This is a genomic window from Azospirillum brasilense (assembly GCF_005222205.1).
Lineage (GTDB): Bacteria > Pseudomonadota > Alphaproteobacteria > Azospirillales > Azospirillaceae > Azospirillum > Azospirillum brasilense_G.
Genome location: NZ_CP032345.1, coordinates 732,800 through 845,132 on the forward strand (window position 1 = coordinate 732,800; position 112,333 = coordinate 845,132).

Genomic DNA, 112,333 nt, shown 5'->3' on the forward strand with positions numbered 1-112,333 from the left:
TGGTGGGGACGGCAGGGAGTGGCAAGCCGTTTCCCAGGCTGGCCGGGACCGGCCGGGACCGGTAGTTTGACGGCTCATTGCAGCGGGCTCGCGGCCGGCCCGAGCGAACCAAGCTCCGACAGAGGGGCGGGCCGCCCATTCCTCAGCCCTTGACCCTCAGCCAGGATGCCGCCGGGCGTGCGGCCGGTCCGACGGTGATGACCGCCGCGACACGCCCCCTCACGGACAAAAACCCCCGCCGGGATCGGAGGGGGCCTGTCCAAGGCGCGGCCAATGACGCGGGCAACCGCCGCGTCAGTCGTCGCGCTGGGTGCGCTCCATGCGCTCGTGCCGCTCCTGGGCTTCCAGGCTCAGCGTCGCGATGGGACGGGCGTCGAGGCGGCGGACGGAGATGGGCTCCCCCGTTTCCTCGCAATAGCCGTAGGAGCCATCCTGCAACCGCTCCAGCGCCGCGTCGATCTTGGAGATCAGCTTGCGCTCGCGGTCGCGGGTGCGGAGTTCCAGCGCCCGGTCGGTCTCCGCCGACGCGCGGTCGGCGATGTCCGGTTCCTGGATGCCGCCTTCCTGAAGGCTGCTCAGGGTCTCGCTGGATTCGGCCAGCAGCTCCGCGCGCCAGCGCAGCAGCTTCTGGCGGAAATATTCCCGCATCACGGGATTCATGAACTCCTCGTCTTCCGACGGGGTGTAGTTCTTAGGCAGAAGCGGAGACGACATCCGAGAGCATCCAACGCAAAAGGGTGATCCGGGCGGCGCGGAGTATAGGTAGGCGCATCGGCAACCGCAACCCTGCGCTTCGCCTATCGAAGCGCGAACAAGCCCTTGGAGAAGCAAAGTTTTGTGAAACGCTCGGCGATGACCGTATGGCCGATGCCGAAAAGCCGGTCCTAGGACCGGGGCCGCGGGCGGCGAAGCCGGAAAAGGCGCTCAGGGGGCGAGCTTCGCCAGCTCGACCTGGGCGCGCAGATCGATCTGATCGAGGATGTCGGCCAGCCGCGGATCGTCCACATGGACGCGGCGCGACTGCACCACCTTCACGAGGTCCATCAGCTTCTGCGCCGGGAGTGTGCCGGCGAGAAGCCCGTGCTGGATCTCCTCCAGCTTGTCGAGCATCTCCTCGGCGCGCATCTTGCCGCGCGAGGCGCGGGCCGTGGCGTCGTCCACCTCCTGCAACGCCAGCACGCTGGCGATGCCGGCCAGCGGCGCCGCGGCGTGGACGCCCTGGGCGCTGTTGGTCTCGCCGACGAGCTGCTTGGAAAAGGACGCACCGGACGAGCCTTCGGCCTTCCCCGTGCGCCGGACCGAGCTGCTGCCGCGAAGTTTTCCGGGGCCTTCGACTTTCATGTTCCGTGCAACCGGTTTCGGAAAAGCGCGATACTCTAGATGGAAGCACCTTAACATCCGGTCAAGGTTTGCCGCAATCGGGCAAAAATTGCCCCGCTTCCGTGACATAAAGCGGTCGGACGCGGTGCCAATTTCCGGCCTTTTCATCCGGCGCCGCCGCTTCCCCTTGCCGATCCTGCCCTTCGCCTGCCGTCCGCGGCTCTGGCACGCCGTTTGTATAGGAAGGGACAGCCGTTGAGGAGTGTCCCCGCCATGACCGCCACCGCCCTGCCCCGTGCCATGATGCCGCGTGCCGCTCTCGTGCTGCGCGCGGTCGCGATGCTGGCGGCACTCGCCGCGGCGCTGCTGGCGCTGTCGGGCCCGGCCTCGGCCTCCTCGGCGCGGATCAAGGACGTGGTGGACGTCGAGGGCGTGCGCGACAACATGCTGATCGGCTATGGGCTGGTGGTCGGCCTGAACGGCACGGGCGACAGCCTCAACAACTCGCCCTTCACCGAGCAGAGCCTGGTCGGCATGCTGGAGCGCATGGGCGTCAACACCCGCGGCACCAACCTGCGCACCAAGAACGTGGCGGCGGTGATGGTGACGGCGACCCTGCCGCCCTACTCGGCCCAGGGCACGCGCATCGACGCCACCGTGTCGGCGATGGGCGATTCGAAGAGCCTGCTCGGCGGCACGCTGCTGGTCACCCCGCTGCTGGGCGCCGACGGCGAGGTCTACGCCGTGGCCCAGGGGCCGATCGCGGTGTCCGGCTTCTCCGCCCAGGGCCAGGGGGCCAGCGTAACCCGCGGCGTCCCCACCTCGGGCCGCATCTCTTCGGGCGCCATCGTCGAGCGCGAGATCCAGTTCTCGCTGGCCGAGCTGCCGGTGCTGCGCCTGTCGCTGCGCAACCCGGACTTCACCACCGCCCAGCGCGTGGCCACCGCCATCAACATCCAGCTCCGCGGCAATCGGGCGCAGGCCACCGACCCGTCCTCGGTCCTGCTGAGCGTTCCGGAGGCGCGGCGCGGCGACATCGTCGGCCTGATCACCGAGATCGAGCAGCTCCGCGTCACCCCCGATCAGGTCGCCCGGGTGGTGGTGGACGAGAAGTCCGGCGTGATCGTGATGGGCGAGAACGTCCGCATCTCCACCGTCGCCATCGCCCAAGGCAACCTGACGATCCGCGTCACCGAGACGCCGCAGGTCAGCCAGCCCGGCCCCTTCAGCCAAGGCCAGACCGCGGTGGTGCCGCGCACCGACATCCAGGTGGACGACCAGTCCAACAACCGCCTCGCCGTGATGAATTCCGGAGTGACGCTCCAGGAGTTGGTACAATCCTTGAATGCGCTTGGCGTGGGTCCCCGGGACATGATCGCCATCCTTCAGTCGATCAAGGCCGCCGGAGCCCTGCAGGCGGAGATCGAGGTGATCTGATGGATACGACGCTTTCCCTTCCCGGCCTTCCGCCCCCGCGCCTGCCCGCGGCCGCCGAGCGTGCGCAGAACGGCGCGCCCTCCGGCGCCCAGGCGGGGATCCGGACGGCGGTGCGGACCGATCTGGTCGATCCCAAGTCCGCGGAGAGCAGGGTGGACCCGGCGATCCGCGCCAAGATCCGCCAGTCCGCCAACGAGTTCGAGAGCGTCTTCGTCTCCCAGATGCTGGGCCACATGTTCGACGGGATCGAGGTCGACCAGACCTTCGGCGGCGGCCATGCCGAGGAGATGTTCCGCTCCATGCTGACCAACGAATACGGCAAGCAGGTGTCCCGCAGCGGCGGGTTCGGCATCGCCGATCAGGTTTACCGCGAGCTTCTGCGCGCACAGGAGGGCAACCATGGATAAGGTCGACGTCCGTTTCCCGCAGCCGTCCAAGGCTCCCGCCGCCAATCTGCCCAAGAACGCGGAGGAGCGCGCGGTCGCGCTGGTCGAGCTGATGAACCGGCTGAGCGCGCATCTGGCGCGCGAGACCGAGGCGGTGATGCGCCACTGCACCAGCGCCGAGCTGGCCCGGCTGGGGCGCGAGAAGCAGCCGATGATGCTGGTCTATGAAGAGGTGTCGCGCCTGCTGCGCGTGGACCGCGAGGGCATGGCCGCCCTGCCCGACGAGGCCAAGGCCGCGCTGCGCGAGGCGACGCGCGGCCTGTACGAGGCGTCCGCCGCCAACGCCGACGCGCTCCGCCGGAACAGCGCGGCGCAGAAGATCCTGGTGGACACGGTGGTCGGCGCCATCAACCGCGCCCGGCAGACCACCACCCCCGCCTACGGCACCGCCCCGGTTCCGCCCCGCGCGACCTACGTCACGCCGAGCCACGGGCCGTCCACCTCCGCCACGCTGAACACCCGGCTCTGATCCGCGTCGGCACCCTCAACATCCACGGGAAGGGCCGTCCGACCGGGCGGCCCTTCGGCGTTGCCGGGTCCGGCAAGAAGCGCCGGTCACCCGGCGGAAATTGCCGCCTTGCGGACGGAACTGCCGGGCGCGGAGGCTCGAACGGACAGGCCGCCTCCGGACTGAAACTGGCCCGTTAGTTGCTTCCGTACGGGGTGCACCTGTCCGCTTCGGGGAATCCCTTCCATGGCCATCCAAACGACCGTCGCGCCCTCCGCGTTCGAAAGCCTGGTCAGGGGCCAGTCCTCCTCCAGCCAGAACACGGCCCCGCGAAGCGACAAGTTCGCCTCCATGATGGACCGGCTGATCAGCGAGGCCGCCACCCGCAAGCGCGATCAGGTCCAGGCGGAGACCGCGGCGCAGGACCGACGCAACGCCGCGGCGGGCGCCGCCGACCAAGCGGCCGCCAACAGGGCCGCCGACCGCAAGGCCGCGGAGCGCGACCCGCCGTCCCGCCCCGAGCCCATCCGCGCGGAGCCCGCCAAGCCGCGCCAGGCCTCCGAAGCGACGACCCATGCCGAGGCCCGCGCGGCTCGCAAGGACGAGGCCCAACGTGCCGCCGACCGCAGGGACGCCCGCGCGTCCGATGCGGCCAAGGCCGGCGACTCCGCCCACGCGACGCGCACCGAACGGCGGGAGGCCGCCGCCGCGGACCACGCCGCGGCGAAGGACGCGAAGGCCGCCAGCGCCAAGGCGGCGCAGGACGACGGCTCCGCCAAGCCGACGCCCGTCGACACCGCCTCCTTGGCCGACACGGCGGAGGAGGCTCCACCGGAGGAGTCCAGCGGCGCCATGGGCGATGGCGCCATGCAGGACGGCGCCGGCGATCAGGCGGCCGAGGATGGGAACGGTGAAGCCGTGATCCTCGACCTGACCGTCACCGTGACCGAAACCACGGTGGAGTTGATCACCGCCGACCAGTCCAGCACCCTGACCGACATGCAGGCCGCCCTGTCGCTGGCCGTCGCCCCGGTGGCCATCGGCACACCGGATGGCGAAACCGACAAGAATGATGACGCCGCTGCCGTCGGCGCGGTCGATGCGGCGGCTCCGGCCGAGGCCACCCCCCCGGCGCCCCGACTCCGGACGGCGCGGGAGCCCCTTCGGCCGTTGACGCCGCTGCCGCCGAAGCCGCTTTGGCCGCTGCCCTGGCCACCACCGCCGCTCCTCATCAGGACGGAAAGGCCAAGGCCGCCACCGACGAATCCGTGAAGGCCACGGCCAAGCCGGTCGCCGAAGCGCCTCCGGCGCTGGCGGACGTCGCGCCGGTGCCGGCCGTCCCGGCGGGCGGGCCGGCGACCGAGGTGCCCGCGTCCCACGCCGAGGCCAGGGACGCCGCCGCCAGGGACAAGCCGGCGCAGGCCGCCGACGCGCTGCCCTCCGGCGCCCTCCCCCTCGCCGACCTGCCGAACGACGACAACGCGCCGCTGCCGCAGACCCTGACCGATCTCGCCGCGGCCAAGGCCAAGAGCACGACCCGGACCGGTGCCGACGGCGATGCCGGAGCCAACGCCGGCAACCGCGGAAACCAGGACCCGAACGGCAACGCCGCCCTGGCCCAGCCGCCGGCGCCCCAGGCACCGGTTGCCGACCCGGCAAAGCCTGCCGGGCAAAGCGCGTTCCTGACCGCCGCCGCGGCGGCTGCGGACGCGCCGCCGCCGGCCGATGGCTCCCCGCACGCCACCACCCCGACGCACCCCGTCTTCGCCGGGATCGAGGGTGTGCACACGGCGAGCGGCGTCGAGACGGGGCTGACCACCGCCCAGCTCCGCCCGTCCCGCGGATCCGCCGGCCTGCCGATGGGCGTGCAGGAACAGGTGGCCGTCCACATCAGCAGGAACGTGTCGGACGGCAATGACCAGTTCACCATCAACCTGCGCCCCGCCGAGTTGGGCCGCATCGACATCAAGCTGGAGATCGGCCAGGACGGGCGGGTCACCGCGTCGGTCGCCGTGGAAAAGGCCCAGACCCTCGAACTTCTGCAGCGCGACAGCCGCAATCTGGAACGCGCCTTGCAAGACGCCGGTCTGAAGGCGGACAGCAACAGCCTCAACTTCAGCCTGCGCGGCGAAGGCGGCCAATCGTTCCAGGAGTCGGGACGGCAAGGCGGCTCGGGCCGGCGAGGCCGCGGCTTCGGCGGCGGCGGTGACGAGGGGGAGGATGCGCAGGCCGCCTACACCCTGACGCTGGCCCCCGGCCGCGTCGACATCCAAGCCTGATTCAAACCAGCTGCAGCCATTCCAGCGAAGGACGACGACCATGGCCACCACCAACACCGACTACGGCAGCAGCTGGAACCTGAACCAGACCAAGACGAAGACCGACACCTCCACCAAGACCACCAAGACCGCCGACGAGCAGAAGCTCGACACCGCGGTGAAGGGGCTGGGCGACAATTTCGAGCATTTCCTGAAGCTGCTGACCACGCAGATGCAGAACCAGGACCCGCTGAAGCCCATGGACACGAACGACATGACCAAGCAGCTGGTCGATTTCGCGAACGTGGAACAGAACATCGGGACCAACAGCCGCCTGGACAAGCTGCTGAAGCTGCAGAACGCCTCGACCAACTCGACCAACCTCGCCTATCTGGGCCGCACCGTCACCTTCGAGGGCGACAGCTTCGACTACACCCAGGGCATGACGGCGGCCCCGCTGGCCTACGAGCTGGAGAAGTCCGCCAAGTCGGTGCGGGTGGACATCCTGGACAGCAAGAACCGCGTCGTCCGGTCGATGACCGGGGAGACCACCGCGGGCATCAAGCATGTGGTGAACTGGGACTTCAAGGACGACGGCGGCAACGCGGTCCAGCCGGGCCAGTACCGACTGAACATCGCCCCGGTGTCCGAGAAGAAGGACGACATCATCAAGGCGACCCCCTTCACCTTCGGCACGGTCAGCGGCATCGGGTCCAACAAGGAAGGCGAGACGGTGGTCTCCGTCGGCAGCGTCGAGGTTCCGCTCTCCAAGCTTTCCAAGGTGTACTGAGGGTCTCGCCCTCACCCTCACAGGCGTCGTCCAAACGCATGGAAAATGGCATGGGCATGGGTCCGGGTGGGCCAATGCGCCATGCCTTTTATGCTTAAAACATTAACCCTATCGTTTAGGCTTTTGTTAAGCGGAGAAGGGGTAGGTTACCACCAAATCGTGGAATACACTGCTGATGGTGGAGCGTCCGCGCATGTCATCTCGCGAGCTTGAAATGAGCGACGATGGCTCCAGTGGAGCGTCGGTCATCGGTCCAGCAGGACGGCCGATGACAGAAAATGATCTTCCCCCTCCGGACACCAAGCGCTGGGTGATGCGGCGCAAGGCGGAGGTTGTGGCCGGCGTGCGTTCGGGGCTGATCAGCCTCGAGGAGGCGTGCCGCCGCTACACCCTGTCCGTAGAAGAGTTCCTGTCCTGGCAACGGCTGATCGACAGCCACGGCATGCGGGGCCTGCGCGCCACGCGGCTGCAGGACTATCGTGGGAACCAGCCGCCGCCGTCCGTGCGCAGCCGCATGGCCAGCACCGCCGCCGAATAAGCGCCTCGCGCGCCGTCCGACCGGACCAGACCGCCGCAGGCCCGCCCTGCGGCGTCGTTGTTTTGTGGCCGACCCATATCCGGCGGGCGTTTTCCGTCCCGACATTTTGCGTCCCGGCAGCTTTGCAATTTTTGCGTGGCAGGTATCGCTTTCGTTCCCGCCTCGCAAAGATTAACGCTGGGCGGCTAGGCAACCCTCGACGGGAGTTCACAGCCCCATGCGCTATCTGGACGATCTGACCTCCGGCGACCGCTTCACCGGCGGGCCGGTGACCGTGACGGAGGAGGACATCGTCGCCTTCGCGCGGCAATTCGACCCACAACCCTTCCATCTCGACCCCGAGGCGGCACGGGACAGCGTCTTCGGTGGGTTGGCGGCGAGCGGCTGGCACACCGCCGGGCTGACCATGCGGATGATCGTCACGGGGAACGGCGCACTCGCCGGCGGCTTCGTCGGGATGGGGGTGGAGGACATCCGCTGGCCCATGCCCACCCGCCCCGGCGACGTGCTGCGCATCGAGAGCGAGATCCTGGAAGTCCGCGTCTCGGCCAAGCGCCCCGACCGCGGCATCGCCCGGGTGCGCACCACCACGCTCAACCAGGACGGCGCGGTCGTCCAGCAAATGACCGCGAACCTGCTCGTCCCCCGCCGCCCCGGCGCGGATCCGGCGTGATCGCGCAAGCGAAGCCCCAAACGCACAAAGGGCCGCCCGAGGGCAGCCCTTTTGTGTGCATCTCTGTCGCGCCGTCGGTGGGAATGGTGGGCGCACAAGGACTCGAACCTTGGACCCGCTGATTAAGAGTCAGCTGCTCTACCAACTGAGCTATGCGCCCATTCCCATCCGGATGTTGAAACAACCGGCGGCGTGAAAGGGGCCCTGGGAACGATCCCTCTCGATCCGGAAAGTGATGGTGGGCGCACAAGGACTCGAACCTTGGACCCGCTGATTAAGAGTCAGCTGCTCTACCAACTGAGCTATGCGCCCATCACTTCTCGTTCACACCGGCACCGGATCCTTCGTCTCTGCGTCAGGGGGTGCCTGACCGTATCGACTAGGGTTCCTGTCCGGCCAAGCCGTCGTCCCGGCCGGTGTGGCGCGGTTTATAGCGAAGGGTCCGGGGCTTGTCGATACCAAAATGGATAGGATCGCATTTTTTTGCGGGGCTCGTTCCGGCTCCGCATTCACCCCTCAAAACCGCCCTCTTTGGCCGCCTTCTTTGACAGCCCGCCAAGCCCGGCGCTATCACCCTTGCCCAGCGGATGGAAGGAGTGGAGACGATGCAGGGCTGGACCGAGGGCTATGTGGGCGGGATCGGCTACATCCACGCCTTCTACCGGGAACTGTCGCCGGCGCTGCTGTCCTTCGCGCTGACCCTGCGCGGCTGGCGATCCCCGATGGACCTCGCCGGGTCCTTCGCCTGCGCGGAGATCGGCTGCGGCCATGGGGTGAGCAGCGCCGTCCTGGCCGGCTGCCACCCCGACGCCCGGTTCGAGGCGGTGGACTTCAACCCCGGCCACATCGCCGGCGCCCAGCGGCTCGCCGCGGAGGCCGGGCTGGGCAACGCCGCCTTCCTGGAGGAGAGCTTCGCCGAGTACGCCCAGGGCGGGGGCAAGGATCTGGACATCGTGACGCTGCACGGCGTCTGGTCCTGGGTCAGCGCGGAAAACCGGGCGATCCTGGTCGAGATGCTGAAGCGGCGGCTGAAGCCCGGCGGGCTGGTCTTCGTCAGCTACAACGCCCTGCCCGGCACGCTCGCCTACATGCCGCTGCGCCGCGTCCTGGTCGAGCATTGCGCCGACCGCACCGGCCCGCTGCCGGAGCGGATCGACGAGGCCGTGGCCTTCGCCAGCCGCCTGACCGCGCTGAACGCCGGCTGGTTCGCCCAGGCCGACGCGCTGCCGGCGCGGCTGGATTCGCTGAAGCGCAAGTCGCCCAACTACATCGCCCACGAATATCTGAACCGCGACTGGACCGCCTTCTACCACGCCGACGTGGCGCGGGAGCTGGCGGCGGCCAAGCTGGACTTCGCCGGCCCCGCCGTCCCGATGGAGCAGATGGACGAGCTGTCCCTGCCGCCGGACGCCCTGCCCCTGCTGGCCGAGGCGCGCGACCCGGCCTACCGCGAGACCTTGCGCGACCTGCTGACCAACCGCGCCTTCCGCCGCGACCTGTTCGTGAAGGGGGCGGAGCGGCTGACGGCGGCGGAACGGCGGGAGCGGCTGCGCGCCACCCGCTTCGCCCTTCTGGTGCCGCCCGACGATCTGCCGGAGGTGGTTCTGGCCCCGGTCGGGCGCGTGCCTCTGCCCCAGGACCTGCACGGCCCATTGGCCGAGGCGCTCGCCGCCGGCACGCCCACGCTGGCGGAGTTGTCCGCCCTCCCCGCCCTGGCCCGCCACGGTGAGGAGGCCGTGCTGCGCGCGCTGATGATCCTGACCAGCCTGGCCCTTGTGGCGCCCGCCCTGCCCGAGGCCGGTCAGGCGGGGCGCGCGCTTCAGGCCGACCGCTTCAACGCCGCCATCCTGGACCGCAACCGCCGCGACGACACGCTGGACACGCTGGCGTCGCCCGTTCTCGGCTCCGGCGTCGCGGTGTCGCGGCTGGAGGCGTTGTTCCTGCTGGCCCGGCGCCGCGGCGCCGACCCCGCGGCGACCGCCTGGGAAGCGCTGTCGGCCGATGGGCTCGCCCTGTCGCGCGATGGCGCGCGGCTCGACGGAGAGGAGGCGAATCTGGCGGAGTTGCGCGCCCGGTTCGACCGATTCACCCGGCTGCGGCTGCCGACGCTGAGCCGCCTCGGCGTGGCGTGACGGACGGGCGGAACGTCAGGTTCGGAACCAGTCGAGGCAGCCGGTCGGCAGCAGCGTGTTGCTGACCAGCAGGGCGCCGTGCCGGTACAGCGCCGCCGCGCTGCCGCCCTCGCCCAGGTCGATGGCCCAGAGCTGTCCGGAGGGGTCCTGCCAGACCGTCCGCCCGTCCACCGCCGCGACGGCGGCAAACACGTCCGTCGCCGTCGTGCCGGGTTGGAACAGCACCATCACCGTGGTCACGCCGGGCGGCGGCAAGGCGGCGACCGGCCCGGCGATCAGCACCGCCAGCGTCAGGGCGACCGGTGCGGTGCGGCCAACGCTGCCTCCTCCCCCGCTGCGTCGCAACCACCAGCCCGCCGCGACGACGGCGACGCCGAAGACGACGAACCACAGCAGGTCCCAGAGCAGCGGGTTCGGTGAGTCCATACGGATGCGGTGGATGCCGAGAATCCAGTGGGACAGGACGCCGTCGAGGATGTGCCAAGCGCCGAAGCCGATCAGCGCGTTGGCGAACATCAGGCGGTCCGCCCCGGGCTCGGCGAAGCGGTGCCGGCTCCGCCAGAGCAGCCACAGGCCCACCGCCGCGACGACGTACATCGCGGCGTGGAACAGGCCGTCCGCCAGGATCTGGACGCGGATGTCCTGGACGGCGGAGGACTCGACCGCCGACAGCAGGTGATGCCACTGCAGCACCTGATGCAGCAGGATTCCGTCGAAGAAGCCGCCGAGCGCGAAGCCCAGCAGGTAGCCTGCCCAGGGAAGCCCCGCGGCCGCCCGCGCCGGTGAAGGAGAATGCGCCGTGTCTGAGGACATGGCCGGACAACCGCCGCAAACGCGGACGGGTTCCGGATGAGGCGCCCGAGGGGCCCCTTACCCGCTGACCAGCCCGGCCTCGTCCGCCGCGCGGTCGAACTGGAGCGCGGCGAGGCGGGCGTAAAGGCCGCCCTCGCGGACCAGATCAGCGTGGCGCCCGGTGGCGACGACACGCCCCTGCTCCATCACCACGATCCGGTCGGCGTTGAGGACCGTCGCCAGACGGTGGGCGATGATGATCGTGGTGCGCCGGGTCATCAGCTTGTCCAGCGCGTCCTGCACCATGCGCTCGCTCTCCGCGTCGAGCGCGCTGGTCGCCTCGTCGAGCAGAAGCACCGGCGGGTCGCGCAGGATCGCCCGCGCGATGGACAGCCGCTGGCGCTGGCCGCCCGACAGCCGCACGCCCTTCTCGCCCAGGAAGGTGTCCAGCCCCTCCGGCAAGGCCTGCAGGAATTCCAGCGCGTGGGCGGCCTCGGCGGCGGCGAGCACCTCGGCGTCGCTGGCATCCGGACGCCCGTAGCGGATGTTCTCCCAGGCGTTGGCGGAGAAGACCACCGGATCCTGCGCCACGAGGCCGAGCCGCCGCCGCACCTCCACCGGGTCGGCGTCGCGGACGTCCACCCCGTCCAGGGCGACCGCCCCGGCCTGCGGGTCGTAGAAGCGCAGCAGAAGCTGGAACACCGTGGATTTGCCGGAGCCCGACGGGCCGACCAGGGCCACCGTCTCGCCCGGCTCGATCTCCAGGGAGAACTCCTTGAGCGCCGCCCAGTCCGGACGCGACGGGTAGTGGAAGCGCACGTCGCGGAAGGACAGCGCGCCCTGCGCCGGTTCCGGCAGGGCGCGCGGGTTGGCCGGGGCGCGGATCTCCGGCTCGGTGTCGAGCAGGTCGAACAGCCGTTCCGTGGCGCCGGCGGCGCGCTGAAGGTCGCCGGCCACCTCGCTGATCGCCCCGACCGAGCCGGCGACGACCACCGAATAGATGACGAAGGCCGAAAGCTGCCCCACCGTCAGCCGCCCGGCCAGCACGTCGTGCCCACCGATCCACAGGATGAGGCCGACCGAGCCGAAGACCAGCACAATGACGATCATCGTCATGATGGCGCGCACCGTCACCCGCCGCCGGGCGGTGGCGAAGGCGTCCTCGACCCGCCCGCCGAACAGGCTGCGGTCGATGGCTTCGTGCGTGTAGGCCTGCATCGTGCGGATGGCGCCCAGCGTCTCCTCGACGAAGGAGCCGAGGTCGGCGATCTTGTCCTGGCTCGCCCGCGACAGGGCGCGCACCCGCCGGCCCAGGATGATGATCGGGAGGATGACCACCGGCACGCCCAGGAACACCAGCCCCGCCAGCTTCGGCGAGGTCACCAGCAGCATCACCGTGCCGCCGACGAACATCAGCGTGTTGCGCAGCGCGATCGAGACGGAGGAACCGACCACGGTCTGCAGCACCTCGGTGTCGGTGGTCAGGCGCGTCAGGATCTCGCCGGTCTTGGTGGTCTCGAAGAAACCGGGGGACAGCTTCACCACGTGGCTGTAGACGGCGCGGCGGATGTCGGCCACCACCCGCTCGCCGATCCAGCTCACCAGATAGAAGCGCCCGAAGGTCGAGGCGGCCATCAGCACGATGACCACCAGCAGAACCAGCAGTGCCCGGTCGAGCAGGGCCGAATCGCCCGCGACGAAGCCCTGGTCCACCAGGACGCGCATCCCCTGCCCCAGCCCCAACACCGTCCCGGCGGCCACGGTCAGCGACAGCATGGCGCCGAAAATCTGCAGCCGATAGGGCCACAGGAAGGGAAACAGCCGGCGCAGCGGCGACAGGTTGCGGCGGCGCGTTGCGGCGGAAGGCGTCCCTTCGGACACCGGATCAGACTTCGACGAAGAACGGGACACCGGGGCTCCCCAGCGGCAGGACGGACGGCAGGACGATGTGCAGGCGTGCACGGGGGCAAGCCCGGCATATAGCAAGGGGGGGACTATGAACAAGGTATGGTTTGGTGAGCGAACGGAAGCACCGGCCTTTCCGGCGCAGGAACGCGGTTGCATCATGCCGCCCGCTTTGCTATAGACCGCGCTCGCTTTGCAGGAACCCCGGCCATGAAGACTGATATCCATCCCGACTACCACGAGATCAACGTGGTGATGACCGACGGCAGCACGTTCAAGACCCGCTCCACGATGGGCAAGCCGGGCGATACGCTGCGCCTCGACATCGACCCGAAGTCGCACCCGGCCTGGACCGGCGTGCAGAAGCTGCTGGACACGGGCGGCCAGATCGCCAAGTTCAACAAGCGCTTCGCGAGCTTCGGCCTGAAGAAGTAATCTTCTTCGCCCGCAAAACGAAAAGGGGCGTCCGGTCCGCCGGGCGCCCTTTTCGCGTTTGCGGCTTCTGTTTGCGGTTTGTCGGGAAACCGGCCGTCAGCCGGCCAGCGCCACCGCGTCACGGGCACGCTCGTCCAGGCGGGCGACGCGCATGTAAAGACGGTGGCTGCGCTCCAGAAGGCTGCGCAGACCTTCCGGCAGCTGCTCGTTGTCGGGCCCGGAGGGATCGGTGCAGATGTCCCCGCCCGACAGGGCGAAATCGTCGCTCGCCGCCTGCTCGCGGGTCATCTCCCCGGCGTGGACGGCCTTCTGCGCCAGCAGCCAGGCCATCACCTGGGTCAGTCGGCTGGTCACCCGCATGGATTCGTACGAGATCTGAAGCCGGACCTGGGGCGGCAGCGCCCGATGGCTCACGGCGTCATGGTAGGCGATGTAATTGCGCGCCTCGATCAGCAGCGCCATCGTCTCGTCGTAAGTTCCGTTGAAGAAGGTCGGTGTTTCCATCACGGCCGTACCCCTCCCGCGGCCGAATGGCCCGATTCCGAGCCTCGCCGCAACTGATTAACAATCGATGAGTGGTTGTGGACCCCCGCCGTCCCTCCGCTGGACGGTGACGGCGCGGCCCGGCGAATTTCGAAAAGCGGGCTCTTGAACGGCTGAAGCGCTCGCCTATCTGTCGCGGTGTCGGCGGACGCCCAGTTGGGGTTCGCCGGAACCGCAAAACCGGGGACCGACGATGATCGTGGTCTCCGATCGCTGTATCGCTCATTTGGAGGATATGTCATGCGCTCCTACGACCTTTCGCCCCTGTTCCGTTCGACCGTCGGGTTCGACCGCCTCTCGCGTCTCCTGGAGAACGCGATGACCGGCGACGAGGCCGCCGCGTCCTACCCGCCCTACAACATCGAGAAGACGGGCGACGACGCTTACCGGATCACCATGGCCGTCGCCGGCTTTGGCCCGGAGGACCTGGAGATCACCGCTCAGCAGAACTCTCTGGTGGTCACAGGGAAAGCTAAGAAGGAACAGGAGACCGGCCAATTCCTCTACCGGGGTATTGCTGGCCGCGCTTTCGAGCGCCGCTTTCAGCTTGCCGACTTCATCAAGGTGGGCAACGCCAATCTGCTGAACGGGCTGCTCCACATCGATCTGGTGCGCGAGGTGCCGGAAACGATGAAGCCCCGGACCATCCAGATCGGCACCACCGGCACGGCGAAGCCCGCGCTGACCCAGCAGGCCGCGTAACGGCGGGCCTCCACAGGTCCGGGCATCACCCGTCCGAAAGGCGCCCCGGGAAACCGGGGCGCCGTTTTGGTGTCCGCCGGGAGCCGCCGCCGGTCCGGTCATGCGTCGGCCACGATCCGGCCCGGCGGCAAGGCCACCGTCACCGTGGTCCCCCGCCCTGGCGCGCTGTCGACACGCAGCGTGCCGCCATGCGCTTCGACCAACCGCTTCGAGATGGACAGGCCGAGCCCCATCCCCTCGTAGCGCCGGGCCATCGACTGGTCGACCTGGGCGAAGGGGGTCATCGCCTTCGGCAGATCCTCAGCCGCGATTCCGATCCCGGTGTCCGTCACCGACAGTTCCAGCCCGCCATCCTCCGCGCGACGGACGCGGATGAAGGCCGATTCGCCGGGATTGGAGAATTTGACGGCGTTCGACAGCAGGTTTACCAGCACCTGCCGGAGGCGCAGCGCGTCGCCGGTCAGCAGCGGCAAGCCGTCCTCCAGGTCGATGTGGATCGGCACGCCGCGTTTGCCCGACTGGATGGCGACGAGATTCAGCGCCTCCCCCACCAGGGCGGACGGATCGACGGGGGTTTCGTTCAAGCGCAGCCCGCCGGCCTCGATGGTCGTGATGTCCAGGATGTCGTCGATGATCGCCAGCAGATGCTCCCCCGACTGGCGGATCGACCCGGCATAGTCGATGTAGCGGTCCACCTCCTGCGCGCCGAGAAGCCGCATCTCGATCACCTGGGCGAAGCCGATGACCGCGTTCAACGGGGTCCGCAGCTCGTGGCTCATGACCTGGAGGAAGGTCGACTTGGCGCGGTCCGCCGATTCGGCGGCCTCCTTCGCGGCGATCAGGTCGCTTTCGCTCCGCTTGCGCGCGGTGATGTCGCGGATGATGCCGGTGAAGACCCGGCGACCGCCCGTCTCCACCGCGCTCACCGACAGCTCGATGGGGAAGTGGCCGCCCCCGCCCCGCACCGCCACGGCTTCCCGCACGGCGCCGGCGCCATGGGCCTCGCCGCCCGGCTGGTAGACGGACAGCCCGCCGTCCTGAAGAAGCCCGACGATGTCCGGGATCAGCCGGTCGATCCGGCTCCACAGCATGTCGGCGGCCGGAATGCCGAACATCGACTCCGCCGCCGGGTTGAAGCTGTGGACGATGCCCTCCCCGTCCATGGTCACGATGGCGTCGGCGGCGGCGTCCACGATGGCGTTGGTCCGGGCTTCGGCCATCAGCAGCGCATCGACCGTCCGCACATATTCGGTCATGTCGGTCAGCGTGCCGACCCAGCCCTGCACCCGTCCATCCGCGTCGGTCAGCGGCGAGCCCTGGCACAGGGCGAAGGTCACCGTGCCGTCGGCCCCGCTGAACCGGACATTCAGGAGAATGGGTTCGCCCGACGCCACGGCCTCCGCCCAGTCCGCCTCCAGCCGCGGGCGGTCGTCCGGATGAAGCATTGCACGCCAGGCATGGCCACGCAGGTCATCGGGGGGCAGCCCGGCGATGGCGGCGAAGCGCGGGTTGGCGGACAGGATCCCGCCGTCCCGATCCGTCTCGAACAAGCCGACCGGGGAGGAGCGGGCCAGCGTCTGGTAGCGCGCTTCGCTCGCCCGCAAGCGCTGCTCGGCCTCCACCCGGTCGGTCACGTCGCGGGCGTGGATGACGGTTTCCGGGCCGCCGGCATCGTCCAGCCGGTTCAAGGCCGTCACCTCCATGTGACGCCAGCCGCCCGCCGCGTGGCGCAGCCGGCAGGGGAACGGGCCGGTGACGACGTCGCCGGACGGTCCGTCGCCCAGCCGGGCAAGACAGCGGACGACCTCATCCCGGTCGTCCGGGTGGACGCAGTCCAGCACGGCCGTCCCCAGCAGCGCCTCCGGCGGAGTGCCGAGCACGCGCAGCGACCCGGCTCCCACATCGGCGAACCGCCCGTCCGGCGACAGCAGGGCGACGACATCCCCGGCAACCGCCATCAAGGCATGAACAGACCGTTCAAGTCTCCGCACAGCTCACCATTCCGCATCACCGCTTCAGTGCAGAACAGTAAGACGCGAATCTGTTAACGATTCATGATGGGGATGTAATCCACGAAGAAACAGCGGGGCTAAGCTGCAGAAAACCGCGCCGAAAAAGCATCTGTGGTTGCGTTTGGTGCTTCCGTCATAACCATATGGCCTATGCCGGACAGCAGAATGACTTCGGAACCACTGACTTTGGCGGCAAGCGCCTTGCCGGACCTTGCCGGCGTCATGCGATCGACTCCACCCAGCAGGAACAGCGCCGGACAGGACACCGCCGCGGCGGCCTCGCCACCCCGGACATACGCGTTGCAAGCCCCCAGATCGACGCCGAGCACGCCGGGCCGCGCCCGCTGCATCAACCGCCGCCCGCCGGGAACCAGCGACAGTCCGGGAGCCGCCGCACCGCCGACATGCCCGCACGGGCCATGCCCCCAGCCGATGACCAGCTCGATGGCGGACGGATCGTTCAGCGCCGCGGCGGCCAGCAGGTCGGGATGGACCGGCATCGTCTCCGCCACCCCCAGCAGGGCCAGCGATTCGACGCGGTCACCGTGCCGCGCCGCGGTTTCCAGGGCCACCAGGGCGCCCATGGAATGGCCGGCGAGCGCCGCCTTGGCCACGCCCGCCGCGTCCAGCAACGCCACGACCCAGTCGGCCAGTTCCTCGACGGAGGCAAGCGGCGCCCCGCCGGAGCGGCCATGGCCGGGCAGATCCACCGCCAGGACGGACCGCCCGTGATGGGCGAGGTAGCGGCTTTGCAGGCTCCACACCGTGTGGTCCATGCCGGCGCCGTGGATCAGCACGATCGCCGGACGCGCCGGGTCGAAGGGCCGCCCGCCGGTGTGGGCGTAAACATTCTGGCCGTTGACGGTCAGGTCCATGGCAGCCTCCTCACGCCTTCGTCGCGGCGCGCAGCGCCTGGCGCAGATCGTCGATCAGGTCGTCGCAATCCTCCAGCCCGATGGACAGGCGGATCATATCCTCCCCCACCCCGGCGGCGGCGAGCGCCTCGGCGTCGAGCTGGGCGTGGGTGGTGCTGGCGGGGTGGATGACCAGCGACTTGGCATCGCCGACGTTGGCGAGGTGCGAGAACAGCGCCAGCTTCTCGATGAAGCGGCGTCCGGCCTCGCGCCCGCCCTTGATGCCGAAGGAGATGATGGAGCCGGCGCCGTGCGGCAGGAGCTGGGCGCGCAGCCGGTGGTCGGGATGGTCGGGCAGTTCCGGGTGGGTGACCCAGGCGACGCTGCCGTTCTCCGCGTAGGCCTCCGATTCGAGGAAGCCCAGCACCTTGCGGGTGTTGTGGATGTGGCCCTTCATGCGCAGCGGCAGGGTTTCCACGCCCTGGAGGATCTGGAAGGCGTTCATCGGGCTCATGCAGGCGCCGAAGTCGCGCAGCCCCTCGGCGCGGGCGCGCATGATGAAGGCGGCCGGCCCGTATTCCTCCACGAAGTCGATGCCATGATAGCCGGCGTAGGGCTCGGTCAGCGTGGGGAACTTGCCGGACGCCTCCCAGTCGAAGCCGCCGCCGTCGATCACCACCCCGCCGATGGCGACGCCGTGCCCGGCCAGCCACTTGGTGCAGGAGTGCATGACCAGATCGGCGCCGAAGCTCAGCGGCTTGCACAGATAGGGCGTGACGAAGGTGGCATCGACCATCAGCGGCAGGCCGGCGTCATGGGCGATGGCCGACAGGCTGGGAATGTCGAGCACCTCAAGCCCCGGATTGCCCAGCACCTCGCCGAACAGCAGCCGCGTCTCCGGCCGGATGGCCGCGCGGAAGCCGTCGAGGTCGCGCGGATTCACGAAGGTCGTGGTGATGCCGAATCGCGGCAGCGTGTAGGCCAGCAGGTTGCGGCTGCCGCCGTAGATCGAGGAGGAGGCGACGATGTGCCCGCCCGCGCCCATCAGGGTCATGATGGCGAGCGTCAGGGCCGCCTGGCCGCTGGCCGTGCAGACCGCGCCGACGCCGCCGTCCAAGGCCGCCAGCCGTTCCTCCAGCACCGCCACCGTGGGGTTCGAGATGCGGGAATAGATGTGCCCCGGCCGTTCCAGATTGAACAGCGAGGCGGCGTGGTCGGTGTCGTCGAAGACGTAGGACGTGGACTGGTAGATCGGCACCGCCCGCGCCCCGGTTGTCGGGTCGGGCCGCTGGCCGGCGTGCAGGCTCAGCGTGTCGAACTTGAGGAACTTGGCGTCGGCCATTCCCATCCCCCTGAAAAGGTAAGGGCCGCCCGTGGTGCGAGCGGCCCTCTGCTGCTTCGTTTTATTGCCTGCCCTGCTCAACTCGGTGAGCTGATTTGCGGGGAGGGTATGGCTGGATGACGCAAAGGTCAAGTAGTGGCTTTCCGAAAGTTGCCATGGATTTCGAAGCAACTCTTCGGTGCAAATCACTCCACCCCGACCATGGTCTCCTCGGTCAGCCAGTCGACCACCTGGGCCAGGGCCTCCCAGCCGGTGGCGCCCTGCTCCAGCGCCTCGCGGTAGATGGCGACCTGCCGGTGGGCGCTGGTGCCGCGGCGGATGATGTCGCGGGCGTTGGCGACCTCGGCCACGCAATCGAATCGCTCCGCGTCCTCGCGGGTCAGCTCGATCAGCTCCTCCATCAGGTCGGCGTAGGGAACGATGGTGCCGCGCCCGAAATCCACCAGCCCCTCGTCGAGGCCGTAGCGCTGGGCCCGCCAGCGGTTCTCGCCGATCAGCAGGTTCTTGTAGGGCCGCCACGTCACGTTCCGCAGCCGCAGCCGCCACAGCATGCGCAGCAGGCAGCGGAACAGCGCCGCCACCGTCACCGCGTCGTCCAGCCGGGTGCAGACGTCGGTGATCCGCATCTCCAGCGTCGGGAAGCGCTGGGACGGGCGGATGTCCCACCACAGCTTGCTCGCGTCCTCGATGATGCCGGCGTTGACCAGGACATTCACCTGCTGCTGGTACTCGCCGAAGCTCTGGAAGCTGTCCGGCATGCCGGTGCGCGGCAGCTCGTTCCACACCGCGAGCCGGTAGGATCTGCGCTGCATGTCCTGCCCCCGCCAGAAGGGCGAGGAGGTGGACAACGCCAGCAGATGCGGCAGGAAATAGCGGACCTGATTCATCAGGTCGATGCGCAGGTCGTCGTCCTCGATCCCGACATGGACGTGCATGCCGCAGATCATCAGCCGCCGCGCCGGCGCGCCCAGGTCGCGGGCCAGCATGTTGTAGCGGTCGCGGTTGGTGTGCTTCTGCGGCTCCCACGCGGCGAAAGGATGGGTCGAGGCGGCAATGGGCGCCAGATTGTGGGCGCGCGCCACCCCGGCCACCGTCGCGCGCAGCCGCGCCAGCTCCGCCCGCGCCTCCGCCAGGGTGGAGCACACCGGCGTGCCGACCTCGATCTGGCAGCGCAGGAATTCCGGATGGATCTGGCCCGGCGCCTGCTCCTGGCAAGCCTCCAGCATCTCGTCCGGCGGGTTGCGCGCGATGTCCCGCGAGTTGCGGTCCACCAGCAGATACTCTTCCTCAAGCCCCAGCGTGAAGGCCGGCTCCATGAACGCTCACTCCCGCGGGAACAGTTTGATCTGGTAGAGGTCGGGGTCGGCCAGGATCGGCTCCAGCGCGTCGCCCAGCACCGTCGCCCACAACGCCGCCCCCTCCGGCGTGGCGATCAGGTCCTGGCGCACCTCGACCAGGACGTTGGGCAGCCCGGCGGGTGTGGCGTGGCTTTCCACCGTGCCGCCCAGCGTGCTCCGGCCCGAATAGGGTTCGTTGTCGCCGACGCACCAGCGCCCGTCGGCGCGCAGCCGCTCGATCATCGGAATCGGGATGCGCGGGTCGTGGTCCCACAGGATGCCGACGTGCCAGGGCCGGGCGACACCGCGCATGGCGGGGGTGAAGCTGTGGATCGACAGCAGCACCGGCACCTGCCCACGCCCCCGCCGCCGGGCAACCTCGGCGGCGACCGCCTCGTGGTAGGGCCGGAAGATGGCGTCGACCCGGCGCTCCTCCTCCGCCCGGTCCAGGGCCCGGTTGCCGGGAATCACCACGTCGTCGCTGACCACCGGGATCGCCGTTGGATCGTCCAGCGCACGGTTCGGGTCGATGACCAGCCGGGAGTAGCCGGACAGCACCGCCGTCGCGCCGAACCGTTCCGACAGCCGCCGCGTGACCTCGGCCGCGCCGATGTCGTAGGCGATGTGCCGGCACAGATTCGCCTCGTCCAGCCCCAGCGTCCCCAACGCCTTCGGAATGGCCCGCGAGGCGTGGTCGCACAGCAGCAGGACGGGGCTGTCCGACTCCGGGCGCAGCACGGCGACCGGTGGCGGATCGTCAGGGCCCAGCAGCGGCGCGGCCGGCGCGGCGCGGGGCGGCGACGGCAGGGTCACCGGTCGGGGATGTTCGGCGGGCTTGCTCGGGGATCGCTGCGTCATGATGGCACAGTATTGCAGGGTCTCGGTCGCGGCGGAAGTTCCCGCCGGCTGGTCCGATGGCAACGGCCCGGACCGGTGGATGATCCCACGACAAAGGCAATGTCCCACAATCCGGGCCTTCCGCAGGTGAGCCATGCGGCGGGGGGACGTGGCGCGCGCAGGTTGCGTCCGTTATAACGGACGCCATGCCGGACGCCAGCACCCTCGCCCCCGCCGCGCGCGCTGACGCCGCGCAACGGATCGCACTGATCGCCCTCCTGACCGGGGCGCTGGGAATCGCCTTCGCTCCGATCTTCGTCCGCCTGTCCGAGCTGGGACCGAGCGCCACCGCCTTCTGGCGCTTGGCCTTCGCGATTCCGGCCCTGTGGGTCTGGATGGCCATGGAGCCGAAGGGCGGCGCCCGCTCCCGGAAACCGTCGTCGCTGAACGATTATGTCCGGCTGACCGCCGCCGGGCTGTTCTTCGCGGGCGACCTCGCCATCTGGCACTGGTCGATCCGCTACACGTCGGTCGCCAACTCCACGCTGCTCGCCAACTTCGCGCCGATCTTCGTGACGCTGGTGTCCTGGCTGGTGTTCAAGGAGCGGTTCAGCCGGACCTTCCTCACCGGCCTCGGGCTGGCCCTGTGCGGCGCCATCGTCCTGATGGGGCAAAGCCTGCAGTTGAGCCCCGATCACCTGTTCGGCGACGCGCTGGGCTTGCTGACCGCCGTGTTCTACAGCGGCTACTTCCTGATGGTCGGCCGTCTGCGGTCGGAGTTCTCCACCGCCACGATCATGACCTGGAGCGGCGTTGTCACCGGCGTCGCCCTGCTGCCCATCGCCCTGCTGTCGGGCGAAAGCCTGATCGCCGGCTCGCTCGGCGGCTGGGGCGTGCTTCTCGGGCTCGCCCTGGTCAGCCACGCCGGCGGCCAGAGCCTGATCGCCTACGCGCTGGCCCATCTGCCCGCCGCCTTCTCCTCCGTCAGTCTGCTGCTCCAGCCCGCGGCGGCGGCGGTGCTGGCCTGGGCGCTGCTCGCCGAGCCGCTCGGCGCGTTCCAGGCGGTCGGCGGCACCATCGTGCTGGCCGGAATCCTGGTGGCCCGCCGCGGGAGCCGATAAAGCACCGCGGGCGACGCGGACCATACGCCGGCGTCCGGTTGCGAGTTGACGTGATTTGCCCGACTCGGGTACGACCTATGACCGATTGCTGATGAAAGGGCATGCCACCGTGTCCGACACCGAAGAACCCCACCACGTACCGGCCTCCTCCCAGCGCATTTCCGAATGGGTGGCGGAACGGATTCTCGAACGGATCGCCCGTGGCGAGCTGGTTCCGGGAGAACGCCTGCCGGGTGAGCGCCAGCTCGCCGAACAGCTCCACGTCAGCCGGGTGTCGGTGCGCGCGGCCCTGCAGAAGCTGAAGACCCAGGGCTTCCTGACCGCCGTGCAGGGCGGCGGCACGCGGGTGGTGTCCTCCGCCGGCGCCATGGACGGCGCGCTGACCGAAATGGTCCGGGTGAAGCACGCCAACCTCTGCGACCTCGTGGAGATCCGGCAGGCCCTGGAAAGCTGGGCGGCCCGGCGCGCCACCGAACGCGCCACCCAGGAGCAGATCGACCACATCGGGCGGGTCCTCGCCGCGATGGGCGAGACGGGCCGCGACGGCAAGCAGGCCGCCGACGACATGGACTTCCACCTCGCCGTCGCCCAGGCGGCGGGAAGCCCGGTCTACCTGCATCTGCTGGCGACCATCCGCGACATTCTGGGCCAGATGATGGAGTACCATCACACCGAGCCCTTCGCGCTGGGCCGCGAGGCGCTGATGATCGACCATCACCGCGCCATCTACGACGCCATACGGCGCCGCGACGCCGATGCCGCCGCCGTTGCGGCCACCGACCACCTCGGCTGGGTGCTCGACCGTTACAACGACCTGAGCCGGAAGGCGGAGGACCTGTCCCACCCCGACACCGACGCCAATCCGTAAAGCCGGGCCAAACGGGGGGGCCACCCTCCCCGCTCCACCGCCGACACATGAAAAAGCCGCGGGGTCCGGAAACCCCGCGGCTTTTCTTTTCAGCGGACTATGGCGATCCCGGTCAGGCGGCCAGGATGCCCTCGATCTGCTTGGTCACGTCGTCGATCTCGGCCATGCCGTCCACCGTCTTCAGAACGCCTCGGCTCTGATAATACGGGAGGATCGGCGCGGTCTGCTCGTGATACTGGGCGAGGCGGGTCTTCACCGTGTCGGCGTTGTCGTCGGCCCGGCGCTTGAACTCCGTGCTGCCGCAGACGTCGCAGACGCCCTCGACCTTCGGCTTCTCGAAGACGTCGTGATACCCTTTGCCGCACTTGGCGCAGGTGTAACGACCGGTGATGCGCTCGACCAGGATGTCGTCGACGACCTTCATCTCGATGACGTGATCGAGCTTCAGGCCCTTGTCCGACAACATGCTGTCCAGCGCTTCGGCCTGGGCGACCGTGCGCGGGAAGCCGTCGAGGATGAAGCCGTTGGCGACGTCCGGCTTGGAAATGCGCTCAGCGATGATATCGACCATCAGCGCGTCCGGCATCAATTTGCCGGCGGACATGATGTCCTTCGCCTGCTGCCCAAGCGGACCACCCTCGGCGACCATCGCGCGGAGCATGTCGCCCGTGGAAAGCTGGACGAGTCCGCGCGTGTCTTCGAGACGCCGCGCCTGGGTCCCCTTCCCGGCGCCCGGCGGTCCGAGCAGAATGAGATTCATTACTTTCTCCCCCGAAGCTTCGCTTTTTTAATCAGCCCCTCATACTGGTGGGCCAGCAGATGGGAATGAATCTGCGCAACCGTGTCCATCGTCACCGTGACCACGATCAGCAGGCTGGTGCCGCCAAAATAGAACGGAACCGAATGCTGGGAAATCAGGATTTCGGGGAGGAGACAAACCGCCACAAGGTACGCGGAACCGATCACCGTCAGGCGGGTCAGCACGTAGTCGATGTAGTCCGCGGTGTTCTTGCCCGGACGGATGCCGGGAATGAAACCGCCATACTTACGCAGGTTCTCGGCCGTGTCCGCGGGGTTGAAGACGATGGCCGTGTAGAAGAAGCAGAAGAAGATGATCAGCGCCGAATACAGGATCATGTAGAGCGGCGTGCCGTGCGCCAGATAGCGCGTGACGGTCTGCAGCCACTCCGGACCCTCGCCGCCGGCGAAGCCGACCGCGGTCAGCGGCAGCAGCAGCAGCGACGACGCGAAGATCGGCGGGATGACGCCCGCGGTGTTCAGCTTCAGCGGCAGGTGCGACGCTTCGCCGCCGAACACGCGGTTGCCCATCTGCCGCTTCGGGTACTGGATCAGCAAGCGGCGCTGCGCGCGCTCCATGAACACGATGAAGAACACGACGCCCACCGCCATCAGCAGCAGGAAGACGATGAACAGCGTGGACAGCGCGCCGGTGCGGCCCAGCTCCAGCGTGCTGACGAGAGCGCGCGGCAACTCGGCGACGATGCCGGCGAAGATGATGAGGGAGATGCCGTTGCCGATGCCGCGGGCGGTGATCTGCTCGCCCAGCCACATCAGGAACATCGTGCCGCCGACCAGCGTGATGACCGTGGCGATCTTGAAGAACAGCCCCGGTTCGGGAACCGCGGCGCCGGACGCGCCGGTCATCGCCTCGAGCCCCACCGCCAGACCCCAGGCCTGCACGGTCGCCAGAAGGACGGTGCCGTAGCGGGTGTACTGGTTCAGCTTCTTGCGACCCGACTCGCCCTCCTTCTTCAGCGCTTCCATCTGCGGCGACACCGCGGTCAGGAGCTGCACGATGATGGAGGCCGAAATATACGGCATGATGTTGAGCGCGAAGATCGTCATGCGGTGCAGCGCGCCGCCGGCCAGCATGTCGAACATGCCCAGGATGCCCCCGCCCTGCTGCCGGAAAATATCGGCCAGGATCTGCGGGTTGACGCCCGGAATCGGGATGTAGGTGCCCAGGCGGTAGATGATCAAGGCACCAAGGGTGAACCAGATCCGCTTCTTCAGCTCGGTCGCCTTGGAGAAGGCCCCGAAATTAATGTTCGCGGCAAGCTGCTCGGCCGCTGATGCCATGGGTCGTATCCCTGTCCCTAATGCACGAACGGGGCGGTCCTGCAGGATGCAGGCCGCCCCTCGCAACTTCGCTTCATTTAGTGCCGGAAGGTGCCCGCGCGCAAGCGCGGGCTTCCGATCACTCGGCGGCTTCGGCGGCGGACGCGGTCAGCGTGACGCTGCCACCCGCCTTCTCGACCGCTTCCACAGCCGACTTGGAGGCGCCGGCCACGGTGAAGCTGGCCTTCGTCGTCAGGGCGCCCTTGCCCAGCAGACGGATGCCGTCCTTCTTCACCTTACCGGTGACGCCCGCCGCTTCCAGAGCCACCGCATCGATGGTCTGGCTGGCGTCGAGCTTGCCGGCGTCGATGAACTTCTGGACCAGGCCCAGGTTCACGACCGAGTATTCCTTCGCGAAGATGTTTCGGAAACCGCGCTTCGGAAGGCGGCGGTGAAGGGGCATCTGGCCGCCTTCAAAGCCGTTGATGGCCACGCCGGTGCGCGAGGTCTGACCCTTGACGCCACGGCCGCCGGTCTTGCCCTTGCCCGAACCGATACCGCGGCCGACGCGCATGCGCTCCTTACGGGCACCGGGGTTGTCCCGGAGATCGTTCAGCTTCGTCATGGGTTCAGCCCTCGTTCTCGACGCGGACCAGGTGCGCGACCTTGGCGATCATGCCCCGCACGGCCGGAGTGTCCTCCAGCTCGCGGGTCCGGTGCAGCTTGTTGAGACCCAGACCGACCAGCGTCTCGCGCTGGTCGTGCTTGCGGCCGATCGGGCTGCCGGTCTGGGTGACGATGACGGTCTTCTTCTCGGCCATGATCAAGCCTCCTGCGCACCGGCAGCGCCGGTTTCACGCTTACCGAGGATGTCGCTCACGCGACGGCCGCGACGGGCGGCGACGCTGCGCGGGCTGGAAACCTGCGACAGGGCGTCGAAGGTCGCCTTGATCATGTTGTGCGGGTTCGAGGTGCCGATGGACTTCGTCACCACGTCCTGCACACCCAGCGCCTCGAAGATCGCGCGCATCGGACCGCCGGCGATGATGCCGGTACCGGCCGGGGCGGTGCGCAGCACGACCTTGCCGGCACCGAAGTGACCGTTGGAGTCGTGGTGCAGCGTGCGGCCTTCGCGGAGCGGAACGCGGATCATGCCGCGCTTCGCCTGGTCGGTCGCCTTGCGGATCGCCTCCGGCACCTCACGGGCCTTGCCCGATCCGACGCCGACGCGGCCCTTGCCGTCACCGACCACCACGAGGGCGGCGAAGCCGAAGCGACGGCCGCCCTTCACAACCTTGGCGACGCGGTTGATACCAACGAGCTTTTCGATCAGCTCGCTCTCTTCCCGGTCGCGATCGCGCGGCTGCCGATCACGGTCGCTCCGCTCGCCTCTTTCACGTGCCATTTCGGAGCCTCCTTAGAACGACAGCCCGCCCTCGCGGGCGGCGTCAGCCAGGGCCTTGACCCGGCCGTGGTAAATGTAGCCACCACGGTCGAACACGACCTCGGTGACGCCCGCCGCCTTGGCGCGCTCGGCGATGAGCGCACCGATCTTCTGGGCGGCTTCGACGTTCCCACCGTGCTTGAGCTGCTCGCGCAGCTCCTTTTCCACGGACGAAGCCGAGGCGACCGTGCGGCCGTTCTCGTCGTCGATGATCTGGGCGTAGATGTGCAGATTGGACCGGAAAACCGAGAGGCGAGCCCGCCCGCCGGCCTTCTTGGCAATCTGCGCGCGCACGCGCTGCTTGCGGCGCTCGTGGAGTTGCTTTGGCTTGAGCATGGCGGACCTTACTTCTTCTTGCCTTCCTTACGGATCAGCGTCTCGGTCTCGTACTTGATGCCCTTGCCCTTATAGGGCTCCGGCTTCTTCCAACCGCGGATCTCCGCGGCGACTTGACCGACCTTCTGCTTGTCGAAGCCCGACACCGAGATCGCGGTGGGCTTGTCACACTTGATGGTGATGCCCTCCGGGATCGGGTACTTGACGTCGTGCGAGTAGCCGAGCTGCATGACCAGCTCCTTGCCCTGCACGGCGGCACGGTAACCGACGCCGTTGATCTCGAGGTTGATGGTGAAGCCCTGGTTGACGCCCGTGACCATGTTGTTGATCAGGGTGCGCGAGGTTGCCCACATGACGCGGGCGCGCTTGCTGTCGTTCGCCGGGGCCACCACGACCTTGCCGTCTTCCAGCTTGGCCGTGATGTCGTCGATGAGGGTCAGGCTGAGCGAACCCAGCTTGCCCTTGGCCGACACCTGCTGGCCGTTGACGGAGACGTCAACACCAGCCGGAACCGGCACGGGATGCTTTCCAATGCGCGACATCGAAGGGTCCCCCTTAGAACACGCGGCAGAGGACTTCACCGCCGACGTTGGCGGCGCGGGCCTCATTGTCCGACATCACGCCGCGCGGCGTGGAGAGGATCGCGATGCCGAGGCCGTTGAAGACGCGGGGCAGATCGGTGATCTTCGAATAGACGCGGCGGCCGGGCTTCGACACGCGGGCGATCTGCTTAATGACAGGCTCGCCTTCGTGATACTTCAGCTCGATCTTCAGGTTCTTGATGCCGGGGCGCAGCTCCTCCTCGGAGTAGCCGCGGATGTAACCCTCGCGCTTGAGAACCTCAAGCACGTTGCTGCGCAGCTTCGACGCCGGGCTCTGCACAACAGACATACGGGCGTGCTGACCGTTGCGGATGCGGGTCAGCATATCGCCGAGCGGATCGCTCAAAGACATTCTCCGACCCTCCTTACCAGCTCGACTTCACCATCCCCGGGATCTGGCCGGTCGAGGCCAGTTCGCGGAGGGTGACGCGGGACAGCTTGAACTTGCGATAGAACGCCCGCGGACGGCCGGTCATTTCGCAGCGGTTGCGGATGCGCACCTTCGACGAGTTGCGCGGCAGCTCGGCCAGCTTGAGGCGGGCGGCGAACTGCTCTTCCGGCGGGAGGGAGCGATCGGAGGCGATGGCCTTCAGGCGGGCACGCTTGTTGGCGAACTGCTTCACCAGCTTGGTGCGACGCTTGTTCTTCTCGATGGCACTGGTCTTAGCCATGGGGTCGTGCTCCAGCCAATCAGGCCACAAACGGCATGTCGAAGGCCTTCAGGAGAGCCTTGGCCTCCTTGTCGGTCTTCGCCGAGGTGACGAAAATGATGTCCATGCCGCGGATCTGATCGATCTTGTCGTAGTCGATCTCCGGGAAAATGATCTGCTCCTTCACGCCCATGGCATAGTTGCCACGGCCGTCGAAGCTGTTGCCGGGGATGCCGCGGAAGTCGCGGACACGCGGCAACGCGATCGTGACCAGGCGATCCAGGAACTCGTACATGCGGTCACGGCGGAGCGTGACCTTGCACCCGATCGCCATGCCCTCACGCAGCTTGAACTGCGCGATCGACTTGCGGGACTTCGTGACGATCGGCTTCTGGCCGCTGATCGCCGTCAGTTCGCTCACCGCATTCTGGATCTTCTTGGAGTCGCCGACAGCCTCGCCGACACCCATGTTGATGACGATCTTCTCGATCCGCGGAACTTCCATATCGTTCGCGTAGCCGAACTCAGCCTTGAGCGCGGCGCGGATCTTGGAGTCGTACACTTCCTTCAAACGTGCAGCCATTGGTCCGGTCCTCACACGTCGATGACTTCGCCGGACCGCTTGGCGACACGCACCTTGCGGCCATCCTCAAGGATCTTGAAACCGACGCGGGTCGGCTTGCCGTCCTTGGGGTCGACATGAGCAACGTTCGAGACGTTGATCGGCGCCTCGAACTCAACGATGCCGCCCTGCGAGGTGGCGCTCGGACGCTGGTGCTTCTTCACCACGTTCACGCCCTGCACGACGACACGGTTTTCCGCCGGGATGACCTTGAGGACCTCACCGGTCTTGCCCTTGTCCTTACCGGCAAGGATGACGACCTTGTCCTTGGTCTTGATCTTCGCGGCCATCACAGCACCTCCGGCGCCAGCGAGATGATCTTCATGAACTTCTTGCCGCGAAGCTCACGAGTGACCGGCCCGAAGATACGCGTGCCGATCGGCTCGCCCTGCTTGTTGATCAGCACGGCGGCATTGCGGTCGAAACGGATCGCGGACCCGTCCTCCCGGCGCAGTTCCTTCGCGGTGCGGACGATGACGGCGCGATGCACGTCGCCCTTCTTGACGCGACCCTTCGGAATGGCCTCCTTGACCGAGACGACGATGACGTCGCCGACGGTGGCCACCTTCCGCTTGGACCCGCCAAGCACCTTGATGCACTGCACCCGGCGCGCCCCGCTATTGTCGGCGACTTCCAGGTTGGTTTGCATCTGGATCATGGTTTGTACCCTTCCGTTTACGCGGCGCCGCTAACGGCGGCGGACTCAAGCACGACCGTCCAGCGCTTGCGCTTGGAGATCGGGCGGCATTCGATGATCGAAACGGTATCGCCGACCTTGAACTGGTTGCCCTCGTCGTGGGCGGCGTACTTCTTCGACTGACGAATGAACTTCTTGTACACGGGGTGCATGACGCGGCGCTCGACCAGGACGATAACCGTCTTGTCGCCCTTGTCGCTGACCACCGTGCCCTGCAGAACGCGGCGAGGCATAGGTAGCCCTCCTTACTTGCCGGCTTCGGCCGAGCGCGAACGCTCGCCGAGGATCGTCTTGATGCGCGCGATGTCGCGACGCACCACCTGCACCCGCGCGGTGTTCTCCAGCTGGCCGGAGGCCCGCTGGAAACGCAGGTTGAACTGTTCCTTCTTGAGCTGGAGGAGCTGATCGTTCAGCTCCTCGGTGCTCTTCGCACGAACGTCGACGGGCTTCATGCCGCCACCTCCTCACCGCCGCCGAGGCGGGTCACCAGCTTGGTCTTGATCGGCAGCTTGGCGGCCGCCAGGGCGAACGCCTGCTTTGCCACATCCGCGGGCACGCCGTCCAGCTCAAACAGGATGCGGCCGGGATGAACGCGGGCCGCCCAGTACTCGGGCGTGCCCTTACCGGAACCCATGCGGACTTCGGCGGGCTTGGTGGAGACCGGCAGGTCCGGGAACACGCGGATCCACACGCGGCCCTGACGCTTCATGGCACGGGTGATCGCGCGGCGGGCCGCCTCGATCTGACGGGCCGTGATGCGCTCCGGCTCCAGGGCCTTGAGGCCGAAGGAGCCGAAGTTCAGCTGGGTGCCGCCCTTCGCGTTGCCGTGGATGCGGCCCTTGTGGGCCTTGCGGTACTTGGTACGCTTCGGAGAAAGCATCGCTCGTGCCCCTTACTAGCGGTCAGCCCGCTCGGAGCGGTCACGGTCGCCGCGACCACGGCCCCCACGCTCCTCACGGTCACCACGCTCGCGACGCTCACGCCGCGGCTCGCCATCGGTCGACACCGGCTCGGTGCCCATGCGCTTGTCCTGCGCCATCGGGTCGTGCGCCATGATCTCGCCCTTGAAGACCCAAACCTTGACACCGCAGGTGCCGTAGGTGGTCTTCGCGGTCGCGGTGCCGTAGTCGATGTCCGCACGCAGGGTGTGCAGCGGAACGCGGCCCTCGCGGTACCACTCCAGACGGGCGATCTCGGCGCCGCCGAGACGACCGGAGCAGTTGATCCGGATGCCCTGGGCGCCCAGACGCATGGCCGACTGCACGGCGCGCTTCATGGCGCGGCGGAAGGCCACGCGACGCTCGAGCTGGCTGGCGATGTTCTCGGCGATGAGCTTGGCATCGATCTCCGGCTTGCGGATCTCGATGATGTTCAGGCTCACCTCGCCGCCGGCCATCTTCGACAGCTCGGAACGCAGCTTCTCGATGTCCGCGCCCTTCTTGCCGATCACCACACCCGGACGGGCCGAGTGGATGGTGACGCGGGCCTTCTTGGCCGGACGCTCGATGACGACGCGCGAGCAGCCGGCCTGCTGCAGGCGACCCTGCAGATAGCCGCGCAGCTTCAGGTCCTGGTGCAGCAGGTTGGCGTAGTCGCGCTTGGCGAACCAACGGCTGTCCCAGGTCCGGTTGATGCCGAGGCGCAGCCCGATCGGATTGACTTTCTGACCCATCTTACTCGGCCCCTTCGGCAGCGGCGGCGTCGCGCTCACGCACGATGATCGTCAGGTTGGAGAACAGCTTCTCGACCCGCGCGCCGCGCCCACGGGCGCGGGCGTGGAAGCGCTTCATCACCAGGGCGCGGCCGACCGTCGCCGAGGAGACGTACAGGCGGTCCACATCGAGCTGATGGTTGTTCTCGGCGTTGGCGATCGCGGCCTGGAGGACCTTCTTCACCTCGCCGGCGATGCGGCGCTTGGAGAAGGTCAGCTCGGCCACGGCGCTGCTGGCATCCTTGTTCCGGATGAGCTGGGCGACGAGGTTCAGCTTGCGCGGGCTGGTGCGGATCATCGGATTGGAGGCGATGGCCTCGTTCTCCGCGATACGGCTGGGGTTGGAGGGCTTGCCCATGGCTTACTTCCTCTTCGCCTTCTTGTCCGCCGCGTGCCCGTAGAAGGTGCGCGTCGGAGCGAACTCACCGAACTTGTGGCCGATCATGTTCTCGGTCACCAGAACCGGCAGGAACTTGTGGCCATTGTACACGCCGAACGTGAGACCCACGAACTGCGGCAGGATCGTCGAGCGGCGCGACCAGATCTTGATGATCTCGTTGCGGCCCGAGGCCCGCGACTTGTCCGCCTTCTTGAGCAGGTAGCCGTCGACGAACGGGCCCTTCCAAACGGAGCGTGCCATCGTCCGCCCTCCTTACTTCGAATGACGGCGGCGCAGGATCAGGCCATCCGTCTTCTTGTTGTGACGAGTCTTCTTGCCCTTGGTCGGCTTGCCCCACGGCGTGACCGGATGACGGCCACCCGAGGTGCGGCCTTCACCACCACCGTGCGGGTGGTCGATCGGGTTCATGGCGACACCACGGACGGACGGACGGATGCCCAGCCAACGGCTGCGACCGGCCTTGCCCTTGTTGGTGTTCATGTTGTCCGGGTTCGACACGGCACCCAGGGTGGCCATGCAGTCGCCGCGGACCACGCGAAGCTCGCCCGAGGGCAGCTTCAGCTGGGCGTACCCGCCGTCGCGGCCGACCAGCTGCAGGTAGGTGCCGGCCGAACGGGCCAGCTGACCACCCTTGCCGGGCTTCAGCTCGACGTTGTGCAGCACGGAGCCGACCGGGATGTTCTTCAGCGGCATGGCGTTGCCGGGCTTCACATCCACCTTCTCGCCGGCGATGACCGTGTCGCCCACCTTCAGGCGCTGCGGCGCCAGGATGTACGAGACGGTGCCGTCCTCATACTTGATGAGGGCGATAAAGGCCGTGCGGTTCGGATCGTACTCCAGGCGCTCAACCGTCGCCGGGACGTCGAACTTGCGACGCTTGAAGTCCACCAGACGGTAGACGCGCTTGTGACCGCCACCCATCCGGCGCGCGGTGATGCGGCCGGTGTTGTTGCGGCCGCCGGACTTGGTCAGGCCCTCGGTGAGGGTCTTGACCGGCTTGCCCTTCCACAGCTCCGAGCGGTCGACGATGACCAGCTGGCGGAGCGACGGCGTAATTGGGCGATATTGCTTCAGAGCCATCGGATCACACTCCCGCTCAGATGCCCGTGGTCACGTCGATCTTGTTCCCCTCGGCGAGGGTCACGACGGCCTTCTTGAAGTCCGAGCGACGGCCGATGGTGCCGCGGAAGCGCTTGGTCTTGCCCTTGGAAACCAGGGTGTTGACCGCCGTCACCTTCACGTTGAACAGCCCCTCGACCGCCGCCTTGATCTCCGGCTTGGACGCCGACAGCGGCACGCGGAACGTCACCTGATTGTGCTCCGACGCCATCGTCGACTTCTCGGTGATCACCGGAGCCAGGATGAGGTCGTACATCCGCTCCTGGCTCACCGCAGGTTTCGACTGCTTGCTCATTTCAGGCGAGCCTCCAGCTGCTCGACCGCGTTGCGGGTCAGGACCAGCGTATCGCGGCGAAGAATGTCGTAGACGTTGGCGCCCTGCTCCGGCAGCACGTCGATCAGCGGGATGTTGCGCGAGGCCCGAGCGAAGTTCTCGTTCAGGTTGGCGCCATCGATGATCAGAGCCGAGGTCAGGCCGAGCGAGGCGAGACGGACAGCCAGTTCCTTGGTCTTGTGGGTCTCGGCCGAAGCGGCGTCGAGGACCAGGAGCTTGCCTTCCGCGGCCTTGGTGGACAGCGCGGTCTTCAGGGCCAGCTTGCGGACCTTCTTGGTCAGGTCGTGCTCGTGCGAGCGGACAACCGGGCCGAAGATGGTCGCGCCGCCGCGGAACTGCGCGGAACGCATGGAACCCTGACGGGCGCGGCCGGTCCCCTTCTGGCGGTACGGCTTCTTGCCGGTGCCGGAGATCTCGCTGATCGTCTTGGTCTTGTGCGTGCCGGCGCGGCGCTTGGCCAGCTGCCAGTTGACCATGCGGGCCAGGATGTCCGTGCGGGACGGGAGGCCGAAGACCTCGTCGGCCAGCTCGATCTCGCCGACGGTCTCGTTGTTCAGGTTCTTAATGGTCGCCTTCATGGCCATCACTCCTGCGGCTCGGCGGCGGCTTCAGCGGCCGGCGCAGCCTTGATCCCGGCGGGGAACGGCAGACCTTCCGGAGCCTTCTTCTTCACCGCGTCGCGGATGCGGAGCCAAGCCCCCTCGGCGCCCGGAACGGCACCCTTGAGGAAGATCAGACCGCGGTCCTCATCGACCGACACGACCTTCAGGTTCAGAACCGTGACCTTCTCGTCGCCGAGATGACCGGCCATCTTCTTGTTCTTGAAGACCTTGCCGGGGTCCTGGCGGTTACCCGTCGAACCGTGCGAGCGGTGCGACACCGACACGCCGTGCGTCGCGCGCAGACCACCGAAGTTCCAGCGCTTCATCGGACCGGCGAAGCCCTTACCGATGGAGGTGCCGGTGACGTCGACGAACTGGCCCGGGACGAAATGCGCAGCCGAGAGCTCGGCGCCGACCTCGATCAGCGCGTCGGCATCGACGCGGAACTCGACCAGCTTGCGCTTGGGCTCGACGCGCGCCTTGGCGAAATGCCCGCGCTGCGGCTTCGTGACGTTCTTCACCTTGATGGCGCCTGCGCCGAGCTGGACGGCGGTGTAGCCATCCTTGTCCTCGGTGCGAACGGCGACGACCTGGCAGCTGTCGACTTTCAGCACAGTCACCGGCACGTGCTGCCCGTCGTCCGTGAAGACGCGGGTCATGCCGACTTTCTGCGCGATCAAACCGGATCGCATTGTTCTTTATCTCCTGACCAGGGACATCCTCAGAGGGAGAGGTCCCTCAACAGCAACGAATTAGAGCTTGATCTCGACGTCCACACCGGCAGCGAGGTCGAGCTTCATCAGCGCGTCCACCGTCTGCGGCGTCGGATCGACGATGTCGAGCAGACGCTTGTGGGTGCGGATTTCAAACTGCTCGCGCGACTTCTTGTCGACGTGCGGCGAGCGGTTCACCGTAAACTTCTCGATCTGCGTCGGCAGCGGGATCGGGCCCCGCACCCGAGCACCGGTCCGCTTGGCGGTGTTGACGATCTCGCTGGTCGACTGGTCGAGCACGCGATGATCGAACGCCTTCAAGCGGATGCGGATGTTCTGGCTGTCCATGTCCAAACGTCCCTTGCACCTCGTTTCGGTGACGCGACTGCGCCACCGGCACCCCAAAATCTGTCCCCCGGGGACCCGCGGCGGCAGGCGAACCTGCGCCGGCTCACCGAAGCGGTGGGCGGCGGTTCGTCTGTCCGATCTGACGGCCGATACGAAAAAGAACATCCCCCGCATCGCAATGCGGATGGATGTTCCTGGCAGCAACCGGTGCAAGTGGAGCTTGCGGTGCCGTTCGTGATCGGGCTGCGTCTAGGCCGGACGTGCCTACTACCAACCCAAATTCCAGAGGGCGTAACGTGTATGCCCTAGGCGCCCCGGTGTCAACCCACATTTTCCCCCTTGTGACAGGAGGATGACGGGATCGGCCCGGCTCGGCGCGTCACGCCGCATTATCGCGGATCGGCCATGCAAAAAGGGGCCGGCCCGCGGGCCGGCCCCCTTCGCAAAAGACAACCTTACTTGATGATCGAGGCGACGACGCCGGCGCCGACCGTACGGCCACCCTCACGGATGGCGAAGCGCAGGCCCTCGTCCATGGCGATCGGAGCGATCAGCTCGACTTCCATGGAGATGTTGTCGCCCGGCATCACCATCTCGGTGCCTTCCGGCAGCTTCACCATGCCCGTCACGTCGGTCGTGCGGAAGTAGAACTGCGGACGGTAGTTGGTGAAGAACGGCGTGTGACGGCCACCCTCTTCCTTCGTCAGGATGTAGGCCTCGGCCTTGAAGGTGGTGTGCGGCGTGATGCTGCCCGGCTTGGCCAGAACCTGGCCGCGCTCGACGTCCTCACGCTTCGTGCCGCGCAGCAGCGCGCCGATGTTGTCGCCAGCCTCACCCGAGTCGAGCAGCTTGCGGAACATCTCCACACCGGTCACCGTGGTCTTGACCGTGGTCTTCAGACCGACGATCTCGACTTCCTCGCCGACCTTGACGATGCCGCGCTCGACGCGGCCGGTCACCACCGTGCCGCGGCCCGAGATCGAGAACACGTCCTCGATCGGCATCAGGAACGGACGGTCCTTCGGACGCTCCGGCTGCGGGATGTACTGGTCGACCTCGGCCATCAGCTTGAGGATCGCGTCACGGCCGATCTCCGGCGAACGGTCCTCCAGAGCGCACAGCGCCGAGCCCTTGACGATCGGAATGTCGTCGCCCGGGAACTGGTAGGAGGACAGCAGCTCGCGCACCTCCATCTCGACCAGCTCGAGCAGCTCCGGATCGTCGACCATGTCGACCTTGTTCATGAACACCACCAGCGCCGGCACGCCGACCTGGCGGGCCAGCAGGATGTGCTCGCGGGTCTGCGGCATCGGGCCGTCGGCGGCCGACACGACCAGGATCGCGCCGTCCATCTGCGCGGCGCCCGTGATCATGTTCTTCACGTAGTCGGCGTGGCCCGGGCAATCGACGTGGGCATAGTGGCGGTTGGTCGTCTCGTACTCGACGTGGGCGGTCGAGATCGTGATGCCGCGCGCCTTCTCTTCCGGCGCCTTGTCGATCTGGTCGTAGGCGGTGAAGGTCGCGCCGCCGCTCTCGGCCAGCACCTTCGTGATCGCCGCCGTCAGCGACGTCTTGCCGTGGTCGACGTGGCCGATCGTGCCGATGTTGCAGTGCGGCTTGTTCCGCTCGAACTTTGCCTTCGCCATGGTGTGTGCTCTCCGTCTCTTTGTCGTTCCAGCGGTTTCAGGCCATCCTGGCGCGGATGGTCTCCGCAATCGTCTGCGGCACCGGCTCGTGGTGGTCGAACTGCATCGTGTACTGCGCGCGTCCCTGGCTCATCGAGCGCAGGGTGTTCACATAACCGAACATCGACGCCAGCGGCACCATCGCCTGGATCGAGCGGGCGTTGCCCCGCTGGTCCATGGCAGTGATCTGGCCCCGGCGGCTGTTCAGGTCCCCGATGATGTCGCCCATGTAGTCTTCGGGCGTCACCACCTCAACCCTCATGATCGGCTCCAGAAGCATCGGGCCGGCCTTTTGCATGCCGTCGCGGAAGGCGGCACGGGTGGCGATCTCGAAGGCCAGCACCGAGGAGTCGACGTCGTGGAAGGCGCCGTCGACCAGCGCCACCTCGAGGTCGATCACCGGGAAGCCCGCGACCACGCCGTTGTGCAGCGAGGCCTCAAGCCCCTTCTGCACGCCTGGAATGAACTCCTTGGGCACGGCGCCGCCGACGACCTTGTTCCGGAAGACAAAGCCGCTGCCGGCGGGCAACGGCTCGAAGACCAGCCTGACCCGGGCGAACTGACCGGTGCCGCCGGTCTGCTTCTTGTGGGTGTAGTCGATCTCGGCGGTCCTGGTGATGGTCTCGCGGTACGCCACCTGCGGCGCGCCGACGTCGGCATCCACCTTGAACTCCCGCTTCATGCGATCGACGATGATCTCCAGATGCAGTTCGCCCATGCCCTTGATGATCGTCTGACCGCTCTCATGGTCGACGGTCACGCGGAAGGACGGGTCCTCCTGGGCGAGGCGGGACAGCGCCATGCTCATCTTTTCCTGGTCGGCCTTGGATCTCGGCTCGACGGCCACCTCGATGACCGGTTCCGGAAACTCCATCCGCTCCAGGACGATGGGCTTGGCGGGATCGCACAGCGTGTCGCCGGTCGTCGTGCTCTTCAGCGCGGTGAAGGCGACGATGTCGCCGGCGTAGGCCTCGTCGATCTCCTCCCGGCTGTTGGCGTGCATCAGCAGCATGCGGCCGATGCGCTCCTTCTCGTCCTTGCCGGGATTCAGCACGGCGGTGCCGGAGGCGACGGTGCCCGAATAGACACGCACGAAGGTCAGCGACCCGACAAAGGGATCGTTCATGATCTTGAAGGCGAGCGCGGAGAAGGGAGCGGCGTCGTCCGGTGCGCGCTCGTCCGTCTCGGGGCTGCCGACGCGATGTCCTCTGACCGCCCCGACGTCCACGGGAGCCGGCAGATAGTCCACCACGGCGTCGAGCATCGGCTGGATGCCCTTGTTCTTGAAGGCGGATCCACAGAGGACCGGCACGAAGCGCAAGCCGATTGTGCCCTTGCGGATGCAGGCCTTGAGCGTGTCTTCGGACGGCTCCTGACCGGACTCGAGATAGGCCTCCATGGCCGCGTCGTCGAGTTCCAGCACAGCGTCGAGCAGCGCCTGTCGGTGGCGCGCCGCCGCGTCCTTCAGGGCGTCCGGAATGTCGGTGTAATAGAATTCGGCGCCCAGCGTCTCTTCCTTCCAGACGATGGCGCGCATGGCGACCAGATCGACGACGCCGACGAAACCGGCCTCGGACCCGATCGGAAGCTGGAGGACGAGCGGGAAGGCGCCCAGCCGTTCCCTCATCATGTCGACGCAACGGAAGAAGTCCGCGCCGGTGCGATCCAGCTTGTTGACGAAACACATGCGGGGCACGCCGTACTTGTCGGCCTGCCGCCACACGGTCTCGGACTGAGGCTCCACCCCGGCAACGGCGTCGAACACCGCAACGGCGCCGTCGAGCACGCGGAGACTGCGTTCGACTTCAATGGTGAAGTCGACGTGGCCCGGCGTGTCGATGATGTTGATGCGGTGGTCGCGCCAGAAGCAGGTCGTGGCCGCGGAGGTGATGGTGATGCCCCGTTCCTGTTCCTGCTCCATCCAATCCATCACCGCGGTGCCCTCGTGCACCTCGCCGATTTTGTACGACTTTCCAGTGTAGTACAAAATCCGCTCGGTGGTCGTGGTCTTACCGGCATCAATGTGAGCCATGATGCCGATGTTGCGGTAACGGTTCAGGGGATGGGAACGGGGCATGACAAGCACCTGGGCCGGTGGGTGCCTTACCAGCGGTAGTGCGAGAAGGCCTTGTTGGCTTCCGCCATACGATGGGTGTCTTCGCGCTTCTTCACAGCGGTGCCACGCTGGTTGGCGGCATCCAGCAGCTCACCCGACAGACGCTCGGTCATGGTGTTTTCCGAGCGGGCGCGGGCGGCGCCGATGAGCCAACGGATGGCCAGGGCCTGGGCGCGGTCCGTGCGGACCTCGACCGGAACCTGATAGGTGGCGCCACCGACGCGACGCGAGCGCACTTCGAGGTGCGGCTTCACGTTCAGCAGGGCGTCATGGAAGACCTGAACCGGCTCGTTCTTGGTCTTGGCCTCGATGCGGCTGAGCGCGCCGTAGACGATGCGCTCGGCGGCCGACTTCTTGCCGTCCAGCATCAGGCAGTTCATGAACTTGGTCAGGACGCGGTCGCCATACTTGGCGTCCGGCAGGACCTCACGCTTCTCGGCGCGACGACGACGGGACATCGTGAATACTCCTTACTTCGGACGCTTCGCGCCGTACTTCGAACGACGCTGCTTACGGTCCTTCACGCCCTGGGTATCGAGCGTGCCGCGGATGATGTGGTAGCGAACGCCGGGAAGATCCTTCACACGGCCGCCGCGGATCATAACCACCGAGTGTTCCTGGAGGTTATGGCCTTCACCGGGGATGTAGGAGGTCACTTCGAAGCCGTTCGTCAGGCGAACGCGGGCGACCTTACGCAGAGCCGAGTTCGGCTTCTTCGGCGTGGTCGTGTAGACGCGGGTGCAGACGCCACGCTTCTGCGGGCACGCCTCCATCGCGGGAACCTTATTGCGCGCGGCCAAGGGCTCGCGCGGCTTACGGATCAACTGGTTGATCGTCGGCATATCTGCCCTTCATCCCTTCAGGTCGATCGGCCGGCGGAGCCGGACCGATTGGAAAGTCGCCCGGCAACACCGGACGATGCAAAAGCCCGCCTGCGAAGCCTGAGGGGCTTCGAGCGGGCCCAATGGTCGATCGCCGTCGGATCGGTTCACGAAGAACCTGTCGTTCAGCTATGTCGCTTGGGTTCAGCCGGATGCCGGACGGGATGGACGAAAGACCTTCCCGAGGCTCCTTTTGAAGTTCGCGGACTATATGGGTCCGCCGGGGACCCGTCAAGCGCGCAGATGACCGTTCGTCATGCGCTTCGACGACGTTTTTGCGTCAGCCGGCGCCCCCGGAGCGGCGGCGCCGCAAGGCCTCGGCACCCGCCGCCACCGCGGCGGCCCGCGCGTCCAGCATCGGGCGCATCCGGGCGAGGAGATCGGCGGTCACCGCCTCCCCGGCCCCGTCCGGCGACCCGGCGTCGAAGGGCGGCTGAGGATCGTACTCGATGGAGAGCTGGACGCGCTTCGCGGTGTCCGCGCCGAACATCTCGCCGACGATGCGGAGCGCCACGTCGATTCCCGCGGTCACGCCACCGCCGGTGAACAGTGTGCCGTCCACCACCACGCGCTCGGCCACCTGGGTCGCACCGAAGGCCGCGAGGAACTCGCGGGAGGCCCAATGCGTGCCGGCCCGTCTCCCTTCCAGCAAGCCGGCCGCACCGAGCACCAGGGAGCCGGTGCAGATCCCGGAGAGATAGCGGGTGCTCGACGCCCGCTCCTCCAGGAAGGACATGACCTCTTCATCGGTGAGCAGCGCGTTGATCCCGCCACCGCCCGGCACCAGGAGAAGATCGAGCGGCGGCGCTTCGGCAAAGGTGTTGGTGGGAAGGATGGTCAGGCCGGTGTCGGAGCGCACCGGATCGAGCGTCTTCCACAACAGATGCACCTGGGCGCCGGGCACGCGGGCCAGCACCTCATAGGGGCCGGTGAGGTCGAGCTGCGTGACGTTGGGAAACAGCAGCAGGCCGAAGCTGGGCGCTCTCTCGGTCATGTCGGACGCTCCGATGCGTGGAAGCGACGATCCTAACCCCGCGTGCCGGAATGAGAAAGGGGCGCGTCCCCTGCGGAACGCGCCCCCTTCCTTACGCTTTGCGCCGTAGCCTCAGGCCGCGGTGCTCTCGCCCGGATGCGGCAGGGCCGGAGCCTCGCCCTCCTCGCCCTCGCCTTCCGCCAGGGCGCGATCCCGCTCGGCGGCGATCTGCTTCAGGCGGTTGACGACGGAGCCCGTGCCGGCCGGGATCAGGCGGCCGACGATGACGTTCTCCTTCAGGCCTTCCAGGTTGTCGGTCTTGCCCGACACCGCCGCCTCGGTGAGGACGCGGGTGGTTTCCTGGAACGACGCGGCGGAGATGAAGGACCGGGTCTGCAGCGACGCCTTGGTGATGCCCTGCAGGACCGGATGGCCGGCGGCCGGCTTCAGCCCCTCGGCGACGGTCTTCTCGTTCTCCTCGTCGAACTCCTGACGGTCGACCTGCTCGCCCACCAGGAAGGTGGTCTCGCCGGCGTCGGTGATCTCGACCTTCTGCAGCATCTGGCGAACGATCACCTCGATGTGCTTGTCGTTGATCTTCACGCCCTGCAGTCGATAGACGTCCTGGATCTCGTTGATGAGGTAGTTGGCCAGAGCCTCCACGCCCATCACCGACAGGATGTCGTGCGGCACCGGGTTGCCGTCCATCAGCAGGTCGCCGCGCTGGACATAGTCACCCTCCTGCACGGAGATGTGCTTGCCCTTCGGGATCAGATACTCGCGCTCGTCCCCCGTCTCGTCGTTGCGGACGACGATGCGGCGCTTGGTCTTGTAGTCCTTGCCGAACTCCACGCGGCCGTCGAGGTCCGAGATGATCGCGAAGTCCTTCGGACGGCGCGCCTCGAACAGCTCGGCCACGCGCGGCAGACCGCCCGTGATGTCGCGGGTCTTGGACGACTCGCGCGGGATACGCGCCAGCACGTCGCCCGCCCGGACGTGGGCGCCGTTCTCGACCGAGAGAATGGCGTCCACGGACATGAAGTAGCGGGCCTCCAGACCGTTGGCGAGCGTGATGATCTCGCCCCGCTCGTCGCGCAGCGTGATGCGCGGCTTCAGATCCGCACCGCGCGGCTGCTGTCGCCAGTCCACCACGACCTTCGACGAGATGCCGGTCGCCTCGTCCATCACCTCGCGCATGGAGATGCCTTCCACGAGGTCGACGTAGTGGGCGGTACCCTCGCGCTCGGTGATGATCGGCAGGGTGTAGGGGTCCCACTCGGCCAGCTTCTGGCCGCGCTCGACCTTCACGCCCTCGTCGGCCAGCAGCTTCGCACCGTACGGGACGCGGTGACGCGCCCGCTCGCGGCCCTGCTCGTCGAGCAGGATCACCTCGGTGTTGCGGCCCATGACCACCGGGATGTTGGAGGAGTTGATGACGACGTTGCGGTTGTTGATCCGCACCGTGGCATCGAACGCCGCCTCCACCTGGCTCTGCTCCGCACCGCGCTGCGCCGCACCGCCGATGTGGAACGTGCGCATGGTGAGCTGCGTGCCCGGCTCGCCGATCGACTGGGCGGCGATGACGCCGACTGCCTCGCCGACGTTCACCAGCGTGCCGCGGGCCAGATCGCGGCCGTAGCACTTGGCGCAGACGCCGTCCTTGGTCTCGCAGGTCAGGACCGAGCGGATCATGACGCTGTCGATGCCCGAGCGCTCGATGCGGTCCACCGTGGCCTCGTCGATCAGGCCGGCGTTCGGGACGATCAGCTCGCCGTTCAGCGGGTCGATCAGATCGCCGACCACCGTGCGGCCGAGGATGCGGTCGCCCAGCGGGGAGATGACCTCGCCGCCGTCGATCACCGCCTTGACGGTGATGCCCTTGTCGGTGCCGCAATCGGTCTCGACGATGATGGCGTCCTGGGCCACGTCGACGAGACGACGGGTCAGGTAACCGGAGTTCGCCGTCTTCAAGGCGGTGTCGGCCAGACCCTTGCGGGCGCCGTGGGTGGAGTTGAAGTACTCCAGCACGGTCAGGCCTTCCTTGAAGTTCGAGATGATCGGCGTCTCGATGATCTCGCCCGACGGCTTGGCCATCAGGCCGCGCATACCCGCCAGCTGGCGGATCTGGGCGGCAGAGCCACGCGCGCCGGAGTGGGCCATCATGTAGACCGAGTTGACCGGCTTGCCCGGCTTGGTGTCGGAGATGACCTTCATCATCTCCGTCGCCACCTTCTCGGTGCATTCCGACCAGACGTCGACGACCTTGTTGTACTTCTCGCCCTGGGTGATCAGGCCGTCGAGATACTGCTGCTCGAACTCCTTCACCCGCTCCTTGCTGTCGTTGACCAGCTTCTTCTTTGCCTCGGGGATGACCATGTCATCCTTGCCGAAGGAGATGCCGGCACGGCAGGCGTGGCCGAAGCCGAGCTTCATCAGGCGGTCGGCGAAGATCACCGTCTCCTTCTGACCGCAATGGCGGTAGACGGCGTCGATGACGTTGCCGACATCCTTCTTGGTCAGCAGGCGGTTGATCAGCGCGAAGGGCACCGCCGGGTTGCGCGGCAGGATCTCGGACAGCAGCATGCGGCCCGGAGTCGTCTCCACGATGGAGATCTTCTCGTCGCCGTTCTCGTCCACGCCCTTGTAGCGCGCCTTCACCTTGGCGTGCAGCGTCACGACCTTGGCGTCGAGCGCCTGCTCGATCTCGCCGACGTTGGCGAAGGTCATGCCCTCGCCCACCTCGCCCGGACGGTCCATCGTGATGTAGTAGAGACCCAGCACGATGTCCTGCGACGGCACGATGATCGGCTTGCCGTTGGCGGGCGACAGGATGTTGTTGGTCGACATCATCAGGACGCGCGCTTCCAGCTGGGCCTCGAGGCTCAGCGGGACGTGCACGGCCATCTGGTCGCCGTCGAAGTCCGCGTTGAAGGCGGTGCAGACCAGCGGGTGGAGCTGGATCGCCTTGCCTTCGATCAGCGTCGGCTCGAAGGCCTGGATGCCCAGGCGGTGCAGCGTCGGCGCGCGGTTCAGCATCACCGGATGCTCGCGGATGACCTCCTCCAGGATGTCCCACACCTCGGGACGCTCCTTCTCGACCATCCGCTTGGCGGCCTTGATGGTCGAGGCGAGGCCGTACAGCTCCAGCTTGGCGTAGATGAAGGGCTTGAACAGCTCAAGCGCCATCTTCTTCGGCAGGCCGCACTGGTGCAGCTTCAGCTCCGGACCGACCACGATGACCGAACGGCCCGAGTAGTCGACGCGCTTGCCGAGGAGGTTCTGACGGAAGCGGCCCTGCTTGCCCTTGAGCATGTCGGACAGCGACTTCAGCGGACGCTTGTTGGCGCCGGTGATGACGCGGCCACGGCGGCCGTTGTCGAACAGCGCGTCGACGGCCTCCTGCAGCATGCGCTTCTCGTTGCGGACGATGATGTCCGGCGCCTTCAGCTCGATCAGCCGCTTCAGACGGTTGTTGCGGTTGATGACGCGGCGGTACAGGTCATTCAGGTCGGACGTCGCGAAGCGGCCGCCGTCCAGCGGGACGAGCGGGCGCAGCTCCGGCGGGATCACCGGAATGACTTCCAGGATCATCCATTCCGGACGCGACTGCGACGACAGGAAAGCGTCGATCAGCTTCAGACGCTTCACGAGCTTCTTGCGCTTGGCCTCGGACGAGGTGTCCCGCAGCTCCTCGCGGCAGGTCTTCTTCTCCTCCTCCATGTCGAGCGCCGACAGCATGATGCGCAGCGCCTCGGCACCGATGGAGGCGGTGAAGGCGTCCTCGCCGTACTCGTCCTGGGCGGAGACGAACTCCTCCTCGCTGAGAAGCTGGTGGAGCTTCAGCGGGGTCAGGCCCGGCTCGATGACGACGTAGTTCTCGAAGTAGAGGATGCGCTCCAGATCCTTCAGCGTCATGTCGAGCAGCAGACCGATGCGGCTCGGCAGGGACTTCAGGAACCAGATGTGAGCGACCGGCGAAGCCAGCTCGATGTGGCCCATGCGCTCGCGCCGGACCTTCGACAGCGTCACCTCGACGCCGCACTTCTCGCAGATGATGCCGCGGTACTTCATGCGCTTGTACTTGCCGCACAAGCACTCGTAGTCCTTGATCGGGCCGAAGATGCGGGCGCAGAACAGGCCGTCGCGCTCAGGCTTGAAAGTGCGATAGTTGATGGTTTCCGGCTTCTTGATCTCGCCGAACGACCAGGACCGGATGCGCTCGGGGCTCGCGATCTGAATGCGGATCTGATCGAAGCTCTGGGGACCCTGGACCTGGCCGAAAATGTTCATCAACTCGTTCATGACCGTCTCCCGCTGGCAGCGCCGCGTTGTCGGTTAAGGGCAGTTCCCGCCGGAAGGGGCCAACATGGCCCCTCCTCCGGCGGGTTCAAGTCTCTTGGGCTCAGTACGACCGCTGGTTCAGCTCGACGTTCAGGCCCAGGGAGCGCAGCTCCTTGACCAGAACGTTGAAGGACTCAGGGATGCCCGCCTCGAAGTTGTCGTCGCCGCGGACGATCGCCTCGTAGACCTTGGTGCGGCCGGACACGTCGTCCGACTTGACCGTGAGCATTTCCTGCAGCGTGTAGGCGGCGCCGTAGGCTTCGAGCGCCCACACTTCCATCTCACCGAAGCGCTGCCCGCCGAACTGGGCCTTACCGCCGAGCGGCTGCTGGGTGACCAGCGAGTAGGGACCGATCGAGCGCGCGTGGATCTTGTCGTCCACGAGGTGGTGCAGCTTCAGCATGTAGATGTAGCCGACGGTCACCTTGCGGTCGAAGGCCTCGCCGGTGCGCCCGTCGATCAGGGTGACCTGACCGGACCGGTCCAGACCCGCCTTCTCCAGCTGCTGGCAGATGTCCTCCTCGCGAGCGCCGTCGAAGACCGGCGTGGCGAAGGGGACGCCCTTGCGCAGGTTGCCGCCCAGCTCCAGCAGCTCGCCTTCGGTCATGTCGGCGATCTGGTCGTCGTAGACCTTCTCGCCGTAAGCCTCCTTCAGCGTGATGCGCAGCCCGTCCATGGTCTGGGCGGCGTCGCCGCGGCCCTTCATGGCGAGACGGTACTGGTCGATGGCGCGGCCGATCTGCTTGCCGAGGCCGGCCGACGCCCAGCCCAGGTGCGTCTCCAGGATCTGACCGATGTTCATGCGCGACGGCACGCCCAGCGGGTTCAGCACCAGATCGACCGGCTGGCCATCCTCCAGGTAGGGCATGTCCTCCTGCGGCAGGATGCGGGACACCACACCCTTGTTGCCGTGGCGGCCGGCCATCTTGTCGCCCGGCTGCAGCTTGCGCTTCACCGCGACGAAGACCTTGACCATCTTCATCACGCCCGGCGGCAGCTCGTCGCCGCGCTGCAGCTTCTCGACCTTGTTCTCGAAGCGGTTCTGCAGCGCCTGGATCGAGTCGTCGAAGACCTTGCCCAGGCTCTCCACCGTCTCCATCACCTGCTCGTCGGCGATGGAGATCTGGCGCCACTGACCCTTGGTCAGGTTCGCCAGCTCGGCGTCGGTCAGGACCGTGCCGGCCTTCATGCCCTTCGGGCCGGACTGGGCGGTCTGGCCGAGGATGACCTCCTTCAGGCGGGTGTAGAAGCTGCGCTCCAGGATCGCGCGCTCGTCGTCGCGGTCCTTGGCCAGCTTCTCGATCTCGGCGCGCTCGATCGCCAGGGCGCGCTCGTCCTTGTCGACGCCGCGGCGGCTGAACACGCGCACCTCGACGATCGTCCCGGCCACACCCGGCGGCAGGCGCAGCGAGGTGTCGCGGACGTCGGACGCCTTTTCGCCGAAGATGGCGCGCAGCAGCTTCTCTTCCGGGGTCATCGGGCTCTCGCCCTTCGGCGTCACCTTGCCGACCAGGATGTCGCCCGGGCGGACCTCGGCGCCGATGTAGACGATGCCGGCCTCGTCGAGGTTCTTGAGGGCTTCCTCACCGACGTTCGGAATGTCGCGGGTGATTTCCTCCTGGCCCAGCTTGGTGTCGCGGGCCATGACCTCGAACTCCTCGATGTGGATCGAGGTGAAGACGTCGTCCTTGACGATGCGCTCGTTGATGAGGATCGAGTCCTCGAAGTTGTAGCCGTTCCACGGCATGAAGGCGACGAGCACGTTGCGGCCCAGCGCCAGCTCGCCCAGCTCCGTCGAGGGGCCGTCGGCGATGATGTCGCCGGCCGCCACGCGGTCGCCCACCTTCACCAGCGGACGCTGGGTGATGCAGGTGTTCTGGTTGGAACGCTGGAACTTCAGCAGGTTGTAGATGTCCACGCCCGGCGCCGTGGCGTCGGACGAGTCGGTCGCCCGGACCACGATGCGGGTCGCGTCGATCTGGTCGACGATGCCCTTGCGCTTGGCGACGATGGTCACGCCGCTGTCGCGGGCCACCGTGGCCTCCATGCCCGTGCCGACCAGCGGCGCGTCGGCCTTGACCAGCGGCACCGCCTGACGCTGCATGTTCGAGCCCATCAGCGCGCGGTTCGCGTCGTCGTTCTCGAGGAACGGGATCAGCGCCGCGGCGACGGAGACGAGCTGCTTCGGCGACACGTCGATCAGGTCGATGGCTTCCGGGCGGAACATCAGATACTCGCCACCCTGCCGGCACGACACGAGGTCGGCGGCGAAGCGGTTGTCCGCGTCCAACTCGGCGTTCGCCTGGGCAACGACGTAGCGGCCCTCCTCCATGGCGGAGAGGTAGACCACCTCATCGGTGACGCGCCCGTCCTGAACCTTGCGGTACGGGCTCTCGATGAAGCCGTACTGGTTCACGCGGGCGTAGGTCGCCAGCGAGTTGATCAGACCGATGTTCGGACCTTCGGGCGTCTCAATCGGGCAGATGCGGCCATAGTGCGTCGGGTGCACGTCGCGCACCTCGAAGCCGGCACGCTCGCGGGTCAGACCGCCCGGGCCGAGGGCCGAGAGACGACGCTTGTGCGTGATCTCGGACAGCGGGTTGGTCTGGTCCATGAACTGCGAGAGCTGCGAGGAGCCGAAGAACTCGCGCACCGCGGCCGCGGCCGGCTTGGCGTTGATCAGGTCGTGCGGCATGACCGTGTCGATCTCGACCGAGCTCATGCGCTCGCGGATCGCGCGCTCCATGCGCAGCAGGCCGACGCGGTACTGGTTCTCCATCAGCTCGCCGACCGAGCGGACGCGGCGGTTGCCGAGATGGTCGATGTCGTCGATCTCGCCGCGGCCGTCCTTCAGGTTCACCAGAACCTTGAGGATCGACATGATGTCCTGCTTGCGCAGGACGCGGACGCTGTCGTCGGTCTGGAAGTTCAGGCGCGCGTTCATCTTGACGCGGCCCACCGCCGACAGGTCGTAGCGCTCGCTGTCGAAGAACAGGCCGGCGAACAGAGCCTCGGCCGACTCCAGGGTCGGCGGCTCGCCCGGGCGCATGACGCGGTAGATGTCGATCAGCGCGTCCTCGCGGGACGCGTTGCGATCGGCGGCCATCGTGTTGCGGATGTAGGCGCCGACGTTCAGGTGGTCGATCGCCAGCACCGGCAGCTCGTCGACGCCGGCCTTCTCCAGCTTGTCCAGATCGCTCGCCGACAGTTCGTCACCGGCTTCGAACAGGACTTCGCCGGTCCGCTCGTTGATGATGTCGACGGCGAGGTAGCGGCCGGTCAGCTCCTCGGTGGAGACGAGCTGCTCGGTGAGGCCGCCCTCGACCAGCTTCTTGATCAGGCGCGGCGTCATCTTGGTGCCGGCCTCGGCGACGACCTGGCCGGAGGTCGCGTCCACGAGGTCGGAGGCGACCTTCACGCCCTTCATGCGGTCGGCGTTGAAGGGGGTCTTCCAGCCGCCCGACGCGCGGGTGTAGGTGATCGTCTCGTAGAAGAAATTGAGGATCTCTTCCTTCGACATGCCCTGCGCCTCGTAGGGCAGCAGGTCCTTCTTCTGGGCCTTCCGCTCGGCGCGCAGCGCCTCGGTGTCCGCGCCGTCCAGGGCGAACAGCAGCGTGGTGGCCGGCAGCTTGCGGCGGCGGTCGATGCGCACGTAGACGAGGTCCTTGGCGTCGAACTCGAAGTCCAGCCAGGAGCCGCGGTACGGGATTACGCGGGCGGCGAAGAGATACTTGCCCGACGAGTGGGTCTTGCCCTTGTCATGGTCGAAGAAGACGCCCGGGCTGCGGTGCATCTGCGAGACGATGACGCGCTCGGTGCCGTTGATGATGAAGGTGCCGTTGGCCGTCATCAGGGGCATGTCGCCCATGTAGACGTCCTGCTCCTTGATGTCGCGGATCGAGCGCAGGCCCGTGTCCTCTTCCACGTCGAAGACGGAGAGGCGCAGGGTCACCTTCAGCGGGGCGGCGAAGGTCATGCCGCGCTGCTGGCACTCCTCGACGTCATACTTCGGCTGCTCAAGCTCGTACTTCACGAAGTCGAGGACGGCGCGGTCGGAGAAGTCCTTGATCGGGAACACCGACCGGAACACCTCCTGCAGACCCAGGTTGGCCCGCTTCTCCGGCGGGACGTCCATTTGCAGGAAGTGGTCGTAGGAGCTGCGCTGCACCTCGATGAGGTTGGGCATCTGGGTGACTTCCGGGATGCGCCCGAAGCTCTTCCGAACACGCTTTCGACCCGTAAAGGATTTGGCCATGGATGTCCCCAAACGTCAGAATCGTGAGTACGCTCGACCAGAAGCACGCGAACCAGGGTGCTCGCCGCGACGCGGCGATGATCGCGCGGCCCGCCCCTTATGCAGGGACGGAAAGAGCCGGACCGAGAAACCCGGTCCGGTGGAAGGCAGAAAACGCCGTGCGGCGGCGGGCCCCCTCGGGGACCAGCCGCCGTCCGGCGTGGATATGTCTTATCCGTCGCAGCAAGACGGTCTTACTTAATATCGACCTTCGCGCCGGCCTCTTCAAGCTGCTTCTTGATCTTGGCGGCCTCGTCCTTCGACACGCCTTCCTTGACCGGCTTCGGAGCGCCTTCGACCAGGTCCTTGGCTTCCTTCAGGCCCAGGCCGGTGATGGCGCGGACTTCCTTGATCACGTTGATCTTCTTGTCGCCGGCGTCGGCGAGGATCACGTTGAACTCGGTCTGCTCTTCGACCGGGGCAGCGGCAGCGGCCGGACCGGCGGCGGCAACGGCCACCGGAGCGGCGGCGGAGACGCCCCACTTCTCTTCCAGCAGCTTCGACAGCTCGGCGGCCTCGATGACGGTCAGGGCCGAGAGATCGTCGACCAGCTTCTGCAGATCAGCCATTTTAATGCTCCAACAACTCGATGTTCTGGGATGGGTAGACAGCTAGACGGGTGCGGCTCAGGCCGCCTCGTCCTTCTTCGCGTAGGCCGCCAGCACGCGGGCGACCTGGCCGCCCGGAGCCTGGAGAACGCCGGCGATACGGGTCGCCGGAGTCTGGATCATGCCCACGAGCTTGGCGCGCAGTTCGTCCAGCGACGGGAGTGTGGCGAGAGCCTTCACTCCCTCCGCGTCGAGGATCTGGTCGCCGAGAGCGGCACCGACGATCTTCAGCTTCTCGTTGGTCTTCGCGTAGTCGGCCACCACCTTGGCGGCCGCGACGGGATCCTTCGAGTAAGCGATCGCGGTCGGTCCCTTGAAGAGACCGTCCAGACCTTCGAACTGCGTGCCCTGAAGGGCGCGGCGGGCGAGCCGGTTCTTCGTCACCTTGAAGCTCGCGCCCGCGGCCCGAATCTTGCCACGCAGGTCGGTGACTTCCGCCACCGTCAGGCCGAGATGGTGGGTGACCACCACCAGGCCCGTTTCCTGGAGCTTCGACTGCAGGTCCGCGATCGTCGCTTCTTTTTGTGTACGATCCACGGATCGCCTCCTTGCACAGAGGTTTACGAGGGACCCCTTCCCTTTCGGTGAGGAGCCCCGGCGAACCTGTCCCAGAAGTTCGAGCCGTTCCTGAACCGCGGGCGAACCCGCGTGGTTAACGGTTCAACTCCTGTCTGCTCTGGCGGGTTTAAGCCGTTGCCTCCGGAGAGACGCCGGCACCAGCGGTCTTGGACAGGGTGGGCGCCCCCGCAGGGACACCCGATCACCGCCGGTTCCCGAAGGAGCCGGCGGTGAAACTCAGGTCACTCAGGCCGTGGCGGCCAGAGTGGACAGATCCAGCTTCAGGCCCGGGCCCATGGTCGAGGACAGCGAGACCTTCAGCAGGTACTGGCCCTTGGCACCGGTCGGCTTGGCGCGGGTGATGGCATCCACGAAGGCGCGGATGTTCTGCACCAGGGCCTCTTCCGAGAAGCTGGCCTTGCCGACGCCGGCGTGCACGATGCCGGTCTTCTCGGCGCGGAACTCCACGGCGCCGGCCTTGGCGGCCTTCACGGCGCCGGCCACGTCGGGGGTCACGGTGCCGAGCTTCGGGTTCGGCATCAGGCCGCGCGGGCCGAGCACCTTACCGAGCTTGCCGACGACGCCCATCATGTCCGGGGACGCGATGCAGCGGTCGAAGTCGATGTTGCCGGCCAGGATCTTCTCGGCCAGATCGTCGGCGCCAACGATGTCCGCACCGGCGGCCAGGGCGTCATCCGCCTTGGGGCCCTTGGCGAACACGGCGACGCGCACGGTCTTGCCGGTGCCGTTCGGCAGGTTCACGACGCCGCGGACCATCTGGTCGGCGTGACGCGGATCGATGCCCAGGTTCATGGCGATTTCGATGGTCTCATCGAACTTCGCCTTGGGCAGGCCCTTCAGCAGGGAGACGGCGCCTTCCAGCGAGTAGAGCGCCTCGCGGTCGACCTTCTTGTAGGAGTCGGTCAGACGCTTGCCGAGCTTCGCCATGGGATCAGCCCTCCACCACTTCGAGGCCCATCGAGCGGGCGGAACCAGCGATCATGCTCGCGGCCGCCTCGACGTCGTGGGCGTTCAGGTCCTTCATCTTCTTCTCGGCGATGTCACGAATCTGGGTCTTCGTGATCTTGCCGGCGAAAGCGCCCTTGCCGGTGGTCTGCGAGCCCTTGTCGATGCCAGCGGCCTTCTTCAGGAAGTAGCTGACCGGCGGGGTCTTCGTGACGAAGGTGAAGGTACGGTCGCCGTAGGCGGTGATGACCACCGGGATCGGCATGCCGACTTCCAGGTCCTGCGTCTTGGCGTTGAACGCCTTGCAGAACTCCATGATGTTCAGGCCGCGCTGACCGAGCGCCGGGCCGATGGGCGGCGACGGATTCGCCTTGCCGGCCGGAACCTGCAGCTTGATGAAGCCGACGATTTTCTTTGCCATGTCACAACCTCCAGATACGACGCCTCGATACGCTGTCCGGCGTCGCGGGGCTTTGCGGTGCGGCTATGGCGGGCCTTCCGCAGCAGAAAGGAGCACGTGACTTTTAATCACGTGCCCCGGGAAAACTGTTGGTCTCAGACCTTCTCGACCTGGGTGTATTCCAGTTCGACCGGCGTGGAGCGGCCGAAGATCGACACCGCCACCTTGAGGCGGGCCTTCTCCTCGTCGACTTCCTCGACGATGCCGTTGAAGGAGGTGAAGGGGCCGTCGCTCACACGAACCTGCTCGCCCACCTCGAAGGTGATCGAGGGCTTGGGGCGCTCAAAGCCTTCCTGCACCTGATGGATGATCCGCTCGGCCTCACGCTGGCTGATCGGCTGCGGCTTGCCGCCGCCGCCAAGGAACCCGGTGACCTTTGGCGTGTTCTTCACGAGATGCCAGGACTCGTCCGTCAAATCCATCTTGATGAGGACGTAGCCGGGGAAGAACTTCCGCTCGGTGTTGATCTTGGAACCCCGGCGCACCTCGACCACTTCCTCGGTCGGCACCAGGATTTCTTCGAACTTGTCTTCCAGACCCTTCTGGGCCGCCTTCTCGCGGATGGCCTGGGAGACCTTCTTCTCGAAGCCCGAATAGACGTGAACGACGTACCAGCGCGCGGCCATGGCGATCAGGCTCCCAGCCCAAGGATCATACGGACGGCGAAGGCCAGCACCTGATCCACGACGAGGAAGAACAGCGAAGCCAGCACCACCATGACGAACACCATGGCGGTCGTCACGCCGGTTTCCTTGCGGGTCGGCCAGGTGACCTTGGCCACCTCGCGGCGGACGTCGCGCGCGAATTCTGCGGGGTTCACTTTAGCCATCGTAGACCGTGCGGGCTCCGGTGCGACGTGTAGGGCGCGGTCAGCGGCCCGTTCTGGTTCGGTACGGCGTGGCAGGAGTGGAGGGGCTCGAACCCCCAGCCCCCGGTTTTGGAGACCGGTGCTCTACCAATTGAGCTACACTCCTATCGCCGCAGGCTCTACCCCCGGCGGGGAGCGGAGCTTATAGCGCATAGCCGCGTGGCTTGCTAGCCTTTTTATCGGCCGGCATGCCGAAAACGACAGGGATCAATCCCGCCGCCGAACCATGGGGAACGACGGCGGGATCGACACCTTTAACTTACTTGATGATCGAGGCGACGACGCCGGCGCCGACCGTACGGCCACCCTCGCGGATGGCGAAGCGCAGGCCCTCGTCCATGGCGATCGGAGCGATCAGCTCGACTTCCATGGAGATGTTGTCGCCCGGCATCACCATCTCGGTGCCTTCCGGCAGCTTCACCATGCCCGTCACGTCGGTCGTGCGGAAGTAGAACTGCGGACGGTAGTTGGTGAAGAACGGCGTGTGACGGCCACCCTCTTCCTTCGTCAGGATGTAGGCCTCGGCCTTGAAGGTGGTGTGCGGCGTGATGCTGCCCGGCTTGGCCAGAACCTGGCCGCGCTCGACGTCCTCACGCTTCGTGCCGCGCAGCAGCGCGCCGATGTTGTCGCCAGCCTCACCCGAGTCGAGCAGCTTGCGGAACATCTCCACACCGGTCACCGTGGTCTTGACCGTGGTCTTCAGACCGACGATCTCGACTTCCTCGCCGACCTTGACGATGCCGCGCTCGACGCGGCCGGTCACCACCGTGCCGCGGCCCGAGATCGAGAACACGTCCTCGATCGGCATCAGGAACGGACGGTCCTTCGGACGCTCCGGCTGCGGGATGTACTGGTCGACCTCGGCCATCAGCTTGAGGATCGCGTCACGGCCGATCTCCGGCGAACGGTCCTCCAGAGCGCACAGCGCCGAGCCCTTGACGATCGGAATGTCGTCGCCCGGGAACTGGTAGGAGGACAGCAGCTCGCGCACCTCCATCTCGACCAGCTCGAGCAGCTCCGGATCGTCGACCATGTCGACCTTGTTCATGAACACCACCAGCGCCGGCACGCCGACCTGGCGGGCCAGCAGGATGTGCTCGCGGGTCTGCGGCATCGGGCCGTCGGCGGCCGACACGACCAGGATCGCGCCGTCCATCTGCGCGGCGCCCGTGATCATGTTCTTCACGTAGTCGGCGTGGCCCGGGCAATCGACGTGGGCATAGTGGCGGTTGGTCGTCTCGTACTCGACGTGGGCGGTCGAGATCGTGATGCCGCGCGCCTTCTCTTCCGGCGCCTTGTCGATCTGGTCGTAGGCGGTGAAGGTCGCGCCGCCGCTCTCGGCCAGCACCTTCGTGATCGCCGCCGTCAGCGACGTCTTGCCGTGGTCGACGTGGCCGATCGTGCCAATGTTGCAGTGCGGCTTGTTCCGCTCAAACTTTGCCTTCGCCATCGCTTTGGTCTTTCGTTCCCGACGTTCCGGACGCACACAATGGCCCGGCCGAGACCGACATTTCCCTTAGCGCGGGGGGATTGGAGCGGGTGAGGGGAATCGAACCCCCGTCGTAAGCTTGGAAGGCTTCTGCTCTACCATTGAGCTACACCCGCCTGCCATGCCCCGCCCGGCGCTATCGACCGGGAACTGCGATCACGGACAAGCCGTGGAATGTAGTGGTGGAAGGGGCTGGATTCGAACCAGCGTACGCGTACGCGGGCAGATTTACAGTCTGCTGCCTTTAACCACTCGGCCACCCTTCCTCAGGCCCGCTGCGGGACATGCCCGCCGCGGAGTTCGGCACTATGAGAATTTTTCAGGCCTTGTCAACACGTCTGAAGCAGTCCAAACCAGAAAACTGTGAATAACCGCGGCGGGCTTAGGCCTGCCCCCTCCAGCCGGACACCATGACCCGTTCGAAGAAGCCATCCGCGCCCCACGGCCAGCCCCCTGCCCCGGCCAAGAGTCACTCCCCGTCCCACCGCGAGTCGCGCGGCGACCGCCCCTCCGGGCGCGGCGCGCAGGGCGTCCTGCTCTACGGCCTGCACCCGGTGTCGGCCGCGTGGCTGAACCCGGAGCGGCGCATCCACCGCCTGATCGCGACCGAGGCGGGCCGCGCCGCGCTGGAGCCGGTGCTGGCCCAGGCCAAGGCCCGTGGGCTGCAGCGGCCGAGCCTGATGCCGGCCGACCGCAACGACCTGGACCGCATGTTGCCGCCGGGTGCCGTGCATCAGGGCGTGGCGGTCGACGTCGCCCCGCTGGAGGAGGTCGGGATCGAGGACGTCTGCGCCGAGGCCGATTCGGACCCGTCGGCGCTCATCGTCGTCCTCGACCAGGTGACCGACCCGCACAATGTCGGCGCGGTGCTGCGCTCCGCCTCGGCCTTCGGGGCCAAGGCGGTGGTGGTGACGGCGCGCAACGCGCCGGAGACCACCGGCGTCCTCGCCAAGAGCGCCTCGGGTGCGCTGGAGTCGGTGCCGCTGGTGCGCGTGACCAACCTCGCCCGCGCGCTGGCCGACCTCCAGCAGGCCGGCTTCTGGACCGTCGGTCTCGCCGAGTCGGGGAAGGGCACGCTCGCCCAATGCAACCTGACCGGCCGCACCGCTCTGGTGCTGGGGGCGGAGGGCGCCGGACTGCGCCGCCTGACCATGGAGCGCTGCGACGTCATCGCCCGCCTGCCGACTCAGGGGCCGGTCGGCAGCCTGAACGTGTCCAACGCCGCCGCCGTTGCCCTCTACGAGGTCGCCCGGCTGCGCTGAGGCGTCGCCGTTCGCGCCGCTCAGGTGAGGCTTGCCGCGGACCGCGCGGGACGCTAGTGTAAGCGCCCGCCGCGGTCTGGCCGGGCGGCGCGCCGGTTTAGCTCAGTTGGTAGAGCAGCGGTTTTGTAAACCGAAGGTCGCGGGTTCGAGCCCTGCAACCGGCACCACCTCCCCCCCCGGCAGACCGACGCCCGGCCCCGCCCATGACGCACGCTCTCCACGGCGGCTCCCTCATCCCGACCGGCTCCGGCGTCATCGACGCCGAGCATGGCGCCATTCTCGATCTGCTTTCGGCGATGACCGCGGGGGGTCCGTTCGGGCTGGCGGAGTTGACCGCGCTGCGTCACGCGGTGGCCGGGCATTTCGCCACGGAAACGGCGGAGATGGCCGTCCTGGCCACCGATCGTCGTGAGCGGCACGAGCAGGCCCACCGCAGCTACTTTGCCAGCATCGACGCACTGATCGCGACCGCCGAGCGCGGCGGTCCGCTGAACGACGATGACGCGAATCGGTTGATGCTTTGGTTCATCGTCCATTCCAACACCGCCGACACCGAGCTGGTGGAGGCCGCCCGGCGCGCCAACGACGAGCCGCCCATGATCTCCATGGACGACTGGCTCGACAGCCTGGACGAAGCGGACCGGGACGCCCTGCGTTCCTGAAACGGCCGCCTCGCCCCATTCGGGGGGAACCGCAGCCGGGAGCGTCGGTTGGGAGGAGGGACGATCCCGTCCCGCAACCGATCCAGGTTTCCCCCATGGAAAAGCCCGATACCCCCAACGCCGGGGCGCAGCGCCTGCGCGACGCCATCGACAAGGGGCTGACCGGCGATAAGATACCCGCCTCCGACCCCGCTGCGGCCCCGCTGGGCACCGATGACGAGGCCGCCGGCACCCGACCGCCTCCCGCCGCCAGCGATCATGATCACGCCCCTCCCGAGGCCCGCGCGCCCTCGGGCCACTCCAAGGGCGCCGACGCCTTCCGCAAAGGCGATCTTCCCTACGGCGAGGGCACCCGCGACGATGGATGACCGCCGCGGCGGGTCGGACGTCCGCGCAAAAAATGTCCCTCTTCCGGGTGGGAAGAGGGACATCGTCATGGCGTCGAATGCTGGCGGGGCGACCGCCCCAGTTTTCCGAAACAAATGGGCCGTTTGATGGACCGTCCGGCGAGTGTTCGGAACCGGTCGCCGATCAGAAATAGCGCTCCGGCACGCGCAGCACGTCGTCGGGCATCACCGGGGTGGTGATCGGGGCGCGGCGCAGTTCCTTCTTGGGATCGGCCCCGCGCGTGATCAGGACGTAGTCCTCCTTGGCGCGGTAGGTGTAGCCGCCGGCCATCGCCACCGCGGACAGGGCGGTCATGCCGTTGACATACTGGTACTGGCCGGGGTTGCGGACCTCGCCCAGGATGAAGAAGGGCCGGTGGTTCAGCACCTCGACGCTGACCTTGGCGTCGCGGACATAGCCCTGCGACAGGCGCTTGGCGATGTCGGTCTCCAACTCGCGCGGGGTATGGCCGCGGGCCGTCACCTCGCCGATCAGCGGCATGGCGACCTTGCCCGAACCGTCGACGCGGAACTCGCCGGAGAGCTGCTCCTCGCCAAAGACGATGACGCGCAGCGCGTCGCCGGCCCCCAGGCGGTAGTCCGTCATCTGGGCGACGCCCGGCGGTTCGAGAGGGGCATCCTGGCCACCGGCGCAGCCGACCATCGCGGCGGCGACCACGGTCATTCCGAGCGCGCGGAACACGTTACGTCGATTCATCCCTTACCCTTCCATGGCTCGTGAGGACATCGGGTCCAGCCGCCCGCGGATGGAGCGGCCGAACCCTGAGCGGTCACGGAGGGAGACTAGCAACTCGCACGCGCTTGGGAAAAAGTGGAGAGGAAGTAACGCCAACGGAGGAAAAGGATTCGCGTCACCGTATAGGCGGAAATGCAAAAGGGGCGCCCATCGGAAGATGAGCGCCCCTCTGTGCATGCTTCAGACGAACTGATTACATCTGAGCGCCAACGCGCAGATAGACCAGGTTGTCGGAATAATCGAAGCCACTGAGGTTCGAGTTACGCTTTTCGTAAGTATAACCGCCATTCACGAAGACATAGCGGCTGAGCTGGTAGCTGGCACCGGCCCCCAGCGTGTAGACGTCGTCGGTGCGGTCCACACCGTTGAAGTCGTCCTGGCGCCACTGGACGCGGGCGTTCAGCAGCAGGGTGCGCAGAAGCTCGTGATCCACGCCGACGGCGGCGACGGTGCGGTTGTAGCTCGACGCGATCTGGCTGCCGCGGGCGTAGGTCGATTCGCGGACCTGACGGCTGAGCGAGCCGGTGACCGAGGTGAGCTGGGTCACCGACCAGTTCAGGCGGCCGCCCACGGCCAGACCGCCGAAATCCTTCAGCGTCGGGTCGTCGTACGTCCGGCTCAGATAGCCGGCATAGATCTCGCCGTTGATGAGGCCGGTGAGGTCGGTGGACAGGCCGCCGACGACCTCGTAGCCGTCCGAGTCGCGGTTGACGCCGCCGAAATCCGGAGTCAGCCGGTAGCGGGTCCAGTTGTAGGAGCCCTGGACGAAGGCCTCGTAACCCTGGATGAACTCGTAGCCGGCGCGGGCGGTGCCCGTGTAGCTCCAGCGGTCGCGATCCTCCTGCGACTCCGTCCGCCCGCTGGTCAGTTCGGCGTCCTGGTAGGAGGTGTACTGGGCCCCGCCGGTCAGGCGGACGCGCAGGCGGTTGAAGCGCTGGTTGAACGAAGCCTCGCCGCCGTGGGTGAAGTAGTTCACCGGCTCCGCGAAGCGCGGCACCACGGTGCCGGTGCCAAGCGACACGTCGAAGTTCGGGTCGGACCGTCCCTCGTGGTCGCGGCGGCTGAACAGCAGGCCGCTGACCGAGCTGTCACGGGTGATGTCGTAGCGGCCGTCCACCTGCGCCCGGTAATCGGCGTAGTTCTCCGACGAGTAGTCGAAGAAGCGGCCGATGTTGCCGGAGGCCGAGAAGTTCAGGGCGTGGTTGTTGAAATCCGAACGCACGTCGACGCGCGGCTGGGTGACCCAGATGAAGTCGTCGCGGGTGTCGTTCTCGGTCGCGAAGACGTTGCTTTCATAGGTCAGGCCGGTCTCGATGCGCGGCAGGATACGGAACGATCCGGCGCGGATGCCGAGCTGTTCGACCTCCGGACGGCGGCGCTCCAGCACGGTTTCACCGGGCTGCAGTTCCTGGGCGCCCACCGGCGTGGCCGCGGGCAGCGCCGTCAGCACGGTGGGCGCGAGCGCGAGGGCGAGGAAGGACAGGGAGCTGGGCTTCATGGGTCACCGCGCAAGGCTGAAATCAGTGGCTCGTATCGGGCGGCCGAATGGCCTCGGAATGTGCATTCGCCGCTCCGGCAGAAGCGGACAGTCGCTGCAAAGACAACTCATGGCGTGATGTCCGTGCAACAGTGAAGCCGTTCAACCGTGGTTTTTGCCCGCCCCTGTGTTGTTGGCGCAACAAGACTTGCGTCAGACGGGCGCTCTATTGCCATACGCCCGCATCATTAGAGCTAAGGTCATACGACCACGAAGGACGCGCACGCGCCGGCCTGGGAACCAGCCATCGGCGGCGTCCGTTCATGCAAAGGCGGTCCGGAGCCGCGCCAACCCGAACCATGAGGACGCGCCGAGCATGACCAAGCCCCTGACCACTCCCCCGCCGCCCAAATCGCCGCGCCACCCGGGTGACGATGTCGTGATGCCGCCCTACACACCGGGGAGTGTTCCGCCGCCCGATGGCGACCTGCCGAAGTCCGACCGCGAAAGGACTCCGCCACCGAACACTTACCCGCCGAAGCAAAACCCATAATCGAAATACGGACAACCCTCTGGTACGACCAAAACACACCCGCATATGCAGATTGCGGCCTAGTCCCCCAGCAAGATTCTTGAAACCCGCGACTCATCTTCGTTCGCGAGTGCTTTTCAATGCAAATAGTGACGGGGTCTAGACTGTGGCTCTATGCCGCAGCAGCGAGCGTTGCCTATTGCGACTTCCACCCCTAGGCTTCAAAGCGAAGCCTGCTGCATTTGGCGCAATCCCGGGAACACTCCCCGGGCTCGGTGCCGAACCTGTCGCACGGTGTTCCGCCGACACCCGCCGCAACCGGAAACGGTCCGGCTCCGCAACGCTCGTGTGCGCCCATGGATCAGATCGCCCATCCTCCGACCGACGATTACCTGCTGACCGGGCAGGCGCACTACCGCCTTCGCCGGGCCCATCAGCGCGCGTCCTCCATCTTCATGGACATGATCGGCGACTCCCAGCTCACCCCCACCCAATGGGGCGCCCTGGTCACGCTGCGGACCGAGGGGTCGCTGTCGCAGAACCAGCTCGGCCGGCTGACCTTCATGGACCCGGCGACCACCCAGGGGGTGATCCTGCGCCTTGTCGAGCGCAAGCTGGTGGAGCGCCAGCCGGACCCGCAGGACCGGCGGCGCACCAGCGTCAGCCTGACCCGCGCCGGCCAGTCGCTGGTCAGCACCCTGCTGGAGAACGCCACCCGGGCGCATCACCGCACCCTGGACCCGCTGACCCCGGAGGAGCAGGCGACCTTCCTCCTGCTTCTCTCCCGCCTGATGTGAGGCCGGCGGCATCGGCCCGCGGAAAACCCGGTTGGTGCGGCGCAACGGAACGGTGACTTTTGCGGTGGGTTTGCTATGAACGCAGACACTGCGTTCACGCTGCCGTTCCATGCGTTCGGGCAGCCGCCAACCGCGCCGGGATACCGCCGACCATGAACCGCCGCCATCTCCTGCTTGCGCCGGGCGCTGCCGCCCTCGCCACCGCCCTTTGGATCGCCGCGCCGTCGGTGTCCCACGCCCAATCCGCCCCGGCCCCATCGGACGGACGGCCGATTCGCGTCGGCGAGATCAACAGCTACACCGGCCTGCCGGCCTTCACCATCCCCTACCGCCAGGGCTGGCAGCTCGCGGTGGAGGAGGTGAACGCGGCCGGCGGCCTGCTCGGCGGGCGCAAGCTGGAGGTCGTCTCCCGCGACGACGCCGGCAAGCCGGACGACGCCGTGCGCGTCGCGCAGGAGCTGCTGTCGAACGAGAAGGTCGAGCTGCTGGCCGGCACCTACTTCTCCCACGTCGGGCTGGCCGTGGCGGACTTCGCCGCGCGCAACAAGGTGCCCTTCGTGGCGGCGGAGCCGCTGACCGACGCCATCACCTGGACCAAGGGCAACCGCTACACCTTCCGCCTGCGCCCCAGCACCTACATGCAGGCGGCCATGCTGGTGGAGGAGGCGGCGAAGCTGCCCGCCAAGCGCTGGGCCACCGTCGCTCCCAACTACGAATACGGCCAATCGGCGGTGCAGTGGTTCCGCCAGCTCCTGTCGGAGAAGCGTCCGGACGTCGAGTTCGTCGCCGAGCAGTGGCCGGCCCAGGGCAAGCTGGAGGCCGGGCCGACCGTGCAGGCGCTGGCCGCGGCCAAGCCCGACGCCATCTTCAACGTCACCTTCGGCGCCGATCTCGCCAAGTTCGTGCGCGAGGGCGAGGGCCGCGGCCTGTTCCGCAACCGCACCGTCGTCAGCCTGTTGACCGGCGAGCCGGAATATCTCGACCCGATGAAGGACGAGGCGCCGGAGGGCTGGATCGTCACCGGCTACCCGCAGGAGCAGATCGACACGCCCGAGCACAAGGCCTTCCGCGAGGCCTATGCGAAGCGCTTCAACGAGCCGCCGCGCCAGGGCTCGGTCGTCGGCTACGCCACCTTCAAGGCCATCGCCGCCGCCGTGGAGAAGGCCGGCTCCACCGATGCGGAGAAGGTGGTGGACGCGCTGTCCGGCTTGGCCCTGTCCAGCCCCTTCGGCCCGATCACCTTCCGCGCGCTCGACCATCAGGCGACGATGGGCGCCTATGTCGGCAAGACCACGGTGAAGGGCGGCCAGGGCGCGATGACCGGCTGGCGCTACGCCGACGGCGCGGACTATCTGCCGTCCGACGAGGCCGTTCGCAAGATGCGCCCGGAGTAAGGGGCTGAGGAGGGCCGCGTTTGCCCCCACCCTTCCCGCGGCGGTGCCGCGGGCCCCTTCCCTCCCCCGCCTTCGGCAAGGGAGGGAGTTTTTATCCCCTCCCCTGCGTAGCGGGGGAGGGTCAGGGAGGGGGCAACCGGTCGCCCCCCGCAGACTGCCGAAAAGAGCCGATGTCCTTCTACCTCGTGCAATTCCTCAGCGGCCTCGCCACCGCGGCGACGCTGTTCCTGGTGTCGTCCGGGCTGACCATCGTGTTCGGCGTGACGCGGATCGTGAATTTCGCGCACGGCTCCTTCTACATGCTGGGCGCCTATCTCGGCTGGACGCTGGTGGAGCGCTGGGGGACCACGCCGCTGGGCTTCTGGGGCGCGGTGGCCGCGGCCTCGCTGGTGGTCGGGCTGCTCGGCGCGCTGATGGAGGTCGGGCTGCTGCGCCGCCTCTACCGCTCGCCCGAGCTGTTCCAGCTGCTCGCCACCTTCGGCGTCGTGCTGGTGGTGCAGGACGCCGCCTCCTGGATCTGGGGGTCGGAGGATCTGCTGGGCCGGCGGGCGCCGGGGCTGCGCGGCTCCGTGGACATTCTGGACCAGCCCTTCCCGCTCTACGACCTTGTGCTGATCGGGCTGGGGCCGCTGGTGCTGGGCCTGCTCTGGCTGCTGTTCAACCGCACGCGCTGGGGCACGCTGGTCCGCGCGGCGACTCAAGACCGCGACATGGCCTCGGCGCTCGGCGTCGATCCGGCGCGGCTGTTCACCGGGGTGCTGTTCCTGGGATCGGCGCTGGCCGGGCTCGGCGGCGCCCTTCAGGTCCCGCGCGAGGCGGTGAACCTGCACATGGACATGGTGATCGTGGTCGAGGCCTTCGTCGTCGTCGTGGTCGGCGGCATGGGCAGCCTGACCGGCGCCTTCGTCGCCTCGCTGCTGATCGGGCAGTTGCAGGCCTTCGGCATCCTGGTCTTTCCCCAGATCACGCTGGTCCTGGTCTTCCTGTTCATGGCGGTGGTGCTGGTCATCCGCCCCTACGGCCTGCTCGGCCGGGCGGAGGACGCGCCGCCGACCGCCGCCAGCCCCGGCCCGCCGCTGATCGCCGCGGCCGGCGCGGCGCGCTGGGCGCCCGCCCTGCTGCTCGCCCTGCTGGCCGCGGTGCCTCTGGTCGCCGGCGACTACGCGCTGATCGTGCTGACCGAGGTGGTGATCCTGGCGCTGCTGGCGGCCAGCCTGCATCTGCTGATCGGGCTGGGCGGCCTCGTCTCCTTCGGGCACGCCGCCTATTTCGGGCTCGGCGCCTACGGCGCGGCGCTGCTGGTCAAGCATCTGGCCGTGCCGATGCCGCTGGCGCTGGCCGCCGCGCCGCTGGTCGCCGGGCTGGGGGCGCTGGCCGCCGGCTGGTTCTGCGTGCGGCGGTCGGGGCTGTATTTCGCCATGCTCACCCTGGCCTTCGCGCAGATCGTCTGGTCGGTGACCTTCCAGTGGTACGGCGTCACCGGCGGCGACAACGGCATCCTCGGCGTCTGGCCGCCGGAGTGGGCGGCGGGCAAGGCGGCCTATTATTGGCTGACCCTGGCGCTGGCCGGCGGCGCGCTGCTGCTGCTGCGCCGCGCCGCCTTCGCGCCCTTCGGCTACACGTTGCGCGCCGGGCGCGATTCCGCGCTGCGCGCCGAATCGGTGGGCATCGACGTGCGCCGGCACCAGTGGCTGAGCTTCGCCCTGGCCGGCTCCGCCGCCGGTCTGGCCGGCGGGCTCTACGCCTTCGCCAAGGGCAGCGTCTTCCCCACGCTGATGGCCGTGCCGGTGTCGGTGGACGCGCTGGTCATGGTGCTGATGGGCGGCATCCAGACGCTGAGCGGCCCGGTTGTGGGGGCGGCGCTGTTCCACCTGCTGGAGACCGAGGCGATGAGCCGGACCGACTGGTGGCGGCTGGTCCTGGGCGCCGTCATCCTGGTGCTGGTCCTCGCCTTCCCCAAGGGCGTCGCCGGCTTCGCCCGCGACCTGTGGACCCGCGGGAGGGAGTCATGAGCCGCCTCGCCGTCGAGAACCTTCAGCGCGCCTTCGGCGGCGTGCAGGCCGTGCGCGGCGTGTCCTTCGCGCTGGACGCCGGGGAGGTGCTGGCGCTGATCGGGCCGAACGGCGCCGGCAAGACGACCTGCTTCAACCTGCTCAACGGCCAGCTCCGGCCCGACGCGGGCACGGTGCGGCTGGACGGGGTGGACATCGTCGGCCTGCCGCCGCGCCGCATCTGGCGGATGGGCGTCGGCCGCACCTTTCAGATCACCGCCACCTTCGCCTCGATGACGGTGCGCGAGAACGTGCAGATGGTCCTGCTGTCCGTCCACAGGCGGTTGTTCGGGCTGTGGACCCCGGCCGCCGCCGGGTTCCGCGACGAGGCGATGGCCCTGCTGGAGCGCGTCGGCATGGGCGCCCAGGCGGAGCGGCCCTGCGGCGTGCTGGCCTACGGCGACCTCAAGCGCGTGGAACTCGCCATGGCGCTGGCCGGTGATCCGAAGATCCTTCTGATGGACGAACCCACCGCCGGCATGGCCCCGGGCGAGCGGCAGGAGCTGATGGCCCTGACCTCCTCCCTCGTCCGCGAGCGCGGCCTCGCCGTTCTGTTCACGGAGCATGACATGGACGTCGTGTTCGGCCACGCCACCCGCATCATCGTGCTCGACCGCGGCCAGCTGATCGCCGAGGGCACGCCCGACGCCGTGCGCGCCGACCCGCGCGTGCAAGCCGTCTATCTGGGAGGTGCCGCATGACCGGCCGGCCGCTGCTGAGCGTCCGCGGGCTCCAGGCCTGGTACGGGCGCGCCCACATCCTGACCGGCGTCGATCTGGCGGTGGGCCGGGGCGAGGTCGTCGCCCTGATGGGCCGCAACGGCGCCGGCAAGACCACGACGATGAAGGCGGTCATGGGGCTGCTCGACCGGCGCGCCGGGTCGGTCGCCTTCGACGGGCGCGACGTCTCCGCCCTGCCGCCGCACCGCATCGCGCGGCTCGGCCTCGGCTATGTGCCGGAGGACCGCCGCGTCTTCACCGACCTGACGGTGGAGGAAAACCTGGAGGTCGGCCGCCAACCGCCCCGCGACGGCGCGCCCCACTGGACGCCCGACCGTCTCTATGCCCTCTTCCCCAACCTCGCCGAGATGCGGGGCCGCCGCGGCGGGCGGATGAGCGGCGGGGAACAGCAGATGCTGACGCTGGCCCGCACGCTGATGGGCAACCCGTCGCTCCTGCTGCTCGACGAACCGTCGGAGGGGCTGGCCCCGCGCATCGTGCAGCAGATGGCCGACGCCCTGCGCGCCCTGAAGGCCGAGGGGCTGTCGATCCTGGTGTCGGAACAGAATCTTGCTTTCGCCGCCGCGGTCGCCGACCGGGCGAGCGTCATCGAAAAGGGGCAGATCCGCTTCGAAGGCCCGATGCGGACTCTGCTGGAGGACGAGGCGGTGCGCCGGGCCTATCTGGCGGTGTGAGGCTGGCGGTGTGAGGCTGGCGGTGTGAGGCTGGCGGTGCGAGGACGGATCACACCAGCATGTCGAGAATGCGCTTTGTATTGTCCTGCGCGGCCTGCATGACCTTGACGTTGGCGGCGAAGTCGGTCTGAGCCGAAGACAGGCTGACCACCACCGCCGGATCAAGGTTGCCGGCGGCGAGCTGTGCCCCCGCCTCGTCGGCGCGGGACTGGGCGCCCTGAAGCCCCGCCAGGGCGGAGGCCTGGGCGTCGGGCAGGGACGGCATCCGCGGTGCGCCGGGCGCGCCGATGTCCATGATGGGACCTCTCGATTGATCGGTGACCACCCTACCCCTTTTTCGGCGGAAAAGCGACGGGGTGCGGCGGGTCGGCTTAGCCCTCCGCCAGCCAGACGGCCAAGCGGTCGAGAAAGGCGCCGGCCTCCGCCGGGTCCTTCAGGCTCCAGCCGGCGGCGCTGGGAGCCGGCGGGTCCATGACGCGGATGCCAACACCCTCCCTCCCCTCGCCCCGCCCCTCGCCCCGCTCCGCCAGGGCGCGGAATGCGTCCTCGTCCGTCTCGTCGTCGCCGAGGTAGAGCGGCAGCGTCTCCGGTCCCGCCAGATCCAGGGTGTCGAGCAGCGACAGCACCGCCTTGCCCTTGTCCCACGGGACGTTGGGCCGCAGCTCGTGGATCTCCTTGCCGCCGGTGACGCGCAGCGTCGGGAAGGCCGCCGCGACGTCCCGCACCGCGTCGCCCACCGCCGCCTTGCGGTCCGGGGCGACCCGCCGGGTGTGAATGGCGATGGCGAAGCGCTTGCGCTCGACCAGCGCGCCCTCGACGCCGTGCAGGCGCCGCAGCAGGTCACCCTCCGCCGCATCGAGGTCGCCCAGATACTCCACGCCGATCTGGGTGCGCAGGCCGGGGCCGCGGATGTCGAAGCCGTGGCTGCCGGCGTAGATCAGGTCGTCGATCCCGACATGGCGGGCCACATCCTCCAAGTCGCGCCCGCTGACCACCGCCACCGGGCACAACCCGGCCAGCCGCCGGATCACCGCGCGCACGGACTCGTCGAGGATGGCCAGATCGGGCCGCTCCACGATCGGGGTCAGGGTCCCGTCATAGTCGAGGAAGACGGCGGGCCGCCGGTCGCCCAGCATCGTCGCGAAGGCGTCGAACCGGACGAGCGCCGATGGCTTGCCTTCAGTGGAAGCGGGGGACGGCTGGTCGGTCACGGGCGGCTCTCCTTCGTTGTCTCAGGCATCGTCGGTGGGCGCTGTCGCGCCGGCGCACGATCGAAACAACGGGAAAAGCGCGCCATCAGGTCCGGATGCGTCCATCAACGATGTTATCGCATCCGATACAATTGTGACTCTCCGGTCACAGCGACCCCGGAAAAAGCAACGGCCCCGCAAGGGGCCATTGCTTCGGGGTTTTCACCCACCTGAGATCTTTGTTAATTTTGCAGCGCAGCAAGAGATTGCTGCTTCGCCCTTCTTGGGCGTTTCCTCCCTAAACTCAGGCCGCTGTTCGTCAGCGGCCTTTTTTCTGCCAGAAACCTATCCCCTCTGGCAATCCCTAACAAACACCATACCCCAACAAATCCAGCACCATATCCCGCATGAAAAGAGGGGTTATGGCCGCGCGACGCCCCCTTGCGCCGTGAGCCCCTCCGGGTTTTCCTGTCGGCCCACCGCCGATCCCCGCCGCAGCCCATCGGGTGCCGAATTGAGCCTCGCACACAGCCCCGCCGACGACCGGCCGCTGAAAGCGCTCGTCAACGCCACGCTCCACACCGGCGACTCGGTGCTGTCGGGCGCCGCCCTGCTGATCGACGGCCCGGCGATCGCCGCGATCGTCGCGCCCGAGGCGATCCCGCCGGAGGCCGAGGTGATCGTTCTGGGCGGCGGCATCCTCGCCCCCGGTTTCATCGACCTCCAAGTCAACGGCGGCGGCGGCGCGCTGTTCAACGACACGCCCGACCCGCCGACGCTGCGCCGCATCGCCGCGGCGCACCGCCGGTTCGGCACCACCGGCCTGCTGCCCACCCTCATCACCGATTCGGCCGAGAAGCGCGCCGTCGCCGTGGCCGCCGTGCGCGCCGCGCTGGCGGAGGGCATGCCGGGTGTCCTCGGCATCCATCTGGAAGGCCCGCACATCGCGCCGGAACGCCGCGGCGTCCACGAGGCGCGTTTCATCGCGCCCCCCGACGCGGGCGACCTCGCCCTGCTCGGTGGCCTTTCCGGCCTGCCGGCGCTGGTCACCCTGGCGCCGGAAACGGTTCCACCGGAGCCGATCCGCCGGCTGGCCGCCGCCGGCCTGCGGGTCGCCGCCGGCCACAGCGCGGCCACCTGGGCGCAGGCGAAGGCCGGCTTCGCCGCCGGCATCACCGGGGCGACCCACCTGTTCAACGCCATGAGCCCGCTCGGTTCCCGCGAGCCCGGCATGGTCGGCGCGGCGCTGGAGGACGACACGGTCTGGTGCGGCATCATCGTCGACGGGCACCATGTCCACGATGCCTCCGTCCGTCTGGCCTGGAAGGCGAAGGCCCGCGGACGGCTGTTCCTGGTGACCGACGCGATGCCCCCGGTCGGCGCTCCGGAAGATCACCCGGCCGGCGGCTTCCAGCTCTACGGCGAGGAGATCCGGGTGGAGGACGGGCGCTGCGTCACCGCCGACGGCACGCTGGCCGGCTCCGCCCTGGACATGGCGACGGCCGTGCGCAACGCCGTGGAGCGGGTCGGCATCCCGCTGGACGAGGCCCTGCGCATGGCGTCCGCCTATCCGGCCGACTTCATGGGCATGACCGGGCGTCGCGGCCGCATCCGGCCCGGCCTGGCCGCCGACCTCGTGCATCTTGATGAGCGGCTGCGGGTGCGGGCGACCTGGATCGGCGGCAAAATGGCGCTTTCGTGAAACACCCCCTGCACGCGCGCGCAAAACTGTCGTATAGAGGCCGCAGAATTTCGACCCTCACACGCATCTTCGAGGAGAGTTACCCATGGACATCGCCCTGATGGTTCTGGCCGTCGTGTTCTTCTTCTGGCAGACCGTTTCCGAGTGATCGGCGTCCGGACACCCGGACACGCGAAAGGGCGGCTCCCCGGTGGAGCCGCCCTTTCGCATTTCAGGCCCGTCCGTTCGGCTTCCGTCGCAATCCGTCAATCGACCACCGCGCCGCCACGGATCTGCGGATGCTCCAGCCGGGCATGGGCGGAGGCGACGAGCCTCAACGTCTCCATGATCGCTCCGATCGCCTCGTTCAGGTCGGCCCGGCCGGCCGGCAACGGCATGTCCGACAGGACCGATTCCAGGTCGTCGGCCGCGTCCTGAAGACGGACGCAGGCCTCCTCAAGCTGACGTTTGGCCGTTACGCCGTTTGCAGGATGCGATGGCGGCGCCTTCCGCATATTGCGATAGGCATTTTGATTTGCAGTTTGCAGCGAAGACCCGCGCCGTCCCCTCTGAAATCCCGTGATGAAGCCGAACATGGGCCCTCTCCCTTCCGTGTCGGAGGGTATAGAGCAAAAGCCGCGCCAATTTCGAAACATCGGCCGAAGGAATCACGCCTTGGCCCAAAGCCACGCCGCGCCGCGCATACCGCTTTCGGCGCCATGGCGCGCCCGGAGGAAGCGGGTACGCGGCGCCGGGCTCAACGCCCAGCGCCCCCACCGGGCCGGCACCGCCTCGTACAGCCCCGGCAGGTCCGACAGGCCGCCGCCGACCACCACCGCGTCGGGGTCGAGCAGGTTGATGACGGCGGCCAGCGCACGGGCCAGCGCATCGGCATGGTGGCCCAGCGTCACTTGGGCCTGCGCGTCGCCCGAACGGGCACGGGCGGCGATTTCCGGCGGGACCAGCATCTCCCCTGTGCGCCAATGGTGCAGGCGGGCGAGTCCGGCGCCGCACAGCAGGGTCTCGATGCAGCCCTCCCGCCCGCAGCCGCAGGACACGGGCGGGCCGTCCTCCGCCACCCGCCAGGGCAGCGGGTTGTGCCCCCACTCTCCGGCGAGCGCGTTGGCGCCGGCCAGGATGCGCCGCTCCGCGACGATCCCGCCGCCGACCCCGGTGCCCAGGATGATCCCGAAGACCAGCGGCGCCCCGGCGGCGGCGCCGTCCACCGCTTCCGACAGGACGAAGGCGTTGGCGTCGTTGGCGATCCGCACCGGACGGTCCAGCGCCCGCGCCAGATCGGCGGCGAAGGGCCGCCCGTCAAGCCAGGGCAGGTTGACCGCGCGCACGGTTCCCGCGGCGGCGTCGACGATGCCGGGCAGGCACAGCCCGACCGTGGCCTCCCGGCAGTTTGCCCGCTCCTCCAGCACCGCCACGGTGGCCGCCAACGCGTCCAGCGTCTCCGCATAGCCGCGCGGCGTGTCGGCGCGGTGCCGTGCCCGCTCCGTCCCGTCGGGAGCCAGAAGGGTGGCGGCGATCTTCGTGCCGCCCAGATCGACGCCAATTCGCATCGGACCCATACCCATGACGGACTCCCAGCGCGGGTGGAGAATGAACGGGGGTGGAAAAAGCAGTCCCCCCTATAGCGCAGCCCTCCGCCCGAATCAGCCATCCCGACGCGCGCCTCCTCCATAAGAGGTGGCGGTCCCGTCCCTTTGCACCGTCGCAGGACGACGGCGGACCACTAGAGTCAGGAGTGTCACGTCCCATCAATTGGATTGCGCGCGCCCCCATGGACCGTTCCGCTCCGAAAGCCACGCCATCCTCGAATCGCTCTGCGGCGAAGGCGAAGCCCCAACCCCAGGCCGCCGGCCTGCGCCCTGACCAGACGGAGGTCTTCGACGGCCTTCTGCTGGCCCTGCTGGCGCGCAAGCGGCTTCTGGTGCTGGTCGGCGAAGCCGGGTCCGGACGGGCCGCGGTCTTCCATCAGCTTGTCGAGCAGGTCGGCTCCGACGGGGCGCTGGTTCTTCCGGTCGCCGCCAGCGCCGGGGCGCAGGTGGAGGATCTGGTGTCCGCCGCCGGGGACGCCGCCCTGCCGTCGGACAGCGACGACCGCGATTTCGACACCCTGATCGAGGAGCTGGAGGAGCGGCTGGACCTCGCCGGCACGGGCCTGCTGGCGGTGGAGAACGCGGGCGTCCTGGCCGCCCCGGCGCTGGCCGACCTGATCGACCTCACCCGCTCCGAGACGCCGAGCGGGCGTTTCCTCCAGGTCCTGCTCTGCGGCACGCCGGAGATGGAGCGGACCCTGGCCCGGCCCGGCTTGGCCGAAGCGGTGCGCGAACTTGGCGTGATCTACCGCATGACGCCCGGCGCCGGCCCCTCCGTCGCGCCCACCGCCGCCATTCCGTCCGCCGGACCCTCCGTTGGCCCCACCGCCGGACCGGTGCCCGCCCCGCCGCGCGCCGCCCCGCCGCCGCCGCGCCGGACGGCGGAGCGCGACGCCAACGACTGGCCGGCCAACGACTGGGACGCTCCGGACGGCTGGACGATCCCGGAAGCCGGCGCCCCGGTCGCCGACCTGCCCGTCAAGCGCCCGCGCCGCCGCGCCGCGCTGGCCGGAGCGGCGATCACCACCCTGATCCTCCTTGGCGCCGCCGGGGCCGGCGTGGCCCTGACCGTGCCCGGCGCCACGCCCGAGCGGGCGCTCGATTACGCCCGGCAGGGCTGGCAGGACCTCCGCAGCTTCGTGGCGGAGCGGGTGAACATCCCGTTCGGGCCGTTCGCGGACGAGCCCAGCCTGGGCAGCCGGGGTCCCGACACGCTGGCGGTCGCCCGGCCGCAGAACCCCTATCTCGCCGCGCTCCCCGCCGAAGCGGGTGTGCCGGTCGCCGGACCGTCGCCGACCAAGGCCGACACTCCGCCGCCCGCCGCCCGCACCCTGAACGCGACGCCGGCCCCGAACCCGGTGCCGACCCAAGCGCCAGCCCCAACCCCGGCCCCAACCCTGGCGGCGAAGCCGGAGCAGCCGCCCGCCGCCCCGGCGGCCCCGATGCCGAAGCCGTCGGTGCCGGCCGCCGACCCGCTGGCCGCGGAGCACACCCAACCGCCCAAGCCGCGGGCGACCGAGTACCGCACGGAGCAGAGCGAAGGCCCGACCGGTTCCGCCACCCTGCCGCCGCTGGTCGATGAGCCGGCGCCCCAGATGGCCGCCCCGGCGATGCCCCAGCCCGCCACCCCCACGGCGTCCACGCCCTTCTCGGCCAGCGACAACGGCCTGAACCCGCGCGTCCGCACCCTGGTCGATCAGGCCCGCCGGCAGATCGCCGCCAAGCTCCTGACCACGCCGCCGAACAACAACGCCTACGAGACGGTGTCGCGGCTGCGCGAGATCGCTCCGGCGACTCCGGAGATCCAGGACCTCCTGACGACCATGGAGGAGACCTACCGCCGCTGGGCCGCGCTGGCGGAGCGCGACGGCAATTGGGACGAGGCGCGGCGCTTCTACGAACGCGCCCTGATCGTCGCCCCCAACACCGGCGACCTGCGCGACCGCATCAAGGCCGCCGGCGAAGGACGCGTGCTGCCGGCGACGCCCACGGCCACGGCCACGGCGGCGCCCGGCACCCCGCCGGCGACGCCGGCCGCCGCCGAGGCCCGGCCCGGCCTGGACAGCCGCGACGGCGCCATCGCCCTGATGCGCCGCACCGACGAGCTGAAGCGCGCGCTCGACGGCGGCGCCGATCCGAACAAGCGGGTGGACAACGGCAAGACCCTGCTGATGCTGGCCTCCGAACAGGGGCTGACCGACGCGGTGCGGCTGCTGATCGACCGCCGGGCCAAGACGGAGCTGCGCACCGCCGACGGCGCCACCGCGGTGATGTACGCGGCCTGGGGCGGGCATGAGGCGGTGATCCACGCTCTGGCCGCCGCCGGAGCCGAACTCGACGCCACCAACGACGACGGCAAGACCGCCCTGATGGCCGCCGCGGCCCGCGGCCACGACGGTGTCGTGAAGATCCTGATCGACCGCGGCGTGTCGGTGGACCGGGTGGCCAGCCACGGCTGGTCGGCCCTGATGTACGCCGCCAACAACGGCCACGACCGCGTGGCCCGGATGCTGGTGGAGCGCGGCGCCAACCCGTTCCGCATGGACACGGCCGGCAACTCCGCCCTCACGCTCGGCGCGCTGCAGGGCCACATGCAGGTGGTCGAGGCGCTGAAGCCGCATTGACCGGAAAGGCAGGCATGGAAACGGCGGGCGCCCTGAGGACGCCCGCCGTTTTCGTTTGTCGCCCCTGCCCAATCCCCGGCCGTTCAGGCCGCCTTGATCTCCGCCAGGAAGCTCTCGATCTCCTTGCGCAGCGTTTCCGACTGGCGGGCCAGTTCGCCCGACGCGCTCATCACCTGACCGGCGGCGGCCCCCGTCTCGCCCGCGGCCAGCGTGACCTCCGTGATGCTTCCGGAGACCTGATGGGTGCCCGCCGCGGCCTCCTGGACGTTGCGGGAGATCTCGTTGGTCGCCGCGCCCTGCTCCTCGATGGCGGCGGCGATGGCGGTGGAGATGTCGTTGATCTGGGCGATGATGCCGCCGATGGCCGAGATGTCGCGCACCGCGCCGTCGGTCGCCCCCTGAATGGCGGCGATCTGGGCGGCGATCTCGTCGGTCGCCTTGGCGGTCTGGGAGGCCAGATGCTTCACCTCGCCGGCCACGACGGCGAACCCCTTGCCGGCCTCGCCCGCCCGCGCCGCCTCGATGGTGGCGTTCAGGGCCAGCAGGTTGGTCTGGCTGGCGATGTTGGTGATGAGGCTGACCACCTCGCCGATCTTCTGCGCGGCCTCGACCAGACCGCGCACCGTCTCGTTGGTGCGGGTCGCCTGCTCCACCGCCTGCCCGGCGATTTCCGAGGAGCGCGACACCTGCGTCGCGATCTCGCGGATGGAGCTGGCCATCTCCTCGGTGGCCGAGGCGACGGTCTGGACGTTGGCGCTGGTCTGCTCCGCCGCCGCCTGGACGGCGGTCGCCTGGATGTTGGTCCGTTCGGCCATGGAGGTCATGCTGTGGGCGGTGGCGTCCAGTTCCGAGGCGGCGGCGGCCACCGTGCGCAGGGAGGCCGCGGAGGAATCTCCGAAGCGGCTCACCAGCCGGTCCACGGCCTCCGCCCGGCGCTGCTTGGTCGCCTGTTCCGCCGCCTGGGCGGCGGCGAGCCGGTCCGCCTCGATCAGCCCGTCCTTGAAGACCTGAACGGCGCGGGCCATGGCGCCCAGCTCGTCCTTGCGATCGGCGCCGTCGACGGCGACCGTCAGTTCGCGCCCGGCCAGCCGGTTCATCACCCCGGTCAGCCGCTGAATCGGCTTGGAGACGCCGGCGACAATCGCCAGCCCCATCAGCGCGCTGAGGAGCGTGACGATGGCGATCGCGGCAATGAGCACGGTTTTGCTCGCGTTGTAGACCTCTTCGCCATTGTTGGCGGCGAGACTGCCGTTGCGGGTGTTGAACGCGATCAACTCGCGCAGAACCGCCTGGGCCTTGCGGAACTCGACCCGCGATTCGCCCCGATAGGTCTCCGCGGCCTCCTTGTCGCGACCCTCACGGGACAGCGGAAGCACCTTCTGCTGGCTCAGGTTCAGGTAGCGCTCCCAGTAGCCCATAAGCTTTTGGTAAGCCTCCGTCTCGTAGCCGGAGGTCAGTAGTTTTTTGTATTTATCGGCGGCGTTTTGGAAATTCTCCAGGGCCGTCTTCATGGTCTTCTCCTCCTCCGCCTTTTGGGAGGCGTCGGGGGCAAAGACATGAGCGGCTTCCAAAATCCGATAGAACTCGAAGTAGTCGGTGAGCTTGGCGATCTCTCCAACGCTGGGCAGCCAGTTGTCTCGGATTTCCCCGCCCGCATCATTGACCGCGGAGATGCGATTGACGCTGAACACTCCCAATGCGCAGACGAAAACCACGAGAATCAGGAATGAAGAGACGATCTTCGCCCGTATCGTGATGCTTGACAGAACACCCATGCTCCTTCCCCCACCTAGGATTGCTCGTATATTATCTTAAAGAACTTTCGCTCAATCCATGCGCCGGACGATGCATCCAAGCAGGGCTCAAGAGTCAATCACGGCAAGACACTCAAATTCAAACAACACCGGATATACACAGGCAAATGAATAGAAATGAAAACTCAAGTTGGGGTACGCCCCATAATTTTTCATATACTCCATGCATCAACTTAACGGCAGATTAAAAACTGTCAAAATCCTCGGCCTTTTTGATGTTATATTTGTTTCTCAATTGAATAATAATATTTCCGCTGATGAAGCCATTCGTTTCATGAGCAGCGGCAGCAAAGGCGGGCGTCAGCGCAACAACAAAAAAAAAGCCCGCGGACGCGCATTGCGCAGCCGCGGGCTCAAGCATGACAACAAGCGACACCGCCGAGCGTCAATTTCTGACATCCGCTCGACGGCAACGGCCGCGACGACGGCCCCGGGGGCCTATGCCAGGAACGGCAAGCGCCCGATCGGCCGAAGTCCGGCCGACAAATGAGGCCGTCTGACGCTCAAGCGAATGAAAATTCGCTTCAAAGAGCCGCGAAGCGCGCCAGCATGGCCGCGTGCGAGCGGATGCCGTTGTGCAGGCACTTCACCTCGAACTTCTCGTTGGGTGAATGGATGCGGTCATCCTCCAGCCCGAAGCCGACGAAGATCGAATCGAAGCCCAGCGCCTGCCGGATGTAGCCGCCGACCGGGATCGACCCGCCGCTGCCGACCAGCGCCGGCTTGTTGGCGAAGACATCGCCCAGCCCCGCCATGGCAGCGCGCAGATAGGGGCTGTCGGTCGGCACCTGGACGCCCGGTGAGCGGCCGAACACCTTGATCTCCCAGCGCCCGTCCGCCGGTGTGCGCTCCTCCAGGAAGCTCCGGATGCCGACCAGGATCTTCTCCGGGTCCTGGGCGGGCACGAGGCGGCAGGACAGCTTGGCCGAGGCCTTGGAGGCGATGACCGTCTTGGATCCCTCCCCGGTGTAGCCGCCCCAGATGCCGTTGATGTCGCAGGTCGGGCGCGACCACAGCCGCTCCAGCGCGCTGCGCCCGGCCTCCCCCGCCGGGGTCGTCAGCCCGACGCCGGCCAGGAAGGCGCTCTCGTCGAAGCCGAGGTCGCGCCACATCGCCTTCTCCTCATCCGTGGGCTCGGCCACGTCGTCGTAGAAGCCTGGGAAGCGGACGCGCCCGTCCTCGTCGTGGATCTGGCCGAGGATGCGGGTCAGCGCGTTGATCGGGTTCAGCACCGCGCCGCCGAACATGCCGGAATGCAGGTCGTGGCTCGGCCCATGCAGGGTCGCCTCGACATAGAGCAGGCCGCGCAGCCGCGTGGTGATCGCCGGCGTGTCGATGTTCCAGGCGTTGGTGTCGGTGATGACGCAGACGTCGGCCTTCAGCTCCTCCGCGTTGGCCTTCAGGAAGGGCAGAAGGTTCGGACTGCCGGTCTCCTCCTCGCCCTCCAGCAGAACGGTCACGCGGATCGGCAGGGTGCCATGCACGGCGTGCCAGGCGCGGAACGCCTCGATGAAGGTCATCACCTGGCCCTTGTCGTCCACCGCGCCGCGGGCGACGATGCGGCGGCCATACTCGGCCTCGACGATGGCCGGCTCGAAGGGCGGGCTGTTCCACAGCTCCAGCGGCTCCGCCGGCTGCACGTCGTAATGGCCGTAATAGAGGATGTGCGGCACATCGGAACCGCCCGGCCCCGGATGGTGGGCGACGACCGCGGGATGGCCGGCCGTCTCGCGCACGGAGGCGTCGAAGCCCAGCCCGCTCAGCTCGCGCACCAGCCAGTCCGCGGCGCGGCGGACGTCGCCCTTGTAGGCGGGGTCGGTGCTGACGCTGGGGATGCGCAGCAGGTCGCAGAGGCGGCCCAGGGAGTCTTCGAAACTGCGGTCAACCTGCTGGAGAACGGGGTCGGCTGACAGGACGCTCGACATTCGGAACTGCCTTCGGTGTGAATGATGGCAGCGATGGTAGCGCATCGCGGTTCCGCGCCAAGCTCCACAAAGCGCAGGGGTGCCATCCTCGCGACGGCGGCGTTTCCGGTGCCCGCCACGGGAAGCACAGGATGGCGGAACCGAAGCTCTGCCCTCGCGAGGATGCCTCGGACGCAGGCGCGTCAGACGGTGAGATACCGCCGGACCTCGCTCTCCTCCAGCCCGTCGCGGCTGCCCGCCAGCATGACCTCGCCGCGTTCCATCACCGCCCAGTCGTCGGCCAGATCGCGGGCGAACTCGAAATACTGCTCGACCAGCAGGATCGCCATGGTGCCTTTGTCGCGCAGGTAGGCGATGGCCCGCCCGATGTCCTTGATGATGGAGGGCTGAATGCCCTCGGTCGGCTCGTCCAGCACCAGCAGCCGGGGCCGCGTCACCAGCGCCCGCCCGATGGCGAGCTGCTGCTGCTGCCCGCCCGACAGGTCGCCGCCGCGCCGGTCGAGCATGGACTTCAGCACCGGGAACAGCTCGAACACCTCGTCGGGGATCGAGCGGTCGGCGCGCTTCAGCGGGGCGTAGCCGGTCAGCAGGTTTTCCCGCACCGTCAGCAGCGGGAAGATCTCGCGCCCCTGCGGGACATAGGCGATGCCGCGCCGCGCCCGTTCCGACGGGGCGAGCCTGGTGATGTCGCCGCCGTCCCAGGCGATGGTTCCGCCGGTCACCGGCTTCAGCCCGACGATGGCGCGCAGCAGCGAGGACTTGCCGACGCCGTTGCGCCCGAGCAGGCAGGTGACCTTTCCCACCTCCGCCGTCAGCGACACGCCGCGCAGCGCCTGCGCCGCGCCGTAATGGAGATCGACAGACCGTACGTCGAGCATGCTTGTTTTCTCCCAAGTCCCTTCTCCCCCCTGGGGAGAAGGTTAGGATGAGGGGGCGGCCGCAGGCCGGAAAAGCTCTGCAATGAGGCTGCGTTCCCGCCCTTCGGGCGCCCCCTCACCCTGACCCTCTCCCCAGAGGAGAGAGGGAAATACATTTGCGTCACCGGCCCAGATAGACGTCGATGACCTGCTTGTTGGCGCTCACCGTGTCGAGCGAGCCTTCGGCCAGCACCGAGCCCTCGTGCAGCACCGTGACCTTCACGCCCAGTTCGCGGACGAAGACCATGTCGTGCTCCACGACGATCACCGAATGCTTGCCGGCGATGTCCTTCAGCAGATGGGCGGTCTGTTCCGTCTCGGCGTCGGTCATGCCGGCCACCGGCTCGTCGACCAGCAACAGCTTCGGGTCCTGGGCCAGCAGCATGCCGATCTCCAGCCACTGCTTCTCGCCGTGCGACAGGCTGCCCGCCGGGCGGTCGCGCCGGGGCGACAGGCGGGTGATGTCGAGGATCTCCTCGATCCGCGCCCGGTCCTCCCGTGTCGCCGAGTAGGTCAGCGTCTTCAGCGGACGGCGCGGCGCCTTCAGCGACAGCTCCAGATTGTCCCAGACGGTGTGCATCTCGAACACGGTGGGGCGCTGGAACTTGCGGCCGATGCCCAGGTTGGCGATGGCCGGCTCGCGCAGGCTGGTCAGGTCGGTGCGGCCCTCGAACAGGATGGTGCCGGTGTCGGGGCGGGTCTTGCCGGTGATGACGTCCATCATGGTCGTCTTGCCGGCGCCGTTCGGCCCGATGATCGCCCGCATCTCGCCGGGCTCGATCACCAGCGACAGGCTGTTCAGCGCCCGGAACCCGTCAAAGCTCACCGACACGCCGTCGAGATACAGCAGGGTGTCTTCGGTGCTCATGTCGTCTCAGACTCCCTTCTGGTCGACCGGCTTGGCGGTGACCGTGGCGCGCGCCGGCAGCCGGTCGCGAAGCTGCGCCGCCAGCCCCAGGATGCCCTTGGGCAGGAACAGCGTGACCAGCACGAACAGGCCGCCCAGCGCGAACAGCCACAGCTCCGGCAGCGCCGCCGTGAAGTAGCTCTTGCCGAAATTCACCAGAACCGCGCCCAGCACCGGCCCGGCCAGCGTGCCGCGCCCGCCGACGGCGACCCAGATCACCGCCTCGATGCTGCTGGCGGGGGAGAATTCCGACGGGTTGATGATGCCCACCTGCGGCACGTAGAGCGCGCCCGCCACGCCGGCCATGCAGGCCGACAGCGTCCAGGCGAACAGCTTGTAGCGGTCGGTCTCGTAGCCCAGGAAGCGCACCCGGCTCTCCGCGTCGCGCACGGCGATCAGCACCTTGCCCAGCTTGGACGCCACCACGGCTGAGGCCAGGACGTAACCGACCGCCAGCGCCACCACCGTCGCCACGAACAGTCCGACGCGGGTCGAGGCGGCCTGGATGTCGAAGCCCAGGATCTCCTTGAAGTCGGTCAGGCCGTTGTTGCCGCCGAAGCCCATGTCGTTGCGGAAGAAGGCCAGCATCAGCGCGAAGGTCAGCGCCTGCGTGATGATCGACAGGTAGACGCCGGTGACGCGGGAGCGGAAGGCGAACCAGCCGAAGGCGAAGGCGAGCAGGCCCGGCACCAGCATCACCATGATCGCGGCGAACCAGAACTGGTCGAAGCCGTGCCAGTACCAGGGCAGCTCCGTCCAGTTCAGGAAGACCATGAAGTCCGGCAGGTCGGCGTTGCCATACATGCCGCGCGAGCCGATCTGCCGCATCAGGTACATGCCCATGGCGTAGCCGCCGAGCGTGAAGAAGGCGGCGTGCCCCAGCGACAGGATGCCGACGAAGCCCCAGACGAGGTCGAGCGACAGCGCCAGCAGGGCGAAGCACAGATACTTGCCGAGCAGCGCCACCGTGTGGGTGGACAGGTGCCAGGGCGAGTCCGGGGCGGTGCCCAGCGCCATGACCGGCACCGCCACGGCCAGCACCGCCAGGACGGTCAGCAGCACGCCGGCCTTCTTGTCGAGGCCCATCAGGAAGAAACGGGTCAGCATCGGATCAGGCCTCCACCGCCCGGCCCTTCAGCGCGAACAGGCCGCGCGGACGCCGTTGGATGAACAGGATGATGAAGATCAGCACCAGGATCTTGCCCAGCACCGCGCCGGCGTAGGGCTCCAGGAACTTGTTGACGCCGCCGAGCGCCAGCGCGCCGACCAGCGTGCCCCACAGGTTGCCCACCCCGCCGAACACCACGACCATGAAGCTGTCGATGATGTAGCCCTGGCCCAGGTTGGGGCTGACATTGTCGATCTGGCTCAGCGCCACGCCGGCCAGACCGGCGATGCCGGAACCGAGCCCGAAGGTCAGCGCGTCCACCCGTGCGGTGCGGATGCCCATGGCGTTGGCCATGCTGCGGTTCTGGGTGACGGCGCGGATGCTCAGCCCGAACCACGTCTTGCGCAGCGCCACCAGCAGCGCGCCGAAGACGAGAAAGGCGAAGACGACGATCCACAGCCGCCCGTAGGTGATGGTCAGCCCGCCCAGCTCGAAGGCGCCGGACATCCAGGAGGGGGCGCCGACCTCGCGGTTCGTCGGTCCGAAGATGGAGCGCACCGCCTGCTGGAGCGCCAGCGACAGGCCCCAGGTCGCCAGCAGCGTTTCCAGCGGGCGCCCGTAGAGCCAGCGGATCACGCTGCGCTCGATGGCGACGCCGACCGCGCCGGAAACCAGGAAGGCGACGGGCAGAGCCACCAGGATGGAGAAGTCGAACAGGCCCGGCGCCCACTGGCGGAAGGCCTCCTGCACCAGGAAGGTGGCGTAGGCGCCGATCATCACCATCTCGCCGTGCGCCATGTTGATGACGCCCATGACGCCGAAGGTGACGGCCAGCCCGATCGCCGCCAGCAGCAGCACCGAGCCGAGCGACAGGCCGTACCACAGGTTCTGCGCGGCACCCCACAGGGCGAGCCGCTGCTCCACCGACGCGATGGCCTTCGTCGCGGCGTCCTTCACCGCGTCGCTTCCCGTGTTGGCGGCGCCGTTCAGCAGGGCCCGCGCGTCCTGGTCGCCGCGTTCCTTCAGCACTTCGACGGCGGCGAGCTTGTCGGCGTCGGGCGCGTCCCCGGCCAGCAGGACGGAGGCCCGCGCCTGGGTCATCGCGCGGCGCACGCGCTCGTCGGTTTCCTTGGCCAACGCCGTGTTCAGCGCCTCCAACGCGTTGGCGTCGCGGCTCTTGAACACCGCCTCGGCGGCCTGCCGGCGCGTGTTGGCGTCGGGGCTCATCAGGGTGAGCGCGCCGAGCGTCGCGCTGATCGTGCGGCGCAGGGCGTTGTTGATGCGGATCTTCTCGACCGCGTTGCGGTCCGCCTCGCCCAGCGCGGCGCCGGTCAACGGGTCGGTCAGGGCGTAGCCGTTGCCGGCGCGCTTGGCGACGACCACGGCGCCGTCCGCCTTGCGGACATGCAGATCGCCGGCTTGCAGGGCCTCGATCACCGGCACGAAGGCGGGATCGCCCGTCTCGGCCAGCCCGGCGATGGCCTTTTCAGTCTCGGCGTAGCTGCCGGCGCCCAAACCGCGGACCAGCGGTGCCAGATCGGCGGCGAAGGCGGACGGTGCGGCCAGCGCCAGAAACGCGGCCAGCAGCCAGCAGAATGCGCGGTGCATCGCGGTTCCTGTGATGTGTCGGAAGTCGTTTTTAGAGAAGGGCGTTGCCCCCACCCTTCCCGCTTCGCGGGCCCCTTCCCTCCCCCGCTTCGCAGGAGAGGGAGCAATCCCCTCCCCTGCGTCAGCGGGGGAGGGTTAGGGAGGGGGCATTACGCAGCCGTAAGCTTACTCAGACCTCAAGAAGCCTCACGACCCCTTGCCGCCGCACTTGCCGGTCTTCACGTTGAAGTTGCCGCAGGACATCGGGGCGCGCCAATCGGAGATCAGGTCCTTGCTGTCCGGCAGGAAGTCCGACCACTCGTCGCCGGCCACGAGGCCCGGCGTCTTGGAGACGGTCTCGAACTGGCCGTTCTCCTGCACCTCGCCGATCAGCACCGGCTTGGTGATGTGGTGGTTCGGCAGCATGGCCGAGTAGCCGCCGGTCAGGTTCGGCACGGCGACGCCGACGAGGCTGTCGATGACGGCGTTGCTGTCGACGGTGCCGGCCTTCTCGACCGCCTTCACCCACATGTTGAAGCCGATGTAGTGGGCTTCCATCGGGTCGTTGGTGACGCGCTTGTCGTTCTTGGTGAAGGCCTGCCACTTCTTGATGAAGTCGCTGTTCTCCGCCGTGTCCACCGACATGAAGTAGTTCCAGGCGGCGAGATGGCCGACCAGCGGCTTGGTGTCGATGCCGGCCAGCTCCTCCTCACCCACGGAGAAGGCGACCACCGGGATGTCCTGCGCCTTGACGCCCTGGTTGCCCAGTTCCTTGTAGAAGGGGACGTTGGCGTCGCCGTTGATGGTCGAGACGACGGCGGTCTTCTTGCCGGCGGAGCCGAACTTCTTGATGTCGGCGACGATGTTCTGCCAGTCGGCGTGGCCGAACGGGGTGTAGTTGATCATGATGTCCTCGGACTTCACGCCCTTGGACTTCAGGTAGGTTTCCAGGATCTTGTTGGTCGTGCGCGGGTAGACGTAGTCGGTGCCGGCCAGCACCCAGCGCTGCACGCCTTCCTTTTCCGCCAGATAGTCGACGGCGGGGATCGCCTGCTGGTTCGGGGCGGCGCCGGTGTAGAAGACGTTGCGCGAGGACTCCTCGCCCTCATACTGCACTGGGTAGAACAGGATGCTGTTCAGCTCCTCGAACACCGGCAGGACGGACTTGCGGCTGACCGAGGTCCAGCAGCCGAACACCGCGGCCACCTTGTCCTTGCTGATCAGCTCGCGCGCCTTCTCGGCGAACAGGGGCCAGTTGGAGGCGGGATCGACGACGACCGGCTCCAGCTTCTTGCCGAGAACGCCGCCCTTCTTGTTCTGCTCTTCGATGAGCATCAGCATGACGTCCTTCAGCGTGGTCTCGCTGATCGCCATGGTGCCCGACAGGGAATGGAGGATGCCGACCTTGATGGTGTCCTGGGCCGACGCCGGGGCGGCGAAGCCCGCGGCGAACGTGACGGCAAGGCCGGCGGCCGCCGCAAGGGTGCGACCGGTCTTGAAGCCCGACTGGAACCCCGTCTTGAACATTGTGAATACCCCCCGTTCTTTGGTCTGGCGCCCGCCTCAGGCGCCCGGGGGTGTCCTTCGCAAATGTGATGCCACGACACGTCGGCAGGAGGGCCGTTCAAGGAATCCGCAGCGATTTGCAGCCCAGTATTCGCTTACGAATTATGCATGCCCGCCGCTTTATGATCGAATTTTACTCACTTCCGCCGAATTGAACGATTTTTAGGCAGCCATTCACACCGAAGACCGATGCCGTTCGACGCAGACCGACAGCACCTCATCCAAAGGTCGTGCCCACCAGCGGCGCGAGAATATTTCGACCTCGGAATAGCCTTGGAATCCAACGGCTTCCACCCAACCACGGATCATTGGTATATCAATCATTCCGTCACCCATCATGCCTCGGTCCTCCAGCAGGTCGGCGGTCGGCACCAGCCAATCGCACACATGGAAGGCACACAGGCGATTCCGGCCCGCCCGGCTGATCTGCGCCTCCAGTTCCGGGTCCCACCAGACATGGTAGACGTCCAACGCCACGCCCAGCGCGCCGGTTCCCTGCGGGTCCAGCCGGTCGCAGAGGTCGAGCGCGTGGCCCATCGTGTTCACGCAGGCGCGGTCGGCGGCGTACATCGGGTGCAGCGGCTCGATGGCGAGCGGCATCCCGGCGTCACGGGCGTGCTCCAGCAGCTCGGCGATGCCGTCCTCCACCTGGGCGCGGGCCAGCGCGATGTCCTTGGACGGCGGCGAACCGGGGCGGGAGAATTGCGGCAGACCGCCAACGACCAGCACGAGGCAGGGGGCGCCCAGCGCCACCGCCTCGTCCACCGCGCGGCGGTTGTCGTCGCGCACCTCGGCCCGGCGGTCGGGGTCGGCGGGGAACATGCCGCCGCGGCAATAGCCGGACAGCTCCAGCCCCAGCTCCTTCACGGCCCGGACGGCGCGGTCCAGCCCCACGGCGGCCACCTGGTCCCGCCAGGGGGAGACGGCGCGGATGCCCTGACGGGCGCAGGCGTCGAAGATCTGCAGCAGGTCGCCCTGCTTGCGCACCGTGGCGGTGTTGATGGACAGCCAGCGATGGTCGCCGGAGAAGTCGCGCATGATCGTGGTCCTCATTGCGAAATGCCCTCTCCCGCCCCGGGAAAGGGTGCCCGCGACAGCGGGCGGGTGAGGGTCGTGCGAGAATCGAGGCGCTGATCCTTGGCGGCACCCTCACCCTTCCCGCGCATCGCGCGGGCCCCTTCCCTCTCCCGAGACGGGAGAGGGAATTGCCCTTACCTCACACCGCCTCGATGCCGCGGACGGCCAGGACGTCGGCCATGCGCCACACCGCCTGTTCCGGGTCGCGCAGCAGCCCGGCCTTGTCGGCCAGCCGGAAAATCTCCGCCAGATGCAGGGTGGAGCGCGTGCCCTCCTGCCCGCCGATCATTGTGAAATGGCCCTGGTGGCCGTTCAGGTAGGCCATGAAGACCACCCCGGTCTTGTAGAAGCGGGTCGGCGCCTTGAAGATGTGGCGGGACAGCGGGACGGTCGGCTCCAAAATCTCGTGGAAGCGCCCCTCCTCGCCCGCCGCCAGCTCGGCCAAGGCCGCCGCCGCCGCCGGGGCGATGGCGTCGAAGATGCCCAGCAGCGCGTCGGAATGGCCCTCCGCATCGCCGGCGATCAGCTCCGCGTAGTTGAAGTCGTCGCCGGTGTACATGCGCACGCCGGGAGCCAGACGGCGGCGCATGACGATCTCCTTGTCCTTGTCGAGCAGGGAGATCTTCACCCCGTCGACCTTGGCCGCGAAGTCGTTGATGATGCCGACCGCCGTGTCGAGCGCCACCGGGAAGTCGTTGGTCCCCCAATAGCCGGCCAGCGCCGGGTCGAACATGTCGCCCAGCCAGTGGATGATCACCGGCTGGCGCACCTGGGACAGGATGCGGCTGTAGACGCGGACATAGTCGTCCGGCCCCTTGGCCACGCGGGCGAGCGCGCGCGACGCCATCAGGATCACCCGCCCGCCGAGATCCTCGACCGCGGCGACCTGCGTCTCGTAGGCGCGGATCACGTCGTCGAGGGAGCGGGCGTCCTCCGGCGCCAGATGGTCGGTGCCCGCCCCGCAGGCGATCAGCGCGTTGCCGCGCGCCTTCGCCGCGGTCAGGGAGCGCCGGATCAGTTCCAGCGAGGCGTTCCAGTCCAGCCCCATGCCGCGCTGCGCGGTGTCCATCGCCTCGGCCACGCCGAAGCCGAGGTCCCACAGATGCTCGCGGAAGGCGATGGTGCGGTCCCAGTCGATGGCCGGGGTCAGCCAGGGGTCGTTGTCGGCCAGCGGGTCGGCCACCATGTGGGCGGCGGCGTAGGCCACGCGGTTCAAGGGCCGGTCAGTGCGGGCGGGGAAGCCCCGCGCCGGAGCGACCTCGTAGCTTTCCAGCGACTGGTCGGCGCGCGGCAGCTTGATGGTCAGTGCCATGGACAAGGCCCTCCGGTCAGGCGGTCAGCGAGGGAACGTCGACCCAGCGGCGCTCCTTCCAGCTCTTCAGCGCGGCCTCGACGAGCTGCACGCCCTTGGCGCCCTCAATCAGCCCATGGTTGAAGGGAGCGTCCTCGACGACGTGGCGGATGAAGGACTCCCACTGCGTCTTGAAGCCGTTGTCGGTCGGCTGGTTGTCGGGCACCGGCTGCCACGTCGCGTAGAAGTCCATGGTCTGCTTCTGGTCCGGGTTCCACACCGGGCGCGGCGTGCCCTGGCGCGGCTGGATCACGCAATCGCTCAAGCCCGCAACGGCCGAGCCGTGGGTGCCGTCCACCTGGAAGGTCACCAGATCGTCGCGGTACACCCGCGTCGCCCAGGAGGAGTTGATGTGGGCGATGACTCCGCCCTCCAGCTCGAAGGTCGCGTAGGCCGCGTCGTCGGCGGTGGCCTGATAGCGCTTGCCCTGCTCGTCCCAGCGCTCCGGGATGTGGATGGCGCCCAGGCAGGAGACGCTCTTCACCTGCCCGAACAGGTTGTCGAGCACGTAGCGCCAGTGGCAGACCATGTCGAGGATGATGCCGCCGCCGTCCTCCTCCCGGTAGTTCCAGGAGGGACGCTGCGCCGGCTGCCAGTCGCCCTCGAACACCCAATAGCCGAACTCGCCGCGCACCGAGAGGATCTTCCCGAAGAAGCCGCTGTCGCGCAGCATCTTCAGCTTCTGCAGGCCGGGCAGGAACAGCTTGTCCTGCACGGTGCCGTTCTTCACCCCGGCCTCCTCGGCCAGCCGGACGACGCGCAGCGCCTCCTCCAGGTTGGTGGCGATGGGCTTCTCGCAATAGACGTGCTTGCCGGCGCGGATCGCCGCCTCCAGCAGCGTCGGGCGCATCTGGGTGGTGCCGGCGTCGAAGAAGATCGTGTCGTCCGGGTTCGCCAGGGCCGCGTCCAGATTGTCGGTCCAGCGCTCCACGCCGTGGCGCTGGGCCAGTTCGCGGATCTTCTCGGCGTTGCGCCCGACCAGGATGGGGTCCGGCATGACGCGGGACCCGTCGGACAGCGTGACGCCGCCTTGCGCCCGGATGGCGAGGATCGACCGGATCAGGTGCTGGTTCATGCCCATGCGGCCGGTCACGCCATGCATGATGATACCAAGGCGCTTCGTGCTCATGTCAGGGACTCCCTAGGGGATTATTCGTTCTGCAGGGGGGACAGGCGGTCCCACCGGGGCTGCGCCGCGCTGGCGAAGCCGGGGACGGCCAGGGTTTCGGTCGGCAGGCTGCCGCCCGCCGTGGCGAGGCGGACGACGCCGTCCCGCCGGGTGTAGAAGCCGGGATGCGCGTCGAGGAAGGCGTCGGCCTCCGGCGCTCCGTCGAAGCCGTTTCCGTACTGGTGCCCGTTGCGCTCCGCGTCGGCGATGCCGAGCAGCGCGACCAGGGCCGTGTCCTGCTGCACCGCCAGCCCGGCCTGACAGGTCAGGTCCTCCGCCGCGATGAAGTGCGGCGCCCCCCAGGCGGCGCAGCGCGCCCGGTTCAGGACGGCCTTGTAGAGACCCTTGCAGGACTTGGACGACACGCCGCGGTAGCCGGCGGCGCGGGCGCGCGGGAAGGCGTCGTAGCCGTCGTCGGACTCGTCGATGATGAAAGGGATGCGTTCCGCCACGGCGCCCAGCGGCGCCTCCAGCGCGCGCTCCCGCGCCACCGGCTGTTCGATGTAGAGCAGGCGTCCGCGGAAGCCGGCCAGCGCCGGCTCGCGCTCCAGCCCGTCCACGAAGGCGGCGAGGGCCGCGGCGTCCGCGTATTGCTCGTTGCCGTCCAGCGTGGCGCGGTAGTCGCCCGCCGCCGCGTCGAGCACGCCGGCAATCTCGGCCAAGCGCGCGAGGTCGGCGGACGGATCGCCGCCCAGCTTGATCTTGAAGCGGCCCAGCCGCTCCCGCGCCAGCAGGGCGCGCAGGGCCTCCGGCTCGTCGAGCAGCCCGACCGTGTGGCGGAGCGCCACGGACGGTCGCACTTCCAGCCCGGTGAGGAAGCCGTCCAGGTCGAAGCCCGCCAGATCCGGCGTCAGCCGCGCGTCGATCCCGGCGCGGTTCGCCTTCATACCGGTGAAGAAATCCGTGTCCAGGACCCGCAACAGCCCGTCCAGCACCGCCTTGTCGATCAGCGCCGGCCCGTAGGCGGCGGTCAGGTCGGGCAGTCCGGCGGCGCGGCAGGCCGCCCGCTGCGCCTCGTAGGCCGCCGCGTGGTGGCCGAAGGCGGTGTCCGCCCGGTCCGTCCCGTAGGCGTCGCGGGCGAGGCGCAGGGAGCGGCGCAGGCCGTCCACCGTCTCGTCCGGGCTGCGGTCCGGGCGTTTGTCGAACCACTTCGGCATCATCATCTCGGCGGTGCCACCCCACGCCTCGCCAATGCCGTCCACATGGACCAAAGCGCGGACGAAGGCCTGGGGAGCCGCCTCCACCGTCACGCTGCCGAAGCGGAAGGGCTTCACGAAGCGGACGGGGCGTTCGTAGAGGTCGATGGCGCGGATGGTGAGGAGGGGTGCGGTGCCCCCACCCTTCCCGCTTCGCGGGCCCCTTCCCTCCCCCGCTGACGCAGGAGAGGGAGCTGTTTCCCCTCCCCTGCGCAGCGGGGGAGGGTCAGGGAGGGGGCAAGGCTCATCCATCACCACACGTCCCCTCAATCCAGATGCCCTTGGGCGTTGAAATGCGCCCGGATGCGCTGGGTCAGCTCGATGAAGACCGGGTGCCCCATGACGTCCAGCGAGCGCGGGCGGGGCAGCGGCACTTCGTAGGTCGCGGCGATGGCGCCGGGACGCTCGGACATCACCATCACCCGGTCGGCCAGGAACACCGCCTCGGGGATCGAGTGGGTGATCAGCAGCACCGTCTTGCCCGTCTCGTGCTGGATGCGCTGCAGCTCGACGTTCATCTTCTCCCGCGTCATGGCGTCGAGCGCGCCGAACGGCTCGTCCATCAGCAGGATCTTCGGGTCGTGGACCAGCGCCCGGCACAGCGAGGCGCGCTGTTGCATGCCGCCGGAGAGCTGCCAGGGGTACTTGTTCTCGAACCCCTCCAGCCCGGTCATGCGGATCAGCGCGCGGGCGCGCTCCAGATACTTGTCGCGCGGCAGGCCGCGGACCTCCACCGGCATCATGATGTTGCGCAGCACCGTCCGCCAGGCGAGCAGCACCGGGCTCTGGAACACGATGCCCACGTCGTCGTGCGGCTCGGTCACCGTGGTGCCTTCGATGGTGATGGCGCCCTCGCTGACCGGCAGCAGGCCGGCGACCAGCTTCAGCAGCGTGGACTTGCCGCAGCCGGACGGGCCGACCACCACCAGGAACTCACCGTCCCGAACGTCGAAGGTGATCGGGCGCAGGGACGGCACCTCCCCGTCGCGGGTGCGGTAGGTCTTGGTCACGCCGTCGATCTGGATCAGGGTCTTTTGCGACAAGCGGGCCGTTTCGGCCGATCCGACGACTTTCAACTGGGGTTGAGCCATGTCCCTGCTCTCCTGTCCGTCCGGCCTCACTGGCCCGCCGCGGCGGGATCGGGGAGGAAGTCGCGGGTGTAGAAGGCCTTCGGGTTCTTCTTCGCCGCGGCGTCCAGACCGCCGTATTCGACCAGCAGGTCCACGGTCTCGGCCATGTTGGCATCGGTGACGCGGAAGGGCCGCTGCCCCTTGGTCTCCGCCGTGCGGTAGAGCGGCGTGGTCAGCTCGAAGCCCTCCAGCAGGGTGGCTTCCTGGCCGCCCTTGGGGTTGGCCTTGAGGATGGCGGCCACGGCCTCCTTGGGGTTCTTCTCCGCCCCCTCGACCGCCTTGGTCGTGGCGGCCATGAAGCGCTTCACGAGGTCGGGCTTGTCCTTCAGCGTCTCGGTGTGGGCGATGATGCCGGAGGAGACCATGTTGACGCCGTAGTCGGCGAAGCGGATCGGCGTCACCGACTTGCCGGTGGCGTCCTTGATCTTCATGCTCTGGTCCATGACGTAGCCCAGCAGCAGGTCCGCCTGCCCGTTGATGACGGCGTTCAGCTTGGTCTGGGCGTCGCCGGACACGACGCGGAAGTCGCCGTCCTTCAGGCCGGTCTTCTTCAGGAACAGCGGCCAGATCTGGGACATGCTGTCGCCCGGCGTCATGGCGACGGTCTTGCCCTTGATGTCCTCGGGCTTGCGGATGTTCTTGTCGGTGAAGCCCATGGCCGACATCGGGCTGGTCTGCAGCAGCACGCCGGGCGAGGTGACCGGGGCGCCCTTCACCGCCGCCTTCATCATGGTCGGCACGTCGACGTAGCCGAAATCGACGGTCTTCGCGGCCACCGCCTGGGTCGTCACCGCCGACCCGCGGCCCTCCTGGATCTCCAGGTCGATGCCCTCGGCCTCGTACAGGCCCTTGTCCTTGCCGTAGTAGAAGGGCGCGTGCTCGCCATACACGTACCAGTTCAGCATCAGCACGACCTTGTCCGCGGCCTGGGCCGGAAGCGTCGTGGCGGTGAGGGCGCAGAGCGCCGCGAAGAGCGTCCGTTTCATCTCGTCTCCTCCCGAAAGGTGTCCGGCGTCGCTGTTGGTTTTGTTGTCGGCGTTACGACGTCGGGATGTAGTTGTGGCGTTGGCTCGCGTGCCAGGGGATGGCGAGCCGCTCGATCACGTCGATGACCCAGAAAAGCACCACCCCGATCAGCGCCAGCACCACCAGGGCCGCGAACATCAGGGGAAGTTCGAAATTGCCGATGGACCGTTGCAGGACGAAGCCGATGCCGGAATTCGCCCCGACGAACTCGCCCACCACGGCGCCCACCACGGCCAGCGTGATCGACACCTTCAGGCCGGCGAAGATGGCCGGCATGGCGTGCGGCAGGCTGACCATGCGGAAGGTCTGAAGGCGCGTGGCCTTCATGGACTTGGCGAGGTCCATCATGTCGCCATCCACCGACTTGAAGCCCTGCACCGCCGACACGACGATGGGGAAGAAAGCCAGCAGGAAGGCGGAGATCACCTTGGGCAGCAGCCCGAAGCCGAACCACACCACGAACAGCGGCGCGATGGCGACCTTCGGGATCGACTGCGAGAAGACCAGCAGCGGGTAGACGTAGGATTCCACCGTCTTCGACCCGGCGATCAGCATGGCGATGGGAATGCCGAACAGCACCGACAGGGCGAAGCCGCCCAAGGTCGCCAGCGTGGTCGGCACCGACGCCGCCAGGAGCTGGTCCCAGTCCGCGGCGAGCGCCAAGGCCACGTCGCCGGGTTTCGGTATCAGATAGGGCGGGATCGCGAAGATCCGCACCGACAGGTCCCACAGGACGGTCAGGACCACCAGGAACAGCACCGGCCGGAACCAGCCGGAATTGAGCAGACGCAGCAGCGTGGCACCCGCCCCGCCCCGTCGCGCCGCCGTTCCCGAAGCGGGACCGCCACGGGACGCAGTCCCGTGAGCCGCCGCATCGACAGCCATCGCTCCTCCTCCCCGGTCGTTGCGGCGCCGACGTGAGGCGCTCTTTTAACCGGCTGGTTAAAAGTAAGCCCGGCGCGGCAAAGCGGTCAACCCTGCCAAAGAGGTAGGACGGATGGTCAGGTATGCGGATTATTCATGATGAAACCACCGACATGAAACCACCGGCGGCTCAGGCCCGCAACGACGAGAGGATCAGCTCCACCATATGGTCCAGCCGCTCCGCCTTGGCCTCCTCGGCGAGCAGGTCGCGGCCGAAGATGACCGACAGGGTGTGGACGTTGGACAGGTAGAAGTAGGACTGTCCGGCGATGGAGATGTAGAGCTGCACCGGGTCCACCCCGGCCCGGAAGATCCCGGTGGCGACGCCCCGTTCCAGAACGTCGGCGATCATCTGCACGAAGGGCGAATGCATGGCGTGCACCTTGTCGGAGGTCTTCAGCAACTCCGCCCGGTGCAGGTTCTCGATGTTCAGCAGCGCCATGAACTCGGGATGGTCGAGGAAATACTGCCAGGTGAAGTGGATCAGCCGGGCGATGGCGGCGGGCGGGTCCAGCGTCTCCAGGCTCAGCGTGCGTTCGGTGGCGCGGATGTGCTCGTAAGCGCCCTCCAGCACGGTCAGATACAGGCTCTCCTTGTTGCCGACATGGTAGTAGAGCATGCGCTTGTTGGTGCCGGCGACCTCGGCGATCCGCTCGACGCGGGCGCCGCCCAGCCCATAGCGTGCGAACTCCTCCGTCGCGGCGGCAAGGATGCGCGCGCGGGTGCCCTCCGGATCGCGGGTGACCTTCGCGGGTTTGGCCGGCTTGGCTGCGGAAGCGGTCTTCTTCGGGTCGGTCAGCGTGTCCATCCAGGCCGGTCCTCGCATGCGCGGCCGGAGGGCGAGCCGCAATCCGTTCCAATGTGGAGCATATCAGCCGAAACGGAAAGACGCCTTCCCTCTCCCGACAGGCTCGTTGCCTGTGAAGTCCCCTCTCCCCTCTGGGGAGAGGGCTGTAAGTCCAAGGGAATTCAACGGCTCAGCAGGGTCGCGCCGCGCCAGATGCCGGGCTGCATCGCGCCGGCGGCGTCGATGGCCGCGCCCGGACCGTCCTGGATGCCGCCGCGGAACTGCCCGACATGGCGGGTGCCGCCGCGCATCGACAGTTCGCCCGGCCCCGCCGGAAGCCGGTCCACCACCACGCCGTTGAACCGCTCGCCGTTGGTGAAGGCCAGTTCGCCATGGCCGTCCACGCGGCCCTGGCGAACCTCGCCGGCGTAGGAATCGCCGTTGGCGAAGCGGTAGACGCCCGGCCCGTTCGGCACGGCGTTCACGAAGGTCCCCTCGAAGCGGTCGCCGGACGGGAAACCCAGAACGCCGTAGCCGGACATCTGGTCGTCCTTCCATTCGCCCTCATAGACCTGCCCGTTGGCGAAGCGGTAGACGCCGACGCCGTTGCGGCTGATCGTGCCCTGAAGGGAGAAGTTGCCCAACCCGCGGTTCCACGCACCCTCATAGACGTCGCCGTTGGGGAAGCGGTGCACCCCGTAGCCCGACTCCCCGCCGCGGGCCTGACCGGCGGCGCGGCGGGCGGCGGCCTGGGCCTCGCGCGCCTTCGCCTCCGCCCCGCGTCCGGCGGTGGCGGAGCGGGACGCGCGGGCGGCGGCGTTGCGGCCCGCCTGCACGGCGTCGCGGTAGGGTTCGGCCAGCCCGGCAAGGGCCGGGTCCGTGCCGGTCGTCGAGCGCCCCGCCATGCTTTCCCCGCCACCCTCGGGGCCGCCGCTCTGGGGAAGGGCGGCCAGCCGCGTCGGGCCGGTCGTGCCGGACAGCGCGCCAGCCACCGGATCGACGTCGTTGCGGACCACCGTGGGTGGCGGGTAGGCGCTGGGAGCCGCGCCGCCCGCCGCACCGCCCATGGACACCGCCTCGCCCGACCGGCCGGCCAGAGTCCCGGTGGTGACGTAGCCCTCCTGCCCCGACGAGTCCCGCACCAGCACCCAGCCGGAGTCGGGGGCGGCCTGGAGCAGCGTCACCCGCTGCCCCTGCTCCAGATCGCGCAGGCTGCGGGCGCCCAGCACAGGGCGGGCGAACAGGTTGGCGTCGCGCGCCACCGTGTAGACGCCGGGCGTCAGCGCGGCCGCCTGGGATTGCGGCGGCTGCTGGGTTTGCTGGAGCTGGGTCGGCGGCTGGGCGGAGGCCACCGGCACCTCCTCCGGCTTGGCGAGGTTGCTGGCGAAGGCGAAGCCGGTCTTGCCGTCCTGCTCGACGCGCAGCCAGCCGCCGTTGCGCCGGGTCCGCCCGGTGACCATCACCTCGCTGTCGTGGCGCAGCGTGCCGACGACCGCCGCCTTGGTGTCGGGACCGGCGCGCAGGTTGGTGTCGCGCGTCACCACCCGCTTCTCGTTCAGCGGGTCCACCTCCACCTCGGCGACCGCCGGGGCAGCGGGCTTTTCCTCCGCCTTCTGCGGCAGCGGCTTGGGTTCGATTGGCCTGGGTTCAATTGGCTTGGGCTCGGCCGGCTTCGCTTCGGGGGCCGCCGCTACGGCGGGCGGCGCCTCCTCCGTCCGGGCAACGACCGGCGCGCGCGGGCCGGGCACCAGCACGAGATCCGTGCCCAACCGGTCCTGGAGCCAGGGGTGCTGCGTCCCGCGGGTGCGTCCCACGACGCTGCGGGCGACCTCGGCCAGCGCGTCGCGCAGCGGCACGCCCGGCTTGACCATCTCCTGCGCCAGGGCGGTGGAGAAGGCGTCCGCCCCCTTCCCGGCCGCCGTCGCGGGCGGCGTGCCGGGCCGGTGCGAGTAGACGACGAACAGGTTGTCGAGCGCCGCCGGGGCGGCCAGCGCCGGCTTGACGGACCGCCCCTCCTCGCCCATCGCCGAGGCCAGCCGGTCGGCCAGCGGGTGGGCGGGCACCGGGTCGAACACGGCGACGGCCTTGCGCCCGCTGCGCTGGATCTCCTTCAGCGCGTAGTCCAGCTCGACGGTGTCGAAGATCACGTCGTATTCGGAGCCGGGCTTGGCGTCCACCGGCACCAGGAAGCCCTTGGCCGACAGGCTCAGCGCCACGCCGGAGTAGTAGAGGAAGCCCAGCTCGGCCTGCCCCAGCGCATCCTGGAACCGGCTCAGCGCCGCGACCATGCCGCGGTGGTCGAGGTTCTCGGCGGCGGTGACGGTGAAGCCGGCGCGGCGCAGCGCGTCGGCGACGACCGCGGCGTTGGCGCCCACCCCGGCGGCCGGGCCGCCCTCCTCGTACTGCGCGTTGCCGATCACCAGCGCGACGCGCTTGTCGTCGGCGAACGCCTGGGGGGCGAAGGCGGTGTTCGCCGTCACCAGGACCAGCGCAACAGTCCAAACGGCGCTCCGGGGCCAGCGCAACACGTCGATACCCTCCACCTGAATCTTTCTTTGACCACCCCTTTAGGGAGTCCCGGGCCGCGGCGGCTGTAACGAATTTGGTCGAAGCCGCCGCCGGCCTCTCATCATCGGGCCGTCCGGACCGCAGCCGGTTTGCGGATCGCCAAGCCTTGAACGGCCAAGTCTAGCGCATTGGCCCAACACCGATTTCTGCAATTTCGGGGGCGCCGCGGTCCCATCCGCAGACGGTGCGTCCCACCAACGAACGCGGGCGGAGTCAGTTCAGGTCGCGGGCCACCCGCAACCCGTCGGCGAAATAGCGTACGTCGGCGTCGTAGCCGATGCGGGCGGTGACGGCGATGGCGTCCTGCCCGTCGCGCCAGGAGCCGCCGCGCAGCACCCGCTTGCGGCAATCGCCCTCCGTCCAGGCGCTGCCGTCCGTCGGGGCGCCCTTGTAGCCGGGGTTCCAGCAGTCGGCGACCCACTCCGCCACACCGCCGCTGGTGTCGTAGAGGCCGAAGGCGTTGGGCTGGAAGCTGCCGACCGGCGCCGGCAGGGAGCGGTCGGCGGCCCCGCCGCAGTCGCGGCAGTTGGCCAGCCGCGCCCCCGGCGTCAGGCTGTCCCCCCAGGCGAAGCGCGCCGCGCTGCCGCCGCGCGCCGCATACTCCCACTCGGCCTCGCTCGGCAGCCGGTAGCGCTGGCCGGTCTTGCGGCTGAGCCACTCGGTGTAGGCCTGCGCGTCCTCCATATGGATGTTGTGGACCGGCGTGTCGTCGGAGGGGTTGCGCATCCGCGGCATGGCGGCGCAACCGCCGCCCTCCACGCAGGCCCGCCAGTTGGCGACCGTCACCTCATAGACCCCGATGGCGAAGGGCCGGGCGAAGGTGACGCGGCGGGGCGGGCGCTGGCTGGGGTCGCCGCGATCGCTGCCCATGACGAAGCTGCCGGCGGGGATGCGCATCATCGGCGGACAGTCCGGGCAATCCTGGAAGCTGCTGCCGTTGCCCTGCGCCCGCCCCTGCGATCCTCCCGGCTGAACCGGTGCTGCGAGCGCCAGCCGCTGGCGGTCCTCCGGGCCGGCGGGACGCAGCGCGGGGCCGCGGACGAAGCCCTGCACGCCGCCCTGGGTGCCGTCATCCATGGCCACCCGGTACCAGTCGGCGTCGGCCACCCGCCCCAGCACCCGCACCGCGCCGTCCTTGGCGAGGGTGCCGACCCGCTCCGACCGTGCGTCCGGCCCGGCGCGCAACTCCGCGTCGGCGACGGCGACGTACATCCCCTCCCCGGCGGTGTCGAGCTGAAGTTCCGGAGGCGGGGACGCCTTGCCGCCGGGCGCTCCATTCCCTGCCCCATTGCCCGCCCCATTCCCCGATGACCCGCTGCTCCCCGCCCCGCCCGGCGAGGGAACCGCCGCGACCTTGGCCGATTCGGCGCGCAGCCGGTTCAGCCGGTCCCGCGCCGGGGCGGCGAAGGGGCCGGTGCCGAACAGCCGCAGGAAGGCGTCCAGCGCGTCGGCGTCACGGCTGTCGCGCACGCGGCGCCACAGCGACTCCTCCAGGTCGGCCTGCGGCGGGGCGGCGCCGGCCTCCTCGACCTCCAGCAGCGCGCTCATCGTCGTGCGCCCGCCGCGCCCGTCCTCGACCAGCACGCTGAACACCCCGGCGCGGCCCGCCGGCGCCCGTTCCGGGTCGAAGGTCAGGGCGGTCAGCCGCTCCGGCGCAAGCTTGTCGCCGGGCTTCAGCGGGGTGGTGCCGTCGTGAACCTTGCCGCGCTCCGGCACGGCGCTGACGGTGAAGGTCAGCGGGTCGCCGTCCGGGTCGGTCGGCACCTCCAGCCGCAGGCTGTTGACCACGGCGCGCACGCTGCGCTCGGCGACGGCGACCGGCGGCCGGTTGCTCGGCTTGATGAGGATCGGCACGGCGCCCCGCGCCACCCCGCCGCGCCCGTCCATCACCGCGAACTCGAAACTGCCGGCGTCGCCCAGATGGGTGGCGTCGGCCCGGAAGGTCGCGGCGGTGAGCTGGTCGAGCGTCAGATAATCGCCGATCAGCACCACCCGGTCGCCGATGCGCACCCCGCCGCCGCGCGGCAGGCCGGTCACCTGGGCGAAGAGCTGGTCGTTGTCGGGGTCGCTTGGCCGCGCGATGCCCAGCCCCTCCGTCCCGCCGCGGTCGAACACCTCCAGCGTCTTGAAGGCGGCGAGCTGCGGCGGCCGGTTCTCCGGCAGCGGGTTGAAGTAGAAGGGGGCGGCCCCCAGCGAACCGTAGAGGAAGGGCTCCTGCCGGCCCTGGGTGACCTGCATGACGTCGTCGCGCACGCGGCGGAAGAACAGGCTCAGCTCCAGCCCCGGCACGTCGAAATTCTTCAGCAGCGACGCGGTGTAGGGGCTGTGGTCGCCCTGCCCGTCCTCGGCCACCGCGTCGGCGCGGGTCGCCATGGCGACCAGCGTGTCGGTCGGCGTGTCGTCGACGCGGGCGAAGCCGGAATGCACCTCCGTCCGCTTGGTGCCGGACCGCACCAGCCGGTCGGCGAAGGGGTTGTTGCGGCAGGCGTCCAGGATCAGGATGCCCAGCTTGCGCGCCTGGGCCAGCTCGCCCATCGGCAGGTTCAGGGGCAGCGCCTCGTAGACCAGATCGCGCTCGCGCTCCAGCCGGGCATCGGCGGGGATCAGGAAGTTGGTGCCGCCCACCTGCATGCCGTGGCCGGCGAAATAGAGCAGCGCCACGTCGGCCTGCGCCGCTTGGATGCCGAAACCGCGCAGCGCCTCGGCCATGCCGCGGTTGTCGAGGTCGTAGCGCTCCTCCACCGCGAAGCCGAGCTTGCGCAGGGCCGCCGACATGGCGCGGGCGTCGTTGCGCGGGTTGGGCAGCTCGGTGGCGTGGCGGTAGGCGCCGACGCCGATGACGAGCGCGATGCGCTGCTCCGGCGCGGTGGCCGCCAAAGCGGGCGACACCCACGCCGCCACGGCCAGCAGAAGGCCGGCGGACAGGACCAGGAGGATGCGGCACGAGACGAAACGGTGAAGGAGCGAAGCCATGGTCACCCCATGCCATGGTCACCGGACGGCGGAGCGAGGGCGCCCCATTGTCCATACCGTCCAGTATTTGGCCGCGCCCCCCGGAACAAGAGGACAAAACCGGCTAAGAGCCTCCCCCAGGCGTGGGGATGGCCACCCGCAAGAAAGGCGGGACGCCCGGCGGGCGGGACCGGCGAATGCGCGATCCGGGGCGAGGTTGTGCTTTCCCTTTGCCCGAAAGGTTTCTATATGACCCCTTCGACAACACAGGGATCATGCCATGCCGCCCGCCAAGCCGACGGTCGCCAAGATGACCGAAACCGAAATCGCCCGTGTGCAGACCTATCTGCGCAAGACTCTCGGCAACGACAAGATCATCATCCAGCCGCCCGAGAAGGCCGGCCAGTCCGCAGAAGTCATGCTGGGCGACGAGTTCGTCGGCACCCTGCACCGCGATGTGGACGAGGGTGAGGTCTCCTACGCCCTGCACGTCGTCATCCTGGAAGAAGACCTGCCGGCAGCCCCGACGGCCCGTCGCTGAGTCACGCCTTTCCAGCGCGGTCCTCTCCCGCCCCGCGGCGGGAGGGGCGCTTGCGCATCGACGCCCTTCAGCTTGGCCGGCTGTGGCGGCGCAGTTCCGCGGCCAGCCCGGCCATCAGCGTCTCGCCGCCCGACAGGGTGAGGCCGCGCACCAGGATCAGCGACGGCAGATGGTTCCGGCGCAGCAGAAGCAGCCGGTAGCCGGCGCGCGGACGCCGCCCCCTTCCGGGCTTCTCCTCCTCCATGTCCACGTCACCGCCTGCCAGCGCCAGCTCGCGTTCGTGCTGCTGCGGGGTCATCGTCTGGATGCGCGCCACGAACAGCGGCCGCTTGCCCTGCGGCGGGTAGAGAGCCACGCCGCGGATGGTGTTGTGCGGGATGAGCTGCCCGTGGGCGGTCAGCCCCTCCGGCGCCACGACCAGCCGGACGGCGCTGCGCCTCGCGGCCCGCAGCAGCGTGATCACCCACATCAGCAGAAGCGGGATCGCGCACAGCATGCCCAGCCAGCGCAGCATCGAGGCCGCCGGCTCCAGCGTCAGCTCGGCGACCACGACGAAGCCGGCCAGCAGGATCGCCGCGTAGAGCAGATGGGCGAAGCGCTGGGGCGGCACGCTGGAGGGCGACGCCTCGAACACCGCCGCCTGCCCCGTATCCTCGCGGGAGATCTCGACCTCGGGCATCCCGTCCGCATCCTCGTCGCTGCGCCACCGCACACCGCCCTAATACCTCCGGCGCGCGCAACTTGCCAGCGGGGCGGCGTCCGGCATTCCAGGCACCTGTCCGGACATCCGGACAGCCACAGCGCGGGGCGGCTGCGCAAAAGCACGGAAAACCGCCGCTCGGCGCCCCTGCCAAGCGCTGGCATGGGCATTGCTTTCCTTTGCAACGAAGCGTCCCGTGGCCGCGTCGTTCCCTGTGGCCATGGCGGCGATTCCTCCAAAGCATCTGGCCGGCCGCACCGTCGTTTTTCGCGACGGATGCGACCGGCACTTTTTTGGCGGACGTCAGGTCCCGGCGGGCGGCTCGGCCCCTTCGGTCGGGAAGTCGGCGGGAAGCGTGATCTCCAGCATCTCCAGATCGTCGGAATGCGCGATCTCCACATGCCGGATGCCCGGCGGCTGGTGCACGCAGGAACCGGCCTGCAACAGCACCTCCCCCACGCCCTCATACGCGAACTTCACCCAGCCCTTCAGCACATAGACCATCTGGAAATCCAGCGCGTGCCGGTGCCAGCCGCCGTGCGACGGCTCGCCGGGGCGGGCGCGGATGACGTGGGCGTTCGCCTTACCCGCCGTGGCGGCGCGGATGCCCAGGTCGCGGTATTCGAAGAAAGGCCGCAGCCCGTCGCGCGTGAAGTCCGCCGGATCGGCGTGGCTGACCGCGAAGGTCACCGAATCGTTCGCAGGCGCGTCGTTTTTGGACATGCCGTTTCCTCCCATGCTCATTGATTGCTCCGAGTATGACCGAAAGCCGCGTATACGGCATACCCCCGCCGCGCACGGCGCCATTGCGGCGGATGCAGGGCGCCGCGCTATAGTGATGCCCGCCGCGCACAAGACGTGGCCGCCAAGGAAGAAATGCCTGATCGGGAGGAAAGCATGGACCACGCCGTCGCGGAGTCCGCCGGACAGCCGCCGCTGCCGCAGGACGTTGCCGTCAACCCCATCCGCTCCGCCGCGGACTGGCAGAGCCAGCGCGCCGCCTGCGCCGCCGATCCCGGCGCCTTCCACGGCGCCATCGCCGCACAGACGATCCACTGGTTCGACGGCGCAAACTGGCTGATGCGCGGGGCGGACGGCGTGTGGCGCGGCTGGAACGCGGCAACGGGCGAGGCTGCGGAGCGGGCGGACTGGACGCCCTGGACCCAGGCCTTCGACGGGTCGGAGGCGCCCTTCTACCGCTGGTTCGCGGGCGGACTGACCAACGCCGCCTTCAACGAGGTGGACCGCCACGTCCTGTCCGGCCATGGGTCGGAGACCGCCTACTGGTACGAGGGCGACCGCTGGGACGCCGCCGCCAACGGCGGGCGCGGAGGCCCGGTCCATCACGTCACGCTGACCCGGCGCGAACTGCTGATCCGCTCGGCGCTCGCCGCTCTGGCGCTGCGTGGGCTGGGCCTGCGTCAGGGCGACCGCATCGCGCTGAACATGCCCAACATCCTCGACCAGATCGTCTGGACGGAGGGGGCGAAGCGCCTCGGCGTCATCTACACAGCCGTCTTCGGCGGCTTCTCCGACAAGACGCTGTCCGACCGCATCGAGAACGCCGGCGCCCGCGTCGTCATCACCGCCGACGGCGCCAGCCGCAACGCCGAGATGGCCCCCTTCAAGGAGGCCTACAGCGACCCGGCGCTCGACCGCTTCGTCGCCTTGCCCACGGCGCTGCGCATCACCGAGGAGGTCCTGCGCGCCAAGCTGGGCGACACCGCCCTGATGGAGCCGGTGCGCCGCGGGCTGGAGGGTGAGATCACCGTCGCCCCCGCCGACGTGATGCGGGAGCTGGGCCGGGCGCTGGACCGCGCCGGGACGCTCGACGCCGCCACCGTGGCCGACCTGCGCGCCAGCGTCGCCGAGGCGCTGACCGCCGCCCCGCCGCGGGTCGAGGCGGTGATCGTCGTCCGCCACGCCGGGCTTCCCGACATTCCCTGGACCGAGGGCCGCGATGTCTGGGCGCACGAACTGCTGGCAAAGGCCGAGGCGGAGCTGTGCGCCGCCGCTGGCCTGCCGGATACCGGTCTTCCGGGCATGGACGCGCTGCGCGCGCTGGACGACCGGGCGCTCTACGCCGCCGTGGCGAAGGCCGTTCCCTGCGTCCCGGTGGATGCCGAGTATCCGCTGTTCATCATCTACACCTCCGGCTCAACCGGGAAGCCGAAGGGCGTGGTGCATGTCCATGGCGGCTACGTCGCCGGCCTCGCCCACACCATGAAGGTCAGCTTCGACGCCCTGCCGGGCCGCGACGCGATCTACGTCGTCGCCGATCCCGGCTGGATCACCGGACAGAGCTACCTCATCACCGCCAGCCTCGCCGCCCGCATCCCCGGCATCGTGACGGAGGGGGCGCCGGTCTTCCCCAACGCCGGGCGCTTCGCCTCGATCATCGAGCGGCACAAAGTCACCATCTTCAAGGCGGGCGTGACCTTCCTGAAGACGGTCATGACCCACCCGGAGAACCGCGCCGACGTCGAGCGCTACGACCGCAGCAGCTTGCGCGTCGCGACCTTCTGCGCGGAGCCGACCAGCCCCGCCGTCCAGGCCTTCGGCATGGCGGTGATGACGCCGCAATACATCAACAGCTATTGGGCGACCGAGCATGGCGGCATCGTCTGGACCCACCCCTACGGCAACCCCGACCAACCGCTGCGCGCCGACGCCCACACCTACCCGCTGCCCTGGGTTCTCGGCGACGTCTGGGTTCCCGAGAGCGAGCCGGACGCCGCCGGACGCGTCGCCTTCCGCTCCGCCGAGCCTGAGGAGAAGGGCGAGATCGTCGTCACCGCCCCCTACCCCTACCTGACCCGCACCATCTGGGGCGACGCGGAGAATGTCGGTAAACCAGGCTGGAAGGGCGATTTCGACCGTTTCGTGACGACCTATTTCGGGCGCTTCCGCGATGCGGACGGCAAGCCGGTCTGGGCCTACCTGCAAGGCGACTTCGCGCGCAAGTACGAGGACGGCAGCTTCAGCCTGCACGGCCGGTCCGACGACGTGATCAACGTGTCCGGCCACCGCATGGGGACGGAGGAGATCGAGGGCGCGATCCTGCGCGACAAACAGATCAACCCCGACAGCCCGGTCGGCAACGTCATCGTGGTCGGCGCCCCCCACCGCGAGAAGGGCCTGACCCCGGTCGCCTTCGTCCTGCCCGCCAAGGGCCGCGACCTGACGGCGGACGACGAGCGCCGGCTGAAGGATCTGGTGCGGCAGGAGAAGGGTGCGGTCGCGGTCCCCTCCGACATCCTCGCCGTCCCGGCCTTTCCCGAGACGCGCTCCGGCAAGTACATGCGCCGCTTCCTGACGGCGATGATGAACGGGGAGCCGCTGGGCGATACCTCCACCCTGCGCAACCCGGAATGCCTGTCCGACCTGGAGGCGCGTATCGCCGCCTGGACGCGCGGCCAGCAGCGGGCGGAGGAACAGACCCTCATCGAGCGGCAGCGCTTCCTGTCCGTCCAGTACGACCGGCTGGCCGACGGCGTGCGCCTGGCGACCGTCACCATCGACAACCCGCCGGTCAACGCCCTGTCCGACCGCCTGCTCGACGAGCTGGACACGCTGGTCGCCCATCTTGCCCGGCGGAGCGACGTGCGCGCCGTGGTGATCACCGGCACGGGGCGCAACTTCGTGGCCGGCGCCGACATCCGCCAGCTTCTCGACGAGGTGCGGGACGAGGGCGAGGCCCGCGCCCTGCCCGCCAAGGCCCACGCCGTCTTCCGCGCCATCGCGGCGCTGGACAAGCCGGTGTTCGCGGCGATCCGCGGCGTGGCGCTCGGCGGCGGCTGCGAGCTGGCGATGGCTTGCCATGTCCGGGTGGCCGACCCGCGCGCCCGGCTGGGTCAGCCGGAGATCAACCTGTTCCTGCCGCCCGGCTATGGCGGGACGCAGCGCTTGCCGCGCCTGCTGCTGCGCAAGGACCCGGAGCATGGGTATGAACGCGCGCTGGAGATCCTGCTGTCCGGGCGCCAGATCGACGCGGAAACGGCGCTGGAGTATGGCTTGGTGGATGTGGTGGCGCGCGGGGCGGACGACGCGCTGACGCTGGCGAAGGCGATGGCGAGGGAGGCGGCGCTTGCCCCCACGAACACCCATGCCCCCACGAACACCCATGCCCCCACCCTAACCCTCCCCCGCTGCGCAGGGGAGGGAACTCCGCCGCCCGCCGACAAAACCCTCCCCTGCGCAGCGGGGGAGGGAGGGGCCCGCGAAGCGGGAGGGTGGGGGCAATACTCCGCCAAAACCGCCCGCCTCCTTCGCCAAGCCCACAGCGTCGGCCGTGGCCCCGTCGCCGACACCATCGTCCAGCTCGTCGACACCGGCCTGCGCGACGGCTTCGACGCCGGCTCATCCGCCGAAATCGCCGCCTTCGCCCGCTTCCTCCTGGACTCCGACAACGGCGCCAAGAAGGGCATCGCCCTGTTCCTGGAGAAGAAATCGCCGCCCCTGCCCGCCCGGCCGCGGCGCGACAGCCGCGACGGCGTGATGCCCATCGGCAGCCCCTTCATCCCCGGCGCCACCCCCCTGCCGCGCTGGCAGATCGCCCAGGCCGTCGTCCGCGACCTGGAGACGGGAGCCGCCGCCCATGGCGACCCGGCGCAGGCCGAGACGGAAGTCGTCATCCCCGTCCCCGAGCCCGGGCCCAACCAGGCGCTCGTCTACATCCTCGTCTCCGAGGTCAACTACAACGACGTCTGGGCGCTGACCGGCATCCCCATTTCCCTGTTCGACGAGCATGACGAGGACGTGCACGTCACCGGCTCCGGCGGCGTCGGCATGGTCGTGCGGATGGGCGAGGCGTTGCAGGCCCAGGGGCGGCTGGCGGTCGGCGATCTGGTCGCCGTCTATTCCGGCGTCTCCGACCTGCTGGACCCGGAGGCCGGGGCCGACCCGATGTTCACTGACTTCCACATCCAGGGTTACCAGTCGCCGGACGGCAGCCACCAGCAATTCATGCTGGCCGATGGGCCGCAGCTCTTCCCGCTGCCGCCCGGCCTCGCGCTGGAGGAGGCGGGCAGCTACATGCTCGCCGCCGGCACCGGCTACCGCGCGCTGTTCACGGCGCTCGACGTGCAGCCGGGCAAGCGCCTGCTGGTCGAGGGTGCTGCGGGCGGTACCGGCGCCTGGACGGTGGAGCTGGCGCTGGCCCGGCGCATGAAGGTGACCGGCATGGTGTCGTCGGAACGCCGCGCCGCCGCGATCCGCGCCCGTGGGGCGGAGGCGGTGGACCGCTCCATCGCCGAGGCCGCCTTCACCCGCATCCCCGCCGACCCGGCGCAGTGGGCAGCGTGGGAGAGCGCGGGCCAGCCCTACATCGACGCGCTGCGCGCCGCCAATGGTGGTCAGCTCGTCGACTACGCGGTCAGCCACGCCGGCGAAACGACCTTCCCGCGCACCTTCCAATCGTTGGCGGACGGCGGCGGGCTGACCTTCTTCGGCGCCTCCAGCGGCTACCACATGACCTTCCTCGGCAAGCCCGGCGCCGCCGAGCCCGCCGAGATGCTGCGCCGCGCCCGCCTGCGGCCCGGCGAGGCAGTTTTGGTCTTCTACGGCGCCGGGGCGATGGGGCTGCGCGACGACATGGCGCTGTCGGCCATCGAGGCGGCCCGCGAGTCCGGCGCCCGCGTCTGCGTCGTCACCGACCGCGATTCCGAACGCGACTTCGTGCTGTCGCTGGGCTACGGCGAGGCGCTGGCCGGCGCCGTGTCGCTGGCCGAGATCACGCGCCGCGTCCCGCATTTCGATTGGCCCGACACCATGCCGGACCTGCCCGACCCGCAGCGCGAGACCGCCGCCTTCAAGGAGGCCGTGCGGCTGTTCACCGAGGACACCTTCAAGCCGCTGGGACAGGCGGTGGGCCGCATCCTGCGCGCCGCCGACAACCCGCGCGGCATGCCGGACGTGGTGGTGGAGCGGGCGCGGCGCGACACGCTGGCCGTCTCGACTATGCTCGTGAAGCCGCACACGGGGCGCGTGGTCTATTGCGGCGATATGGCCCCCAATGGAAATGGTCGTCGCTACAGCTTCTACGCGCCGCAGGTGTGGATGCGGCAGCGCCGCATCCTGATGCCATCCGCGACCATCGTCGGTACGCATCTTTCGAACGCTGCGGAAATCGCAGGGCTGAACCGCGTCATTGCGTCGGGGGCGGTCCGTGTGCCAACGACATACCTCGGGAACTGGGACGAGCTGCCCACGCTCCATCAGGCCATGTGGGAGAACCGCCTGCCGGAAGCGACCGGCGGCGCCGCCAAGGCCGTCGTGAACCACGCGCTGCCGGAAGCGGGCCTGACCTCGCGCGACGAACTGCTGATCGCCTGGGCGGGGTCGGCAACAGGAAAGGGACAATGAGGCTTATCATCAAGGACCTGTGCCACCGCTACGACGACCTCGTCGTGCTGGACGGCATCGACCTGACGGTGCAGGAGGGCGAGGTTCTGGCCGTCATCGGCCCGTCGGGCTGCGGCAAGTCCACCCTGCTCGGCATCGCCGGCGGCATCGTGGCACCCACCTCCGGCACCATCGCGGTGGCGGGCGAGGTGCCGGACGGCTGCCTGAACCCGATCACCTTCATCTTCCAGGACTTCGCCCTGCTGCCCTGGCGCAGCGTCGAGGACAACCTGTCGCTCGTCCTCGAACACCACCCGCTGTCGGCGGCGGATCGGCGGGAGCGCATCGAGTCCGGCCTGCGCCGCATGGGGCTGTGGGACTTCCGCAAGGCGCTGCCCAAGCAGCTGTCGGGCGGCATGCGCCAGCGTGTCGGCATCGCCCGCGCGCTGGCCGTGCGCCCGGCCATGCTGCTGCTGGACGAGCCGCTGTCGGCGCTCGACGCCCAGACGCGCGAGCTGCTGATGGAGGATTTCCTGTCGCTCTGGCAGCGCGAGCGGACGACCGCCCTCTACGTCACCCACAATCTGGACGAGGCGCTGCGGCTCGCCGACCGGGTCGTCGTGCTCAGCCGCCGTCCGGGCCGCCTGCGCGAGATCGTGACCATCGAGGAGCCGCGCGACCAGCGGCTTGAGCCCTCCGCCCAGGCGCATCTGGCGGAAGTGCGCGACCGGCTGTGGCACCTGATCCGGGCCGAGGCCCAACTGGCCGACCGGGAGATCGCCGATGCCTGATACCCCTTTGACCAGCACCAGCCTCCCGATGACCGAACGTTCCGCCGTGCCGGCGCAACCCGTCCGCTTCCGCGGCGGCGGCTTCACGGTGAAGGGGCACCGCTGGGCGGCGCTGCTCGCCTTCGTGGTCCTGATCGCGGTGTGGGAGTCCACCAACCGCTTCGGCCTCGTCAGCGAGTTGTTCCTGCCGCCGCCGAGCGCGGTCGCCTCGGCGCTCGCCGCCATGGCGCAGGACGGATCGCTGTGGCAGCACCTGAAGGCGTCGCTGATGCGCATCGGCGTCGGCTGGGTCATGGGCACGGTGGCCGGCATGGCCGTGGGCTTCGCCATGGGCATCGGCTCGGTGGCGCGGGCGGTCGGCGTGCCGCTGGTCTCGGCCTTCTTCCCGATCCCGAAGATCGCCCTGCTGCCGCTGTTCATCCTGTGGTTCGGCATCGGCGAGCCGTCGAAGTTCGCCACCATCGGCTTCGGCGTCTTCTTCCCCACCGTGATCGCCACCTACAGCGCCATCGATTCGGTGCCGCGCAACCTGATCCGCATGGCGCAGAGCTTCGGCCTGCCCTGGGCGTCGATCCTGCGCAAGATCGTGCTTCCCGGCGCCCTGCCCGGCATCCTCGCCGGTTTCCGCATCACCGCCTCCATCGCGCTGATCCTGGTGGTCGCGGCGGAGATGATCGGGGCGGAATACGGCATCGGCGCCTTCGTCCTGACCGCCGGCAACCTGATGCTGACCGACCAGCTTCTGGCCGGCGTGCTGGTTCTCTCGCTGCTCGGCCTGGGCATCGGGACCGTGCTGTCCATCCTGGAACGCCGCCTGCTGAAATGGCGGTGAGAAAAATGATGATTGAAAATGGGAGACTGAGAATGACCGTCGTGCGTTGGAGCCGCCGTTTGGTTCTGGGTGCAATGGGTGCCGCGGCCCTGGCGCTGGCCGGGACGCCCGCCGCCGAGGCGCAGGGATTGGAGAAGACCTCCATCGGCGTGCTGGCGCTGGCCTCCTCCGGCCCGATCTTCATCGCCAAATCCAAGGGCTATTTCGAGAAGGAAGGGCTGGACGTCGACCTGAAGATGTTCACCTCGGCCCAGCAGGTGCCGGTGGCGGTGGCCTCGGGCGACGTGGATTTCGGCGTCACCGGCCTGACGGCGGGCTTCTACAACCTCGCGGCCAAGGGCGCCGTCACCATGATCGCGGCGCAGAGCCGCGACGAGCCGGGCTTCCAGCTCAGCGCCTATGTGGCGACCAAGGCGGCGCACGACGCCGGGCTGACCAAGCCGGCGGACCTCAAGGGCAAGCGCATCGCCATCACCACGGTCGGCTCGACCTTCCATTACATGGTCGGCCTGCTCGGCCAGAAGCACGGCTTCTCGGTCAAGGACGTGACCATGGTGGCGATGCAGGACGTGCCGAAGATGGTCGCCGCCTTCAAGGGCGGTCAGGTGGACGCGGTGATCGCCCCGGTGACGGTGGCCCGTCAGCTCGCCGCCGAAGGTTCCGGCACCATCCTGGGCTGGGTCGGCGACGAGACGCCGTGGCAGCTCGGCGCCCTCTTCACCAGCCCGAAGACCGTCGCCCAGCGCCGCCCGCTGGCCGAGAAGTTCGTCAGCGCCTATCTGACCGCTCTGGCCGAATACCACGCCGCCTTCAACGCCAAGGACGCGTCGGGCGCCATTGTGAAGGGGCCGGGCTACGACGAACTGCTGGCGATCATCGCCGAGGCGACGAAGCAGAAGCCCGAGGTGGTCGCCGCCGGCCTGCCCTACGTCGAGCCGAAGGGCAAGCTGCTGGTCGACGACGTCGTCAATCAGGTGAAGTTCTGGCAGTCCGAAGGTCAGGTGGACAAGGCGCTGGACGCCAAGTCCGTCATGGACCTGACCTTCGTAAAGTGAGGGCAGATTTTACCGCTTGCCCGGTCCGTAGATCTTCGGCTGGGAGAAATTGATGTGGTCGAGAAGCTCCTGAGTCGGACAGCCGTCCACCGGGAGCTTCGCGGCCTTCTGATAGGCGCGGATGGCGGAGCGGGTGTTGGGGCCGATCTTCCCGTCGATCACGCCGGGGCGGAAGCCCTGCTCGGTCAGGGTCTTCTGGATGCCTTCAACATAGGCGAAATACATGTCCGGCGTCATCGAGTCCGTCGGGCAGGCGGCGTAGGCCGGGGACGCGAAGGCCGTGGCGGCCAGGAAGGCGGCGAACAGGCTGCGGTTCATGGTCTCTCTCCGTTTCTTGTTGCGGAGATCAACAACGCAGAGGCCGCGTTTCTTCCCAAGGGGTAAAAATGGGCCAAGGGATAAAAATAGGGGGTGCCTTGCCCCCTCCCCGGCCCTCCCCCGCTTCGCAGGGGAGGGAGGATCAAGTCCCCTCCCCTGCGAAGCGGGGGAGGGTTAGGGTGGGGGCTAGACCTACCCCCACCCGCATTCACGCCGCAGCGTCGTCGCTCTGACCCTTCAGGCGGGAAGCCAGCGCCGCTTCCAGGAACATGTCCAGGTCGCCGTCCAGCACCGCCTGGCTCTGCGAGGTCTCCACCTCGGTCCGCAGGTCCTTCACCATCTGGTAGGGGTGCAGGACGTAGGAGCGGATCTGGTGGCCCCAGCCGATGTCGCTCTTGGTCGCTTCAAGAGCGGCGGCGGCGTCCTCGCGGATCTTCAGCTCCCGCTCATACAGGCGGGCGCGCAGCATGTCCCACGCCTTGGCGCGGTTCTTGTGCTGCGAGCGCTCCTGCTGGCAGGCCACCACGATGCCCGTGGGCAGGTGGGTGATGCGGATCGCCGAGTCCGTCTTGTTGACGTGCTGGCCGCCGGCGCCCGACGCCCGGAAGGTATCGATGCGGCAGTCCTTCTCGTTGATCTCGATGTTGATCTTGTCGTCGATCACCGGAGACACCGAGACGGCGGCGAAGCTGGTCTGGCGGCGCGCCTGGCTGTCGAACGGGCTGATGCGCACCAGACGGTGCACGCCGGCCTCGGTCTTCAGCCAGCCGTAGGCGTTGTGGCCGCTGATCTGCGCGGTGGCGGACTTGATGCCGGCCTCTTCGCCGGGGCTCTCCTCGAGCCACTGCGTCTTGTAGCCGTGCTGTTCCGCCCAGCGGAGGTACATGCGCATCAGCATGAGCGCCCAGTCCTGGGCCTCCGTGCCGCCGGCGCCGGCGTTCACCTCGATGAAGCAGTCGTTGGCGTCGGCCTCGCCCGAGAGCAGGCTCTCGATCTGGAGCTTGGCCGCGCGGTCGCGCAGCGCGTAGAGCTGGGCCTCGGCGTCGGCGACCACGGTCGCGTCGCCCTCGGCCTCGCCCATCTCGATCAGCTCCAGGCTGTCGGACAGGTCGCGCTCAAGCGCACGGTAGCCGTTCACGGAATTTTCGAGCTGGGTGCGCTCGCGCATGATGGTCTGCGCGCGGGACGGGTCGTCCCACAGCTTGGGGTCTTCGGCGTGGGCGTTCAGTTCGTCGAGACGACGCAGCGCGTTATCCCAGTCAAAGATGCCTCCTCAGCAGCGCCAGCGATTCTCTAATCTCGCCGGCGGCCGCTTCGATCTCGGCCCGCATCGCAGTGCCTCCTCGTCAGCCAGAGTTGAACCAGTGTCTTGGCCCTTATGTAGCGGGTTGGGAGCGGCGTTGCACCCTCTTATTCCACAGCCCCACCGGCTTCCGCGACGCTGGACCAGACCGGAACGGTAACCCGCCGGAGCGCCGCACCGTCACAGGGACAGCCGGGCAACCCACTCGGATGAAACCGTTTTTGCGCCGCAAAACCACTTTCGCGGCGCGAATAGGTGGTGGTTCCCCATGATAGCGTCACCGACGTTCGTGCCCGTCACCCGGCGGGCGCGGGCTATCGGCGCCCCCGTTCCCCAACAACAATAGCGTGGCCCCCCGATGAACTTCACCAGCCTGGGGTTCCTGCTGTTCATCACGGCCTTCACGGCGGGCTTCATGATGCTCGCCAGGACGCGGCTGTTCACGCCGCTGCTGCTGGTGTCCAGCTACATCTTCTACGGCTTCTGGGATTACCGCTTCTGCCTGCTGCTCGCCGGCACGACGCTGCTCGACTTCTATTGCGGCCTGCGCATCGCCGACGCGCCGAACCGGGCCACCGCCCGCATCTTCATGCAGATAAGCCTCGCCACCAATCTGGCGATCCTGTTCTTTTTCAAATACTTCAACTTCTTCATCGACAGCGCGCAGGTGGCGCTGGCCTCGCTCGGCCTCGACGTCGGGCACCGCACGCTGTCCATCATCCTGCCCGTCGGCATTTCCTTCTACACCTTCCAGAATCTCAGCTACACGCTGGACCTCTATCTCGGCCATCTGGAGAAGCCGGAGCGGTCGCTGCTGCGCTACGCCACCTTCGTCGCCTTCTTCCCGCAGCTCGTCGCCGGGCCGATCGTCCGGGCGCGCGACCTGCTGCCCCAGATCCAGAACGGCCCGCGCCACGACGTCAGCTTCGCCTTCCGCTTCGCCGGGCTGGAGAAGATCATCTGGGGCTATTTCCTCAAGCTCGGTCTGGCCGACAACGCCGCCGCCGTGGTCGACGCGCGCTTCGCCCAGCCGGAGTTCTTCAACGCGCTGAACCACGTCATCGGTCTGATCTGCTTCTCGCTCCAGATCTACGGCGACTTCGCCGGCTACTCGCTGATCGCCATCGGTCTGGCGCAGATCTTCGGCTACACGCTCTGCCAGAACTTCGCCCGCCCCTACTTCGCCATGGGCATGAAGGACTTCTGGCGGCGCTGGCACATCTCGCTGTCCACATGGTTCCGCGACTACGTCTACATCCCGATGGGCGGCGGACGCACCCACTGGCTGCGCATCCGCAACCTGACCATCGTGATGCTGGTGTCCGGCCTGTGGCACGGCGCCGCCTGGACCTTCGTCCTGTGGGGCGCCATGCACGCCACCCTGATGGCGGCGGAGGACGGCGTGCGCTGGCTGGCCAAGCGCAGCCCGCTGCGGCTCAGCGGCGCGCCGCTGATGGCGGGGAAGCTGCTGACCGTCGGGCTGGTCTTCCTGCTGATCACGCTGACTTGGCTGCCCTTCCGCGCCGACGACATGCACACGGTGCGGACCATCCTGGGCATCATCGCCGAGGGCGATTTCAGCCTGCCGCGCGGCATGCAGCAGATGAGCTATCTGGTCCGCGTCGCCCTGTTCGGCCTCGTCGTCCTGATGATCGACGCGATGATCGAGTTCGGGGCCGGGCGTCGCTACGCCGGAGTCAACGTCGTGGTCCGCTCCGCCGGCTGCGCCACGCTGATCCTGATGCTCCTGCTCTTCGGCAACTTCGCCAACCGATCCTTCATCTATTTCCAGTTCTGAGGGAGCCCGAACCATGATCCGCCTTTTGGCCGCCGTCGGACTGATCCTGGGCATGGTGGTCGCCATGGACCGCGCGGTGGCGTCCTGGATGGGCGACACGCTCCTCCAGTCGTCGGACCGCTTCATGACCGTCTACCGCAAGGGGCCGCCCGCCGACGTGGTGATCCTGGGCAACTCCCGCGCCGACAACCACTTCCCGGTGGAGGAGGTGCAGGCGCTGACCTGCGGCCGGGTGCTGAACCTGGGCATGGGCGGCGCCCCCACCACGGTCGGCGACCTGCTGTGGGAGGATTATCTCGACCGGCACGGCGCCCCCCGCCTGCTGCTGGTCGAGCCGACGAGCGTGGTCGACGATCCCAAGGCGCTCGCCGACCTGCCGCTGCTCGCCTACTACTCGGAACGGGTGGACGGCTTCATCCGTCAGGTCGACGCCACCATGTGGGCCTCCAACAAGCTGTTCAACACGCTGATCTTCAACAACAACCAGACGATCCGGCTGGCCTTCGACGGGCTGCACCCGACCGGCGACCGGACGCTGAGCGGCACCATGTCGCCCTTCCTCAAGGCCCAGCTCGAAAAGGCGCCGACGGAGCGGATGGAAGGCTTCCAGCCGAACTGGGACGCGCTGGACCGCATCATCGGCACGGCGCGGGAGAAGGGCACGCGGGTCGCCGTGGTCATCACGCCCTTCTTCCCCGGCTACATCGAGAAGGTGACCAACTTCGACGCCTTCTTCGAGGACCTGAAGACCCGCCTGCCGCCCGACGTGCCGGTCATCGACACCCGCCGCGAGGTCGAGGACGAGGCCCATTTCGTGGACGCCCTGCACATCAATCAGGAGGGCGTCCGCGTGATGCTGGCGCGGATGGAGGACCGGCTGCGCCCGCTGGCCGATTGCCCCACCGACACCGCCCCGGCCGACGCCATCGCCCAGCTCCGCCCGGACACCCACACCGCCGCACGGCCCTGAGGCTTCGCACAAAGGAAAAGCCCCGCCTCCCGAACCGGGAAGCGGGGCTTTTTTCTTGTTGAACTCGTTCTGTCGAGCCGGCCCGGCTCAGTAGAGACCGCCGGTTCCCACCGTCGCCGCCGAGGGCGGAGCCGCCGGAGCGCCCCAACCACCCGGCTGCTGCTGGGCCGCCGGGTCGCCGCCGGGCACCCCGCCGGTCCAGCCGCCGTCCGCGGCGTGGGCCGAGCCGTCCAGCACCATCTGCGGCTGGTCGGGGTTCGGCTCGGTGCCGGGGATGAAGGCCTCCCAGATCGCCTTGCGCTCGCCGGGCTGGGCGAGACGCCCGTTCTCCGGGTTGACGCGGACGAGGCGCAGGCCGCGCGGCACGCGGAACGGCGTGGCCGGCTGGTCCTTCAGCGCCACCTCCATCACGTCCTTGAACACCGGCACCGCCGCCGAGCCACCGGTCTCGCGGGCGCCCAGCGAGCGCGGCTGGTCGAAGCCGATGTAGGTGCCGACCACGAGGTTGGGCGAGAAGCCCATGAACCACGCGTCGTGGCTGTCGTTGGTCGTGCCGGTCTTGCCGGCCAGCGGCTTGCCCAGCGACAGCAGCTTGGTCGCCGTGCCGCGCTGCACCACGCCCTCCAGCATGGAGACCATCTGGTAGACGGTGCGCGGGTCGTTCACCTGCTCCCGCGTGTCGGCGACGGCGGGAACGGTCAGCCCGTCGTTCCAGGCCACCTGGTTGCAGGCGGCGCAGGGGCGCGTGTCGTGGCGGAAGATGGTCTTGCCGTTGCGGTCCTGCACCCGGTCGATGAAGGTCGGGCCGACCCGCTTGCCGCCGTTGGCCAGCATGGCGTAGGCGGTGGCGAGGCGCAGCACCGTCGTCTCGCCCGCGCCGAGCGACATCGGCAGGTAGGGCTGGAGGTTGTCGGTGATGCCGAAATTCTCGGCCAGCGCCTTCACCTTGTCCATGCCGACGGCCTGGGCCAGACGGACGGTCATGACGTTCCGCGACTTCTCGATGCCGGCGCGCAGCGGCGTCGGGCCGTAGAACTCGTGGCTGTAGTTTTCCGGCCGCCAGATCGGCTGGCCGTGGCCGGGGTCGTATTCGAACGGCGCGTCCATCACCAGCGAGGACGGGGTGAAGCCCTGGTTCAGCGCCGTCAGATAGACGAAGGGCTTGAAGGAGGAGCCCGGCTGGCGCATTGCCTGGGTGGCGCGGTTGAAGGAACTCATGTGCGGGGAGAAGCCGCCGACCATGGCGAGCACGCGGCCGGTGTGCGGGTCGAGCGCGACCAGACCGCCCTGCACCGCCGGAACCTGCCGCAGCGCGTAGGTGCCCGCCGGCGGTTCCTTGCCCTTCTCGTCCTTGCCGGCGGCCTCGACCAGGATCAGGTCGCCCAGCTTGGCGACGTCGGAAGGGCGGCGGATCTCCGGGCCGAGCCGGTTGTCGTCGCGCTGCGCCCGCGCCCAGCGCAGCTCGGCCAGCGGCACCCGGCCGCGCGAGCCGTCCGGCAGGCCGATGTCGAGCGCCGCCGCCTCGTCGTCCTTCAGCACCACCGCCAGATGCCAGCCCTCGGAGCCGGCGGGCGGCGCCATGGAGGCGAGCTTCTTCGCCCAGTTGTCGAAATTCTCCATCTTGCCGACCGGGCCGCGGTAGCCGTGGCGGCGGTCGTACTGGACCAGCCCGCTGCGCAGCGCCTTGGTCGCCGCCTGCTGAAGCACCGGGTCCATGGAGGCGCGGACCGACAGGCCGCCCTCGTAGAGCGCCTGCTCGCCGTAGAGCTTCACCAGCTCGCGCCGGACCTCCTCGGCGAAATACTCCGAGGTCACATACTCCTGCTCGTCGCGCTTGCGCACGACCAGGGGCTTGGACTGGGCGATCCTGGCCTCTTCCGGGGTGATGTGCCCGTCCTCGGCCATGCGCCCGATCACCCAGTTGCGCCGCGCGATGGCGGCGTCGCGCTGGCGTTCCGGATGGTAGTTGCTGGGCGCCTTGGGCAGGGCCGCCAGATAGGCCGCCTCCTCGATGTCCAGCTCGTCCAGCGCCTTGTTGAAGTAGTTCAGCGCCGCCGCCGCCACGCCGTAGGAACGGTATCCCAGGAAGATCTCGTTCAGGTACAGCTCGAGGATGCGGTCCTTGCTGAAGGCCCGCTCGATGCGGACCGCCAGGATCGC

The 112,333-nt window shown here is 68.4% G+C and carries 106 protein-coding genes and 6 tRNA genes (1 of these 112 only partly in view); 32 read left to right on the plus strand and 80 right to left on the minus strand.

The genetic code is table 11. The features are described 5' to 3' along the window. Positions 1-294: 294 nt before the first annotated feature. Both dksA and D3869_RS03655 read right to left on the minus strand, forming a co-directional pair. Entirely contained in the window at positions 295-714 is a 420-nt protein-coding gene (dksA, locus tag D3869_RS03650; protein ID WP_035675009.1) for an RNA polymerase-binding protein DksA, read from the minus strand. Between the two features lie 210 nt (positions 715-924). After that, positions 925-1,341, minus strand: coding sequence for a flagellar assembly protein FliX (locus tag D3869_RS03655; RefSeq protein WP_137138990.1), 417 nt, complete (start codon positions 1,339-1,341; stop codon positions 925-927). Between the two features lie 252 nt (positions 1,342-1,593). Here D3869_RS03655 and D3869_RS03660 point away from each other — a divergent pair, with 252 nt between their 5' ends. From D3869_RS03660 to D3869_RS03695, 8 genes are all read left to right on the plus strand, one after another. Next, the gene (locus D3869_RS03660) at positions 1,594-2,757 is read left to right on the plus strand and encodes a flagellar basal body P-ring protein FlgI (protein WP_349017874.1); all 1,164 of its coding nucleotides are present in this window, start codon (positions 1,594-1,596) and stop codon (positions 2,755-2,757) included. After that, a complete protein-coding gene (locus D3869_RS03665; RefSeq protein WP_137138991.1) occupies positions 2,757-3,164 on the plus strand; it encodes a rod-binding protein in 408 nt (135 codons plus the stop codon). The genes D3869_RS03660 and D3869_RS03665 overlap by 1 nt, the downstream gene beginning before the upstream one ends. Further along, positions 3,157-3,672: a flagellar basal-body protein gene (locus tag D3869_RS03670; protein WP_114857541.1), complete on the plus strand. Its 516-nt coding sequence runs from the start codon at positions 3,157-3,159 to the stop codon at positions 3,670-3,672. Before D3869_RS03665 ends, D3869_RS03670 begins: the two co-directional genes overlap by 8 nt. A 225-nt stretch (positions 3,673-3,897) precedes the next feature. Beyond that, complete coding sequence (locus D3869_RS03675) at positions 3,898-4,923, plus strand: hypothetical protein (RefSeq protein ID WP_137138992.1); 1,026 nt, start codon at positions 3,898-3,900, stop codon at positions 4,921-4,923. Continuing rightward, positions 4,848-5,930 (plus strand): flagellar hook-length control protein FliK, encoded by a 1,083-nt coding sequence (locus D3869_RS03680; protein ID WP_137138993.1) that lies wholly within the window; start codon positions 4,848-4,850, stop codon positions 5,928-5,930. Before D3869_RS03675 ends, D3869_RS03680 begins: the two co-directional genes overlap by 76 nt. Positions 5,931-5,970: 40 nt before the next feature. Beyond that, on the plus strand, positions 5,971-6,699 hold the full coding sequence (locus D3869_RS03685) for a flagellar hook assembly protein FlgD (protein WP_137138994.1): 729 nt from the start codon (positions 5,971-5,973) through the stop codon (positions 6,697-6,699). Positions 6,700-6,913: 214 nt separating this feature from the next. After that, complete coding sequence (locus tag D3869_RS03690; protein WP_051657784.1) at positions 6,914-7,237, plus strand: DUF1153 domain-containing protein; 324 nt, start codon at positions 6,914-6,916, stop codon at positions 7,235-7,237. Positions 7,238-7,454: 217 nt separating this feature from the next. Beyond that, complete coding sequence (locus D3869_RS03695) at positions 7,455-7,910, plus strand: MaoC family dehydratase (protein WP_137138995.1); 456 nt, start codon at positions 7,455-7,457, stop codon at positions 7,908-7,910. An 84-nt stretch (positions 7,911-7,994) separates the two neighbouring features. Here D3869_RS03695 and D3869_RS03700 read toward each other — a convergent pair. Both D3869_RS03700 and D3869_RS03705 read right to left on the minus strand, forming a co-directional pair. Next, positions 7,995-8,070, minus strand: a tRNA-Lys gene (locus tag D3869_RS03700). Positions 8,071-8,146: 76 nt separating this feature from the next. Next, positions 8,147-8,222, minus strand: a tRNA-Lys gene (locus D3869_RS03705). Between the two features lie 293 nt (positions 8,223-8,515). Here D3869_RS03705 and D3869_RS03710 point away from each other — a divergent pair. After that, a complete protein-coding gene (locus D3869_RS03710; protein ID WP_137138996.1) occupies positions 8,516-10,042 on the plus strand; it encodes a class I SAM-dependent methyltransferase in 1,527 nt (508 codons plus the stop codon). Between the two features lie 15 nt (positions 10,043-10,057). Here D3869_RS03710 and D3869_RS03715 read toward each other — a convergent pair whose 3' ends face one another. Then, on the minus strand, positions 10,058-10,855 hold the full coding sequence (locus D3869_RS03715) for a DUF2243 domain-containing protein (RefSeq protein WP_137138997.1): 798 nt from the start codon (positions 10,853-10,855) through the stop codon (positions 10,058-10,060). 57 nt (positions 10,856-10,912) lie between these two features. Then, on the minus strand, positions 10,913-12,745 hold the full coding sequence (locus D3869_RS03720) for an ABC transporter transmembrane domain-containing protein (RefSeq protein ID WP_247895709.1): 1,833 nt from the start codon (positions 12,743-12,745) through the stop codon (positions 10,913-10,915). A gap of 204 nt (positions 12,746-12,949) precedes the next feature. Between D3869_RS03720 and rpmE the strand changes: the two genes are divergently transcribed. Beyond that, a complete protein-coding gene (gene rpmE, locus D3869_RS03725) occupies positions 12,950-13,174 on the plus strand; it encodes a 50S ribosomal protein L31 (protein ID WP_014241009.1) in 225 nt (74 codons plus the stop codon). A 96-nt stretch (positions 13,175-13,270) separates the two neighbouring features. Here rpmE and D3869_RS03730 read toward each other — a convergent pair whose 3' ends face one another. After that, entirely contained in the window at positions 13,271-13,678 is a 408-nt protein-coding gene (locus D3869_RS03730) for a DUF1465 family protein (RefSeq protein ID WP_109070617.1), read from the minus strand. A gap of 279 nt (positions 13,679-13,957) precedes the next feature. Between D3869_RS03730 and D3869_RS03735 the strand changes: the two genes are divergently transcribed. Then, positions 13,958-14,419, plus strand: coding sequence for an Hsp20 family protein (locus D3869_RS03735; protein WP_014241011.1), 462 nt, complete (start codon positions 13,958-13,960; stop codon positions 14,417-14,419). A 98-nt stretch (positions 14,420-14,517) separates the two neighbouring features. Here the strand turns inward: D3869_RS03735 and D3869_RS03740 are convergent, their stop codons facing one another. The 5 genes from D3869_RS03740 to D3869_RS03760 all read right to left on the minus strand — a co-directional run bounded on the left by D3869_RS03740 (position 14,518) and on the right by D3869_RS03760 (position 20,822). Next, positions 14,518-16,377: a sensor histidine kinase gene (locus tag D3869_RS03740; protein ID WP_137138998.1), complete on the minus strand. Its 1,860-nt coding sequence runs from the start codon at positions 16,375-16,377 to the stop codon at positions 14,518-14,520. A gap of 131 nt (positions 16,378-16,508) precedes the next feature. After that, on the minus strand, positions 16,509-17,306 hold the full coding sequence (locus D3869_RS03745) for an alpha/beta fold hydrolase (protein WP_137138999.1): 798 nt from the start codon (positions 17,304-17,306) through the stop codon (positions 16,509-16,511). Positions 17,307-17,316: 10 nt separating this feature from the next. After that, on the minus strand, positions 17,317-18,627 hold the full coding sequence (locus D3869_RS03750) for an O-acetylhomoserine aminocarboxypropyltransferase (protein ID WP_137139000.1): 1,311 nt from the start codon (positions 18,625-18,627) through the stop codon (positions 17,317-17,319). 185 nt (positions 18,628-18,812) lie between these two features. Beyond that, positions 18,813-19,943: a carboxylate-amine ligase gene (locus D3869_RS03755; protein ID WP_137139001.1), complete on the minus strand. Its 1,131-nt coding sequence runs from the start codon at positions 19,941-19,943 to the stop codon at positions 18,813-18,815. 6 nt (positions 19,944-19,949) lie between these two features. Continuing rightward, positions 19,950-20,822 (minus strand): N-formylglutamate amidohydrolase, encoded by an 873-nt coding sequence (locus tag D3869_RS03760; RefSeq protein ID WP_137139002.1) that lies wholly within the window; start codon positions 20,820-20,822, stop codon positions 19,950-19,952. A gap of 185 nt (positions 20,823-21,007) precedes the next feature. On the opposite strand from D3869_RS03760, the gene D3869_RS03765 reads away from it, so the two are divergent. Then, on the plus strand, positions 21,008-21,922 hold the full coding sequence (locus D3869_RS03765) for a DMT family transporter (protein ID WP_137139003.1): 915 nt from the start codon (positions 21,008-21,010) through the stop codon (positions 21,920-21,922). A 109-nt stretch (positions 21,923-22,031) separates the two neighbouring features. After that, positions 22,032-22,790, plus strand: coding sequence for a FadR/GntR family transcriptional regulator (locus D3869_RS03770; protein ID WP_247895710.1), 759 nt, complete (start codon positions 22,032-22,034; stop codon positions 22,788-22,790). 112 nt (positions 22,791-22,902) lie between these two features. On the opposite strand, the gene D3869_RS03775 is transcribed toward D3869_RS03770, so the two are convergent. The 40 genes from D3869_RS03775 to D3869_RS03970 form a co-directional block, all read right to left on the minus strand. Next, on the minus strand, positions 22,903-23,550 hold the full coding sequence (locus D3869_RS03775; RefSeq protein WP_137139005.1) for an adenylate kinase: 648 nt from the start codon (positions 23,548-23,550) through the stop codon (positions 22,903-22,905). After that, complete coding sequence (secY, locus tag D3869_RS03780) at positions 23,550-24,890, minus strand: preprotein translocase subunit SecY (RefSeq protein WP_109070627.1); 1,341 nt, start codon at positions 24,888-24,890, stop codon at positions 23,550-23,552. The genes D3869_RS03775 and secY overlap by 1 nt, the downstream gene beginning before the upstream one ends. A 118-nt stretch (positions 24,891-25,008) precedes the next feature. Beyond that, the gene (gene rplO / locus D3869_RS03785; protein WP_014241021.1) at positions 25,009-25,494 is read right to left on the minus strand and encodes a 50S ribosomal protein L15; all 486 of its coding nucleotides are present in this window, start codon (positions 25,492-25,494) and stop codon (positions 25,009-25,011) included. Between the two features lie 4 nt (positions 25,495-25,498). Then, the gene (rpmD, locus tag D3869_RS03790; protein ID WP_014241022.1) at positions 25,499-25,690 is read right to left on the minus strand and encodes a 50S ribosomal protein L30; all 192 of its coding nucleotides are present in this window, start codon (positions 25,688-25,690) and stop codon (positions 25,499-25,501) included. A 2-nt stretch (positions 25,691-25,692) separates the two neighbouring features. After that, entirely contained in the window at positions 25,693-26,274 is a 582-nt protein-coding gene (gene rpsE, locus D3869_RS03795) for a 30S ribosomal protein S5 (RefSeq protein WP_035675037.1), read from the minus strand. Positions 26,275-26,286: 12 nt separating this feature from the next. Beyond that, positions 26,287-26,649 (minus strand): 50S ribosomal protein L18, encoded by a 363-nt coding sequence (rplR, locus tag D3869_RS03800; protein WP_014241024.1) that lies wholly within the window; start codon positions 26,647-26,649, stop codon positions 26,287-26,289. An 8-nt stretch (positions 26,650-26,657) separates the two neighbouring features. Then, a complete protein-coding gene (rplF, locus tag D3869_RS03805; RefSeq protein WP_014241025.1) occupies positions 26,658-27,191 on the minus strand; it encodes a 50S ribosomal protein L6 in 534 nt (177 codons plus the stop codon). Between the two features lie 13 nt (positions 27,192-27,204). Beyond that, the gene (rpsH, locus tag D3869_RS03810) at positions 27,205-27,603 is read right to left on the minus strand and encodes a 30S ribosomal protein S8 (protein ID WP_035675041.1); all 399 of its coding nucleotides are present in this window, start codon (positions 27,601-27,603) and stop codon (positions 27,205-27,207) included. Between the two features lie 13 nt (positions 27,604-27,616). Continuing rightward, a complete protein-coding gene (rpsN, locus tag D3869_RS03815) occupies positions 27,617-27,922 on the minus strand; it encodes a 30S ribosomal protein S14 (RefSeq protein ID WP_038526805.1) in 306 nt (101 codons plus the stop codon). A 19-nt stretch (positions 27,923-27,941) separates the two neighbouring features. Then, a complete protein-coding gene (gene rplE, locus D3869_RS03820) occupies positions 27,942-28,484 on the minus strand; it encodes a 50S ribosomal protein L5 (protein ID WP_094303024.1) in 543 nt (180 codons plus the stop codon). 11 nt (positions 28,485-28,495) lie between these two features. Continuing rightward, the gene (gene rplX / locus D3869_RS03825) at positions 28,496-28,816 is read right to left on the minus strand and encodes a 50S ribosomal protein L24 (RefSeq protein WP_109070628.1); all 321 of its coding nucleotides are present in this window, start codon (positions 28,814-28,816) and stop codon (positions 28,496-28,498) included. Further along, positions 28,813-29,181, minus strand: a complete 369-nt coding sequence (gene rplN, locus D3869_RS03830) for a 50S ribosomal protein L14 (protein ID WP_012973215.1) — start codon at positions 29,179-29,181, stop codon at positions 28,813-28,815. The genes rplX and rplN overlap by 4 nt, the downstream gene beginning before the upstream one ends. Before the next feature lie 17 nt (positions 29,182-29,198). Then, positions 29,199-29,453, minus strand: a complete 255-nt coding sequence (gene rpsQ / locus D3869_RS03835) for a 30S ribosomal protein S17 (RefSeq protein ID WP_014241029.1) — start codon at positions 29,451-29,453, stop codon at positions 29,199-29,201. Between the two features lie 12 nt (positions 29,454-29,465). Continuing rightward, a complete protein-coding gene (gene rpmC, locus D3869_RS03840; RefSeq protein ID WP_137139006.1) occupies positions 29,466-29,672 on the minus strand; it encodes a 50S ribosomal protein L29 in 207 nt (68 codons plus the stop codon). Beyond that, complete coding sequence (gene rplP, locus D3869_RS03845; RefSeq protein WP_014241031.1) at positions 29,669-30,100, minus strand: 50S ribosomal protein L16; 432 nt, start codon at positions 30,098-30,100, stop codon at positions 29,669-29,671. The genes rpmC and rplP overlap by 4 nt, the downstream gene beginning before the upstream one ends. 15 nt (positions 30,101-30,115) lie before the next feature. Beyond that, positions 30,116-30,892 carry a 30S ribosomal protein S3 gene (gene rpsC, locus D3869_RS03850; protein WP_094303027.1) on the minus strand — a complete coding sequence of 259 codons (777 nt, stop codon included), beginning with the start codon at positions 30,890-30,892 and terminating at the stop codon, positions 30,116-30,118. Position 30,893: 1 nt separating this feature from the next. Continuing rightward, positions 30,894-31,289: a 50S ribosomal protein L22 gene (gene rplV, locus D3869_RS03855; RefSeq protein ID WP_014241033.1), complete on the minus strand. Its 396-nt coding sequence runs from the start codon at positions 31,287-31,289 to the stop codon at positions 30,894-30,896. A 3-nt stretch (positions 31,290-31,292) separates the two neighbouring features. Next, positions 31,293-31,571: a 30S ribosomal protein S19 gene (rpsS, locus tag D3869_RS03860; RefSeq protein WP_014241034.1), complete on the minus strand. Its 279-nt coding sequence runs from the start codon at positions 31,569-31,571 to the stop codon at positions 31,293-31,295. 12 nt (positions 31,572-31,583) lie between these two features. After that, positions 31,584-32,411: a 50S ribosomal protein L2 gene (gene rplB / locus D3869_RS03865; protein WP_137139007.1), complete on the minus strand. Its 828-nt coding sequence runs from the start codon at positions 32,409-32,411 to the stop codon at positions 31,584-31,586. 16 nt (positions 32,412-32,427) lie between these two features. Further along, a complete protein-coding gene (locus D3869_RS03870; RefSeq protein ID WP_114857561.1) occupies positions 32,428-32,745 on the minus strand; it encodes a 50S ribosomal protein L23 in 318 nt (105 codons plus the stop codon). Then, entirely contained in the window at positions 32,742-33,362 is a 621-nt protein-coding gene (gene rplD, locus D3869_RS03875; protein WP_137139008.1) for a 50S ribosomal protein L4, read from the minus strand. Before rplD ends, D3869_RS03870 begins: the two co-directional genes overlap by 4 nt. Positions 33,363-33,367: 5 nt before the next feature. Next, complete coding sequence (rplC, locus tag D3869_RS03880) at positions 33,368-34,078, minus strand: 50S ribosomal protein L3 (protein WP_109070630.1); 711 nt, start codon at positions 34,076-34,078, stop codon at positions 33,368-33,370. Positions 34,079-34,138: 60 nt separating this feature from the next. After that, entirely contained in the window at positions 34,139-34,447 is a 309-nt protein-coding gene (rpsJ, locus tag D3869_RS03885) for a 30S ribosomal protein S10 (protein ID WP_014241039.1), read from the minus strand. A gap of 455 nt (positions 34,448-34,902) precedes the next feature. Continuing rightward, a complete protein-coding gene (gene tuf, locus D3869_RS03890) occupies positions 34,903-36,093 on the minus strand; it encodes an elongation factor Tu (RefSeq protein ID WP_014241041.1) in 1,191 nt (396 codons plus the stop codon). Between the two features lie 37 nt (positions 36,094-36,130). After that, positions 36,131-38,209 (minus strand): elongation factor G, encoded by a 2,079-nt coding sequence (gene fusA, locus D3869_RS03895; protein WP_137139009.1) that lies wholly within the window; start codon positions 38,207-38,209, stop codon positions 36,131-36,133. A 26-nt stretch (positions 38,210-38,235) separates the two neighbouring features. Continuing rightward, on the minus strand, positions 38,236-38,706 hold the full coding sequence (rpsG, locus tag D3869_RS03900; RefSeq protein WP_014241043.1) for a 30S ribosomal protein S7: 471 nt from the start codon (positions 38,704-38,706) through the stop codon (positions 38,236-38,238). Positions 38,707-38,718: 12 nt separating this feature from the next. Next, entirely contained in the window at positions 38,719-39,090 is a 372-nt protein-coding gene (rpsL, locus tag D3869_RS03905) for a 30S ribosomal protein S12 (RefSeq protein ID WP_012973201.1), read from the minus strand. A 319-nt stretch (positions 39,091-39,409) separates the two neighbouring features. After that, entirely contained in the window at positions 39,410-40,123 is a 714-nt protein-coding gene (locus D3869_RS03910) for a DJ-1/PfpI family protein (RefSeq protein WP_137139010.1), read from the minus strand. Between the two features lie 111 nt (positions 40,124-40,234). Next, positions 40,235-44,404, minus strand: a complete 4,170-nt coding sequence (gene rpoC, locus D3869_RS03915; RefSeq protein WP_094306327.1) for a DNA-directed RNA polymerase subunit beta' — start codon at positions 44,402-44,404, stop codon at positions 40,235-40,237. A 100-nt stretch (positions 44,405-44,504) separates the two neighbouring features. Beyond that, on the minus strand, positions 44,505-48,698 hold the full coding sequence (gene rpoB, locus D3869_RS03920) for a DNA-directed RNA polymerase subunit beta (protein ID WP_094306328.1): 4,194 nt from the start codon (positions 48,696-48,698) through the stop codon (positions 44,505-44,507). Between the two features lie 233 nt (positions 48,699-48,931). Then, a complete protein-coding gene (rplL, locus tag D3869_RS03925; RefSeq protein ID WP_014241048.1) occupies positions 48,932-49,306 on the minus strand; it encodes a 50S ribosomal protein L7/L12 in 375 nt (124 codons plus the stop codon). Positions 49,307-49,363: 57 nt separating this feature from the next. After that, positions 49,364-49,882 carry a 50S ribosomal protein L10 gene (gene rplJ, locus D3869_RS03930; protein WP_014241049.1) on the minus strand — a complete coding sequence of 173 codons (519 nt, stop codon included), beginning with the start codon at positions 49,880-49,882 and terminating at the stop codon, positions 49,364-49,366. Between the two features lie 267 nt (positions 49,883-50,149). After that, positions 50,150-50,851, minus strand: a complete 702-nt coding sequence (gene rplA, locus D3869_RS03935) for a 50S ribosomal protein L1 (protein WP_137139011.1) — start codon at positions 50,849-50,851, stop codon at positions 50,150-50,152. Positions 50,852-50,855: 4 nt separating this feature from the next. Continuing rightward, entirely contained in the window at positions 50,856-51,290 is a 435-nt protein-coding gene (rplK, locus tag D3869_RS03940) for a 50S ribosomal protein L11 (RefSeq protein ID WP_014241051.1), read from the minus strand. A gap of 134 nt (positions 51,291-51,424) precedes the next feature. Beyond that, positions 51,425-51,955: a transcription termination/antitermination protein NusG gene (gene nusG / locus D3869_RS03945; RefSeq protein ID WP_038526785.1), complete on the minus strand. Its 531-nt coding sequence runs from the start codon at positions 51,953-51,955 to the stop codon at positions 51,425-51,427. Positions 51,956-51,960: 5 nt separating this feature from the next. After that, positions 51,961-52,158, minus strand: a complete 198-nt coding sequence (secE, locus tag D3869_RS03950) for a preprotein translocase subunit SecE (RefSeq protein ID WP_035675069.1) — start codon at positions 52,156-52,158, stop codon at positions 51,961-51,963. Between the two features lie 69 nt (positions 52,159-52,227). Further along, positions 52,228-52,303 (minus strand) — tRNA-Trp (locus tag D3869_RS03955). Between the two features lie 153 nt (positions 52,304-52,456). Continuing rightward, positions 52,457-53,647, minus strand: coding sequence for an elongation factor Tu (gene tuf, locus D3869_RS03960; protein ID WP_014241041.1), 1,191 nt, complete (start codon positions 53,645-53,647; stop codon positions 52,457-52,459). A gap of 81 nt (positions 53,648-53,728) precedes the next feature. Further along, positions 53,729-53,802 (minus strand) — tRNA-Gly (locus D3869_RS03965). Between the two features lie 64 nt (positions 53,803-53,866). Beyond that, positions 53,867-53,952: transfer RNA gene (locus D3869_RS03970), tRNA-Tyr, on the minus strand. 144 nt (positions 53,953-54,096) lie between these two features. Between D3869_RS03970 and rlmB the strand changes: the two genes are divergently transcribed. The 4 genes from rlmB (at position 54,097) to D3869_RS03990 (ending at position 55,978) form a co-directional block, all read left to right on the plus strand. Then, the gene (rlmB, locus tag D3869_RS03975; RefSeq protein WP_137139012.1) at positions 54,097-54,948 is read left to right on the plus strand and encodes a 23S rRNA (guanosine(2251)-2'-O)-methyltransferase RlmB; all 852 of its coding nucleotides are present in this window, start codon (positions 54,097-54,099) and stop codon (positions 54,946-54,948) included. Between the two features lie 91 nt (positions 54,949-55,039). Next, positions 55,040-55,115, plus strand: a tRNA-Thr gene (locus D3869_RS03980). Positions 55,116-55,151: 36 nt separating this feature from the next. Further along, complete coding sequence (locus D3869_RS03985) at positions 55,152-55,610, plus strand: hypothetical protein (protein WP_137139013.1); 459 nt, start codon at positions 55,152-55,154, stop codon at positions 55,608-55,610. A gap of 95 nt (positions 55,611-55,705) precedes the next feature. Continuing rightward, a complete protein-coding gene (locus D3869_RS03990; protein WP_137139014.1) occupies positions 55,706-55,978 on the plus strand; it encodes a hypothetical protein in 273 nt (90 codons plus the stop codon). Between the two features lie 163 nt (positions 55,979-56,141). Here D3869_RS03990 and D3869_RS03995 read toward each other — a convergent pair whose 3' ends face one another. Both D3869_RS03995 and D3869_RS04000 read right to left on the minus strand, forming a co-directional pair. Next, the gene (locus tag D3869_RS03995; protein ID WP_137139015.1) at positions 56,142-56,714 is read right to left on the minus strand and encodes a polysaccharide biosynthesis/export family protein; all 573 of its coding nucleotides are present in this window, start codon (positions 56,712-56,714) and stop codon (positions 56,142-56,144) included. Positions 56,715-56,946: 232 nt separating this feature from the next. Further along, positions 56,947-58,251: an outer membrane beta-barrel protein gene (locus D3869_RS04000; RefSeq protein ID WP_109067686.1), complete on the minus strand. Its 1,305-nt coding sequence runs from the start codon at positions 58,249-58,251 to the stop codon at positions 56,947-56,949. 867 nt (positions 58,252-59,118) lie between these two features. Between D3869_RS04000 and D3869_RS04005 the strand changes: the two genes are divergently transcribed. The 5 genes from D3869_RS04005 to D3869_RS04025 all read left to right on the plus strand — a co-directional run bounded on the left by D3869_RS04005 (position 59,119) and on the right by D3869_RS04025 (position 64,418). Then, a complete protein-coding gene (locus D3869_RS04005) occupies positions 59,119-59,559 on the plus strand; it encodes a MarR family winged helix-turn-helix transcriptional regulator (protein WP_137139016.1) in 441 nt (146 codons plus the stop codon). 152 nt (positions 59,560-59,711) lie between these two features. Continuing rightward, positions 59,712-60,953, plus strand: coding sequence for an ABC transporter substrate-binding protein (locus D3869_RS04010; RefSeq protein WP_137139017.1), 1,242 nt, complete (start codon positions 59,712-59,714; stop codon positions 60,951-60,953). 170 nt (positions 60,954-61,123) lie between these two features. After that, positions 61,124-62,965, plus strand: a complete 1,842-nt coding sequence (locus D3869_RS04015) for an ABC transporter permease (RefSeq protein WP_137139018.1) — start codon at positions 61,124-61,126, stop codon at positions 62,963-62,965. Beyond that, entirely contained in the window at positions 62,962-63,705 is a 744-nt protein-coding gene (locus D3869_RS04020; RefSeq protein WP_137139019.1) for an ABC transporter ATP-binding protein, read from the plus strand. Before D3869_RS04015 ends, D3869_RS04020 begins: the two co-directional genes overlap by 4 nt. Then, positions 63,702-64,418, plus strand: coding sequence for an ABC transporter ATP-binding protein (locus tag D3869_RS04025; protein WP_137139020.1), 717 nt, complete (start codon positions 63,702-63,704; stop codon positions 64,416-64,418). The genes D3869_RS04020 and D3869_RS04025 overlap by 4 nt, the downstream gene beginning before the upstream one ends. Before the next feature lie 49 nt (positions 64,419-64,467). Here the strand turns inward: D3869_RS04025 and D3869_RS04030 are convergent, their stop codons facing one another. Together D3869_RS04030 and otsB are read right to left on the minus strand one after the other, a co-directional pair. Then, on the minus strand, positions 64,468-64,713 hold the full coding sequence (locus D3869_RS04030; RefSeq protein ID WP_137139021.1) for a hypothetical protein: 246 nt from the start codon (positions 64,711-64,713) through the stop codon (positions 64,468-64,470). A 76-nt stretch (positions 64,714-64,789) separates the two neighbouring features. Further along, complete coding sequence (otsB, locus tag D3869_RS04035; protein ID WP_137139022.1) at positions 64,790-65,629, minus strand: trehalose-phosphatase; 840 nt, start codon at positions 65,627-65,629, stop codon at positions 64,790-64,792. 493 nt (positions 65,630-66,122) lie between these two features. Between otsB and nagA the strand changes: the two genes are divergently transcribed. Then, complete coding sequence (gene nagA / locus D3869_RS04040; protein WP_137139023.1) at positions 66,123-67,310, plus strand: N-acetylglucosamine-6-phosphate deacetylase; 1,188 nt, start codon at positions 66,123-66,125, stop codon at positions 67,308-67,310. A 245-nt stretch (positions 67,311-67,555) separates the two neighbouring features. Here nagA and D3869_RS04045 read toward each other — a convergent pair whose 3' ends face one another. Beyond that, positions 67,556-67,885, minus strand: coding sequence for a hypothetical protein (locus tag D3869_RS04045; RefSeq protein ID WP_137139024.1), 330 nt, complete (start codon positions 67,883-67,885; stop codon positions 67,556-67,558). Positions 67,886-67,957: 72 nt separating this feature from the next. Then, positions 67,958-68,872: an ROK family protein gene (locus tag D3869_RS04050; RefSeq protein ID WP_137139025.1), complete on the minus strand. Its 915-nt coding sequence runs from the start codon at positions 68,870-68,872 to the stop codon at positions 67,958-67,960. Positions 68,873-69,078: 206 nt separating this feature from the next. Between D3869_RS04050 and D3869_RS04055 the strand changes: the two genes are divergently transcribed. Further along, positions 69,079-71,520, plus strand: coding sequence for an ankyrin repeat domain-containing protein (locus D3869_RS04055; RefSeq protein WP_137139026.1), 2,442 nt, complete (start codon positions 69,079-69,081; stop codon positions 71,518-71,520). An 83-nt stretch (positions 71,521-71,603) separates the two neighbouring features. Here D3869_RS04055 and D3869_RS04060 read toward each other — a convergent pair whose 3' ends face one another. After that, positions 71,604-73,295: a methyl-accepting chemotaxis protein gene (locus tag D3869_RS04060; RefSeq protein WP_137139027.1), complete on the minus strand. Its 1,692-nt coding sequence runs from the start codon at positions 73,293-73,295 to the stop codon at positions 71,604-71,606. A gap of 202 nt (positions 73,296-73,497) precedes the next feature. On the opposite strand from D3869_RS04060, the gene D3869_RS04065 reads away from it, so the two are divergent. Continuing rightward, a complete protein-coding gene (locus D3869_RS04065) occupies positions 73,498-73,824 on the plus strand; it encodes a hypothetical protein (RefSeq protein ID WP_137139028.1) in 327 nt (108 codons plus the stop codon). Between the two features lie 34 nt (positions 73,825-73,858). On the opposite strand, the gene D3869_RS04070 is transcribed toward D3869_RS04065, so the two are convergent. The 16 genes from D3869_RS04070 to D3869_RS04145 all read right to left on the minus strand — a co-directional run bounded on the left by D3869_RS04070 (position 73,859) and on the right by D3869_RS04145 (position 95,544). Beyond that, on the minus strand, positions 73,859-75,259 hold the full coding sequence (locus tag D3869_RS04070; RefSeq protein WP_137139029.1) for a M20/M25/M40 family metallo-hydrolase: 1,401 nt from the start codon (positions 75,257-75,259) through the stop codon (positions 73,859-73,861). Positions 75,260-75,441: 182 nt separating this feature from the next. Beyond that, positions 75,442-76,137 carry an urea ABC transporter ATP-binding subunit UrtE gene (gene urtE / locus D3869_RS04075; RefSeq protein ID WP_119510541.1) on the minus strand — a complete coding sequence of 232 codons (696 nt, stop codon included), beginning with the start codon at positions 76,135-76,137 and terminating at the stop codon, positions 75,442-75,444. Between the two features lie 160 nt (positions 76,138-76,297). Continuing rightward, positions 76,298-77,044, minus strand: a complete 747-nt coding sequence (urtD, locus tag D3869_RS04080; RefSeq protein WP_035675131.1) for an urea ABC transporter ATP-binding protein UrtD — start codon at positions 77,042-77,044, stop codon at positions 76,298-76,300. A 6-nt stretch (positions 77,045-77,050) separates the two neighbouring features. Next, a complete protein-coding gene (gene urtC, locus D3869_RS04085) occupies positions 77,051-78,190 on the minus strand; it encodes an urea ABC transporter permease subunit UrtC (protein ID WP_094306348.1) in 1,140 nt (379 codons plus the stop codon). A gap of 4 nt (positions 78,191-78,194) precedes the next feature. Further along, positions 78,195-79,799, minus strand: a complete 1,605-nt coding sequence (gene urtB / locus D3869_RS04090) for an urea ABC transporter permease subunit UrtB (protein ID WP_137139030.1) — start codon at positions 79,797-79,799, stop codon at positions 78,195-78,197. 186 nt (positions 79,800-79,985) lie between these two features. Next, positions 79,986-81,305, minus strand: a complete 1,320-nt coding sequence (gene urtA / locus D3869_RS04095) for an urea ABC transporter substrate-binding protein (protein WP_137139031.1) — start codon at positions 81,303-81,305, stop codon at positions 79,986-79,988. 213 nt (positions 81,306-81,518) lie between these two features. Beyond that, positions 81,519-82,397 carry a sugar phosphate isomerase/epimerase family protein gene (locus D3869_RS04100; RefSeq protein WP_247895711.1) on the minus strand — a complete coding sequence of 293 codons (879 nt, stop codon included), beginning with the start codon at positions 82,395-82,397 and terminating at the stop codon, positions 81,519-81,521. A 163-nt stretch (positions 82,398-82,560) separates the two neighbouring features. After that, positions 82,561-83,733, minus strand: a complete 1,173-nt coding sequence (locus D3869_RS04105) for a dihydrodipicolinate synthase family protein (RefSeq protein WP_137139032.1) — start codon at positions 83,731-83,733, stop codon at positions 82,561-82,563. 16 nt (positions 83,734-83,749) lie between these two features. Continuing rightward, complete coding sequence (locus D3869_RS04110) at positions 83,750-84,901, minus strand: Gfo/Idh/MocA family protein (protein WP_035675142.1); 1,152 nt, start codon at positions 84,899-84,901, stop codon at positions 83,750-83,752. 20 nt (positions 84,902-84,921) lie between these two features. Then, entirely contained in the window at positions 84,922-86,214 is a 1,293-nt protein-coding gene (locus D3869_RS04115; RefSeq protein ID WP_137139033.1) for a hypothetical protein, read from the minus strand. A gap of 188 nt (positions 86,215-86,402) precedes the next feature. Continuing rightward, positions 86,403-87,227 (minus strand): ABC transporter ATP-binding protein, encoded by an 825-nt coding sequence (locus D3869_RS04120; RefSeq protein WP_014241100.1) that lies wholly within the window; start codon positions 87,225-87,227, stop codon positions 86,403-86,405. Positions 87,228-87,253: 26 nt separating this feature from the next. After that, positions 87,254-88,252, minus strand: a complete 999-nt coding sequence (locus D3869_RS04125) for an ABC transporter substrate-binding protein (protein WP_137103315.1) — start codon at positions 88,250-88,252, stop codon at positions 87,254-87,256. A 52-nt stretch (positions 88,253-88,304) separates the two neighbouring features. Beyond that, positions 88,305-89,177, minus strand: coding sequence for an ABC transporter permease (locus D3869_RS04130; protein WP_211114953.1), 873 nt, complete (start codon positions 89,175-89,177; stop codon positions 88,305-88,307). Positions 89,178-89,346: 169 nt separating this feature from the next. After that, complete coding sequence (locus D3869_RS04135) at positions 89,347-90,024, minus strand: TetR/AcrR family transcriptional regulator (protein ID WP_137139034.1); 678 nt, start codon at positions 90,022-90,024, stop codon at positions 89,347-89,349. Positions 90,025-90,185: 161 nt separating this feature from the next. Continuing rightward, entirely contained in the window at positions 90,186-92,531 is a 2,346-nt protein-coding gene (locus D3869_RS04140) for an SH3 domain-containing protein (protein WP_137139035.1), read from the minus strand. A gap of 253 nt (positions 92,532-92,784) precedes the next feature. Then, positions 92,785-95,544 (minus strand): SUMF1/EgtB/PvdO family nonheme iron enzyme, encoded by a 2,760-nt coding sequence (locus D3869_RS04145; protein ID WP_137139036.1) that lies wholly within the window; start codon positions 95,542-95,544, stop codon positions 92,785-92,787. Between the two features lie 259 nt (positions 95,545-95,803). Here D3869_RS04145 and D3869_RS04150 point away from each other — a divergent pair, with 259 nt between their 5' ends. Further along, a complete protein-coding gene (locus tag D3869_RS04150) occupies positions 95,804-96,064 on the plus strand; it encodes a DUF3126 family protein (protein ID WP_094306360.1) in 261 nt (86 codons plus the stop codon). 67 nt (positions 96,065-96,131) lie between these two features. On the opposite strand, the gene D3869_RS04155 is transcribed toward D3869_RS04150, so the two are convergent. Then, positions 96,132-96,743 (minus strand): hypothetical protein, encoded by a 612-nt coding sequence (locus D3869_RS04155; protein WP_137139037.1) that lies wholly within the window; start codon positions 96,741-96,743, stop codon positions 96,132-96,134. 324 nt (positions 96,744-97,067) lie between these two features. Beyond that, a complete protein-coding gene (locus tag D3869_RS04160) occupies positions 97,068-97,487 on the minus strand; it encodes a cupin domain-containing protein (protein WP_137139038.1) in 420 nt (139 codons plus the stop codon). Between the two features lie 174 nt (positions 97,488-97,661). Here D3869_RS04160 and D3869_RS04165 point away from each other — a divergent pair, with 174 nt between their 5' ends. The 4 genes from D3869_RS04165 to D3869_RS04180 are packed head-to-tail and all read left to right on the plus strand — an operon-like array spanning position 97,662 to position 105,784. Beyond that, positions 97,662-103,127 carry an AMP-binding protein gene (locus D3869_RS04165; RefSeq protein ID WP_137139039.1) on the plus strand — a complete coding sequence of 1,822 codons (5,466 nt, stop codon included), beginning with the start codon at positions 97,662-97,664 and terminating at the stop codon, positions 103,125-103,127. Next, positions 103,124-103,897, plus strand: a complete 774-nt coding sequence (locus tag D3869_RS04170; protein ID WP_137139040.1) for an ABC transporter ATP-binding protein — start codon at positions 103,124-103,126, stop codon at positions 103,895-103,897. The genes D3869_RS04165 and D3869_RS04170 overlap by 4 nt, the downstream gene beginning before the upstream one ends. Then, positions 103,890-104,729: an ABC transporter permease gene (locus D3869_RS04175; protein ID WP_247895712.1), complete on the plus strand. Its 840-nt coding sequence runs from the start codon at positions 103,890-103,892 to the stop codon at positions 104,727-104,729. Before D3869_RS04170 ends, D3869_RS04175 begins: the two co-directional genes overlap by 8 nt. Positions 104,730-104,761: 32 nt before the next feature. Next, a complete protein-coding gene (locus D3869_RS04180) occupies positions 104,762-105,784 on the plus strand; it encodes an ABC transporter substrate-binding protein (RefSeq protein WP_137139041.1) in 1,023 nt (340 codons plus the stop codon). A 9-nt stretch (positions 105,785-105,793) separates the two neighbouring features. Here the strand turns inward: D3869_RS04180 and D3869_RS04185 are convergent, their stop codons facing one another. Beyond that, positions 105,794-106,102 carry a peptidoglycan-binding domain-containing protein gene (locus D3869_RS04185; protein WP_137139042.1) on the minus strand — a complete coding sequence of 103 codons (309 nt, stop codon included), beginning with the start codon at positions 106,100-106,102 and terminating at the stop codon, positions 105,794-105,796. A gap of 208 nt (positions 106,103-106,310) precedes the next feature. Beyond that, positions 106,311-107,433, minus strand: a protein-coding gene (prfB, locus tag D3869_RS04190; protein ID WP_137139043.1) for a peptide chain release factor 2 whose coding sequence is annotated in 2 segments (ribosomal slippage) — positions 106,311-107,363 and positions 107,365-107,433 — 1,122 coding nt in all. Because the reading frame shifts where the segments join, the coding sequence is not laid out codon by codon here. Positions 107,434-107,763: 330 nt separating this feature from the next. Here prfB and D3869_RS04195 point away from each other — a divergent pair. Next, positions 107,764-109,203, plus strand: coding sequence for an MBOAT family O-acyltransferase (locus D3869_RS04195; protein WP_137139044.1), 1,440 nt, complete (start codon positions 107,764-107,766; stop codon positions 109,201-109,203). A 13-nt stretch (positions 109,204-109,216) separates the two neighbouring features. After that, on the plus strand, positions 109,217-110,173 hold the full coding sequence (locus tag D3869_RS04200; RefSeq protein WP_137139045.1) for a hypothetical protein: 957 nt from the start codon (positions 109,217-109,219) through the stop codon (positions 110,171-110,173). 87 nt (positions 110,174-110,260) lie between these two features. On the opposite strand, the gene D3869_RS04205 is transcribed toward D3869_RS04200, so the two are convergent. Beyond that, positions 110,261-112,333, minus strand: partial view of a penicillin-binding protein 1A gene (locus D3869_RS04205; protein ID WP_137139046.1) — the 3' portion only. The gene runs 438 nt beyond the window's last position; only the last 2,073 of its 2,511 coding nucleotides appear in the window; its start codon lies beyond the right edge, outside the window — the gene reads right to left on this strand; the stop codon is at positions 110,261-110,263.

What these genes read in the sequence shown, in the direction of transcription:
- rplB (WP_137139007.1), bottom strand. Translation starts at nt 32,411, where the DNA reads ATGGCTCTGAAGCAATATCGCCCAATTACGCCGTCGCTCCGCCAGCTG.
- urtC (WP_094306348.1), bottom strand. Translation starts at nt 78,190, where the DNA reads ATGCTGACCCGTTTCTTCCTGATGGGCCTCGACAAGAAGGCCGGCGTG.
- D3869_RS04045 (WP_137139024.1), bottom strand. Translation starts at nt 67,885, where the DNA reads ATGTTCGGCTTCATCACGGGATTTCAGAGGGGACGGCGCGGGTCTTCG.
- rpsJ (WP_014241039.1), bottom strand. Translation starts at nt 34,447, where the DNA reads ATGGACAGCCAGAACATCCGCATCCGCTTGAAGGCGTTCGATCATCGC.
- rplL (WP_014241048.1), bottom strand. Translation starts at nt 49,306, where the DNA reads ATGGCTGATCTGCAGAAGCTGGTCGACGATCTCTCGGCCCTGACCGTC.
- rplO (WP_014241021.1), bottom strand. Translation starts at nt 25,494, where the DNA reads ATGACGAAGCTGAACGATCTCCGGGACAACCCCGGTGCCCGTAAGGAG.
- D3869_RS04130 (WP_211114953.1), bottom strand. Translation starts at nt 89,177, where the DNA reads ATGGCTGTCGATGCGGCGGCTCACGGGACTGCGTCCCGTGGCGGTCCC.
- D3869_RS04160 (WP_137139038.1), bottom strand. Translation starts at nt 97,487, where the DNA reads ATGTCCAAAAACGACGCGCCTGCGAACGATTCGGTGACCTTCGCGGTC.
- rpsS (WP_014241034.1), bottom strand. Translation starts at nt 31,571, where the DNA reads ATGGCACGCTCCGTTTGGAAGGGCCCGTTCGTCGACGGCTACCTGCTC.
- D3869_RS04100 (WP_247895711.1), bottom strand. Translation starts at nt 82,397, where the DNA reads ATGAGGACCACGATCATGCGCGACTTCTCCGGCGACCATCGCTGGCTG.
- D3869_RS03710 (WP_137138996.1), top strand. Translation starts at nt 8,516, where the DNA reads ATGCAGGGCTGGACCGAGGGCTATGTGGGCGGGATCGGCTACATCCAC.
- fusA (WP_137139009.1), bottom strand. Translation starts at nt 38,209, where the DNA reads ATGCCCCGTTCCCATCCCCTGAACCGTTACCGCAACATCGGCATCATG.
- D3869_RS04000 (WP_109067686.1), bottom strand. Translation starts at nt 58,251, where the DNA reads ATGAAGCCCAGCTCCCTGTCCTTCCTCGCCCTCGCGCTCGCGCCCACC.
- D3869_RS03685 (WP_137138994.1), top strand. Translation starts at nt 5,971, where the DNA reads ATGGCCACCACCAACACCGACTACGGCAGCAGCTGGAACCTGAACCAG.
- D3869_RS04175 (WP_247895712.1), top strand. Translation starts at nt 103,890, where the DNA reads ATGCCTGATACCCCTTTGACCAGCACCAGCCTCCCGATGACCGAACGT.
- D3869_RS04150 (WP_094306360.1), top strand. Translation starts at nt 95,804, where the DNA reads ATGCCGCCCGCCAAGCCGACGGTCGCCAAGATGACCGAAACCGAAATC.
- nusG (WP_038526785.1), bottom strand. Translation starts at nt 51,955, where the DNA reads ATGGCCGCGCGCTGGTACGTCGTTCACGTCTATTCGGGCTTCGAGAAG.
- urtB (WP_137139030.1), bottom strand. Translation starts at nt 79,799, where the DNA reads ATGCACCGCGCATTCTGCTGGCTGCTGGCCGCGTTTCTGGCGCTGGCC.
- tuf (WP_014241041.1), bottom strand. Translation starts at nt 36,093, where the DNA reads ATGGCGAAGGCAAAGTTCGAGCGGAACAAGCCGCACTGCAACATCGGC.
- D3869_RS04005 (WP_137139016.1), top strand. Translation starts at nt 59,119, where the DNA reads ATGGATCAGATCGCCCATCCTCCGACCGACGATTACCTGCTGACCGGG.
- rplC (WP_109070630.1), bottom strand. Translation starts at nt 34,078, where the DNA reads ATGCGATCCGGTTTGATCGCGCAGAAAGTCGGCATGACCCGCGTCTTC.
- D3869_RS04070 (WP_137139029.1), bottom strand. Translation starts at nt 75,259, where the DNA reads ATGTCGAGCGTCCTGTCAGCCGACCCCGTTCTCCAGCAGGTTGACCGC.
- D3869_RS03715 (WP_137138997.1), bottom strand. Translation starts at nt 10,855, where the DNA reads ATGTCCTCAGACACGGCGCATTCTCCTTCACCGGCGCGGGCGGCCGCG.
- D3869_RS03910 (WP_137139010.1), bottom strand. Translation starts at nt 40,123, where the DNA reads ATGACCGAGAGAGCGCCCAGCTTCGGCCTGCTGCTGTTTCCCAACGTC.
- D3869_RS03690 (WP_051657784.1), top strand. Translation starts at nt 6,914, where the DNA reads ATGAGCGACGATGGCTCCAGTGGAGCGTCGGTCATCGGTCCAGCAGGA.
- D3869_RS04030 (WP_137139021.1), bottom strand. Translation starts at nt 64,713, where the DNA reads ATGGACATCGGCGCGCCCGGCGCACCGCGGATGCCGTCCCTGCCCGAC.
- D3869_RS03665 (WP_137138991.1), top strand. Translation starts at nt 2,757, where the DNA reads ATGGATACGACGCTTTCCCTTCCCGGCCTTCCGCCCCCGCGCCTGCCC.
- D3869_RS04195 (WP_137139044.1), top strand. Translation starts at nt 107,764, where the DNA reads ATGAACTTCACCAGCCTGGGGTTCCTGCTGTTCATCACGGCCTTCACG.
- rpsE (WP_035675037.1), bottom strand. Translation starts at nt 26,274, where the DNA reads ATGGCACGTGAAAGAGGCGAGCGGAGCGACCGTGATCGGCAGCCGCGC.
- D3869_RS04060 (WP_137139027.1), bottom strand. Translation starts at nt 73,295, where the DNA reads ATGGGTGTTCTGTCAAGCATCACGATACGGGCGAAGATCGTCTCTTCA.
- D3869_RS04010 (WP_137139017.1), top strand. Translation starts at nt 59,712, where the DNA reads ATGAACCGCCGCCATCTCCTGCTTGCGCCGGGCGCTGCCGCCCTCGCC.
- D3869_RS03765 (WP_137139003.1), top strand. Translation starts at nt 21,008, where the DNA reads ATGCCGGACGCCAGCACCCTCGCCCCCGCCGCGCGCGCTGACGCCGCG.
- D3869_RS03985 (WP_137139013.1), top strand. Translation starts at nt 55,152, where the DNA reads ATGACGCACGCTCTCCACGGCGGCTCCCTCATCCCGACCGGCTCCGGC.
- D3869_RS03755 (WP_137139001.1), bottom strand. Translation starts at nt 19,943, where the DNA reads ATGGAGCCGGCCTTCACGCTGGGGCTTGAGGAAGAGTATCTGCTGGTG.
- rplA (WP_137139011.1), bottom strand. Translation starts at nt 50,851, where the DNA reads ATGGCGAAGCTCGGCAAGCGTCTGACCGACTCCTACAAGAAGGTCGAC.
- D3869_RS04120 (WP_014241100.1), bottom strand. Translation starts at nt 87,227, where the DNA reads ATGGCTCAACCCCAGTTGAAAGTCGTCGGATCGGCCGAAACGGCCCGC.
- rplP (WP_014241031.1), bottom strand. Translation starts at nt 30,100, where the DNA reads ATGCTTTCTCCGAAGCGTACCAAGTACCGCAAGGCCCACAAGGGCCGC.
- D3869_RS03730 (WP_109070617.1), bottom strand. Translation starts at nt 13,678, where the DNA reads ATGGAAACACCGACCTTCTTCAACGGAACTTACGACGAGACGATGGCG.
- D3869_RS03655 (WP_137138990.1), bottom strand. Translation starts at nt 1,341, where the DNA reads ATGAAAGTCGAAGGCCCCGGAAAACTTCGCGGCAGCAGCTCGGTCCGG.
- D3869_RS04185 (WP_137139042.1), bottom strand. Translation starts at nt 106,102, where the DNA reads ATGAACCGCAGCCTGTTCGCCGCCTTCCTGGCCGCCACGGCCTTCGCG.
- rplK (WP_014241051.1), bottom strand. Translation starts at nt 51,290, where the DNA reads ATGGCAAAGAAAATCGTCGGCTTCATCAAGCTGCAGGTTCCGGCCGGC.
- D3869_RS03990 (WP_137139014.1), top strand. Translation starts at nt 55,706, where the DNA reads ATGGAAAAGCCCGATACCCCCAACGCCGGGGCGCAGCGCCTGCGCGAC.
- D3869_RS04145 (WP_137139036.1), bottom strand. Translation starts at nt 95,544, where the DNA reads ATGGCTTCGCTCCTTCACCGTTTCGTCTCGTGCCGCATCCTCCTGGTC.
- rpsL (WP_012973201.1), bottom strand. Translation starts at nt 39,090, where the DNA reads ATGCCGACGATCAACCAGTTGATCCGTAAGCCGCGCGAGCCCTTGGCC.
- D3869_RS03660 (WP_349017874.1), top strand. Translation starts at nt 1,594, where the DNA reads ATGACCGCCACCGCCCTGCCCCGTGCCATGATGCCGCGTGCCGCTCTC.
- D3869_RS03870 (WP_114857561.1), bottom strand. Translation starts at nt 32,745, where the DNA reads ATGAGCAAGCAGTCGAAACCTGCGGTGAGCCAGGAGCGGATGTACGAC.
- D3869_RS04125 (WP_137103315.1), bottom strand. Translation starts at nt 88,252, where the DNA reads ATGAAACGGACGCTCTTCGCGGCGCTCTGCGCCCTCACCGCCACGACG.
- D3869_RS04165 (WP_137139039.1), top strand. Translation starts at nt 97,662, where the DNA reads ATGGACCACGCCGTCGCGGAGTCCGCCGGACAGCCGCCGCTGCCGCAG.
- secY (WP_109070627.1), bottom strand. Translation starts at nt 24,890, where the DNA reads ATGGCATCAGCGGCCGAGCAGCTTGCCGCGAACATTAATTTCGGGGCC.
- D3869_RS04020 (WP_137139019.1), top strand. Translation starts at nt 62,962, where the DNA reads ATGAGCCGCCTCGCCGTCGAGAACCTTCAGCGCGCCTTCGGCGGCGTG.
- D3869_RS04180 (WP_137139041.1), top strand. Translation starts at nt 104,762, where the DNA reads ATGACCGTCGTGCGTTGGAGCCGCCGTTTGGTTCTGGGTGCAATGGGT.
- rpmC (WP_137139006.1), bottom strand. Translation starts at nt 29,672, where the DNA reads ATGAAGCCCGTCGACGTTCGTGCGAAGAGCACCGAGGAGCTGAACGAT.
- rpsG (WP_014241043.1), bottom strand. Translation starts at nt 38,706, where the DNA reads ATGTCCCGTCGTCGTCGCGCCGAGAAGCGTGAGGTCCTGCCGGACGCC.
- rplF (WP_014241025.1), bottom strand. Translation starts at nt 27,191, where the DNA reads ATGTCGCGCATTGGAAAGCATCCCGTGCCGGTTCCGGCTGGTGTTGAC.
- dksA (WP_035675009.1), bottom strand. Translation starts at nt 714, where the DNA reads ATGTCGTCTCCGCTTCTGCCTAAGAACTACACCCCGTCGGAAGACGAG.
- rpsQ (WP_014241029.1), bottom strand. Translation starts at nt 29,453, where the DNA reads ATGCCTCGCCGCGTTCTGCAGGGCACGGTGGTCAGCGACAAGGGCGAC.
- D3869_RS04135 (WP_137139034.1), bottom strand. Translation starts at nt 90,024, where the DNA reads ATGGACACGCTGACCGACCCGAAGAAGACCGCTTCCGCAGCCAAGCCG.
- rplV (WP_014241033.1), bottom strand. Translation starts at nt 31,289, where the DNA reads ATGGGCAAGCCCTCCAACCCCAGCCGTATCGCGGAGAACGAGGCCATC.
- D3869_RS04015 (WP_137139018.1), top strand. Translation starts at nt 61,124, where the DNA reads ATGTCCTTCTACCTCGTGCAATTCCTCAGCGGCCTCGCCACCGCGGCG.
- urtD (WP_035675131.1), bottom strand. Translation starts at nt 77,044, where the DNA reads ATGAGCACCGAAGACACCCTGCTGTATCTCGACGGCGTGTCGGTGAGC.
- rplR (WP_014241024.1), bottom strand. Translation starts at nt 26,649, where the DNA reads ATGCTCAAGCCAAAGCAACTCCACGAGCGCCGCAAGCAGCGCGTGCGC.
- rlmB (WP_137139012.1), top strand. Translation starts at nt 54,097, where the DNA reads ATGACCCGTTCGAAGAAGCCATCCGCGCCCCACGGCCAGCCCCCTGCC.
- rpoC (WP_094306327.1), bottom strand. Translation starts at nt 44,404, where the DNA reads ATGAACGAGTTGATGAACATTTTCGGCCAGGTCCAGGGTCCCCAGAGC.
- rpsC (WP_094303027.1), bottom strand. Translation starts at nt 30,892, where the DNA reads ATGGGTCAGAAAGTCAATCCGATCGGGCTGCGCCTCGGCATCAACCGG.
- D3869_RS03775 (WP_137139005.1), bottom strand. Translation starts at nt 23,550, where the DNA reads ATGAATCTCATTCTGCTCGGACCGCCGGGCGCCGGGAAGGGGACCCAG.
- rpsN (WP_038526805.1), bottom strand. Translation starts at nt 27,922, where the DNA reads ATGGCTAAGACCAGTGCCATCGAGAAGAACAAGCGTCGCACCAAGCTG.
- D3869_RS04055 (WP_137139026.1), top strand. Translation starts at nt 69,079, where the DNA reads ATGGACCGTTCCGCTCCGAAAGCCACGCCATCCTCGAATCGCTCTGCG.
- D3869_RS04025 (WP_137139020.1), top strand. Translation starts at nt 63,702, where the DNA reads ATGACCGGCCGGCCGCTGCTGAGCGTCCGCGGGCTCCAGGCCTGGTAC.
- rplD (WP_137139008.1), bottom strand. Translation starts at nt 33,362, where the DNA reads ATGAAGGCGACCATTAAGAACCTGAACAACGAGACCGTCGGCGAGATC.
- D3869_RS04170 (WP_137139040.1), top strand. Translation starts at nt 103,124, where the DNA reads ATGAGGCTTATCATCAAGGACCTGTGCCACCGCTACGACGACCTCGTC.
- rpsH (WP_035675041.1), bottom strand. Translation starts at nt 27,603, where the DNA reads ATGTCTTTGAGCGATCCGCTCGGCGATATGCTGACCCGCATCCGCAAC.
- secE (WP_035675069.1), bottom strand. Translation starts at nt 52,158, where the DNA reads ATGGCTAAAGTGAACCCCGCAGAATTCGCGCGCGACGTCCGCCGCGAG.
- D3869_RS04110 (WP_035675142.1), bottom strand. Translation starts at nt 84,901, where the DNA reads ATGAGCACGAAGCGCCTTGGTATCATCATGCATGGCGTGACCGGCCGC.
- urtE (WP_119510541.1), bottom strand. Translation starts at nt 76,137, where the DNA reads ATGCTCGACGTACGGTCTGTCGATCTCCATTACGGCGCGGCGCAGGCG.
- D3869_RS03745 (WP_137138999.1), bottom strand. Translation starts at nt 17,306, where the DNA reads ATGGACCTGACCGTCAACGGCCAGAATGTTTACGCCCACACCGGCGGG.
- rpmD (WP_014241022.1), bottom strand. Translation starts at nt 25,690, where the DNA reads ATGGCCGAGAAGAAGACCGTCATCGTCACCCAGACCGGCAGCCCGATC.
- D3869_RS04200 (WP_137139045.1), top strand. Translation starts at nt 109,217, where the DNA reads ATGATCCGCCTTTTGGCCGCCGTCGGACTGATCCTGGGCATGGTGGTC.
- D3869_RS03995 (WP_137139015.1), bottom strand. Translation starts at nt 56,714, where the DNA reads ATGAATCGACGTAACGTGTTCCGCGCGCTCGGAATGACCGTGGTCGCC.
- rplE (WP_094303024.1), bottom strand. Translation starts at nt 28,484, where the DNA reads ATGGCTGCACGTTTGAAGGAAGTGTACGACTCCAAGATCCGCGCCGCG.
- D3869_RS03735 (WP_014241011.1), top strand. Translation starts at nt 13,958, where the DNA reads ATGCGCTCCTACGACCTTTCGCCCCTGTTCCGTTCGACCGTCGGGTTC.
- rplN (WP_012973215.1), bottom strand. Translation starts at nt 29,181, where the DNA reads ATGATCCAGATGCAAACCAACCTGGAAGTCGCCGACAATAGCGGGGCG.
- urtA (WP_137139031.1), bottom strand. Translation starts at nt 81,305, where the DNA reads ATGTTCAAGACGGGGTTCCAGTCGGGCTTCAAGACCGGTCGCACCCTT.
- D3869_RS03740 (WP_137138998.1), bottom strand. Translation starts at nt 16,377, where the DNA reads ATGGCGGTTGCCGGGGATGTCGTCGCCCTGCTGTCGCCGGACGGGCGG.
- D3869_RS04050 (WP_137139025.1), bottom strand. Translation starts at nt 68,872, where the DNA reads ATGGGTATGGGTCCGATGCGAATTGGCGTCGATCTGGGCGGCACGAAG.
- D3869_RS03750 (WP_137139000.1), bottom strand. Translation starts at nt 18,627, where the DNA reads ATGGCCGACGCCAAGTTCCTCAAGTTCGACACGCTGAGCCTGCACGCC.
- rpmE (WP_014241009.1), top strand. Translation starts at nt 12,950, where the DNA reads ATGAAGACTGATATCCATCCCGACTACCACGAGATCAACGTGGTGATG.
- rpoB (WP_094306328.1), bottom strand. Translation starts at nt 48,698, where the DNA reads ATGGCCAAATCCTTTACGGGTCGAAAGCGTGTTCGGAAGAGCTTCGGG.
- D3869_RS04155 (WP_137139037.1), bottom strand. Translation starts at nt 96,743, where the DNA reads ATGCCCGAGGTCGAGATCTCCCGCGAGGATACGGGGCAGGCGGCGGTG.
- D3869_RS03760 (WP_137139002.1), bottom strand. Translation starts at nt 20,822, where the DNA reads ATGACGCAGCGATCCCCGAGCAAGCCCGCCGAACATCCCCGACCGGTG.
- D3869_RS03695 (WP_137138995.1), top strand. Translation starts at nt 7,455, where the DNA reads ATGCGCTATCTGGACGATCTGACCTCCGGCGACCGCTTCACCGGCGGG.
- D3869_RS03675 (WP_137138992.1), top strand. Translation starts at nt 3,898, where the DNA reads ATGGCCATCCAAACGACCGTCGCGCCCTCCGCGTTCGAAAGCCTGGTC.
- tuf (WP_014241041.1), bottom strand. Translation starts at nt 53,647, where the DNA reads ATGGCGAAGGCAAAGTTTGAGCGGAACAAGCCGCACTGCAACATTGGC.
- D3869_RS03670 (WP_114857541.1), top strand. Translation starts at nt 3,157, where the DNA reads ATGGATAAGGTCGACGTCCGTTTCCCGCAGCCGTCCAAGGCTCCCGCC.
- D3869_RS04065 (WP_137139028.1), top strand. Translation starts at nt 73,498, where the DNA reads ATGCATCAACTTAACGGCAGATTAAAAACTGTCAAAATCCTCGGCCTT.
- D3869_RS04105 (WP_137139032.1), bottom strand. Translation starts at nt 83,733, where the DNA reads ATGGCACTGACCATCAAGCTGCCGCGCGCCGACCAGTCGCTGGAAAGC.